Origin of the sequence: Sediminicola arcticus, assembly GCF_040566695.1 — a bacterium.
GTDB lineage: Bacteria > Bacteroidota > Bacteroidia > Flavobacteriales > Flavobacteriaceae > Sediminicola > Sediminicola arcticus.
Window position 1 is genome coordinate 115,343 of the sequence record NZ_JBEXAE010000001.1, and the last position, 115,343, is coordinate 230,685.

Genomic DNA, 115,343 nt, shown 5'->3' on the forward strand with positions numbered 1-115,343 from the left:
ACAAGAAACTCCATATAAAAAATGAAACCCGCCATTACCAAGATGAAATAGCCAAATCCTTTTTTAAGCTTGTTGCCATCGATAAAATTACTCAAGTAACTCCCGATAAAAATGCCTATCAGTGAAAGTCCGGTAAATAGTCCTAGGAAGCTCCAATCTATTTCCATGGTCAAAGCATCTCCTAAAAAGAAACCCGATAAAGATTTGAAAGCAATTATTATTAGCGAAGTGCCCACAGCTACTTTCATCTCTACATTGGCAAGGATTACCAAGGCAGGGATAATCAAAAATCCACCACCAGCTCCAATCATTCCTGTTATAGCTCCAACAATCAATCCCTCGGCCAATATTAATGGATAGTTGTATTTTACCTCCCCATCTCCTTTTACGGTTATTTTTTTTCCGTTCTTGAGCATGGAATATGCCGCAGGTATCATCAAAACGGCAAAAAGACCGAACATTGCCATTCTTCTGGTGAACTCAAAACCTCCCATGTTGAAGAGAACATCAGGCAGTGCGGGCACCACATAATACCGAACAACCGTTACCCCAATTATTGCAGGGATACCAAATACAACTGAAGTTCGCCAATCGACATATCCTTTTAAATGCTGTTGCCAACCACCAACAAGTGCACTGGCACCCACGATGAACAAAGAGTAGGCAGTAGCAACTTTTTCATTGACAGTAAAAAGGTAGGCTAGCACAGGTACTGCCAAAATAGATCCTCCTCCACCAATCAAACCAAGGGAAATTCCAATTATCAATGCACTTGCATAACCAAACACTTGCAACAACTCCATATGGATTTATATTTAACAGTGCGAAACTAGTCCACCAAAAAAGGTTGTGCAGTAACATTGGTTACAGAACCCTTATAAATCCAAAATTTTTATATAATCTCTATGAAGTTCTATTTTGCCCATTTGTTCCAATTTTTTAAGAAGTCTGGAAATGACCCCCCTAGAGCTATGCCGTTCGTATGCTATTTCTTGATGGGTATTATGGATTGTTTAACCTCTATTGATTCTTGATTTTTCCTTAAAATATACAATTAGCCTTTGGTCCATATTATTGAAGGCAATACTATCCAGTGTACCAAGCAATTCGCTTAGTCGGGTATGGCAGCTTTCAGACACGAAATTCCGCCATGATTTATATCCCTCCGTTCCAACCAGTACTATTGCATCAATAAGGGCATCTCACCTTTATGTTGTTAAGGTTTCACCTATTAAAAATCACACATATGACAACGCTGCTATTTTAAGAATAGAATACTTTATAATTCTGAGTCTTTTCCAAATATCCATTAGCTTTTTGACCAAAAATAAAGAATGTGGTTTTCTGATTCGGTAACATTAGCTGCATGAAATCTTATCCAGATAAATTAAACTGAAAGGGTTATTTCAATCTATGAACAACTAGTAACTATTTCTTAACCAACGATCCTTTCAAGTAAGTCAAAATGGACATAGGTTGCACCAGCTTATTTTTGTGACCGAACACTTCAAAAAGGGAGAAAACAAAAAAAGCCTTCCATTTTCGGAAAGCTTTTTTATTGTTGCAGTTGTGATTGCCCTAAATTTAGAAATATGGCCTCCAATCTTGGAGAGGATCATAGTGTTAATTTTCCACTTATTAATTCCCAAAACTATGAACCAATTTAGTGGTGAACCACTTGGATTTTTTAAATAGTTGTTGAATTGACTTTAAAATACCGGTTAAGGCATAGGGTTCAAAATCGAATCGAAGGATCACCTCACGAGCTTCGTCTCCTTGAACTTCAAGTCCGTCTTCAATCTCAAAATCGAGATGATCAAAACGATAAACTGGTTCTGAAGTGCGATCAGTATAGACAAAGCTGTTATCTGTTTTATCTAAATAAAACCTAAAAGAAGTGTATTCCCCAGGGTTCAACTGTATTGCACTTTTAGACCTTACGAAATGTCCCGTATGTAGGCCTTTTATAGTTAGCTTCGCTCGTATTGGGAAGTCTTCAATAAAATGCTCCTTACCATCTTTACCAATGGCAGACAATTTGATAATATTGAGGGTCATTTCAGAAACCCCTTGCTTTGAGGCAATATTACTTTTAAGGACTAAATCCTTGGTTCGCTTTCCTTCGGCATCCCATTGATCTATAACATCAAATGAATAGGGGATGGTTTGCCATATACTTGGATAAAATTTTGTTTTCGTCATAATGTATATATTAAAAATTATACACTGCAAAATTCTGAAAGAATGATCTACCAAAACTAGATTGGATTTTCCTATTTCTATGCTATATTGCCTTTTTAAGATATAATTAAGAATAATTAATGTTAATGAGTCACATTTATAGTCAATTAGGTCTCATATGACCCTATTTCGTAAAATCATTAGCGCGGTTCATTTTTTCGAAAAATTTAAAGATTATACTCTAAAAGCCTTTGCAATTTCTTGTTTGTATGTACTTCGTCTTAATATACCCCAAAACGCTTTTCCAAGAGTGTTCTCTATAACGATGCTTGTTATTTAGGACAAATACTTGTTTTCTACCCACTATGGTTAATTACAAACCATAGCTTTTAAAGTATTAGCTCTATTGTACCTACCCTGCTTTTTACAAAAAATATAGACCATACCTAATTATCAGATAAAAGGCACAGTTAAGTTGTGACTTTAAAAAATAAATATTTAGATTTGTCTAAATATTTAATTAGACATACAAATAATATATGAAGGTGAAAATGAAACAACTTGTATATGCTTTATTAATGGTTACTACTTTTGCTACTGGGCAAGATCAAGAAAGTACGATTTCAGGCATAGTTACGTCGGAAGGAAAACCCATTCCCTTTGCCAGTATCTATGTTAAAGGAGGAAGTCAGGGCACCAGTGCAAATGAAGAAGGCAGGTATCAAATTAAAATACCCGTAGGCAAAATAACCCTTGTTGCACAATCACAAGGGTATAGGTCCGAAAACAAAACGGTTAATCTGGGGTCTGGAGCCAATATGGTTATTGATTTTAACTTATCTGAAACAGACGAAGCGTTGGATGAAGTAGTGGTTACTGGTACACGAACAGAAAAGCGAAGAACAGATTCGCCCGTTATCGTTAACCTGATCAATAGCGAGACACTGCAACAAGTAACCGCGACAGACCTTTCTGAAGGCTTGCGTTTTCAACCTGGTTTACGGGTAGAGATCGATTGTCAAACCTGTAACTACAGCCAAATACGTATGAACGGCTTACAGGGGGGGTATTCACAAATTCTTATTAACGGCCGTCCTATATTTAGTCCGCTTACTGGTTTATACGGTCTTGAACAAATCCCAGTGAACATGATAGATCGTATAGAGGTAGTCCGTGGTGGGGTTTCTGCACTTTACGGTTCCAGTGCCATAGGTGGTACGGTAAACGTAATCACTAAAATTCCAAAGCGAAATGGATACAGTATTGGTTATTCGTATCAAAATATAAACGGAGGTGCGGACCAGACCCTACTCAACGGAAATGCTACCATCATCAATGAAGCCGCCAATGCAGGCGCCACTTTTTTTCTGAGCAATCGAACGAGGTCCGCTTACGACGCCAATGGTGATAACTTCTCCGAATTACCAGAACTAAAGGACAATTCCTTTGGGATGACCGCCTTCTACTTGCCTACGAAAAATTCAAAATTGGAAGCTAGCATCAGCAGCCTTTACGAATATCGCTATGGGGGCGAGCTAGTGGAAAAACCTGCCTATTTAGCACAACAAAGTGAAGAGCGAGACCACCATGTACTTATGGGAAGTTTGGATTATCAAATAAATTTTGACAAAAGCTCGCTTATTCTGTATTATGGTGGCCAGCGTACCGATCGTGACCATTATACAGGTATTGTCCCTGATGAGGAAACAGAACAACAAGCATTTTACGCCAACCCCCCATACGGTATCTCCAAGGTAAAAACACACCAAGGTGGCACCCAATACAACCATAGATTTGAAGAATTTCTTGGAGGTACTACGGTCCTCACGGGAGGTATGGAATACATGTATGACGATGTTTTGGATGAAATTGAAGCCTATAATTACCTCATCGACCAGACCACAAAAAATCTAGGAGTTTTTGTTCAAAACGACTGGGAAATTACCGAGAGCCTTAATTTTCTATCAGGCTTCCGAATAGATAACCACAATCTGGTAGACCAAGCTATTTTTAGCCCACGCCTATCCCTTCTTTACAAATTACAGGAGACCACCCAATTTAGGCTTGGTTGGGGAACTGGCTTTAGGGCACCTCAAGCTTTTGACACAGATCTCCATATCGCCTTTGCGGGAGGCGGGGTTTCTAGGATTTCCTTGGCAGACGACCTTTTGGAGGAACGCTCCAATAGCTTTACCGCTTCGATGAATTACGACAAGGCATCAGAGCATTTTATAGGGGGGTTTACTGTAGAAGGATTCTATACCCAATTAAACGATGCCTTTTTTCAATTTCCACTAGGTGAGGATGAATTTGGGCAGCGATTCGAAAAAAGAAATGGTAGTGGCGCTACGGTAAAAGGCCTAACATTAGAGGCACGGGCCAACTTTGATTATGTAGTAGAATTAGAGGCTGGCTTTACCCTACAGTCTAGTTTGTTTAACGATCCAGTAGAAAATATTGACGGACTTCCTTCCCTAAGAGAGTTTCTACGGACCCCCAATGATTACGGTTATGCCACACTCACCTATACCCCAACCAAAAGACTAAATGCTAGTGCTAATTTAATTTATACTGGGAAAATGGATATTACACACTTTGCCGGTGAAGATACTGGGCAGGCCGTAGATGAATACGATATAACACCTCGCTTTGCAGAACTGAGTTTACGTGCGGGCTACACTATAGATTTACCAACATTAAGCACCGCTCTTGAACTCTACGGAGGTGTGAAAAATGTGACCAATAGCTATCAGGACGATTTTGATATCGGCAAAAACCGCGATAGCAACTATATTTACGGTCCTGCGGCACCACGAACCGTTTTTGTTGGACTCAAAATTAATTCCTTATAAGAGATGAAAACAGTAGGAACTTTCATAGTATATGTTTCTGTATTGATAATGGCCAACCCTGCTTTTTCCCAAACAGAAAAAGAGGTGCGGTGGTTAGATTTTAACCAATTGGGAGATTCCTTAAAAATAAACCCCAAAAAAGTGTTTATAGATTTTTACGCAGATTGGTGTGTTCCCTGCCTTAAGATGCAAAAGGAGGTGTTTACCCATCATAAAATCATAGGCTTACTCAACAAAAACTATTATTCGGTAAAAATGAACGTAGAAACTAAGGATACCATCACGTTCGGAAATCAAGTATATACGAACGAAAGAATGAACAAAAGAAATCCTGTACATCAGATTCCCATATTAATGGCTAGTCAAAAAAACAAACCGTTCTCATTACCTGCAATAGTTTTAATGGATGAAAATTTTAAGGCCAAGGCACGCTATTTTCAATATTTAAATGTAGAACAGCTTTCCGAAATTTTATCACAATAAGACCAAGATGCACTAGCTCTTTTAGGCGTTTCAAAAAGACAAATTCTAACAACACACGGCAGAAGATCCTAAGTTAAGGAGCTAAAAAAGGTAATTGTTAAAATACTCCTTATCCGTGTTTTGTGATTCCTGTTTTATGACTCATTTACTTCTTGCCTAAGGCCGTTAACAAAATACATTTTCATAGCTCCCCTATTTTTGACATCTATCTGGCCCCTATATGAGCATTTAAAAGTGTCTCTTATCAAATTATATGTGTTTTCGCTAATATTAATTTTTCCCGAATGGGATAAACTTTCCATACGGGAAGCCACGTTCACCGTATCGCCCCAAATATCATAGGAGAACTTTTTGTTGCCCACTACTCCCGCCACTACAGGCCCTGTATTAATGCCGATACGCACGTTAAATGAAAAATCGGTTCCCTTATCAAACTTAGCTTTCTCTACAAACTGCACAATCTCAAATGCCGCCTTAACCATTTTAATGGCATGGTCTTCTGTAGGAAACGGTAACCCTCCAGCACACATATACGCATCTCCAATAGTTTTAATCTTTTCTAACCCATGTTTTTCGATAATATCGTCAAAAGCAGTAAAATAATACCCTAACCTATTTACCAAAATCTCTGGATCTAAGTGTTCTGAATGTGCAGTAAAAGCCTCAAAATCTGTGAATAATACTGAAACCGATTCAAATTTTTTGGCCTGTACTTTGCCGTGTTCTTTTAATTCCCTTGCCGTTTCTTCCGGTAAAATATTGGTCAATAATTCTTCCGACCGGGCCATTTCCTTTTCAATAATGGTCTTGGTACGTTTAACGAACATATTACGTCTGTACAAACCTATGGCTAACAGAATAATAAAGAATAACGCAATAGCAGTGGCAATGGCCACTACTTTTTGGGTTCGTTTTTGCTGGTTGGTTAAATCTAGCTCTGATTTGAACTGTGCCTTTTCAGAATTTCTACGAATATCTGCCATTTGTTGAACGGCGGTGATGTTAATTACACTATCCCTAAAAGCGATATACTTACGATAATAATTCAAAGAAGCGGAAGCATACCCGGTACGTTCATATAGTTCGGACAGTTTTAAGTAGGCATTACTTATTTGCACTTTTAACCCATACTGTTTGGCGAGATCTAAGGAACGTAAGGCATAGTCAAACGCACCGTCCCAATCTTCCTTATCGGCATAGATATCGGACATATAGGTAAGGTAGGTCGTAATAGGCCTGTAATCTCCTAACTCTTCCAATATGGAAACGGCTTCTTTAATATTCTCCTCTGCTTTGGTGGGTCTTCCCTGTTGTGCAAAGGCCAGGCCCTTATTCCCTAAATTATAGGCCAAAGGAAGTTTTTTTCCTAATTTTTTGAATAACGGGCCAGACTGGTTGAAGTACAGCAACGCGGAATCTGGCTTAGACCATTCCAAATAGGTATCCCCTAAATTTTCCATGGCTACGGCATAGTTAAACGTATCCTTTTCCGTTTTAAAAATGCTAATAGCATCAGTATAGTATTGTCTCGTATTTTTTCTGTTATCCATACCGGCATAAACAGCTGCAATGGCAGTATACATGAGGGCCACCTGATTTTTTTTGAAATTTGTGTTGGCAATTTTCACACCCTTAAAATAGCTGTCCAACGCACCACTTAAGTTTCCTTTTTGTTGCAAAGCATTCCCTTTCTGCAAGTGGGCGTTAAATATATATATAGTGGAATCTTGGCGTATGGCCTCCGTCATCAAAGAATCGCTATACGCCAAAATACGGTCGGGATCGGGAAGGTTAACCGTAATACGCGATAAAAGTTTGAGTTTTAGCGCCGGATCATAATTTCCAGATTCATACACCTGGATCAAGCTATCGGCAACCGATTCATCTTGACCAAAACTAGGCATGCCATTGGCCATAAGGCAAAGCAAAAAGACTACTTTTGCCCATCCATTACATTTCAAAAATAACTTCATATACTAAGCATTGATCGCTATTTTTTTGTCTTGATTAAGGCGGTGACAGCATACACTTTTGAATCCGAACCAAGGGTGTATTGAAGTTTATAGACATAATCTTCCTTACCTCCACGAATAATGGTAGCCTTAACGATAGTATCTCCGGTTAAGGTATTGGAACTAAAAATGCGCGGCCCACTTATGTAATTAACACCCACAACATTCACAGGTACTTTTGACTCGCCTTGGGCTTTGGCCTTCCATAAGACGGAATCTCCTACTTCTGCAGAAATGGCAAATCGCTTCCCGGCGCCATTTTCGATCACGGTAGTAGTAGTTTCAGCACTTAAAGAACCGTTTGCTACACTGTTCGGTTTTGTCGTGTCTACCGTTAGGACTAGTTCGTGCTGGGTCTGTGCCTGCCCATGAACCCCATATAGACCAAGAAGCACTACTAAAACTAACTTTAAATAGGTTTTATTTTTCATGAATTACACTATTACTCGAAAATAGATTTGCTTATTGAAATATCGTTTATTGAATCCCAACCCTGATTTTGGGGTCTAGATCATAGTTAGAAAATCCATCGGGCTTAAATCGTATACTATATTCATAATCTTGACCAGGAGGCGTTTTTTTATTGGGTTTGGCCTTTACCTTTTCTTTTCCATTTTCATTACGCCCATAGATATTGTTAGAACCAAAAATCTCTGTTCCTCCAATAAAACTTATTTTTTTAATTTTCACATCATCCCCTGTAGTGGTAATACCTTGCCATTCAATGACATCAGTTTCTTCTACCAAAATAGTAAAGGATTTTGGATCGTTAGGGTCGTTAACAATAACTTTATTCGCCGGGGTAACGGTAAACGTGCAGCCTCCTGGGGCATCGCGCTCATCACCCAGCGCCGCCGTATCTACGGTTAAGGTAATGATTACTGTTGGTTCTTGTGCTTGTACATAGCCAAAAAAGGAAAATAAAAAAAGCAAGACGATATTTTTTGTAGTTTTCATTTTGTTTGGTTTAAGACGTTATTTAAAGTACTATTATGTGGTCAATATATAATATTGCATAAGATAGAAAATAATATCCAATAAAACCATAAGATATTGCCCTCTACGTACTTAAGCAGCCCAACATATTTATATTGTATTTTAGGTCATTAAATAAGACCATCTTGTTTGGTTATGGTTTTTCTATAGTATGTTGAATGAATAAATCATCTGTATTGGCTCAAAAAATAATGTTAATTAACAAACGTATTTTTTAAAAGGGATTCTAAGAAACCGCTAAATAACAGCCCTTGATTTCTACCATTTTAATCTTGTTTCTGTTCTCTTGCACAAAAGCAGAGCATACGCCACTATACAGCAGTAGCAGAAGCCTTATCGATAATTTTGAAGGTAGAATTGACGGGATGTAACCTATGTTACTGTACTTCCGTTAAAGAATTAGTATTTTTAGTATACTAAAAACAAGTTGATTATGATTGTTGAACAATTTGAATACAAACCCTTATCCCACTATTCCTATGTCTTAGTTAGTGATGGTGAAATGGCCATTATAGACCCAGAGCGTAACCCCATGCAGTATTATGCCTTTGCAAAGGCAAACAATGCCAAAATTACAGCGGTCATAGAAACACATCCGCATGCAGACTTTGTGAGTTCGCACTTACAAATCCACAAAGAAACCGGGGCAACCATCTACAATAGTGAAAAATTGGGCGCAGATTATCCGTACCAACCCTTTGATGACGGCAATAGCATAACCTTTGGGAAAGCAACATTACATGCCATAAACACCCCAGGGCATTCCCCAGATAGCATTACCATAGTAGCCAAAGAAGGAGGTAAAACAATCCTATTTACGGGAGACACTTTATTTATAGGCGATGTGGGCCGTCCTGATCTACGTGAAAAAGCAGGCAATATGCAGGCCAAACGTGAAGAGCTTGCCAAGACCATGTACCATACCATACAGCAAAAATTCACCCATTTGCCCAATGATGCCATCGTATATCCTGCCCATGGTGCCGGTTCGCTCTGTGGAAAGAGCATGAGCGATGCCAACAGCAGTACCTTGGGTAATGAGCGTATGGGCAATTGGGCGTTTAAAAAACAGACCCAAGAAGAATTTGTAGCTACCCTACTCGATAGCCAACCCTTTATCCCTTCCTACTTTGGGTATAATGTAGATATGAACAAGAAGGGTGCAGAAACACTTCGTGAAGCTATTGCAGGAGTACCTTTTAAATTGAGTGCTTCCACAAAAGGATTGCTAGTAGATGTACGTGAAGAAACCCAATTTAAAAAAGGCCACCTCAAAGGTAGCATCAACATTCAGGCAACTTCCGAAGAGGCAAAGTTCGAAACCTGGTTGGGTGCCATCGTGGAACCTGAGGAAAAATTTAGTTTGGTCATCGACAAGCCCGAGGATTTGGAACTGCTATTGCAGCGAGTGGCAAAAATTGGGTACGAAAAGCAATTGCAGGAAGTACTGACCACTTCCAATGAACACCTACTACAAATGAAGCCCTTGGATCTTCAGGATTTTAAAAAGAATCCCGACAATTATACCATAATAGACATCCGCAACCAGAGTGAGATCAAAGAGGGCAAGTTTTTTGAGAAGGCCTTGGAACACCCCCTGAATGAGCTACGGGAATCCGCAAAAAATATTCCTATTAACAAGCCTATTGTAGTGCATTGTGCGGGCGGGTACCGCAGTGCAGCCGGTAGTAGTATTCTTGAAAACCAATTGGAGGGTGCCACAGTTTATGATCTGAGCGATGATGTAAATCAATTTAAGGATTAAGCAGGGCAAACTGTCATTGCGAGCGGAACGCAGGGGAGCGCGGCAATCTCATCAATAAAACCCGCAAAAGAACAGATTGCTTCACTGCGTTCGCAATGACAGTAGCGATTCGCAATGACGGCAAGGAATACTAAGTTTTCCAAATATAAAATAACTCCAAGGGCAATGCTCTTGGAGTTATAATTTATTTTAAACCTTTTTCAAAGTGGTTACAGTTATATTTTTAGCTATACCGCTTTGGCTGTAGCCTCTTTTAGTGATTTTAGATTGATATCCAGTAGGTTTACATCCTCATCGGATACAAAATTGTAATATCCAAAATATTCGAAGCCGTGTTTCTTGAGCACTTTCATAAGGTCATTGACCAACAGTTCACGTTCGGAATGAGTAATAGGTTTATCGTTATTCTTGTAGTAGAAACCGTTTACTTTTAAATTTTTCTCCATGTTTAGATTCGGGGGTTTGCATATTTAGTATCAAGCCCCTTTTCAGGAGCTTTATAGGTTAAGTTTACCGGCATAAAACTTTTTGGGAAGCTTCATAAACCGTTACCAATTGAAAACGACGAATTGGTGCTCATATTGTCTTTAGACACTCTAATTCTATGTAAATTTTTGCAAAAACAAAAACTGGTCTTATCTCTGAAATTTCTAAAAACCTGACTATCAATTTACAAAGTCCTCAACCGGTAGGAAACAGATTGCTTCACTACGCTCGCAATGACGGCAGCTAAGGGTCATTGCGAGCAGAACGCAGGGAAGCGCGGCAATCTCATCAATGGAACCCAAAAAAAACAGATTGCTTCACTCCGTTCGCAATGACGGTGGCGATTCGCAATGATACAGGAATCCTTTAGTACCAAGTGACATATATCATGCTATTTCTGATGGAGGCCGTCGACCTTTATAAATGTATCTAAAACGTTGATAAAGTAAAAGAGTCATCACTATACCAAAAAGGCATTTTTACTTTATATGCAAAGAATAATACGAACAACAAAATCTAATTATTAATTCTAAAATAAAGAAAATGAAAACAATTGTAAAAATAGCATTGATCATTGGGGTAATAGGCTCAATAATGAGCTGTAAATCTACCTTTAATGCTTCGGAAACCATGGAAGTACAAGAAAATAGAAATGCGCTCTATCAGGAGATTATTACAAATCCGAGTCAATTCAATGAATTTATCGACTTGGCACAACAAGACGAGGCTGCAAGAAAGATAATGATGCAAAACCACATGCAAATGATGGAATCGGGGAAGATGAAAGCCATAATGGAAAACAATCCAGAAATGAAAGAAAAGATGAAATCCCATATGCAGAAAATGATGGAGGAAAATTCTGAAATGAATGAAAAAATGCAAACAAAGATAGTCGACAAGATGTTGAATGATCCAGAAGGTAGAAAGATGTTGATGCAAAAAATGCATGAGCACAAGGAAATGCAAGAGGACATGAAGGCTAAAATGATGCAAAAAATGATGAATGACCCTGAAATGAAAGAGAAAATGATGGAAAAAATGAAGAATATGAAAGAAGGTTCCAAAGAACATAAACACAATAGGTAAAAAAAGTCACAAGGATACTTTGGACGTACAATTCTACAAAGGCAAAAGGTCATTGCGAGCGAAACGAAATGGAGTGCGGCAATCTCATCAATAGAACCCGAATGCAACAGATTGCTTCACTGCGTTCGCAATGACTGTGGCGATTGGCAATGACAAAAAAAATCAACTCTTTAGCAAAGGTCAGGAGTAAGATCTAAAAATATAGTTTTATATTCCAACTACTTTTTAATTGCACTGGGTCATATACCTCAATTTTTCTTGATGCCAATTTAAAGGAGATCTCTTGGGATAATCCTTTCCAATTAATATTTTAGTCTAAATTTTGTTGATACGTGCGTTTTTAAATACCTTAAAAGGGATGTCATTAAATTATTATTAAATTGTAGTTTTTTAAACTAAAAAATTATGGACTACTTTCTTATCGCCTCCATTTTGGTGCTACTTTCCGCGGTGTTTGGATATTTAAATGTTCGGTTCCTAAAGCTGCCTAATAGCATCGGTTTAATGCTGATTACTATTGTATTTACCTTGGCTATTTTTGCAATCAGCTACTTTGACGATACCCTCTTAAATGCTGAAAAGTATATCATTACCCAAATCGATTTTAAGACATTATTGTTGGATGTCATGTTGGGTTTTCTACTTTTTGCAGGGGCACTACATACCAATTTTGAACAGCTCAAGGTACAACGGTGGCCAATTTTTGTCTTTTCCACTTTAGGGGTGGTGGTTTCCACTTTTTTGGTAGCGACTTTTATGTATTTAGTGCTCGGATTTATTCAAATAGAGGTTGCCTATATCTATTGCCTTGTATTCGGGGCCTTGATTTCACCTACCGATCCTATCGCCGTTTTGGGAATCCTAAAAAAAGCGGGCGTGCCCAAAATACTGGAGACAAAAATTGTTGGAGAATCGTTGTTCAACGATGGCGTAGGGGTTATTTTATTCCTTACCCTGTTTCAGATGGCCGCTTTAAGCGGAGAATCGATCGAATTTACGCAGGTAGTTACGTTGCTGGCAAAAGAAATTTTCGGAGGGATTCTTTTAGGACTTTTTCTGGGATGGTTGGCGTACCGCTTCATGAAAAAAATAGACGACTACCAGATTGAAGTGATCATTACCTTGGCTGTGGTCATGATTGGTACTGTCATAGCACAAAAATTCCATTTTTCAGCCCCTTTGGCCATGGTAACCTCGGGACTCTTGATTGGTACCGACCGTGTACGGGAGGATGCCATGTCCGATGAGACCGAACAATATGTGGATAAATTTTGGGAGTTACTGGATATTCTTTTGAATACCATCCTTTTCGTATTGATTGGTATGGAAATGTTGGTGTTGGCCTACGATGGCAGTTACTTGTTGGCCGGTGTCTTGGCCGTTCCCATTATTTTAATGAGCAGATTTCTGTCCCTATTGCTGCCTATAACATTTTTTAAGAAGAAACTAGATTTTGTGCCCAATACCAATTTGGTAATGACTTGGGGCGGACTGCGGGGCGGTATCTCTATCGCACTGGCCTTGAGCCTAACCGATACCATGCACAGGGAACTATTCCTATTTGTTACCTATGTAGTAGTGGTCTTTTCAATATTGGGCCAAGGACTCACGGTAGAAATGCTTGTGAAGAAACTGTATAAAACCAAGCCCGCTCCTTAAGGAAACGCGCAAAAAAGTACTTGGTTAAAAACCTCCGATAATTTAGGCCTTTGGCCTATTGCATATATTGTTCTTGATAAAAGCTTGCAAAATGCACCTATTATTTGGTGTCAAGGGCCACCAAAAATGAGGATATCACATAAAAAAAGCCTCTCTTTTCAGAGAAGCTTTTCCTTTAAGTACAGGCGGAGAGACTCGAACTCTCACACCTTGCGGCACTAGATCCTAAGCCTATAATATAACCATATCAAACACCATCAAAATTAACTAAATTACTGATTTTTAGATACTTGTAATATTATTTAATATCATATATACCTATATGATATCAATAAATGTGTTACCCATGTGTTACCCCGATTGTTTATCTTTACATAAAACATGATGAGATATGGCAACTTTAAAAACCGTCTTACATGCCAAGTTGGACAAAAAGGGAAACAAGCTTCATCGCCTGGCTCTTCGCCTTACCGTAAATCGAAAACGTAGTTATTATCATTTGGGCCAGAAGCTAAAACCCGAATATTGGGATGAACCAAGCGAAAAGGTAAAAAGTTCCCATCCCAAGCATAAACAGCTCAACAGGCTCATTAGAAAAAAATACGATGAAATTGAGGATATAATTTTTGAACTGGAAGCATCCAAACAAAATTATTCCGCTAAGCAGGTTGTTGATTCTATTCGCAAAAACACAAGAAGACTTTCCTTTTTCGAATTGGCCGATGAACATATCGAAGATTTATTTAAGGCGAATAAACATAACAGGGCCATTTCAGATAGAAGCAAAGTGAACAGGATAAAGGAATTCGTCAAAAATCGAAATCTAAGCTTTGAAGAAATCGATGAGCACCTTTTAAAAAAAATGAAAATTCATCTTTTAAATACTGTAGGCTTATCCGAAAGGTCCGTAATGAATTTCTTCGTTATGATACGGATGCTATATAATATTGCCATTAGCAAAAAGATAGTGGATCAAAAATTCTATCCTTTTGGTCGGAATAAAATAAAAATAAAATATCCCCAAACGATAAAAATTGGTCTAAATGAAATGGAGATTGTAAAAATTGAGAAACTTGATTTAGAACAAAATACAGCCATTTGGCATACAAGAAACACCTTTTTGTTTTCATTCTATCTGGCCGGAATAAGAATTTCAGACGTATTGAGAATGCAATGGAAAGATATTGTAGGAGACAGACTGTACTATAAAATGAATAAGAACAATAAGGCAGACTCCTTAAAACTACCAAAGCCTGTCTACGAAATACTCCACCATTATAAAAACATGAAAGTGAGTAATGCCGATTACATTTTTCCTGATTTAAAAGATGTACCAATTAATGATACACTGGCCATCTATACAGGGATTAAAACTGCCATTAAACGGCACAACACACATTTGGCCGAAATTGCAAAACTGGCAGAGATTGACAAAAAGATCACCAATCACATAGCGCGACATAGTTTTGGAAATATTGCCGGGGATAAGGTCTCTCCTCAAATGCTTCAAAAATTATACAGACATACACATTTGAGCACAACCATAGGTTACCAGGGTAACTTTATTCATAAAAGCGCAGATGAAGCTTTGGCAGAAATCATCAACTTTTCAAAATAGGATAGTATTTTTTTGTAGAGATATCATTACCAGTTCTTTTATTTCCATAAAGATCTATTAGACATATTCCCCTTCTACCAAGTATTACAGATATCCTTTAAAGATATAAGGGATATCTTAAATAATTAATGGCGGCATTCAATTACGGGTCTTGGGTAATCAAAACATATTGCTTGTTATACTAAATTGTGGATTTCTAAAAAAAACTCAAACTAAATATATTATTGGAATATTTGTTTTTTTAATAAATATAGATTATTTTCATATTAATTAGATTATATACTAAATTATTGTTTTGATTTAAATAAGTTTACTTTTCTTACCCCCCAAATTATCCACGGCGACCCTACTGTTTGCATTCATTTTCTGTAAAAACGGAAAGCTTATGGATTTAAAACTACAGTCTGAAACCTTGATAAAAGATCTTAGTAACATAGATCTATCTTCCAATGACATTATCCGTCAGACGAACATGGCCGTCTCTCTATGCAGGGACGTATTATCTATTTTTAAAAAGGAGATTTCAAACAAGGAATTTTCTACTGTAGACTTAGAAATTGAATTCTTCAAACATACCAAACAGATTCCGCTTCAATATCTTATTTATTATTCCCAAATACGATCATTTGAGCTGCAATTTCCGAGGGCCATTCTAAGCAACCAACAAGATTATATTACATCTAAAATGAGTAAACTAAACAGGTTCTTTAGGTACAACATAGATTTTGCCCATTATATTGAATCTGGACAAGAGCATTTGGACCAGCAATATTTCACCAGAAGCCATTTCAATATCCTGCCCATCACCCATTCTAAATTTTATTATTTGGAACCCGAGTTTAATACTTCTCATGATATGCTTTTAGGAAAGTTATTAGCCTACAAATCCCTCATTAGATACTTGCAACAAAGACTGGTTGCATTGGAACAAGGCGATTCCCATAATTCTATCAGAAATGGAAATGCCCATAATTCTCTAAAGTGGACATCCTCAAAAACTGGAATGACTGAACTTGTTTACGCCCTTTATCATGCGGGTGTTGTAAATAATGGAAAGGCCGATATAAAAGAAATTGCCCAAGCGCTGCAACGTACCTTTAATTTTGATCTGGGGGATTATTACAGAACCTACACCGAAATTAGGGCCAGAAAAAAGAGTCGAGTGAAATTTTTAGACGAACTCTCTACTAGGCTCATATCCCGTCTGGACCAAGAGGATGAATAAAACATACCCTTTAGTAACAATTGGTCCCCACAGATTTACCCAAGTTAGGTGAATCTTGGGGTTTTTCTTTCCCTTCCTAAATAATGGTGTTATTGCTGCTGCTAGTCCACATTTACTTAATAATAGAATATCAATTTACTTTAAAATCCATCAAACTTCAAGATGTTAAAATTTCACCCAAGTTGGGTGCAACTTGTGAATAAAGTCCAACAAAACCTTACAGATTTGTAGAACGAAAGTCAAACCTTGAAAGGGACAACCTTTAAAAAACTATAACCGGAAGTCCCTTTCTTTTAAACAAACACAATATGCCAAGCAACATCATTACCACAGACGATCTAAGGGAATTCAAAATGGAATTACTGGATGATCTTAAAAAAATACTACATACAGGCAGTGGCCCTAGATTTAAAAAGTTCTTGAGGTCTTCAGATGTCATGGTGCTCTTGGGTATCAGCCCAGGTACGCTCCAGAACTTGAGGGTGAACGGCACTATCCCCTACTCCAAGCTCGGTGGTATCATCTATTATGATGAGGAAGAGATTCATAAAATTCTATTGAAAAATAGCATACAACTCGATAACTACGATCGACCATGAATTATATACTCCATCTAAATGCTGTTTTCGAGCAATTCTCAAAAGACTCCAGGCTGAACCCTACCCATATAAGTCTTTACATGGCCCTATTCCAGTTTTGGAACATCAACAGATTTCCAAATAAATTCCATATCAGCCGAGATGAAGTGATGCAACTGGCCAAAATTGGATCCAAGGCCACCTATCACAAGTGTCTCAGCAATTTAAATGACTGGAAATACATTTTATATTTTCCCTCCTATAATCCATTTAAAGGCAGTGAGATTACCCTCCTTGTTTTTGGGACAACTACTAAACAAGTAGTGGACAACCCTGAAACAAGTAATGAACAAGCAGTGGTATCTAATACAAACAATAATAAACAAAAAACAAACTTAAATAAACGAGGCACTCCCAAAAATGAATTGGAAGTTCTTTCTTTTTTTAAAGCAAAAAATAAGTCTACTAAAGAAGGATTGAGATTTTATCACCATTACCAAAGTTTGGGGTGGAAAATTAATGGAAAGGCTGTTATTACAGATTGGAAGGCCCTGGCCGAAAAATGGCTTATTAACGGAATAGAGGTCAAACACTTTGAAACAGTTTCCCATCCCGATAGCTATCGGGGAAGGGACAACCTGAAAATAACCAAAGACAAAAACTATGGAGAACCCCTCTAAAATAGTGGAAGGTGGCGTTGAACATGTTCTTGGAAGTTTTGATGGAAAGAAAGTCATCTATGATTTTCCGAAGATACTAGCTTACCTAAATGCTAAAGGCAAACAACTCTTTGGAAACGAGTTCAGGATATTTGAAGAAGATCATGCTATTATTTATAAGCTTTCCAATTACTATATCCGGGACGCAGAGAGCTGTGAAAAGGCAGGAATAGATATTCATAAAGGAATTCTACTCTCGGGACCCGTGGGATGTGGTAAAACGTGTCTTATGAAGCTTTTGAGATACATCGTACCCCATCAAAGGATTTATGAGGTGATTCCTTCACGCAACATCACCTTTGCTTTTAATCATATTGGGTACAAGGTAATTGAAGATTATGGCAACCAAGGGTTTTTCTGTTTTGATGATCTCGGAGTGGAGCCCTTTGGAAGACATTACGGAAAAGATTGCAATGTCTTGGGAGAAATCCTGATATCCAGGCATGAACTTTTGTTGAATCATAAAGTCCTTACCCATGCTACTACCAATCTCAATGCAGAAGAAATGGAAGAACGCTATGGCAATAGGGTACGTAGCCGAATGCGGCAATTATTTAATCTCGTTGCATTTGATAGTAAGATGGTTGACAAAAGGAAGTGAAATTTGTTCACAATACTTTTTGCTCTAATTGCGATTATTTCCAAAACACCTTTATCCTAAACCTTAATACGATACAATTTTACATTGCCTTTTAATTTGATAAATCGAATTCATCCTAAAAAATAATCCTTACCGTAATTATGGTTTTCCGTAATTATAGTAGAATTGTAATCACGTTTATATAGATACAATGATTTCTCAAATTGTAATCCTCTTAGAAACGTTGATTTCGAAATGATATTTTTCTCCATACATGGTAATAGATATTATATAAATTAACTGCTAAACATATTGCTTTATAAGATCAATTATTTTTTTCCCTCTTTCGATGATATCATTTTTAGACCATTGTTCCTTTTCTTTTAAGGTCTCATTTAAGAACATGCCATTTTTATATCCAACAAAGGATCCTTCTTTATTAGTTCTATCTCGCTTTTTAGCAAACGACAAATTACTTAGTTGAGAATTGTACCCGGTTAATGTTAAATTTCCTAATGTATGTACCCATTCTTCCTGAATTTTTTTTGCTTCCTTTTTATCTCCATTTGCAATCATTTGAATCCAATCAGGCGGAATATTAGATCCTTGTGGCAAAATATGCTCAATAGTCCAAATAAATTTATTCTTGTCATCTCTTGCCCATAAATCGGTGTAAGTCTCTTTTGTTTTATTATTTAACTCCTCAATTTTGCATAAAATAAAACGAGTAGCGCCAGTATTTTCTTCATATAAATCACCTTCAAGTTTTTCAAAGAATAGTTCATCACTTGCATACGTAGAAAGAGATTCAATTTGTTTGATTATTTTACTTAATTCATACTTTTTAGATTCATGGAGATCCTTGACTATTTCAATAAATATTTTATCTAAATCTCTTGTTGGAGGCAAATCTGTAATACTTCTTCGAAGAAAAAACTTGACTAAATATTCTATTAATTCTATTTTTAATTCGTTCTCCAAATCAAAATTTTCGAATACATACATTAATAATTGGTAAGAAGTCGCTCCTCCAATATTTTGTAAATCTCTTAAGGCTCCCGTCAGTCCTTTGGAGTTTTCTTCATGATTAGAAACAATTAATCTGTTGTAAGTCTCTGAACTTGTATTAAGTTTTGTGAAAAACGAATTTGGATCTTTTTTTATTAGTGTATCATAAATATGGATTAAATTAGAACGTGTTGCTCTTGTTTTACCTTTTACTTCAATACTTTTTTCATTTTTATAAGCATTATAAAAATGCCTTAAAAAACGATCTTGGATGATATAGTCGTCCAATAGATTATTATTCAGTAAGGTCCATTTTTCAAAATTTATATCAATTGAACCTTTTACTCTTTTTTCGGATTCGTTTAAAAAAGCATTCTTAATAATATCAATAGGTGATAATGGGACACCTCTTGTATTTAAAGTTTCAAATAAAGTGAAAGCATCAGAGTGATTTGACACTTCTATTTTTACAAGGACTGCAGAATTAATTTTCTTCAATAACTGTTTACTTTGATCTATATCAAAAACATACTCTTCTACATAATCGCCATCTACATCTTTTGGATTTGGTTTATATTCACCTAATCTATTCCCAAAATATCTGTATGCCTTTAAAATTCGTCTATTACCCGCATTGTCCGACCGCCTAAAACGACCCTTTAAAAAATCTGTTTCATGTGAGAGTAAGTGTTCAAAATCCTCTTTATTTCGTGCGGCATAAGATGGCTCTAAGCGTATTGAATATTTGTCACTTTTTAATAAAAGCTTATATTTTAAATTGAGTAGTTCTGAATTAAATTCTAACAAATCTTCCTCGTCTTCAATTTGGTCTTTAAGTTTAGACATATGCTTATAAATGGCTAAAAAGAAAATAAAGAGTGTGGTCATACGCTGTTGACCATCTATTAATTCTAGACGGTCATTATCTATAGAATCTAGCTTTTGGTTAATGCAAATAATTGAACCTAAGAAGTGATTTTCATCATTTTCCCAAATATCATCGAATAAGGATTCCCAATTGTTCTTGTTCCATACATACTCACGTTGGTATTTTGGAATAAAATAGACTATGTTCTTTTCTGTGTTATATAAATCTGAGATAGATCTGGCGTTTGCTGAGTTTATCATAATTCTTTTTTAATTTTATATTCTAATTCTTCATAACAGTTAAAGAAAGTATTAGCATGTGAGACAAATTTTTTTAGTTCATCTATTTTATATAAAGGTTGATTGTTTGTTTGGGATTTATGAGTAAGATCTTTATTATGCGCTACCCAATTTCTTATGATCTTTATTTCATCTAAACTTTTTCTGAATTCTTTTGAAACATATTTTCTGGAAGCAGAAAAATATAATAGATCGTTTAAGAAAAAGGTTTGAAATGGGTTACACTCTCTTCTTTTCAAAATAAGTTCATTTCGTTTTTCTTGATCTTCTGGGGTGCATTCTATGTATCGTGTATTCCAATGTTCACTTTTTGCTCCTTTCTGTTTCATCCACGCAATTAATGTTTCGTCAGTTTCTTTGTGCAATAACATAAGTTGTCTGAGCATTTTTTCAAATTGAAAAGTGAGTTTAAAAAATTCATAATTGATAAAATCGGCATTATAATCTACTATGTGTACAACCCCCTTAATTTTGCCTTCATCCATAACGAACATAACTTCATCATGGCTTCCTTTTTCAAATTTTGAAATGGTATACTTGTCAAATAATCTATCAAATGGTTGGCAGATTATGTTATCTGTTAATTCAGATAAAATAAAGTTTCCATCAATTAATCTATAGCACGAAGCTCGGTCTTTACCGGGGAGATAGGATATACCATAATTTTCACACATTTGAACAAGCTGTTGCGTGTTGTCTGGTTCATAAAAGATTAAATCTTTTGTGTAAATATTACTTATGGTTGCATATTTAATAGTTTCTAGCATACTCTTCTATTCATTCAAAAATTTATTTAACAAATCTCTAAACTCGCGTGCTTTTTCTTTGGTGAATTGAATATTTTGCTTTGAACCACGTTCACGTTCCAAATCTCCCATGGCGTAGGTTCTTAATTGTAAATAGTCACCTTCTATGGTAACATCTCCTACTACGTCTCCTGAACGCAAATTAATGTGTTCGTTATTAACTTTAATGATTCTTCCTAATACTGCCATATTATTTAATGCTAGTTATTCTACGTCCAAAATTTTATACTGTGCCCCTCCAAAAGTAAAGATACCACCAACTTTTCTACCGAACATAACTTCTGCTAAAGACGAGCTTGTAGCTATTTGTTTGTACTCACCTGTAAATTTGCCTTTTATGGCATTTTTAATTATGTGATATTTAAAGAGCGCCCCATCCTCTTTTTGAATGGTTACTTTGCAACCTTCTTTTACCTCAATGGTAGTTTCTGCAAATAAGCCATATTGCGCTTGTGGCTCTTTAACGATATTGGGTTTTACTTTTTTAGGTGCTGCTTTTTTAGTTTTTACATCACTATATTTTGTACCTTCTGGTATGGGTTTACCTTTTTGTTTATAGAAGGCCACTACATCTGCTTTTTTATGTAAGTCTTGTTTTATTTCCTCCTCATAACGCTCATGGTTTAGGAGTAACAAGCGTTTTAAAACCTCTTTACGTGCTTCTGGGTGAATGGTATAACGTACCTTATCATTTTCTGGCAAATAGTCTACTTCGTAAAAATCATGGCGCAATTTTATGTCTTGCCAACCATAAGCTTCTAAAACCGCTTCGTCCATTTCTTTATGCAATTCTCTTAATTTAAAAATAAGTCGCACTGCCTCTTCATAACTAATATTACCCTCTTTTTTAACTTCTAAATGATTGTATAAATTCCAGGTTTCTTTGCCAAATTTTTTCGAGAATGCTTTCTGTTCTATTTCATCTATTTGACTAACTAATTGCTCATTGTGAAATTGATTATAAATATGGGTTAAACCTAAATTGATATTAAGCATAATTTCTTCTCTAAACTCAGAATATATTTTGCCTGATTCTGTTAATAACTTACTATTTAAAAAAGGGAAATTTTCAAAACATTGAGTTGAAGAATAGCTTAAATCGGTTTTCAAAGAAGGACCCCATCTCCTTGCCCATTCTGTATGGAAAGTTGAAGACAAAATTGCAAATAACCAATGTTTATCTGACCCAATAACAAATATAGATTGGCTAAATACTGTATTTGTTTTCAGGATACTAAAGCATAAATGCTTTGTCACAACTGTAGTAACAATACATTTGCTCAAACTTTCAATGGAATTAAATAAACCCGGTCGACTTTCAGCATATATCCACCAATTCTCTTTTGTACGGATGCGTTTGGTTGTATCTCTTATTGGTTTAACCAGTAATCGAACTCTATTTATTGCCGCTTTATATTCACTAGCCTTTTTAAAGCTTAGCTCCCTAAAATTAATAATGCTTCTTTCGGAAGACTGATTAGGAGTATTGTTAAGCTCTTTACCATTTACGAATGGAAATATTACTTCTTTGGATTTTGAATCAGAATTAATTAATTTCTTTTCCTCTTCTGAGGAGAGAATAAATCCATCTCCTAAGGTAAAAACACCTTTAAATATTTTTTTCTTGTTGTTTTTTAATATTACAGGCACTCGATCATCTGCGTCATCAAGGTTTGCATTAATCCGATTTACTTTACTATCATCTAAAAATGATATTACATCAGAGATTTTAGTAAATCCAACTAGAGTAACGAACAGATTAGCAACGCCAGGCCATTTTAATGACTTCTTTGCGAAATTTATTGTTCCATTATTACTTGTAATGTAGCTTAAACCAGCTTCTTTGGTATCCCCTTGAGAAACAGTGTTGGTTGAAATCAAAGATGCATATCCGCTTTCATTAATTACTTTAAATATTCTAAGAAAAAAGTATGCTACCAAATCAGTTTGCCCTTTTGCACTTTCATTCATTGAAAATAAATAGTTCAAAATATCTAGTCCAAAAGAACCTGAAATCTTTCTTCCCCCCAAGTAAGGAGGATTCCCTAAGACACAATCAAAGCCTCCATTTTGAAATACTGCTGGAAACTCTAAAAACCAATGAAAAAAACGTTTGTCATGGCTTACTGCCATAGCGGCTCCTCGGTCTAAAATTTGAGTTTCCGTTTTTAGGTAATTCATGTATTGGCTATGGGTGGTTAGTTTTTCTTTATTAGCCTCTGTTTTTGGTATAAAAAATTGTGCCACATGCAAGTCTGCTAGTTGTTTTAAACGCCACCACTTTTTGCCTTGAGTCAACTCTTGGTATAATTTGTCCTTTTTGGCTATTTGGTCTGGTGTGTTTTCTGGTAATTGGGAGAAATTGGCGAAGTCTTTTTGTAAGCCCTTTAAATCGTCATCTATTTTGGCAATTTCGTAAGTACTTAATTGTCCTTTGGTTTTAACTTCTAAATCGTTACGTTTTTTAAATGATGAGGCTATGTCTTTATGATCTCCCGGTAAGGTTTTAAAGGCTTCACTGCCAATGCCTTTTTCCAATTCTTCAAAATGTGCTAACCCAACAATGGCATTTCCACATTTAATATGATGGTCTAAAAAATTCATAGGTTGCCCTGGGTCGTGTGCTTCTAGCCATAAGGCGACTTTACACAATTCTACCGCCAACGGATTTAAATCGACACCGTAAATACAATTCCGTATGACGTCTCGTGTTGCTTTACGCATTTCGGTGGGTGCCGGTTGGTCTTCTTTACTACGGTATTTAGCCAACTCAAAACCAATGCGTCGCGCTGCAGAAAGTAAAATATGTCCACTACCACAAGCTACATCGCATACGGTTAAGGATAATAATCCTACTTCCGGATCTTGTTCTTTTAACTTATCGGCGATTAAATAATCTAATGAATGTGTGATTAAAGGTTTCACTAATTCTTCTGGTGTATAATGCGACCCACTGGAAGAACGATCATCTCCTTTTACAAAACTAAAAATAGGCTGCCCTACATTATCTGTGAATAAAGGGTCGTATTCCAATAAACCCTCATAGACAGAACCAAATTCTTCTACATCTAAATCGGCATAATTAACACGGGTGCGCTGACCTTTTTCATTTTCAAAAGTCACTAAATAGCGTAATACCTTCAGCAAACATTCATTATCTAGCAATTGATCGTTAATAATACTTAAAGAACTTGGTGAAAATAGTCCAGAACCCAATGGATCGATTCCCAATTTTTTACCATATTGTCCATCTTCAAATAAGGCAAAAGTTGTTAATAAAGATTGCCATAAATCTGTTTTTCTAGGATCTACATATACTAGCTTTTCGGCTAATTTAGTTAAGCGTTGTAAACTGTAAAAATCATAATAAATGCCTTTTTTTTTGTTTAAATCTTCGTCACGTTTTTCGGGATAAATCAATTTACGTTCCTCTATTACCAATAGAAAGAGCATACGATACACCAAACGCAAGGTATAGAGGTAATAATTTTTAGCTGTAATTTTGTTTTCTAAAACCTGCTGTCGTAAGTCTTCATTCTGGGGATGGTATAACAAGCCATTTGCCAATTCTTTTATTGAACTTTCTACAGCAAGACTTAAGCGCTCTCTAATACGAGAACCTGATGAGATGGCTTCTTGATGGTAAAACTCAAAGATACTATCCGAACCAATATCTATTTTTTCAGGCATTCTGGTAGCATGCAGTGCGCGATAGAGCAATGCAAACTCCACATACAAGCCTTCTTCCATCATTTGCTGCAAATCGAACTCCAAATAGCTCAATCGACTTAAGCGTGTGGCATCGCGCAGTACTCTTAAAAACCGACCGTTGGAAACTAAACCATATAAATGCTCATTATTATTTAAATATTCCTGCACCAAGGCATGCGGAGACAATCGCGTTGTTCCAGTTTCGGGACGTTTATCTAATGATTGGTTGACGCCAACAATATGAATAGGAAATCCATCACGATTGGTAGAACGATGGCTAATGGCATAAGATTTTCCGTTTATGAATTCTGCATTTGCAACGGTCATTTCATACCCCAACACAGATAACAATGGGATGATCCAAAAACGTCTGGTTTCAGTAGTACCCGTATCTGTTTCGGATAAGTTTTCTCTTTTTTGTTTGAAGGCATTCCAGTTGGACGTTGCCAAAGACCAAGCCAAATTAATTTCATCACGAATAGAAGCACTTGGATTTAAATTAAAATCAATCGCCTTTTGAAAGCGAATATCTTCCGTTCTTATTTTTTCAAGAATTTCACTTGATACAATATTACCCTGTATAGAAATAGCACTGTAGTTCATAGTTACAAGGATTTTGGTTTTGGCATTAATATATAAACTCCCATAACATCTGGTGGCAGTACAGGTGTTGCTTTTTCAAAGCGGCGTCCACCTACTAATTCTTTAAATCTGCCATGAGCTTCCACCAATTTTTCAGCTCGCGCATTTGCGAGATCTATAAATTGAGGCTTCATGGTTTCAAAATGTTTTAATTCTGTTTCTAGATCTTCCTGTTGACGTTCTTTAGATAAATTGGATAAACTTTTAGCGTTAGTCATTAAATCTTTTGCTTGTTTATAATCTAACACTTCTAAATTTCCGTTCACCGATTTATAACCCCATAAATACATTTCTTCTGCAATCGCTTCTTTTTTAGAGGCTACCTCTTTGATTACATTTCGTACGCGGAACATGACCAAAGTTGTTTTGGTATCTACCGCATCGGTTTGTATTTCACTTACACGTGCTAATCTTCCATATTCTGGATGTGGTTCAAAAGCGATAGCTAATAAAAACTGACATAAATGTTCCACAAATTGATGATTACGCCCAATATATCTATATCCTTTGGGCGTTGGAGACACAAAACTGATTTTAGATAATTTATCACTATTAAAAAATCGTTTAATATGTGGGGGTAAGTTCTGTGCTTGTAAATTGTATCCTGATTTACCATCCCATTCACAACTTCCACCTAATTGTTGTACCGCGCTTCTAACAAATTGTGCTACGGTATCATCATCTCCAATGGCTTCATCCACCTCTTCTAAATCTTTTTTGATCACTTCTGGATCAATACTTTCATGAGCGAAGATGCTTCTTAAATTCTCTCCCTTTTTACGTGCTAAATCCAATTCGTTGGTCACCGTCTCTTCAGCAAATAATTTTTGTTGTTTCCCTTCAGATTTACTCTCGTCAAACAAAAGATGTTTGGCAGCTTCCGCCATCACGGATTTACTATTTTCACCAATAGCAATAGCAACCCCGGTTGACTTTTGAATTTCCAAAACCTTTTTTATTAACACTTCCAAGACAAATGTATCCATGTCGTTATCTTCACCATATAAAATATAGTTTTTGATAGTTGGCGCAGATTGACCAAAACGATCTACACGTCCAATACGCTGTTCTAATCGGTTGGGATTCCAAGGTAAATCGTAATGTAAAACCGCTGTGAAATGTTCTTGCAAATTGATCCCTTCACTTAAACAATCTGTAGCAACCATTACGCGCTTTTCCGCCTTACCCATTATCTCAATACGCTCTTTACGCTGCTCATCAGCAAGTTCAGAAGTAATTGCTTCGATGTGAATATTTTTAGGTAATTCATTTTTTAAACGGTCGGCTACATAATTAGCAGTAGCTATATAATGACAGAATACAATAGGATCAAAACCATCCTTTATTAATTGTTTAACATATTTAATAGTGGTTTCAATTTTTTTATCTAATTGATTATTTTGTAGTAAAACAGCTTCCTTTTGTAAACTTTCTAAATCATTTAATTCTTCATTTTCAAAATCAACACTTTCCAGTAGATCTTGTCTTGGAATATCAGACACATATTCTAAATCTTCGAATAAAGTATCTTCCAATGAAGGTGCTTCAATATTTTCTTCTTCGACTAATAACTTAACTTTTCTGCGTTCCAACATATCAACAGCCATCACAGGGCTTGACATTGCCCCTTTTATTAATGCTATTGCTGCCCAAGAACGTAATAATTGTGTTTGCTTATTATCAGTTTCCTTTGAAGAAATACCTCTAGCAAAACGAATTAAATTATGATAGAATAGTTGATACTCAGGTGAAAGGGAGTATCCAATCTCCAACGAATCACGATCTGGAAATTCTGTATTTTCTTTTAACCACCTTTTTATGTTTTCGCGTTTACGTTGTACAAAATGTCTTGATAATTTTCTTCTTTCATTTTGGTTAATAGTATCAAATTTTAATTGACCAAATTTAGGTTTTAACAATCCTAAAAGGGATGTAAACTCCCCATCTTTACCACTATGAGGTGTTGCCGTTAAGAGTAATATATTTTTGTTTTCGTCTTGAGCAAGATCATGAAGCAACGCATAGCGCTTTTGTTGTGATTTTGACTTGGCACCTTCTGGTAATGCACATGTATGCGCTTCATCAACAATAACGAACTCGGGGCAATCATTTAATAATTTGCCTCTCTGTCTATCTGACTTTATATAATCTATAGAAATTACTTGATAAGGAATGTGGTAAAAAACACTTTGATCATCGGGTATTTTACGATCTAATTTCGCTGCAGTACTAGAACGAATAATTTCTGCATCAATATCCAATTTATCTTTTAACTCTGTCTGCCATTGCTCGCATAAATGCGGTGGACAAATCACAGCAAACTTTTTTACTTCGCCACGCTCCATAAGTTCTTTTAAAATAATTAGCGCCTCTACAGTTTTACCAACCCCAACATCATCGGCGATCATTAATCTTACAGTGTCCTGTTTCAAAGCCATTACTAAAGGGACTAATTGATAAGCACGTGGGCGGAAGGATAATTTTCCCATACATCTAAAAGGGCCAGCTGCATTTCTGAATGATAATCTAGACGCATCAAATAAGATTCTAGCTGTTTCAAAAGCACCTATTTCATTTGCCTTTGGTTCTTCAAAATGAGCTGAAGTAATTTTCTCATTAAGAAGCGTAATAGGCAAATAAACAGCCGTTTCTTCTTCTTCTGAGCCACCTAAAGGTTTAATACGTAATATATCTGTATCATCTGAAGGTAGTACCATCCAATCTCTTTTACGATAATGGATAAGTGTACCTGGTTGATGTAGTGTATTGCTCATATTTAATTCACTTTTCTAAAAATGTCTTTTCTTCTCAAAACTAATTCTTCTACTTTTTCTTTATAATTCCATTCTATCACGTCATAACCTGCATCCCGTAATAATTTTCTTTTATGTAAATCGTCTTTAATGACGTTTTCTTTATCATGAATAGAGCCATCACAAAATAGTAGGACTGGTCCATTGGAGGTGTTATATACAAAATCCGGGCTTATGTAAAATTCCTCCATGTACACTTGTGCTTTGTCTGGTAATGCCAGTTTATTTTGGTATAAGTATTTAATTAGGGGTAATTCTGTGCCACTGTTTTTATCATATGTATCTAACAAATAATGATATTGATCTTCACGGTCATTCCCTTGTTGTACCAAAGATAAATCACAGTCCATCAATCGCTCTAGAACTTCCTTAATGCTATATCTGTCTAAAATCTCATGATGGCGCTGGTTGTAATAGGATAATAGATCTTCATAGGAAGCCCGAGGTAGTTTTTCGCCAGCAGCCGTTTCTAATCTTGTTTTAGGATCAAAATGGATATTACGGTAACTTTCCTCGAACAACTGTCTCAACTTTTTAGGTTCTTGGATAAGTTGTGACAAAATACCTAAACTGCCTTCTGCCGCTTCATAAATTAAAATATTTGGATTATCCTTATGCCCCATAACATTAACGCCAATCTCACTTTCTTCTACTTGGAATAAACTTTCAATTCCTCGTTTGAGTGCATAACTTAATGAGATAACCTGTTCTGGTGTCAATTCCATATTTGCCAGTGGCTGAATGTACAGTGTGTCAGCTGTATCTCGAACAAAGATCATCACATCTTTCTTGTTATCTAAAACTTCTTGACTACTATCTATATCTTTTTGGGTTAGCCATTTCCCATTTCTTTTATCAATCGCAAATCCGTCTGTTTCAGAGGTAGATCTGCGTGAGCGTCTATTCAATTTGATTAATTCTGTTGACTGATCAAAAATTAGGTTTAATAATTTTTCTCCACCTCTTTGAACAACCAAATTTTTAGTATGCTCAATGCCTTTTGTATATCTGAAATATTCTTCTACAATATATCCAACAGAGGAACGATCTTCTTCTATACATGAAATTCGTTCTTGTGGAATTCCTTCACATTCTGATAACTCTATCAAGGTGCTACGATATTCTTGATTATCACCTTTTAATTCTGATAACGTAATTGGATCATTATTTGCCAATTGAGCTTCGTCATCTAAAAACGCATACCCAGTAGCCTTGGATATTTTTATTTTACGCTGATGTGTATCAGAATCAAGTAACATCATACGGTTCATACGATATTTGCTACCATTATGATACATGGTATTATGAGGGCCAAATTCTTTTAACGCAATTCCTCTTGGTCTTGAAATATATTCTCCCTGATCTGTATGTTTATACCCAATAAAAGTTCTAACAGGTAAGCGTGTAAAATTATAGCCTGGTAAGAACCCTTCTGATGCTAAATACCTGAAAACATAAAATTCAGATTGGTCTTTATAACTATTTTTAGTATCATTTTTAAGCAATTCAATTTGCTTTAAACCAATAGCATGTTGCCTTTTGGCTTCAATTTTTTGATCGCTATCAGACTTAATAACAGGATCGTCTAATACTATTCGCGATTTTAATATCATCGTTTTCGCAGAAACATACAAATTTCGCCAACGATCAAAAGCCTTATCAAAACGCTGAGAAAATGAATTGATTTTAGCATCCAGCCAATTATCAGAATACCACCACATTTCTTTAAGTTCAGGTTCTATGGATGCTATTACTTTTTTATATGAATCAATCCAAGATTGTTTATAATTTAAAATTCCATTATCAATGGCATCTAAAATATTTTGTTTGACTGCAATATTTTTATCATTAGACAAATCTAATAGTTCAGAAACAGACTTGTTTAAATCGGCCAAAGCCATTTCCATTAAAATATAGGCATTGAAATGTGATGTCAATAATTCTTCATTTATCAAATCAATTCTTGGAGGTACCACAGTACCTGCAACCATTGTTTCTGAAGCTTTGAAATAATTTTGGTCATGTGCTGACCAAGCTGAACAATAGGTAAACACCACTGCCGTTTGACCACTTCTACCTGCACGACCACTTCGTTGTGCATAATTAGCCGGGTTTGGTGGCACGTTACGCATATGGACAATGTTCAGGTTAGAAATGTCAATACCTAATTCCATTGTTGGAGAACAATACATTGAAGAAATCTCTCCTTTTCTAAAGGCTTCTTCTCGTTCTATTCTTGTTTGACTATTCACTTGTCCTGTATGTTCCCGGGCTTCAATTTCTTTTTGGTATTTTGTAAAATCTGTTTGATATAAGCGTTGAAAATAAAAGTTAGGTTTTATCTGTAAATCACGATATGTATTAATTCTTGTTGCATCAACAGGTACCGTTTTCTCATCTCCACTTAACCAAATTAAATTATCTGTTCTAAGTAGATAACCATGAACGTTTCCACCGGAACCTCTTAAGTTTTCTCTCTTTGATAAAAAATTTGTAGCTGTTAGTAAATCGCATAAATTCTCAATAAATTCTCTGTACTCATCTTGCCTTAATGGCTCAAAGTCATTCTCGAGCATTTTTCTTTTAATATATTTACCTAAACCAGAGCGTAATCCTATGGTGCCAAAATAAATACCTCTTTGAGTACTTCTGCCAGGTCTTACAGAAACCATATAAGTAGGGGTTTCTATGGATTCTTTATGATCTAAAGACCATAACTTTTTATCATCCAATTTATTTTTTAAGAAACTTTCAGTTTCAGATCTGTCATCAAATAAGAAGCGATGATCCAGTGCATAATTGGTTCTAAAATAATTGAATAGTTGAATGAGAATTTCCTCTCTTATTTCAGCTGAGATGTTATTAAAAAATGGAATGTGTGCAAATTTTTGATCCATTGCACATAATCTACTTAATTCGTGGTATTGAACTTTTAATAAGGCTGTTTGCTCAAGATTGGGTAATGTATAACGCCATCCTCTTTTTAAATCTTGAAATATTCTAATTAGTAGGTATGTTTTAATGGCCCTTTCATTATCACGATCAGGAAAATCTGGATCTGCAGAAGGTGTTTTTGCAAAGGCATCTTCCCTTAACTTTAATTCTTTAAATACATATTCGGCAATTTCGTGAACTCTTAACCCGGAAGGATTGTTTTTTAGAGCGTGATGTAACCCTGAACGTAGTCTTATTGAGGAAAGAAAATCATTGAAATGACCTGCTTGTAAAGAAGCATCTTGTCTGTTATCGGTAAAACTTAATAATTTTTGATCTTTTAATTCTTCATTTTGTTGAAAAAGAGAATCCACAACAGCATATGATAATATAGTAGTTGCAGTACTTCTTCCTTCATTTCCCAACTTCATTAATTTAGTACCCTCATTAGTTTTAGAATCTTCATAAATAATTCCGGCTGAAGGGTCGATTCTAAGTTTTACTGGAATATAATAGCCTTTAAGAGGATAAATAGGTTCTTCAGAATATGCTCCGCTAGAATTAAAATATACTAGTTTTGGCATTTGCCAATCATAATATGGTTTAAATTGTGTTTCACTTGGATTTAACCAAGAAGTTGGAGCAATTTCAATGGGGTCTTCATTCCAAAATGATTCACCTTCATCCAGAATTAAATATCCAGAACTGAAATTGCTTTCTTTTAGATTTTCTTTAACTCCTTCTTTTTTAGTTAGTGTTTGAACGGGTTCATCAGGATTTCTAGGTAATAATAGTTGTTTGTCAACATCCTTTTCTACACATATGAAATCAACACCGGAATATCTGCTAAATAATATGGGATACAAGAATTTTTCATCTGCACCTTCTTTTAAATATCTTCCAGATTTAATCGTAATACTTCTAGTGTCTCTTGATTCTAACGTTACAGAAACTGTACTTGTTTGAGAGATAAACTGATGAAAACGAAATGGCAAAAAGCTTTTTCCCGATTTTTTTATTCGATTCTGTTCATTTAAATATTCAGTCCACTTTAATAAATCAACAAGTTTGTCTTCTATTAATTGAATATCTAATTCTGTTGTTTTCTTTAATATCGAAGCAATTGCTTTTATTGTTTTAGGTTTGCCTCTTTCAAGTATTCCATCGTTATCTTTTAAAGCAATATTTAACTCTAACCAATTAGTTATGGGATGATTAATGAATCTTTCTTCATCATCCTGAATATTAATACCATTGAGAAAAGCATTTCTTATTTCAATCGGATTAAATATTTCACCATTGGTACAAGTTTGAAGATATTCTCCAATAATTTGACTGGTATCGTAGTTAACACCAAATATTTTAGTAGCTACGTAAGCTACAGCTTCTTTTTTTTCTGTTGGGCTTCCACCAGAAGACATTGTGGCAGAAGTACCTATACATATTAAATTTGAAGAACAAAAGCTCTTAATACGTCTTATCAGCATACTAACGTCCGAACCTTGTCTGCCTCTGTACGTATGTAATTCATCAAAAACCAAATATTGTAAATTATCTCTTAAGGAATCACGTAACCATGATTCTGATTGTCGAGTCATAATTAACTCTAACATCATATAATTAGTTAAGATGATATCTGGCGGATTGTTTTTAATTGAATCTCTTATTTCTGCATTTTCTTGTCCCGTATATTTAGCAAAAGTTATGGGAAAGTCTGTTCCGAAATTTTCAGCATATTTTTCAATCTCTACTTGTTGAGAATTAATTAAAGCATTCATTGGATACACAAGTATAGCCTTCACACCCTTTTTTTTATCTTGGCCTAAATTGAATATGGAGTTAAAAATTGTGGCTAGATACGTTAGAGATTTACCAGAGCCAGTTCCTGATGTTACAACAAATCCTTTATTCTGAATTCCAATTTGAATCGCCTCCGTTTGGTGACTATACAAATTGTAATTTCCAAAAGATTTTCCTAATTTTTTATTTATTAAACCTTCGGTGTAAAGATCTTGTAAAGATTTTCCTTTTTTAAAAGAAGGGTTAAATTGTATTAATGGATCGGGAATAAAACCATCGCTTTCAAATGCCTTTCTAACTTCTTCTTTTATTCTTTCATCTGTTATATTTATAAAAGAATTTAAATATTCTCTGTAGTTTGTAATTACTTGGGAGTGTGTTTTAAATGCGTCCATTAATAAATAAATTCTAGTTTATAATTGAGCGAGTGGTGATCTTAGGATTAAGGCTTATCTGATAATTATGTTCTTAATATTCAGGTTATAAAATACCAATTAATTTCAATTCATAATTAAATCTATTTCGTCCTGCATGTTCTCGTCATACCATTTTATAATTGAATCAGGTCCTGTATTTTCATCGATTATATAAAGACTCATAATTACCTTTTATTTGATTTTTTTTAGTTTAATTATTTTTGGGTTGTATAATATATTGAGAGCTTAAATATAGGGGATTTCACCAACAATTGAGAATTATTTCTAACGCTTAGAATAAAAATTTGAAAAGAACTTTTAGATTCAGTCTGGTAAATTATTTGATTTCTTTTTAAACCTTAATAACCTATTCCTTTAAAAAAGGACTCTACCTCTTCCTCAAATATATCCAAAGGAATGCGATGGGCTAAATCTTGACGTATGCTAATTTGATAGTCAGTATTATTTTTTATTCTCTCAGCAATAAATAGCAAGGTGTTGTTTGGGTAAACTATATCGTCTTGGGCCCCTAACACTATTTTTTTGAAAGAACGATTACGATTTTTATAATCTGGGACATTTTGAAATACGGAACGGTAAACTAGAGCTGGATTAAATAATAAAGCTGGCGTTTGAAATGCTATTGATAGATAATACCCTACAAAACCACCCATACTACTGCCCATGACCACATTGATATCTTTATCTTTAAACTCAATGTTTAAATGTTCAATGCTGTAGTCATTTTCTTGGTAATCGATGGGTGGAGAATAAACAGCGCCGTGATTTTCAAGAATTGCCCTTTTCTCAGGGCTAAGGCTCCCGTTAAGGCCATGTATATATAATATGTTCATTTTGTAGTACTATTAGTTATTGTCTATGAAAGTGTATTAGAAACCATATATGAAGGTGTCCAAATCTCTACAACCACATTAAATTTTTCAAGGAACATTAATAAATTTAATTAGAAATTATTTCCCATTTTGTTGGAATTTGAGAAGGGGTGAATTAACGATTGTCTTTATTTATTTCAATTTGGCAATTCGGGCATATAATAAACTGTTTACCCTTTTTATGTTTGTCATGTCTTAATTTCTCTATGAAAGCTGAACTTATGATACCTGTAGGAAGGGCAATAAAACCAATACCTACAATAGCAATTATTGCGCTTAAAATTTTGCCCAAGGCAGTTAGGGGGTAAACATCCCCATAACCAACTGTCGTCAGCGTCGCAACGGCCCACCAAAATGCATGACCGATGCTTGCAAAATTCTCGGGTTGGACATCATTTTCTATATAATACATAAGGGTAGAAGAAAGTACCAGCAGTATAAAAGCTACAAATACCGTCATGATCAACTCATCCTTTGTTTCTTTTAAAACACCCGAGATTGTTTTTAATGATTTGGAATATCTATTAAGTTTAAATATTCTCAAGAGTCTTAACGTACGCAGAATTCTAATTATTCTGAGGTCAAACGGAAATATAAAGGGCAAATAAAATGGCAAGATCGCAATTAAATCTATTAGACCCAGGGTGGAGGAAGCAAATTTCATTCTTTTGACAATAAAATTTCCTTTGAATTTATTATTAAGATCGGATGTCCAAAGTCGTAATAAGTATTCAATAGTAAAAATTGAAACTGAAAACATTTCGAATAGTTGAAAAAACTCCGAATAATTATCGTGAATCCCTTTATAGTATTCTATAATAAGGGAAATAACATTTAGAACAATAAGGCTGTATATAAATTTTATAATTAAAGGATTGTTATTTATCACATGATATGTTAAAACCTTTATGGAGTTATAAGAATATTCATTGTTAGTGCCTTTGGTAAACCTCAAAACAGTTTTTTTCAAATCAATTAATTTTTATAATGTCTATATTATTCTGATGTTCGAAAACTAATATATAACAGCTTTCTAAAGTGAATAACTAGGATAGCCATACCTAGTCCATATTGATGGTTTTAAAAACAGATGAATTGGACAATTCCATTTTGTGTTCAAAACTTTTAAAGGCAATAACAGAATCAATTTGTTTGAAATTAATTTTTGAAAAATTGTCAATATCAAATTCAATGGAATAGATATAGTCATTCTTGGTCTGACCATCTTTCTTGTCAATTCTTTGGGTGTAGGCTGAAACCTTTACCTTTTCAATGCCGGCAGAACATAGAAAGGCAATACCACCAATTAAAAAACCTAAACCAGTTGCACATTGTGCGTAATCTTCCCTCAATTGTTTTTCGCTTTTATTTTTTACTGATAATTTTCCTGACTTTAAAATTGTAGCTGTTTCTTTAGGCAAGTGCTCAATTTCCGGGAGATCTAAATCAATTAAAAAAGTTTTGTCGTCTTCGTTATATTCAAAATCAACAAAGAATTCTGGTTTAATATCTATTTCATTTAAAATTGCTTCAAAGTTTTGCAATACAAAATTTTCGGTCCCATTTAGGTTTTTGATTAAGATGTCCTTCTTAGTTTGGTAGGTTTTTAGAGAATCTTCATTACTCTCTTTTTCTCTAATAATTTCGCTCTTTTCAAAATCTTCCTTCTGCTCTTCCCACTGGGCAATTAAATCATTTAGTCTTTTATCCAAATTGCTCTCAATATATTCAAGGCGATTTTTCTTATTCTTCCAAAAAAGCACAGAATTAAATTTTCTTACTGCTTCATTAGAAAGTATATTTTTTACAGAATCAACACTTGGTTTAGACTTGTCAAAAGGTTTCTTTCTATATTTATGAAGTTTTAAATTATCTATTTCTTCTTGAATTTCTTTTTTTGAAATTGGTGGAACGATGTGCTTATATATATCAGTAAACTGTGTAGTTTCTTCAATTATATCATTGTAGTATAATTCGTAGATTTTCAAAAGATTAGCTTTGTATTCTGGGGATCTTTTGATTTTTGCTATGGACGCTTGCGTAGTAATATCAATTCCCCTGTCGTCATATATCTCAATAACTGGTTCATAGTTATCATTCAAGTCTAACTTAACACCTACTTGAGTTTGGTTTTTTGAGATCTTATTTGAAGAACCATTAGAGGCACTGGAGATTTTAGATCTATTGTATAATCCTGTTCCAGGGATCCCTGTGTTTAAATGGGCTCCACTTTTTCCAAGATTAACACTCGCACCTTTCACTCCCAATGTTGTGCTTACGCCAGACCCAGACAAATTAATATGTAAACCAGGGGCAAGTTTAATTCTATTTCTGTACCTCATTTGAATTTTAGTTAGATATTTTTCTGATGTTTAAATATTCAAGATTAATATTACACCTTCTATTAATATTTAAAAGATGCTATTGAGATTTCATTAGATTGAAAAGAACCTATTGCATTTATTGATCACAAGTGTTACCTAAAATCCCAAGGGGCAATAGGTTGTTTTTCTTGCCATAACCCTATTTTGGAACCACGGGCTTCTCTTTCCAGGACATCATAACTCATATCATCCGAATATTTCTTGAAATGCCATGCCATTCCTAGACGGACCATTTCTTTGTTAACATTAATACCGTCTATATTGTATATTTCACCAATCAACCTACCATTTCTGTCGAAATCTCCATCGGATGAAATGGTTGCCATTTGGCCATAACATAAATCAGAAAGCGCTAATTTGGCTGCATTGCCATATGGTTGTTTTCCTCTTTTTTCGGGAGCATCTATATGTTCCAGTCTTAATTTTATAGGAAGTTTGTCATATAAGATTTCAACTGTATCACCATCCAATATTCTAATAATTTTTGCTTGAAAAGTTATTTTTTCTATATCCGAAGAAGTTGTCTTATTCTCAGATTTAGTGTTTTCTTCAGAGGATGAAACAAAGACACTCTCTACTTTGCTAACAGGGCGATGCCTATTGCATGATGTACACCAAGAAAGAATTATTATGATAAGTATTAGTTTATTCAAAGCTGATGTATTTAGAATTATAATCGATAGTTACCTTTCCAAATTGAGCTAAAGCCGATTGGCCTAAAAGTAGGGGAGCGTTTAAATTATGAACTATAGAAGCTTTCACATTTTTGATCTCACGGTTTCCAATTTTTACAGATTTTAATATAACCTCAGTTCCTTCAGAAATACTTCCAGTAGCATCCTGGAAATACAAGGAGCCCACGATATCTTCATCAGTAATCTTACCTTGTTTGTATAAGAACATAGCTTCTGTGGCCGAAATAGATATACTACTGGCACCAGTATCGAAAATAAAGTTCATTGGCGTACCATTGATCTCAATAGGAACTTCATAAACGCCATGTGCATAATTCATTTTCACAATATTTTGGCCAGCTGATCTTTGGCCGTATACTTTTTTACTTTTCGAAGAGACTTCTTGTCTTGAATCGGTATTTCTTGTAGCACCTCTGTTAGGCCTATTGCATCCAAATATAATTACAACTACAAATAATAAGATTTTGATATTCTTCATAAATTGTTACTAACTTTAGGGATTATTTGAATCGAAAATCTCTTGTTGTTTGTCTCATTGTCTTCCCTACAAAGGCCATTGAATCCACTTCCTGAAATCAATACTTCTACATTGCTTTTTCTAAAATTCACATTATTTGAAATCCATAAATTATAAACAGCAAGAGCCCTTTCATAACTTCTTTTGTATCCAAAACTGTCATCTTCGCTAAATTTCATATCATATGAATTTCCCATATTTCCTTCAATGACCAATAAGTAAGAGAAATCAGGGTTCTTTAATTCCAGATCATTAAGAAATTTTTCCAACTTACGCCCTACGCCCAAGGTAGGCTCCACGTATTCATCCAAAATCTGAGTCTTATTGCGTTCAAAAATCTCTTTTCCCAATAAGTCTTTGGCAACAAATTTTTTACACTCCTCCAAGTAATAGAAACTGCCATCCAATTGAAGTGGTTTAAACTGTTCTTCTAACCGTACGATTTTTTCTAATTCATCTTTTTCTGCAATAATTTTATTTTGTTCTATTTTTAGATAGACTACAGTTAAGACAAATAACACTAGCATTATGAAGAATAAGGTGGTCATTAAATCTGAAAAGCTTACCCAAAAAATATCTGTTTTCTTTTTATTACTGCCCATTAACTTGTGAATATTTTATAGATGATACTCAAACAAGTAATTGTTCCAAAAGCAATTAGAATAACATTACCAACGGTAACTACCTTAGACGTTTTAATTTCCACAGGCTTGTCTCTTATGATTTCCAATAGATCCCTTATGGTTTGATCTTGTTGGGTGACGCTTGCCTTTAGTGAAGAAAGCTCAGTAGAGACTCCCTTTAAGGAATCTACATCATTTTTAATAGCCTTTATATTACTGCTTTCATCATCAAATACTTCTCTCGTTTTAATTCTTAAGTCCTGAAATAATTTTTCGAACCCTGAACTGATTTCTATATCCTTTTCATTAAAATCTTGTAATCGTTTGTTAAAGGAGAGTTCAAGATTGTCAACCATCTTGCCTGTGTTCTTGTCAAAGTCAACAATCCTATTTTTAATAGCTTGTTCACGGGAATCAATATTTTTAAACTGTTCTGATAGGTACCTTGAATTATCCGAAATGATACCTGCATTAGAATCAAATCTTTTTACGATTTCCGATATTTCCCCTACCTTTTTTAGTTGTTGAGAGACAGCAAGATTAAGTTCCCTAGTGTTCCCCAAAAACCCATTCATATTATTTAAATATTCCGATAGTTGCGTTAAATTTTTAAAGGAAGATTTCAACTGATGCATCACATCAATATTATATTTCGCAATGGTCGTAATATCTATTCTTTTTAACTCTTGTACTACTTGAAGTTGGCTATCAAATGCTTCCCGAACCGTAGAGATAATCCCACTAAAATCCTTCATGTTGGAAGAAAATTCTTTGTTGAATTTCAATAAATTTGTTTGGAGAGAGTAGATACTAGAAGAAGTGTTCTGGGAGAGTATTGGTAATAACTGGGTTTGGATAAAAGTGAAAAAATCATGCTTTTGATGCTCTACCTGCTTTCTAGCCTTAAAAAAGAAATAATTACTGATGATTGTCAGTAAGAGTCCTACTACACTGGCTATCATGGCTATTTTAACACCTCCCAATAACGCATCAATACCGCTAGTAGCTTGTTCAGCGGAATCAGACATTTTTGGCATGAAAATTAAACCACCTACTATCCCTATCATAGTGCCCATAAGACCCAAATATAGTGGGGTCGGGAGGCTGTTACTAATTTCGTCATCAACCTTGTCTACGTTTCTGTCCACAATGTCTTTCACTAGCATAAAGTCGCTTACAGCTCCTTTATTTCTTAAAAGATACCCATTGATGGAATTAAGAATATCACTTTGGGTTTCATTTTTTACACCCTTACATTCTATAAGGGATATATTTATTTTTTCACTCATTATAATCAGAGTTTAATGAAAGTTATTTCAGGTTCGCTTACTTAGTTCTTCTCGATTTCGTATTCTTCATCTTCAGGAAATTCTAATTCATCGTTGTAAGTATCTACATCTAGATCCTCATCATTATACTCATCTTCTATTTCGTCTTCTTCGACTATAGTATTTGGAATTTCTTCGACATGTGAATTATCATATTTTTCTTCAATTCTATTTTTCAAAACTTCTTCTATACTAATATCCTTTACCTGATTTTCATGAATATTGACGTTGACAATCGCAAAGTTTTTCACATTACCAATGGTCTTCTTATAGTTGTTGATTTTGCCTATATTTTTGACGAAAACAATTACTTGTATTGCTATAATTACGGCTATTATTATGATAAGTGTAGCATCGTGGTTCATTATTGAAATTTTATGGTTGCTTTATTTTCTTCTTTTACGGTCCAGTTACCATCTATAAGTTCAGCTTTTCCCTTTTTAGTCGTGATAATCTCTCTCTTAAATTCTTTATTGAAGTTTTCATTATTACAAACCCTGTATAGATAATCATCTGGTTGATTGGTAATGTTTCTGGTCATAAAATTGTCAACCAGAATTACTTCAAACTCCGCTAAGTGTTCATTGTTAGGGCTAATGACTAATTTAAAAATGGTGGTATTGTTTAAAGGTTCATTTGAAATATTCGTTAAAAAATGATCTACGGATGGTTTACCTGCATAAAGGATTGTAGGTGAATTTTTTGGCTCTTCAACCGGAAAGCTTACCTCGGTTGGACGTTCTTCAACGATTGGATCTGGTCTAAGGTTTTGATTTGATGTTACTTGGTGAGTATTGCTTTGGTACTTGATAGAATTAACTAATTCGTCAATTTCATTTTGCTTTTGTTTTAGTTTATTATCATTTTGGTCATAGTCATTTTCTAATATTGAATATTTCTTTTTCTGCTCTTTTAAATCTTTTCTTACGGTATTATATTTGAAACCGAAAAACAGTGTTGAAAGCATGAATAGTAGGATGGGGATCATCAAATAGTAAGACCAAGAATTAGATGATTTTTGATCTGGAGTTTCTATAGATCTGCTACTTACAACTTGATTTGTGCTTCTAGCTTCAATTTCATTTTGTACTTCTTTCGAAACTTCAGCTTTGGAGTTTTCGCCAAGTATTTCCTTTTTTAATTTAATGAAAGCCTTATCAGAACTTATTTCAGATTTTCTAACGTTTAATAGGCTATCTACTTTGAAAAAAAGAACTATTAGGTCTTTTTTATCTAAATTTTTAAAAGAATCAATTGGATTGGCTATTTTTTTAATGGTAGTTGGCCAAGCTTTAGATAATATTGGCGATAGTGTTTTGAAATCAATGGGTTTTTCTAGATTGTTTTTTATATTAATTTTTTTAAGTTCATCGTAGCTTGATTTCTCCTGATCATCTAGATCTCTTTGGGCTTTTATCTCCTCCATATATAATAAGAGGATTTTAGAATTAATATAGTCTACAGTCATTTCCCACTCATTTTGAGTGTAAGCTTTACTATTGCCTTGGCTCCAAACACTATTGGTGACCAAAAGCAAACAGATTAAAATTAGGTGTACATATTTCATCTACTATTGTCTTTTAGTTGTCAGTTCATATGCCAATTCGCCCAAGCATCCTACCAAAGGATAAAAGAAGAGGGTTTCGCTTATTGGTTCATCCTCGTGATGTTCAATTTCAGCTAACTTACTCTTGATGCCCATTTTTAATGAGTTTACCTTTTTGGATTCTAAGAAAGTTTGGGAAAAATCTATAATATCTTTTTCAATGCCGAAATAATCTCTGAAGGACAGTTGCTTATTTAAGTTAAAAAAGAATGATAAGAACTCATCGTAGGTACTTAACGCCTCCTTTTCCAGGTTGCTTACATTACTGTAATTATATTCCGGAGATGTACTAATTAAAATCTCTTTACTCAACAATACCTCACGTATTTCCTTAAGATCAACCTTTTTGGCCTTTTCAAAATATAACGCACCTTTACTTGCCAATTCTTTTGGGTTGTTGGGTAAGTTGATTTCTATACTAGGTGTTGATTCCAATTCGAAAATATGCTTAAAAACTAGATTCACGAGCTTTTGTAGCATGGTGTGAGTGGGGGATGCATCTATGATTGTTAATAATTTAGAGGCCGTACCCGAAAAAGTGAATGAAGATGGAATTTCAATGTCTTTTGACTTTAATAATTGTGCCACATGATAAACTTGTGCAACATAAAAGAGTAAAAAGATGATCTTAAATTCATTGTCTTCTTTGAGATGTGAAAGAAAACTTATGTTAATTTTTTTATCCTTTAATTGTTTGTTGTTTTCTAAACTGAATAAAGCATTTATAGCGTCATTGGAATTGTTTCTTTCCTTTATGCTTTCCATGATACCTTTTAAGTTTCCTTGTTTATTTTCTTGAAGAATTAAGGAAAGCTTATGGTGATATTTTTGGACAAATCCATTGATATTAATGTTCCTATTATAATTATCTCCAAATATCGCATCACCTGCAAACTTGTATGAACTAAACAAAATAGGATTATCTACTTTATAAACCGCTACATCTGATGTTCCTCCCCCAATATCTAAAGAGACCATAGGTTTTTCCAAAGCAGCTTTTCCCTCTACATTGGTATAATAATAGAAAGGAGTAAGGCTTTCGCAAACTTTTTGGATATTGATATCTTTACCTAAATATTTATGAATGGTGTTGGTCCACTTCTCCTCTAAACGAATTAACTGATATTCCAGCATGCTGGCAGGATAGGACCAGACGATTTTGGTTTTTTCCAAATCTCCATTGTTCAATAGAACCTTGTTTCGAATCATTTTTATCAGTTGTTCGAAAAACTGCTGCATCAATGTACTGCTATTGGCATCATTGTTCCACTTTAAATTTGTTTTTATCTCTGTATTTAGTGCAAAAGATAAGCGTTCATATTTAAACGGAATATTTATGTTGCCCATTGAAAAAACGGGCTGTGAAAAGTTAGTTTTCTTGTGATAGCTAACAGCAGTTCGCTGTGGCATTTGGTACGTGCTGCCGAGTCCAATTTCATTGGGAAGAATATCATCCTTATTTAGCTTTAAGTAGGGCTCATCAAATTTGGTGTCATCTATTAACCTGCCACAATGCCGATTTTCATGATTGGTTATTTCGAAAGGTTGAGGGATGTTTCCGTCTACAGAATATTCTATATGTGAATTGGTAGTTCCAAAATCAATGGCAAAAGAAAATTGGCTTGTTCCTTTGTTCACTCTTTTCTCAAATTCCGGTAAAATAAGTCCAGATCCAAAACTATGTTTTATTTGGATGTAGTCAAAGTTATGGTTGACCACATAGCCAAACATATTAATATTTTCCTCTTCTTTAAATCTACGTTGTACTTTTTGTACATTCGGGATTTCATGGTTTTTATTATCAAAGTATTTGAACTCGTAGGCATTATCCTCCAATAACGGGATAAAGTCAGCATCATAGAAAGCAATATTGTATTCTGGCTCTACACCTATAGGAAATTTATAAAAGGGTGTTATTGCCAAATTAATTCTGTTTTCTATTACGGCTCCTTTGTTTTCAGCAACCTTAGTATCAGGTTTATGTGCCTGATTTACTGGACTATAATAAGTCCTTCTAAAAGTAATATGATTGTTCTGTTGTATTGGTATTCTTAGTATAGCTTCTACGCTTCCGTTTTGTAGCGGCTTTAATTCAAATGCTTTTTCACCATTTATTACTTTTCTAAGAAAATCAACTGGAAAATATTCAAAGAATAATGGTTTAATAGGCAATAGAAAACTTTTACCTCCTTCATAATTTCCTTTGTTGAAATAGTAATCGTCAATAGGATATTCTGTACGAATGATTACTGGCTCTAAAAAGTCACTAATGGTTAAATAAGGATACTTGTTACCATCAAAGGGAAGTACTCTTTGATCAACTGGGTTGTTATCAAAATGAGGTGCCCTATTAGACTGTATCCAATTATCGGTCACATACCGTAATTGGCCAGAAAAGATATCATTGGGTAAAACTAAAGGAGGTAAGTTACCATCAATTCCTTTTTCTGCGGCAAGGACAAATTTACTGTCTTTTATTTTATCACTTTTATCCCTTGATTTTTTTAAGGGAATATTAAATATTTCAATAATTTCACCTCCTCCGTTTATACTAAGCGATGGAAGATCATTATTAGAAGTGGATGTAAGTTGATTTAATACAGCTCTAAATTCTGTATCCAATTGTTTTTGCGTTTCATCAAAATAATCATTGACCTGACTGAATTTAGAAACGAAATTTGGAATAGATTTACCAAGAGAGAACAAATATTTTATATATTCTGGATCTCTTTTGTGCAATGGACAATACACATCATCCAAAAAGGTGTCAGAACCATCTTGAAAATCGTGCAGGTCAAATTTATTGGCAGAGGTGAAAAACAATGAAGCAGGCGAAGTACCCCCGATAATGTTTATTGCGTTGGGACCGTCCTTATAATTGATTAGATACAATTTGTTTAAGTCCTTAAAATTATAGGTTCCAGCATCCTCTATAAAATACAATCGAAGACTCTCACCCAGTAATCTATGATTGGGATTATTTGAGTTAACTAGATTATCAAGATCATGTTTTGGATCCCAACTTATAATTTCGATCTTATCCTTAAATTTTTCATAGTTGAAGAAAATCTGTCCAATATCCAAGGCGTCAGAAACCATTTTATGGTGGATTGTCCTGCCAATTAAATTAGTATTCGCAACTTCTTTAAAAGCTGTTCTCATTAAATCTATACGTGCAAAAGGGCTTGGGATTGAAGTTATTTCCCTACTGGCGTGTTCACCATTTGGATCTTCAATTGCAGCAATGGCCTTATCATTTAATGGATTGGAATCTTGCCAATCATATAAATTATTCCCTTCGTGAAATCTAAATACTTTTGCCATAAATCTTATTTTTCTTGCACTAATTTGTTGGTGGTTATATAGAAATTTTCGAAAAACTTATTTTCAATATTGGAAGCTTTCTTAATTGATTTCGAAGATTTACTGAGGTATTCAGTATATCGTTCATAATTTTTTGGACCTAAAAAGCTGCCATTTTTCAATTTTATACCTTTTACACTATCAAAAATATCTTCTGTGTTTTCCTCCATTGTAAAAGGATCAAAACCTCTTTCATTTAGTTTCATTTGCTCCAACCATTCCCAATATTGGTCATTAAAGAGTCTAAACTTCCCATAAAAGTCGCTGGAAAGAAAGGCAGAAGACAGTTCTAACATTGCAGCGAACTTCATGTCCAAATTATTTCGCAATTTCTTCTTGGTGTAAAGATGAAATAGGTAATATTGAGTAAGGGGTTTTAATAGGTTGTCTTTGGTTATATCATTCAAATCGGTAAACAGGATGGAGGCGGAGTCTTTTTCAATCCCAAACTCCTTAACTACTGGCTCACTGCGTAAAGGAGAATTAGTAAAGTTCAATATGGCCAGGGCCGAGGCAAGTTCAATGAAATGAGCATCATTTTTTTGGGCAACACTACCTTCATTGTTATCGTAATCCTTGTTGTGATGATCGCCAATATAATACATGGCATCAACACTTTCGTTTACGCCATGTTGATAATATTTTAAGGCTGCTTTCGTCTTGGATATAAATGTAGATTTTTCAATATCACTATCCTCATCCTTTTTTACCCCAAAATATGGCAATACGGAAATAGCACCAATTTGTGCTTGCTGCAATAAGGCAAAATTGTTTAATTGTGGACCAGCAGATCTAATAGTTTTAAGCAACAAAGGAAATCCTGATGCCCCTGTCCCTCCAAATATAGAGGAGATTATAAATATTTTATCACCTTGGGAAAAGCTGCTTGCGAATTTTTCAAAGTCTTCGGACTGGTTAAATTGATTTAAAACGACACTTCCCATATTAGGATTACCCTTAAACCCAACTTCCATGTCAGAATTTAGGTTTCTCTCACTAAAGAGCAGGGAGGTTAAGGCCTTGTTATTTTTATCAAGGCTACTGTAATCTATAAAGTCTTTGAACTTTTTATTTGAATTTTGGATTTTGATCCTAAAGTTGTCAGTCAACGATTCAACTTGTGTTTTGAAAAATTCGTTTTTGGTTTCGTTGTCGAAGGTTAATTTGCTTCTTATATTCTGGTATAAACGTAAAATATCAGTCGTTTTGCTTACGTCGCCGTTAGCTGCATCAGGGTCAATTATTATGGGAACAATTGTATCTACATTACACTTGACACCTGATGCCAAAAGAAAAGTAAGAGATTTTAAAACTCTGGCACCGGTTCCACCAATACCGAAAATATATAGTTTTGACATAGTTTAATTATTAAAATGGTACATGTGAGGAATTGGGGCTTTTCCATTTAATCAAAATTGAGAATAGAAAAATGATGACAAAGGCATAAGCCATATTAGTTACTGAGAAAATGATAGTATCAGTGGCATAGTCTTCCGGTTGAAGTTGAATACTGTACAAACTATTTTCCACAGTAACGTATGCAATAACAAAGGCTAATACACCTCCAAAAAGGAGAGTCAACAACCAAACCCATAGTTTACTTGTCTTTGGCCTATCTATAACATAGTAATAAATAACCGTTAACACTAAAATTGTTGGGAGAGTATATATGAAGATTAGACTATAGAAATCATTTTCATACATAATTTGAGAAAATGGTCCAAGGTAATTAGAACCCCATAACTCGTAGAAATTGGCAATTAAATCTTGCATTATTTACGTTTTTTATTTTTGATTATAACTAAGATTACTAGAGCGATAATTCCGGCAATAAAAAATAGTCCGATAGTCGTGCCGAGAAAGGAGCTGGAATTTTCATGTTTTATGGGAACGGTAAGACTAAAATAATTTTTGTTTCCAGTTGCCTTGAGATAGGCTTCAGATAAGCCTTCTACTAAAAATGTAAGACCAAAAGTACTTTGAAGAGTATTGCTATTGGTATTAATATCAGAATCATCAGTTGTTGATGATTGCTCTACCCATTTTGGAGTAGTGCGTATAAAATTAAATTTCAAGTCCTCTATTTGTTTGTTATCGGTATTAAATACAATAACATGGCTAAATTCACCCTTTAAGTGTAATAAATCAGAAGGTTCAATTTGGATCGTTTCTCCATTTTTGAATTTAATTCTAGTGTCTTCTATAACCCCAATTTTAGATATAATGAAATCAGAACCATCGATTGTGTAATTTGAAGGAGAAGTAGAGTAATCTTTTGAAACGGGAAAATTATTTAGATTAACTGCTACTGCCATTTGAAAGAGATTTCCATCTCTATTATCTCCTGTAATTTCTATACCCTTTACTTGCCCTTTTACAACCTGTTTTTTTGCAGGTTTGAATTTTCCTTGATTTAGGGTTGCTATCAAAACCGAAAAATTATTGATCTCGTAGTCTTTCTCAGTTAAGATGAATTGGTTTTTATATCCATTGTATTTTTGGAAATATGGTCCAATTTTATCTGTAAAGTTACCTACGCTATTTTGGCTTCCAATTACGGCCATGTAATAGGGACGGCTTGTTTTCAGTTGAATAGGCTTGTCGTTATAATCATAATATGGACCGTCAAATTCACTTACAAATTGGTATAAGTTTGTAGTTAAGTTTTTACCATCCTTGCTCGCAGTCTGAAATACATCGCGGGTTAGAGCTTTTTGTTCTCCTAACAATGCAGTCGTTTGCTTACCCTTTATAGAATAAATGAAATCAGACAGTAAGATGGAAACTGTGCTATCATCTGAATTTTTCGTGATTTGACGAAATATCTCATTTAAGTTACTGGAACCTGTATTTCCTATCTTTATAGAGCTTGGGCTCAATTTATCAGCAAATTCGACTATATCCCCCTTTATTGGGCTTTTGTGAATCTGGTCATTAATAAAAAAAAGCTCAATGTTTTCTTCTCCATAAGGAAACTTAATATCGACCAACAAATTTTGTAGAGCGTCTTTAAAATCGGTCCTTCCATTTACATAGCCATTCATACTTCCAGAGTTCTCGATATAAAGATTTATCTTAAGTTTCTCTGAATTTTTAGGTTCGGTATAATTAGGCGCGATTGCTAAAGTGGTATCTCTATCTGTTATAAAATTTTCTTTGTTTCCTTGACGGGGACTACGCTCACAAGAAATAATACAAATGATGCAAATAATCAGTACTAAAGCTTTAAGTAAAGTGTTTTTCATGAATACAGGTTAGTCTTAAAAGTTTGGTTTTTGGTAAAAAACAAGCGTTACAAAAAGAGGCCTGCTAATATTAATAATGACTTCCTTGGAAAATTGAATCAAGACTTAAATCTTGAAACTATTCCAGCATAATTTCTTCAAGGTAAACAGAATAATATTATATATATTATATTTTCTCAGAGATTTTTTTCAACATAATTGTTCATTGAAATCTACTAAAATTTGAATATGCTCATAGAGACCTGTTAGTCAGTTAGTTGTTTCCTTTTTTTTAAAATTTCAATATTTCTACTAGTTGCTGGTAAGTAAATTTTAAAGCACTAATTGAGAATACTTTCATTAATTGTTTAAGTTTTGTTGGGTCTGGTAAAAGTCTGATCACAAACATATTACCATTTTGGTGAGATCCTTTACGGTTTTCCGTAATGGGTGAACTTTAGTTATATTAAAGTCAAAAGGGAAGGGGAATAGGAAACATATTCCTATAAATTAAATTGGATTAATTGGGATGGAGAATGATCTTATTAAGCCATCTTATCGATGTCGTCGAACTGTTTTTGAAAATCTATTAGATCAATCGTAAGTCTTTTAGGATGGTGACCAAATGTATGGTAGTATTGGCTTGAAATTCCTCCTTTAATTCCTTAATTCTTTTTTCAATGGAACTCCTGCTACTAGGAATAATACGGGCTGATTTTAATCGTTGCTCAATTTCATCCTGGGTAAGGCCATTGGCCAAATCAGTAAGTACTCTAATTTCAAAGTCACCCAAAGTTAAGACATTCTTTTTGGTAAATATTGGCTCTAATTGTGGGGATAGGTAAGAGTTGTTGTTAAAGACTTCATTAATAGCATCTTCTAATTCTAAAAGTCCTTTTCGGTCTTTACAGACATATCCGTTGATCAATACACTTTCCCATAAAGACTGAACGGTCTGGGGGTGGTCCTCAATAGAATAAACAATTACTTTTAGATCTGGCTGTTCCTTTTTTAGGGCAGCGATAAGATCTTGCCCAGAAGTAATTTTTTCATCCCTATGGTCTACCTTAAAAGAGAGGTCACAGATCAAAAGCTCATAAGGCTCATTATCTTGCAAGGCCCTTTTAGCTTTTAAAAAAGCTTCATCACAATAAGCAGCATGATTGATTTCTTTAATCTTTAGCTGTTGCAATAGAGATATCACGCCTATATTGATACTATCTATATCCTCTGCTACCATTACTTTGTTGTACATAACCTGCTTCTTGTTTTGGGATTTTTACTTGGGTATTCATAATTTTCCTAGGTACCAAATGTAGAAATTCCTATGATGCCTCAATTACGGTTTTCCATAATTCCTAATTCATTTCTTATTTAAAGTCCAATTAGATCGTCATTTATTTTACTCCATGGTGTGGGTCTTTTAGGTGTTAATTACCTTAGAAATCTAATATTTATAATTATAGCAATGGTAAATGATTAGGCTTACATTTTGAATAAGATGTAGAATGTAAAAAAGGGATGGGCTTTGTAAAACCTCATCCCTTCTATAAAAATTTTGATTTTAAGGATAGTAAAACCCTTCATTAATTTAATTTCCCGGCGGGGTTACTACTTCACCATCTTCACCTTCTGTAGATTGTTCCAAATAGGTTGCATCTGTTTCTGCCAATGAATCGGCTGTGCAGGATAAAAGGGTGATGTTGGTAAGTAATAATATGGATACTAAAACTATTTTTTTCATGGTTTTTTGAATTTAAAATTGAACAATGGGATTGCTGTCCGGAGTTATCCGAATACCGTTTTGGCTACAGCAACCCGTGAGAGTTGGGAGTACTCCTATTTTTTGGGAAGTAGAAATCCCATGCGGCAGCTCCTAGCTACTTCCCGGCGGCTATTTGCCTACCGCATAATGGATTTCAGAAGTGATATATGGTGTACAAAGCCTCAATTGCATGTTGAAGCGTTCATCAATCACAGGACAAAGAAACAAGGATGGGATTGCAGGTTGTGGAGAACCCATGGAAAAGACTTTCCGGAAATTTTATTCCATGGAAATTCCATTATAATCCTTAGTTTTATAACAAATAAAACCGAAAATACATGTCAAAAGAGGTTCTTTTAAGAGCGTTTAAAAAAGCCGAAAAGGAAATCGGATCTTCAAAAAAAACGCATCTCTCCACCCATATTTCGGAAATACTTTTGGAAGATTTTAAGTATACGGTGAGTGAACGAAGTCTTAGGGATTATTATACCAATTACCTTAACGGGACTACTGCGGTCCAAGAAGATCTTAAGCCTAAATTGATAGAATGTTTGTGTAGGTATTTGGGGTACAAAAATTATGCAGAGTTTGTAAGGGAAAATTCAAATGGAGGGGATGTAAAGGAAAGAGTTTCAGTCACCTCAGGAATCAAAAAAGACTTTAAAAAGAAATTTGGGAAGGTCGGGGCTATTGCCGCTATACCATTATTAGTATTAACAGGTGCTGTGGGTTATAATGGATTTGTGGTAGAGGAAGAAAATTGTATGATATGGGTACAGGACCATTTTGAAAGTACTATTTGTAAGGGTAGTGAATTTGAACAGCCTCATGAAAAAATGACCATGGAGAAAATGAAGAAAGTGGTTGTTTTTGATACTATTGACAAAGGGGATAATTTATGGTATGATAAGTCGGACAATGAATTGGAATTTTTCACTTCTCCAGGTATTCATCCCACCAATGGAAAAACCCTTAAACCAGTGACAACATATATTTATCAGAAATATATTGTAAAGGAAAAAGGGTTTGAATAGAGGGTAAATATAATATGAACCTAAACTCACGATTTTAAGCTTCTTACAAAGCTGGAATCATACCGATGGAAAAGCTCTTCGAAAACCGCCACTAAACATAATTAAGTAATTAGCTAAATTAGAGCTCCAACTTTTATCAACAGAAAGGTAAAATGCCCATTAAATGAGCATTTTACCTTTCTTCTAACATCCTCTCTATCATATTTATCAACAGCTCTCCCATAAAAATTCCATTTATTTCGCTCTCATTTGTAATCAAACAAACACAATTCAATTCAAACATAATTTTATTCACAAAGTATTGATTATCAATATTTTAAATAAATTAATCTGTATTTTTTCAGTAACAAAATTGGTCAACTATTTAAACCATTTTATTATGAAAAAATCCATTTATCTCAGCTTACTTTTTTCTCTGATCACTAGCTCAATATTTGCGCAGATTGGTGGTATTGAAGATTCGGTCAACGATGTATCAGATACCATCAGGACCATTTTTCCCATTATTTTAGGTGTGATTTTCCTCATTGGGTTTTTGTTCAATGCGGGGCATTTCTTCGGAGAAAATGCAGATCTCAAAAAGGGCATTACAAGGGTACTGGTCTTTGTCCTTATTGCCGGGGCCGTCGTCGGCATTTTCACCTATCTTATAGGAATCGTGGTCTAATGAAACGATTCGAGACATATAAGAACATTAGAAAAAGGGCATTGATCTGGGGCTTGCCCCTATCCCTTTTTACCCTGCAGATGCTAGCCATCTTAGCTTCACTATTGGTTATAATTTTCTCCTTTAGTTTGCTTTCACTATTGGGTTCCTTGATCTTCAACACGGCCATATATATCGTCTTCACCAAAATAACCTTTCAACCCCACCTGCTCTATTTCCAGAAGGTCTTTCCAAAGTGCATTAGCAATAAACGCATTAGCCCCTTGCAATATGACTAAAACAAATTTGGCAACAAGACATCCCATTATGGAAGTCCAGGGAAATACCATTTTTGCAAGTAACGGCAATGTGGTCCTTGCCTATTCCATTACAATGCCTGAGATTCATTCCCTATCCTCCATTGATTTTGAAGAGTTACATGGGGTTTGGTTCCAAGCTTTTAAATCACTACCAGTAGGAACGGTAATCCACAAACAGGACATCTATATAAAAAAGTTATTCGCTTCTGAAAATCTGCCAAAATCCTCCTTCCTTTCCAAGGCCACACACCACTATTTTAAGGAAAGGGAATTTATGGAACATAAAAGCTATTTGTTCTTTACCCTTACCCAGAACAAAGCTTTGAACAATGCCAAATATGTCAACCCTTTTCTTCAGGTTGCTAACGGGGTAACAGAACAACTGGATGATTCCATCTTTCGTTTTACAACCCATGTAAATGATGCGGTATCCTTTATCAATAACAGTCGCAAGGTTTTCTTTGATGCCTTGACGGAATATGAAATACTCGCCTTAACCCACAACCACTTTAATGGTTTCAATGAGGGTATGGATACCGATATACTTTTGGATAAATCCAATATTATCATTGGGGAAAACTTTTTTGATGTCCTAGCGGTGAACCATGAAGGCTGTTTTGGGGAAGGGGTACAAACCAGCAAAACCAATGAGCGTTTCACTTCCAATGATTTTGTGTTCCATCAGGGCTTTATAGATGGTCTTGGACTCACCCTTAATGAGAACCATATGGTCAACCAGATCATCTACCTGGACGACATACAGAAATGGCGAAAGCTGTTGGACAAGAAAATTGAGGAACTGCAGAAGAGCTCCAATTTTGGAACACAAAACAAAGTAGTGCTTAAAAAAATACAGGCCATACAGGAACAGATCAATGCGGACGATACCTCAAGGATCATCCGTGGCCATTTGAACATCATTTATTGGAGTGACAAAAAGGAAACGCTCAAGCATATCACCTCCAACATAAAGGCAGAGTTCAAAGCCTTGGACATTACCCCTTACTATCCAGGAGGAGAGGAACGTAAAAACTACTTTTTGAACAGCCACTGCTGTTTTTCCTCCAATTTTTCCAATGAGGACCTTTATGTAACCGATTTGAAGCACAGTTTATGTCTATGGCTCAACACCACAAATTACAGGTCGGATGCCACGGGTATAATCTTCAACGACAGGGAGCACAACATTCCCGTGTTAAAGGATGTATGGGATGAACACAAGAGACGGATCAAAGCCCGCAACTTTGCCATCTTTGCCCCCACTGGGGAGGGCAAGTCCTTTCTGGCCAATAACATCTTGAGGCAGTATTTTGAAGACGGGGTGCGCATGGTCATCATTGATCTTGGAGGGTCCTATACCAAACTCGCCAAACTGTACCCTGACCAATATGCCGTGCTACGTTATGAAAGCGGTAAAAACCTTGGCATCAATCCCTTTTATAGCGCTATCAAGGAGGAGATTACCCCCGAGCGCCTGGAAGACCTGTCCATTTTCCTATTTGAGTTATTGGCGAGCGATCTTAAAGTGACCAAGTCCCAATCCGTTTCCATAAAGAAAATTCTACAAGATTATTATCAAAAAACACCCAGAAACCATTCACTGAACAGTTTTTATGCCTTTGTGGAAACTCATAGGGATCACCTTTTGGAGGATCTCAAAATACATCCGGACTATTTCAATATCACCAATTTCCTGCACATCCTCTCTGAATATGTGGGCAATGGGCTTTACAGCTTTCTTTTTGAGCTCAGTGAGGACCAAACCTATAAAATGGAGGACAAGCGGTTGATCATTTTTGAACTGGATGAAGTGAAGGACAATAAAGAGATCTTGTCCGTTATGCTAAAACTCATCAAATCTGCCATCCAAAGGACCATTTGGAAGAACAGGGCAGAAAAGGGCATCATCCTTTTTGATGAATTTGCCAAACAGTTAAAGTTTGACAATGTATTGGAAAGTGTGGAATTCTATTATCAGGCAATCCGAAAACAAAATGGGGCCATAGGTATCATCCTGCAATCCATCAACCAATTGCCCAACAATTCCACCTCTGCCAGCATTTTGGAGAACACCCAGGTCATTTATAGCCTAAACAATGAAAAGGGTTATGATGCTCTGAAAGAACGGCTGAACCTCTCCAGCCACGATCTGAACCAATTAAAATCCATCAAGAACAATCTGAGCGGAGAACAAAAGTACACCGAAGTGTTCATCAAGATAGGTAAGGAAAGTAACATCTTCCGTTTGGAAGTCCCGCCGGAAGTCTATGCCGCCTATCTCACTGATGGGCCAGAAAACGCGGCCATAATGGCCTTATATCATAAATATGGGTGTATGGAAAAGGCAATTACCGCATATGTACAGCAATTGAAAAATCTAAATTCAACTACATCATGAACCTAAAAATCGCAGTAATATCAATATTATTCGCCCTGTTCACAAATGGCCATATTACGGCCCAAGGGATGCCCGTTTATGACAACACTAACTTCATCTCCTTGGCCAAGTCCTTATTGGAGTCGGCCAAGCAGACCTCCGAGCTTTTAAAGACCGTGGAGTTTCTGAAAGAACAAAAGGATAATATCATAAAGGTCAACGATGTCCTGAAACAATTGAAGGCCGTCCGGGAAATGGGCAGGAACAACCAACGGCTGTTCGATATTATCCAAAACGATCTCAGGGAAATCCTGAATTCACCCTACATAAAGCCCAATGAGATCAATAGGGTTTCCGATTCCTTTAATGCCATTATCGAAAACTCCCTGGAGGATCTAGAGTTTATAGATCAGATCCTTTCCAGTGACTTCCTTAAGATGAGCGATGCCGAAAGGGCCTCGATCCTAAAAGAAAAGGAATTGAAATCCAAGGAAATGGTCTTGGAGATCGAGCAAAAAACCAAGCGCTATCGGGAGATCATATCCTTTCGGGAAATGCAGGACAGAATTAATAACCGTGAAATAAATTATTAACGATGGAGGGGGCCATAATTTTAGGGATGGGATTGGAATATGTGGACACTGTTTTCCAGACCATCAAGAGCAGTGCCTTTTCCCAATATACCATTGGGGGAATGAAAGCTTTGGCCGTGCTCTTCTTTCTGATCAATATCCTAAAAAAATACAATGAGGGTGTGGTCAATAAATACGGATACACTTGGGGCTTAAGTCCTGAAGAACTGGCCAAGAATTTTGCCGTTGTCATTCTGGTCATCTTTTCCACCCAAGTGTTGGGCGTTTTCGATGGGATTTTGGTGGCCATTGAATCCCAATATCGGGACACAGCCCCTGCCCTACTTCCCTTACAGCTCCAGGATATCGATCTGGAACAGGAGGTGGGTGCATTGGAAGCAGCAAAAAAAGCAATGGCCCTGTTATACGAGGCGTTGGTCACTCCCCTATTCGGCCTGAAAATATTCTCCTTTATCATAGGGCTGTTCCTTTGGCTATTGGATCTGTTCATCTACCCCCTTTTCTTGGCTGAGCGCTATTTCCTATTGGGGATCATGCAGGCCTTTTTCCCCTTGATTATCAGTCTGGCGGTTTTCGAAAAGTTTAGGAGCATGGCCTATACCTTTTTCAAGCTATATGCTGCTGTGTATATGGTTGTCCCTGCCTTTTTTCTGGTCAATGTCTTTGTCAATAACCTCTATACCGAGATCAATACTAATTTTTGGTCCGATCTTTTGGGCACTGATTTTGGAAGCACTGCCTTTGCCCCTTTGGTACAGTTAGGTAGCATTGGTTTTATTGTCTTTCTAAAATTCAAACTCTACAGGAAGGCTACCTCTTTCACCTTTAAACTCTTCACCTAAATGAAAACAGCGTACAGAAATATTTATCAGGTATTGCATTTGAACAGGCTCATTGTCTTTTCGGTAGTGGTCATTGCCTTGGGTTCCAGTTTCTTTTCGGGACTAATGGTTTATAATATCTACCAAGAAAGTCTGGATAATGCCTTTGCCATCAGTACAGACGGTAATGTGATCCCCCTCAAATTGGTCTCCCAAACGGAAAACCTGGAAGTGGAGGCTTTGGCGCATTTAGACCTGTTCCACCATTATTTCTATGGTCTCGATGCCAGTAATTATGAAAAGAACCTGGAGAAGGCCCTATGGCTGGGGGATAGTTCCGTGGACAACCTCTACCGTCAGAAAAAAGCGGATGGGATCTATAACAGACTATTGCAATATTCCTTGGTACAAAAGGTCATACAAATAGATACAGAACTGGATCTAACGGCAGAACCCTATAAGTTCAGGACAACGACCTATTTTGAGATCAACCGGGGCACGGTCATGGATCATTATACCCTGGTCAGCACCGGCCAGTTGATATCCGTGGACCGCAATTTTCCTAGGAACACCCATGGCCTATTGATCACCGACTATTTCGAGAACAGCCTTAAGAAAACTAATAATGATAGCCCTTAAGGGCATTAAATCTAACGCATCATGAATATAGAAAAGAACAAAATCGTATTTGGATCCGTGATACTGGTCGTTGTTCTGTTTATCCTTTCGTACACCTATTTGGTCCTGGGGGAAGGGGATGAACAAAATGATGTATTGCAAGAGACCCAAGTTCCAAAATTGGAACAACAGCAAAAGGACTATTCCTCCAAATTGGATGCCCTTAACGAACTGAAGGAAGTGAGGCAGACCAATGCCCCCAGTATTTACGATGAAAAGCTGTTCGACTCCACAGGCACCTTTGATTCTGGTCTTTTCGATAAGAAAAGAGAAAGGATACTTGATAGTCTGTACGGTAAGTATACTAACCGGGAAAACGAGCTGGCCGCAGTGAACAAAGACGAGTCCCCTGAAAAAACTCAACAGGATATCCCGAAGCAAGAATGGAACCCTTCTGTTTCCGTAAAAGAAATAGGACTGGAGCACCAGCTTTTTTTTAGTGCCGATCCACAACCCATCGAAGTTGGTTCTTCAGAATCAACATCCAATGTCCTTTTTGCAAAGGTGGATGGCGAACAGATCCTAAAGGCGAATGGCAGGATACAGTTAAGACTGACGCAGGAGGCAGTGATCGGCAATGCCCTGTTTCCTGCGAATACGAAACTTTATGGCTTGGTGACCTTTCAGCCCAATCGGGTAATGATCAAAATTGAAAATATAGATCATGTGCCCCTGACCCTAAAAGCTTACGATCTGCAGGACGGATTGGAGGGGATCTATATAGAGAACAGTTTCAGATCCAATGCCTCCCGTGAGGTGGTGGATGATATTGTTCAGGACATCAACCTCCCAGGCGTTCCCCAGGTGGGAGGCATCAAAAGAATATTTCAACGAAACAACCGCACCGTAAAGGTTTTAGTCGCAGATAATTATCAATTGCTGCTAAAAGGTCAATAATCACCATCATCAATAAAACAACGAACCATGAAAAAAATGCTCTACCCTTTTATATTTTTATGCTCTATATGTAGTGTATCGGCACAAGCGATTAAACCCTTGGACACCATTTACGCCAATGAACATAAAGCCGTGGCCCTTTTCTTCCCTAGTACCATAAAACATGGGATTACGGGCTCCACGAATTTCGTCTTCAGTTTCAACAGGGTAAAACAGCAACGCTTCGGACTTTTACAAGCCTACCCAGGTGCGGAAAGCAACCTCTTGGTCCTAGGAAGTGATGGCCAGGTCTTTTCTTATATCCTTCGATACGGAAAAAAATTGTCGCAACTCAATTATTTTATCCCCAAGGAGGAAAGTATTGGAAATGAAACGGGGCAGACTAGCTTAAGGTTTCAAGAAAATAAAACTTTTACGGCTTTGGATTCGAAAGCAGAGAATTCCGAGGCTATAGCGTTAGAAAAATTATGTAGGCAGTTACTAAAAACGCCTAGGCCGTTCAATCAAATAAAGCAGAACAAGGGGGTTGTCCTTAAAATGACCAATAGTATGTATCACGGGGATCAGGTATTTGTGGTCTTTGAAATCCAAAATAAATCTCAGATCGATTATGAAATCAACGCCTTGGACCTTTACAGAGTAAACGGCACCAAAAAACGGAAGTCCTCCTATCAGGAAGTGCCCTTAAAATCTGTGTATCAATTCAAAAGACCTTCTCAAGTTAGTTCGGGATCCAAAGTCCAATTTGTCCAAGTGTATCCCAAGTTTACCTTGGGTAAAAATGAAAGGCTAAAAATAACCTTGGGTGAGTTAAATGGGGGGAGGAATTTGAATTTGAAATTAAGATAATAGATGTTTATTCTTAAGAAGAAAATCATTTCAATTATACATAACGAAAATTATAGCACAATACATTTAAATAAATATAATTCAATTTTAAGAACTCCTTTTATCGCCTAATATCGATTCAGGATAAACCATCCAATTTCCTTTGTCTGTGGACTTCAATTCTATTCCCTTCTGTAGACCTAATTCTGTAGGTTGGTTAGCGTCACCATCAATTAGACCTAGGCTTTGTAAGTCAGCTACAACCTCTTTATAATTCTTCCCTAAAGCTTTACCCAAAACTGTCGCTGATACCAATTTATCCTTTTTTTGAAATGCGGTCTTTTTAACAAGAGGCTTGGAATAATTTTTTTTAACCTCAAACATTTTTGATAATTCATCTTTCAAAATTCGTTTGTCAATAATTTCTTTCATTTCAAATCCGACCGAACCAATAAGCTTAGCTCCCATTCCCTTTTTATCTCCCAAAATTGGCTCAGTTTCGTACAACAATTCTGCATTACTGAATATTTTATCAAATTTTTTGATTGGATCAGTTTGATTGCTTGTTCCAAATACATTATCAGAGACATTCTGGACTACATTTGAAATAGCGTCATCTGTGGCATCAATTGCCTTTGTCAACAGACCTTTTGAGGAATGCTTTTCTAAAATTCCAAATTCAATGTTTCTGGATCCAGAGTAATCGTATAGATTCATACTGGAAAAAATCATATGATAATCATTTATGTAAAACTTGGCATGTAACAATTCTTCAAATCGAATTTCAACATTTGGAAATTGCATCAAAAATTCCAATGACGATTTAAGCTTTGGTTTTTTGCCCTTTTGGAGTTCTTCCTTGCCATTTTTACCAAATAGGATTCTTAATTTGAAATTTTGATTTTTTCTATCCAATTGTTCCTTAAGTGCCGATCTAACTCTAGGTGATAAATCAATATAGGGTGAAATCAATAATAGTTTATTTTTAGCTTCCCTTATTAAATCTTCAATTGCTCCTGTAAGATTGCTGTCAAATAAATAATTATCTCCTGTCATAATGAAATTAAAAGTTAAAAATGAATAAATATAACCATCCGAATTGGATATTATTGTGACATTTCACGATCATTTTGATTATATTCTCTATAAAATAGAGCTATCTGTCTGTATGACAAAAGCTTATCAAGTCACAACAAAATTAGAATTTTTTATTCTCCAACCTAGCCAAAATTATTCTCTGTCTCCTAAAAAAAGTGCCTTCACCTCCAGATGGATCCTTTCAAAATATATCTTCAGATCCGCCTGGGTGAAAACTTTTTGATCACTAGGCAAACCCCTGTCGATCTTTGGGGTTTTAAACCGTACTTTTTTATCATTCCCATCCGCATAAGTGATAAATTCCCCTTCCTTTAACCTAAAGAACGTATCTGCCCTCACCTTTGCCACTTCCTTCTCCCCTGTGGTGATCCTAGTATCGAAACTGAGATTGTGGCCTTGATTGACACTCTTGGTTTCCCGTTTTACGATCTCAAAAAAACGTTCGTAATACTTCGCCGTGTCCGGGTCGTTCACCTTCCCAAAAAATTGATACGAAAGATTGCCCAAAATGGCCCTGCTCGCCTTGTCTCCGTACATCAGATCGTTTTGCACCTTGTCCTGCATCACGTAGACCGTTGCAATATCATAGCTTCGTAATGTGGCTGGTATTCGGTGCATGTTCAATAATCGGATAGTCGGCGCCTCTTCCATCAACAAAAAGGATGAAAGCCTGTTTCGGACCGCCATTTGTTTGGTAATGGTATGGATCAAAGTAGCGATGATGGGAGAAAAAGAGGTCTCAAATTTCGGGTTGTTCACGATGGAGACCACGGCTGGATGTTGAGGGTTATTGATATCCAAGGGCACCTCGTCCGCGGACAGGGCCATAAAGATCCTTTGGGTACTGATCTTTTTCAGGGCATTGGCAAGGCTACTCTTTACCCCTGCCGTTTGGCGTTCAGATTCCTTTCCGCTGATAAAGGCAGAGGCCATGGCCTTGGAGGTGGTGTTGGAGGACAAAAAAGCGATCAGGCTGTCCGTATCCAAGAGCTGATAAATGGCAATTAGGTGGGGCAAGGTACAATGGTCAGGGTAACTCGTTTTCAATTTCCAGATGAGTCCCGCCAATAGCCCCTCTGCCGCATCATTGAAGAATTTGTTAGTTCCCGTACTTCCCATTTCCTTTTGTTCCATCAGGTTCTCGATAAGCACCCGGGCCACCTCGTTGACGCTTTCTTCATCCACCATGTACCTAGGTGCTATGGGGTTAACCCTATGATGAATGTGTTCCAGGGAAATGATATAGAATTTCGGGGTTCCCGTTTGGAACAAGGGATAGGCCATTTCGGTGATCTCAAAATCCTTATAGTCGTGGATCACCCCACAGAAGCCGTTTTCGGCAAAATGTTTTAACAGGTCGTAGACCACGGATTCCGTCTTGCCGCTCCCGGCCGCCCCAATGATGGATATGCCCCTTCGTAGGTTATTGATGGCCAGTTTCCCTTTCACAAGGGGAAATTCCACCCTGTATTTTTTAGAGAGGCCAGTGGGCCTTCTTTCCGGATCCAGAAAAACAAGGAAGATAATGTTCACCAATCCTAGGGGCAAAATCAATTTCAGCAACAGGCCCGACCAAAACAGAATACTTGCCGAATACATAAAGGCAGCCAACGCTCCAAAAAACAGGAAAAAGGTATTGACCCAAAAAGCCATTTTCGTAAGGCGGTACATCCCGAAAAAGAGCAGGGTCCCCCCTAGCCCGATCATGATCAAATTCCAAGTCGATAGTCCTTCCATGTTCCTGTTTTAAATTCCGATGGAACTGGATCGTACGGCCATTTCCAATCCTTTTCGTATTTTCTGAAGAGCCTTAAAGGCCAATTGTACCTGGGAAATGGGGATGCTGGGAATCTTCAGCCCTGTTTCCCTTAACATTTTTAGGGCGATGGTCTTTTCATTGACGGGCAGCTGCAGCAAGGCCCTGAAATAGTCCTTTGGATTCTTTATAAAATCCTTCCGGGAGGCATACTGTTCCACAAAATTTCGCTGATAGTTAAAAGTGCGGTCAAAGGTCTTTTCCGCTTTGTCAAAAAATTGGTCCCTATCAAAACCTCGTTTTACCATCTTGCCATGAAGTTCTACTTCGGAGGCCTTATACTTGCTCCCTGGGGAAAGGCTGACCGAGTTGGAGGCATCCTTTCGGCTAACGATGATGTGGATATGGGTCTGCAGCCCTTCCTTTTTCATGCCCTGGTCTATGAGTTTTCCATTGATTTTGTGGGGCACCTGTTCCATCAGTTTCCCTATCCGTGCTTCTATCTGGGAAATGATGCCGGACAGTTCCCCCCTATTAATTTTTAGAAGGTCATTCTGTAGTTTAACGATTTCCTTCCGAAACGGGGCATTCTCCCTGACCTGGACATCGGCACCCTTATAGGTGCGTTGGTGTTCTATCTTGGCATAGTACACGATATCATTTACCATTACCTGATTCCCTGAGATTTCCCGGTTAAAGGAGGCCGCATAGTCCTTCATAAATTCACGGGTATAGCGTTTCAGATCCTGACCATGATCCTGTAAATGTTTTAATTCATAGGTGGATGGGCTTACAGTAATGGCATAAAATTTAGGCTCCACTTTTTTCAGTTTGGTGGTATTGGCATCAATATGATCGATTACGCTCTTAGGTGAAACATGGTCATTGTATTGGTCAAAAAAATGTTCCTGCTCCTTTAGGGGCAGCCCTTCATTTTCCTTTTCCAGATAGTCCACAAAATCGGACACGCTCTGTCCATAGGACTCGGACAATTTGTGAGGGGTGATGGAGATGTACATCAGTTTGGGGTGCTATGGTTCTTTATCTTTTCAAGGGCCTCTTCAGACAGGTTCAAACGATAATGGCTCCTGCCAAAACTGTTACGTATCACGGTCACATTTTTCAACAGGACCTCAAGGTTCGCATTGCTAACCTGAAGTTTCCTTTTCAATTCCAAATTTTCTTTCTGAAGGGCTAGGACCTGTAATTTGGGATCTACATTTGATGCTTCTGTTTTTATAGTGGCCTGACGTTCCAGGAGCAGTTCTTTTTTTGGGGAGAGGGTTTCCTCGAACAGCAATTGGAGCATGGCGAGCATGGGCTGGGTCTGGGTCTTTTCAATGCTCTTTATAATGGCCACCAACCCATTGACCCGTTTTTTGATCAGGTTTTCCAGGGTAACTATTTTTGGTCCCAGGGATTCCTTTGGGGATACCCCATTGTCCTCAAAAAAGTCCAGCATGGCTTCCAGAGCCTCGGTATGGGTACGGGCTATGGAGCGTGAATACCGCTGGAATCGTGCGGCAGTTTTAGCTTTGAACCGTATGTTGGAAAATGTACCCATAAATATCTTTATGCTTCATTTGCCGCAATAAGAACCCATTTTTACTGGGGTTTCAGGGATTTTGCCGCAAATGGGATCTGTTTTTAAAAAATTAGTAACTTAAATATTATTTTAAAATACTGATAATCAATATTTTAAATAAAACCAAAATCGTTAACACCGCGACAGCGTGTTACCCTCTTGCTTTTCCTTTTTGTACGCAGGGCGTACCAAAAATTCCAAACAACGGGACCAAGGTCCGTTGCCATTCATTGGAATCAATAATTCCTTACCTATTCTATTTTTTGAGGGGTATCATTACCGGCGAAAGTCAAATAATGGGATAACGATACAAAATAAATGAACTGATTGTCAGCTGTTTGAAGATACAATTTTTGATCAATACTTTACGACAAAAGGGTTTAAAAAAATTAGGAAAAACAAAAAGAGATACCCAAATGAAATTAGGTATCTCTAGGATAAAATGATGTGTTTAAGATCAGTACTCTCCGGGAAGCATCAAGGTATCATCTACAAAAAACAGTCGAAGCTCTTCCAAGAGGAAATCTGTATACTCATATTTCTGTTCCAAGATCAGAACGTCATTTCCGTCACTATAAGTTACAATGGCATCACACTTTTTTTTTCCCCTTTCCTGCTCTGAAAACCTTTTTATATCTATTGTGATAAAATAGGATTTGGACTGTAGGCTCTTTGCTATTACTGATGCATCGGTCACCAACCAGAAACACTGTGCCACCTCGGCCAGGTATTTAATGCCGTCGGTATATTTGGTCTTCAATAATGGGATCTGAAATATGGTTTCAGAACCGTTAAACTGTTTCAACCCATCTAGGATCTCGTTTGCTCTCTCGCTCATAACTTTTGGTTTTAAGGATTTATTAGACTTCATTTAAAATCGATTTACTTATTGCATCCAGAGCGTTTTCTTTTTTTGATTTTTTGTAACGCTTCTGTTGAAATGGTCTGTTAAAAGACCATGGTTGTCAATAATCGATTTACTTCCCGCAGTACCGTCGCTGTTCCTCTTTTTTGATGCTTTGAATGGTCCAATATTCAGTATTGGCAAGACTTATAAAAGGTGGGAGGCACGACCCCGGTTATGCAGTCGTCCAAGGCTGAATATTGTTGTTTTGCCATCTAAAAAAGGGAACGGGGACGATTAGTAAAGTGTATGAAAAACCATAAGAATCAACCCCCATTGGAAGCGCTGCAAAAGGAAGGAATGGAATTCCGATCAAGCGGACTCCATCCTATAGGGTGGCCGTATAAATGAAGTGTTCCCGCTCCAGAAAGCATTCTGGAAATGCGGGAGAGGCGCAATGGTGCGGACAGCCTACTGGGATAGTGTCCAAGACGTTTTTATGAAGCGCTTTGTCCGACATAGAGCAAAGCGGAATGGAGAGGCAATGTGCTGGAATGAGTTTTATAATGAACTTATAAAGGACGGCACTAATAGGTGAGTAACTCCAAATTGAAACTGCCAAACAGCACAATTTAAAGTATCTATATATTATTTATTAAGCTATTCTGATCCTACAAAAACCCAGTACCAATTGATTTACAGGATTTTTTATTTTTGGGTGACGGATTAGGTGACAAAACACATAATCGCTAAATACTCTTCAGTTAAAATTATCAATTTTCATTTTAGTATCTGAACAAAAAACTGTAATTGACTTCTACTTTAATGCTGCCATTTCAATGTTCCATGAAATTTCACTTAGATTATTTACTATTTTTATTCAATGTGGAATATAATTTAGCGTAAAAATAAATTAGACAAACTTACTTATATTTTGCGCCTACGATTCTATTAAGGATAACATTTCGATTATAAAATGATTGAAGAAAACCAAAATAGATTAAAACATTAGAAAACGGGCTTACGGATCAAAATAGACAACTTCTGCCTAACCCATATATCTAAGCACCCGACGAACTTTATCCTCCAACAAAAAAAATGATATATGAGGAATTTCAAATACCGTATTTTCTAGAAAATTTAGGCTTTAGTTTTAAAATAACTCGCTTTTTATTATTCCTCGTATTTTATGTTTAGTAATTCTGCAGTTTGGCACATTTCAAATTACGGAAGTAATTATCACTTTAATAAGTTCAACATTACTATGGCAAAGTCTACTTTATCTTCTTTCCATTCGAAATTGAAAAAACGAGTACAATTATCAAAAATTAGAGAAAATTATTTATCAAAAAGTTCAAAAGTTAAAGACTTTAATATAAAATTTAATGACTGCGAGAATAAGTATCCAATTTATATCATTAATAAAAAAGACCCTTTAAAGAATTCAACCAACCCCTCCCCTTATGCTTATTGTCTTTTATGAGGCAACACGCATTTAAGCTTCGTAGTCATCAATCAATTCAATGGCATATACCATTCTTACATTTCTTTCTTGCCTTTTAAAATGCAACCTATTTGCTATCTAAAGACAATTAAATTCCAGTTTATCCGATCTATTTCTTCTTTAAACTAATATTTTATCCTCTACTTGGAATCCTTAGAATATAGTTCAATATTGTAGTAATAATCACTTCTAGAATTTCAGCGATGGACACAGAACTTATTAAGCTTAAAACAAAACAAGAGACTTCATCTAGAGCTAATTCACAATTCATAAAAGAAACCTTTTTGAAAGCTTGTAGAACTTTGGATGCCTCCCTCTTTGAACCCTTAATTGATGAAGAACAGTATTTTCAGGATTTAGACAAATACAGGTTTTTACATTCTATGAAAAAACAGTTCGATTATTTAAGGGGAAGAGGTGTAAAAAAAGTGGAACTAGTTATGGGAACTTGTAAAATGTGTTTCAAAGGGGATACAGTACACGAGTTTTATGTTGTACCTAACGAAGGCAAGCCAGCTTTCGCCTATAATATACAAGAGCTGCAAATGGAAATAAAGGATATTTTTAGATGTAATTATAGCGATGGTTATGAAAGGGATATTAAAAAAAATAGAGACCCTAATCTAACCTGGATTGATTATGATTAAAATTTCTTTCAAGCTTTAAAACCCAACGCTATTTTTTCCGCATGAAAGAATCTCCAATTATTGAGAAGTTCATTGCTTCCTGTGAAAAACTGGATGCAAGTATTTTAGAGCCCTATCTCGATGAAAATGTCATTTTAAACGGTTTAGACAAATACAATTTCCTAGAATTTCTTCATAGACTTTTTGCTAAAGCAAGAAAAGATGAACTGATGAAATTAGTGATGGTGAAGAAATACTGTTTGTCATGCCATCCAAACAAGGAAATACTTGAATTCTATTCCAAAGAAACGAAGGTAGAGTATTACAGGTACTTACCCTCAAGAAAAATTATAAAACCAGTCTTTGCCTTTGCAATAATCAATGATTCTATAAATCAATTTGATGTGGAACCATGTACTCAAAGCTGGGGAAATTCAGCCAAAAAAAGATATGTTGATTTAATGAACTTAAGAAAAAGAATCACGGGTAACCTCCGAAACTAGTCCACTGAATTTTTCTTTTATGTAATTCCTAAGTGCTAGTGGCTCCACTAATATAATTTCCCCCAATTGAGAAACTATAGTCTTAATTAAATCATAGTTAGGCACTAACACATAGGTGACCATAGTGTAAGTAATCTTTTTCTTTGTGTTAAAATTAATCAACTCTTTGGTTTCACCGGTAATAGTCTGTGAATAATGGAGCTTCTTTGCCTTTAAATAATTGAGATAAAAAGAGGAAACCCAAAATTTAATAAGTTGAGGCTTTACTTTCCCATCCTTAAAATATTCTTCTAGGGGTTTGGCAGCACCAATTCTTCTTTTAAAGAGTTCAATTACCTCCCCAGCTCCTTGAACTTGATCAGGATTGAATTTTTCAAGATGAATCAAATTATTCATTCGATCGATACCAAAGGTCCTAAATTCATTAATATTTGGGGCATAACTATGTAGATGCCATTTACCTTGATATTCCTTTAAAACCAATGGGAATACTTCCCATGTCTTTGGCTTAGAATGTTCTTTGGTTTCAGATGTGTATCCTTTATGATGAAATTGAATTTTATAAAAATCATTAACTGCTTCAAAAAGTGATGGAAGTAATTCTATACCCTTTAGTAGTGGTGTAGTAATAAGCCCATCTACATTCTTTGATTTGGGTAATTTTGACAAAACCATAAAATCATGGTACCGCTCTAAAAGATCTTCCTTATAATCGGAGTTTAACAAAAGGTAGCCTCTATTTTTTGTGGGGTTTTCAATCTCAAAACCTAGATCTCTAAGAATATTGATATCCCTGGCAATGGTTCTTTGACTTTCAACTACCAGTTCTTTTTGTTCTAGAAATTCTAAAATTTCAGAAGAGGAACTAGGCTTATTAGACAATAGGTTCTTGATTAAAACAAGTCTTTGAATATTTGGATATTTTGCCATTTGATTTTAAGTGGACATGATTTGTCTAAGGTACTACTTAAGTTTGCAAAGTAAAAAGGTAATTAACTAAATAAAAAAAAGATGCAAAAAAAAGTTTATATCGATCTAGACGGAGTTATCGCGGATTTTGATAGAGGAAGAAGAGAACACCCAATGGCAAATATTACTCCCTATAAGGGAAGGCCCGATAAATTGCCAGGTTTATTTAAAGATTTAGAACCTATTGAGGGGGCTATTGAAGGGGTTAATAAATTGCTTGATGCTATTCATTTTGACGTGTATTTTTTATCAACAGCTCCTTGGGATAATCCAGAGGCATGGACTCACAAAAGGTTATGGATTGATAAATATTTTGAGACTAAAAAAATTAAGAAACGGTTGATTTTGTGTCACCACAAACAACTATTAATCGGGGATTTTTTGATTGATGATAGAGAGTTTAATGGCGCTTCAGAATTTACTGGAGAATGGCTTGAATTTGGAAGTGAACGATTTCCTGATTGGAGTGCTGTATTGAATTATTTAAATGCTTAGTAATCCAAATTCGGTATATGGAATATTTAATAATGTACATAGCTATGGGACTATTTATAAGTATAGTCTTATCAGAATTCGATAAATGTAATGGTGAGGAACAAAAGGATGAAAATATTACAAATCAGGACAGAGTTCTATATATAATAATATGGCCTTTCATGCTCGGCGCAATTATTTATTATTTAAGAAAATGACAAACTTAAAACTATAAACCAGGAAAAATGGAAAAGCAATCGTATAAAAAGATCACACCACTTCGTTATGTATATCATGTTTCTTATGCCTTTTGTAGGGAAGGTATAGAGAAAAACGGACTGTTGGCAGCATATAGTAATATAAATAAGTCGTATTGTGTTTTTTCTCATAATGCGGGGTATCCAAGCATGAGGTGGTATCCGTTCTGTTTTGATGATTCCTTTTACTGGAAGGCGGCGGCAAAATTTGATTCTAGGGAATATGAATTCATGTATTTTATGATGAAGTATGGCTATGATTTTTGGCAGATTGATACAAGGAAAATAGATAATGAATGGTTTATTGATAAATATGGAATGCAAGATTTTTATGACGGAATTTCTTATCCCTTTTTGATAGTTACGTTCGATAGTATTCCGAGAAAGGCCATAAGAAGATTTAATTTTCATGAAACCCCTAAAGTTTTAAAAAGAGAAGGGGTAGCTCATGTGGAAGGATATTTTAGGGCTGCTTAATGCCAGTTTGAGATTATAGAATATAAATTAATAGAAAAAAAGATATGGATAAAAATAAAATAAATCAGTCTACAGTTCGTTTTTTAAAAGGTAGGTATAAAAAGCTCTCTACTAAAGAAATAATGAAACTAGCATATAAGATTACCAAAAAGTATCTTATGGAAAATCAAGAAAGATTAGAAAAAGATGCAAAATTAGATAAAGTGCTTTTTGAAGAGGCAATTTACAAAGAGTTTCTTTCGGTAAAAATATTAGGAGCAATATAAATCAATCCACAGTTTGTTGGGTAACAAGTAAGTTCTAAAAAAATCTTTAAGCTTAAAGTGGTTAAAAACATATTATGATTAAACAAACCATAATTGATGGCGAAAAATGGCAGGTGTATTTATCTGAAGATAAACAGTTATCTTTTGCGTATCTGGTACCACATGAAAAATCACAATGGAAAACAAATCCATTATGGCATGACTGGGATTACGAAAATAATGAAGAGGAATGGTCCTATTCAATGAGAGATGTTTCAAAAATACATCCAATGCGATTAAAATCGTTATTATTTAAATTGATAGTAAATATAATAAAGGAATCAAAAACCACATTTTTTTATTTTAAACCAACCAGTAAACAAAGGGGAACTATTTATTCTAACCTGGTAAATAAAATATTACAAGAATTGGGATCAAAATGGGTCGGACAAATTATTGATAACAATTGGTTTTACTTTAATAAAATTGAAAAACAATACCTTAACTAAAATTAAAAGAGGATAATAGTTGTCAAAGCCATTTTATATTAAACAAAAGGATAACAGGTCTCTTTACTTAGGAGTATCATAGATCAAAAAGAATCGCATATATAAAATCAATCAAATGCAATCAACAAAAAAACCAAGGTATCTCACAAAATCTCGTTTTAAACAGGCGTTGGATTGTCCAACAAAATTATTTTACACCAAAAAAAAGGAGTACGTAAATAACCAGCAAAGTGATACATTTTTAGAGTCACTGGCACAAGGGGGATTTCAAGTTGAGGAATTGGCAAGAATGAACTATCCAAAAGGAATTGCAATTTTAGGCGATGACTGGGATTATGAATTGTTGGCCTCTAAAACCGAGGAATTATTGGCACAGGAAAATGTCACGATTTTTGAAGCAGCATTTTTAATTGACGGTTTGTTTATTCGAGTAGATATTTTAGAAAAAAAAGGAAACAACATTCAATTAATTGAAGTAAAAGCAAAATCAATTAAGGCTGATGAACATGATAGTTTTTTGAATAAAAAAGGACAATTAAATAATGGCTGGACCCCTTATTTATATGATGTTGCTTTTCAAAAATATGTAATTCAAAAATGTCATCCTAACTGGCATATAAAAGCTTATTTAATGTTGGCGAATAAATCTGCTATTTCCACCGTTGATGGGTTAAATCAGTTTTTTCGGATTTCAAAAAAAGCAGATTTGAGAACTGGTATCATCAAACGTGATGGTTTAAAACTTGAAGATTTAGGAGATCCTCTGGTTACAAAAATTTCGGTTGAGGAAGAAATAAATTTAATTCAGAGCACCAATCCAATTGATGAAAATAAATCCTTTGAGGAACTCTTAAATTATTTCAAAAATCACTACCAAGATGACATCAAAATTTTCACTGAAATAGGAAAGCAATGCAAAACCTGTGAATTCCACACAGAACCTACTGATGCAGAAAAAAGTGGATTTCACGAATGTTGGGGAGAACAACTAAAAGCTAACATTAGCAGCATTAATAAACCTAAAGTGTACGAAGTATCAGGCATGAGAAAATCTGACAAATTAATAGCTGAAGGGAAATACTTTATGGAAGAAATTCTTGAAAACGATATTGACATTACGCCCGTAGCTGGTAAAATTTCTCCGACCGAAAGACAATGGATCCAGATTGAAAAAGTACAATTAAACGATACAACGCCGTTTTTTGAATTGGATGGTTTACGAGATGAACTGGATAGCTGGAAATTTCCTCTTAATTTTATTGATTTTGAAACCTCTGCGGTTGCTATTCCATTTACAAAAGGGAGAAAACCTTATGAACAACTGGCATTTCAATATTCACATCATATTGTTTATGAAGATGGACGCATAGAACACGCCTCAGAGTATTTAAATACACAAATAGGTGTATTCCCTAACTTCGACTTTATAAGAGCTTTAAAGGCCTCTTTAGAGGTAAATGCTGGTAGTATTTTTAGATACCACGCCCATGAAAATACCATTGTGAATGCTATTTACAAACAACTATTGGCATCAGAAGAACCAGATAAGGACGAATTAATCACTTTTATAAAATCTATAAGTCACAATACAGGAAATAGTGCTGAAAATTGGTGTGGAGATAGAGATATGATAGATTTATGGAAAGTTGTAAAAGATTATTATTATGACCCTTACACTAATGGCTCCAACTCTATAAAAGCTGTGTTGCCAGCCGTATTGTTTTCGAGCAATTTTCTCCAAAACAAATACCAAAAACCCTTATCGGAAATAAACGCAACAAGTAAAAACTTTGAAGATGTCCACGTATTTTTAAAATTGGAAAATGGCAAACCTATAAGCCCTTATAAATTATTACCGCCTTTATTTGATGGCTGGGATGCCGAAGCTTTAGATAATGCTATAACTGAAATCGAAGGCATTAGCGATGGTGGTGCCGCATTAACAGCATATGGGAAATTACAATTTGAGGAAGTAAACTTACAAGAGAGAAAAGCTATAGAAGCAGGATTGCTAAAATACTGTGAACTGGACACCTTGGCAATGGTTATGATATATGAGTATTTTAAAGAGGTTACTTCTTAAGATTCTTGTATGAAAAATCTTCAATTTTTGAATTTCGTAGATGAATTAAATAAGCCTAGATTATTAAGAAAAGGCTTTACAAAAAAAAGGAAAAGTAAATTTTCTATTTCTGATGAACGCATCAATGATATATATGACACTTATTTTTCCCCCATTATTATAAAAGAAAACAAATTCACAACCAGGGTTAGTGAAAATGATTTTGATGAAATACTCTATTTATTACGCGTTTATTTTAAAGTTTGGGTTGAGATTGATAATCGAGAAATTACAATTTATCAAGACTTTCCTGAAAGATTTAAAATAATTAAGGAGGTTAATAAAGAGAACCATTGGTTTACTCCTAAAACAATATCTATAGGTACCATTATGCATTTTTCAAAAGATCATTATGGAATCGTAAATTTCATGAATGGGTTACCTATGTCAGAGACTGCCAGTCCAAAATCAAGTTTAGTACTGACACCAATTCTACAAATTAATTATTCTTTTATTAAACCAATGTATAATTGAATTGGTGACATAAAATTAAAAATTCAATAGCTTAAAAAAGTGAAAATATCACCAAACCTTAAAAATAATTTTAAAATGAATGAATCAAAATCTGCCCAAATATTATTAGATGTTAATTTCAATAAAACAGGTTCTTGGACGTTATCCGCAGATGGAACCCAGTGTTCAATCAGTAAACTAAATGAACCAAATTTTGAGATAAATAATGTTTTATATGCTTTTACAGTTCAATCAAATTCGGACATTGAAGAAATAAAATATATTGGAAAAACAACCCAAACTCTAAATCAACGATTTATAGGTTACGCAAAACCAGGGAAAAGTCAACAAACCAATTTAAGAGTAAACAATGCAATTATTAATGAATTAAAGTTTGGAAAAAAAGTTTCAATTTATATTTTCAAAGACGTTGAGCAATTAAATTGGGGTGGTTATAACTTAAATATAGCTTCAGGATTGGAGGACTCTTTAGTTTATGAAATAAGTCCAGAATGGAATAAAGCAGGAAGGAAGTTAATCACCTCTACTGAAGAACTTGAAAATCAAGTTTTAGACAGCAATTTGGGCAACATTAAAAAATTAGCCTTCAATATAAAACTTGGTCATGCATATTATACCTTAGGATTTATGAATCCTGGGAAAAAAATTAGCGATTTTATGGGTGGTGAAGGTGAGTTAGTTTCATTAAAATTACCAAATGGTTCTGTTTTGAAAACAAAAATTGATCGGAATTCAAACCCAAATGGATCTGTAAGGCTGTCTTTTGGAAAGGAATTAGCTAATTTCTATCAATCTAAATACCAATTTGGAGACACGATTGAAGCTCTTATAAATATTGGGGAGGGAGTTTATACCATTGAATTAAGTTAGTAATTCTGGAAAATAAAACTTCATTAAAACAGCAGTAGAGCAATTAAAAAAAACCTCTGCTGTTGTTTTAGATAAGATCTAATAATAAGGATAATTCGAAAATCTGTTTATTTATAGCATTTTTTATATCCATTAAGGCTATCTGGCTTATACCTAGCTTTTGATGTTATGCAATTTTTTGTGTTGAATTGGCTTGAGGGAATTATAAATTCGTAAGGCATTACTTGTTGGTAATTCAGTCTAAGATAATTTCAATATTTTCATCATTCGCTATTTGGTCAATTACTTCAAGTCAGCATAGCATTGTCGTTTTTTCTATTCATTTTTATTATTTAATTCATCGAATTTTGCCTTCATGGTTGGGTTTCCATGTGTTAATTTTTTGATTGTTAATTCATCAGCTTTATTGTTGGCCAATCGCAAGTTGTTTTCAGATGATAACAAAGCCTCTTTGGTTTTATTCAAATGACTAATGGTCTTATCTATTTCCTCGATAGCGGTTGTAAATTTTCGACTTGCTAAATCATAATTATAAGCAAATCCTTTTCTAAATGCATCAATCTTTTCCTCGAAATTGGTAATATCAACGTTTTGATTCCTCATCAAATTCAGTTCTGCTTTATATTTCAAGGAATTCATGGCTGCATTTCGAAGAAGGGTAATAATTGGTATGAAAAATTGAGGTCGTACTACATACATTTTCTTAAATTTATGGGAAACATCCACTATTCCAGTATTATAAAATTCGTTATCTGATTCCAACAATGAAACTAAAACCGCATATTCACAGTTCTTTTCTTGGCGGTCCTTATCAAGTTTTGCAAAGAAATCCTCGTTTCTTTTTTTTGTCGCAGTTTCATCATTTTCATTCTTCATCTCAAACATAATTGAAATGATTTCATTTTCTGAATCATCAGTTTCTTTGTAAATGAAATCTCCTTTGTTTCCACCTCTTGAATCGTTGTCCTTTTCGAAATAAGCATTTTGAAAAGCCGTTGCTCGGAGCTTATTGAATTCATTTTCACAATGTTGCTCTAAAGATTCACCAACCATTTTTGTTGATAGCTTCTGTTTAAAATCTTTCAAACGAGAAATTTCATCGTCTTTCATTTTGATGGTTTCATCTTTTATAACCAGCTTATTTGCAAACTGTTCCTTAATCGACTTTTCAAGCAATTGTGTTTCAGTTTCTTTGATTTTCAAATCATTGGCTAGATTGTCACGTTCCTTTTCTATGACTTTAATAGCTTCGGAAACATCTAACTTTTTCTGAATTTCTGCACTTTGAATTTGGGACTTCATTTCAGAGATTTCCGCTTCTTTTTTTGCTAGTTTTTCAGCAAGTTCAGCATTGCTTTTGGCTTTTAATTCGGCTAGTTCTTTGTCTTTTTTTGCCAGTTCTTCTTGCAATGAGCTTTTTATGTTGGCTTTAGCAAGTTCAACCGCACTTTCCTTTTCCCTATCTGCTAGAGCAAGTCGCTTAGATAATTCTTCCTCAAATTGATGGTCACGAACTTGCTTAAGAATATCAGCATACCCAGCTTCATCGACTTTAAAAACTTTCTCGCAATTCGGACAAATTATTTCGTACATATTGATTTTTTATTAATACGCCATAACGGCTAGGCTCGTATGTTTAATTGTGAGGGTAAGCATTTACCTTTACAAGTATGTGCCAAGCTAAAAATCCTCTTGGATTATCAAAAGTAGGCGAGAATAAACCACTACTTATAGTCTTAGTTGGAAATAGTTATATTTTTATTCTAATGCTTTCAAGAACTGTTTTAATTCTTTTTCATTTAGCGTTAGACTTAATTTTAATTCTCTTTTCTCCGTAAAATCATTATAAACTTTTAGAACCTTGCTGTTAATATTGATGTTCTCCTTAATTAGTCTGATGTATTTAAAAGTATTCTTTTTTGTTGAAATATTATAATCATAAGTTGCCAATGCAAAACAACATTCAAGACAACCAAACGTTTTATTTTTTTCAAACCAAGTCAAAATTTCTTCAGGTGTAATATGAACTGCGTAAGTTATAATTTCGCCTTCAATTTTAATTTCATCAATGTCTACTCCATTATTACATCTATCTCCTCCTCCGATTATTTTATTTAACTTAACTGTATTATTTTTTACTGTTAAATCGAAAATATAATAATTTATTGCTGTTCCTTCAGGGTCTTGATAAACATACACTACATAATTATCATTTTTCTTGTATAAAATTTTAAATGCAAATATTTCAATATAATCTAACTCTGTTGTAAATATGTATCCGTTTTTTCTTTCCCATTTAACCTGCGTATCATCATCTTTCAATGTAACCTCTTCAATAAACCCTTTATTGTCAGCAAATGTTGTTATTTTACATAATGCATTTGCGTATTTTTCAAAATCTTCTTCTTGACCATAAATTGATGAAGCTGTACAAATAAATAGAAGTGTTATTAATTTAAATATTTTCATTCCTCTTTTTTTATTATTGTCAACGGTTAGTATATGAAAAGTAGGCGATTTCGAAGCACTAAACTTTCAGTTAAGCACAAAGTTTGATACGCGCCAAAAGCCTTCATTTTATTAATGTTTCGCCTATTTTTCATAGTACACATTGTTGTAAGCCGTTATTCCTTTTCCGAAAGTTCATTTTTCAAGATACTCTTAAACCAAATAATAGCAGCTTCTCCGTCTTTAATCATTATGTCATTCAGTTCGTTATTATGTGCAATTTGATTTCTTAGAGTGAATAGTTGGCTAAATCGGTGTTCTACATTCGGTTTAGCTTTAAACATATCTTCAAATGCACTCCAAGTGTCTTTTTTGATAATCAACTCTTTGAATTCTCCGAGTGTGAAAAAGTTCAGTTTTTTTCTAAATGATCGATAAGTCTCAAAATTTTCTCCTGGGAATTTTTTTAAGTGTGAAGCAATTTTAAATTCAGTCGATTGCCTTGTCATATCTGATACAAACTGTTCAAATGGGTTTGTACTTAATCCACTTAATTTGACGTTTATTAAATCTCGTAACTGAATTTCAATACTTTCAATTTCAGATTTCAAGTCTTTAATTGCTTGTGGTAGTTCAATTGAATTTTGTAAAATTGATTCGATAGTTATTTGTTTACCTCCTGTTAAAAGGTCAATTGCTTTGAGAACATAATCAGCTCTGGTTTCGATAAAAGAATCAAAATCTGACTGAATTTTATCAATTCTTTTCTCTTTTTCCATTCCTTCATAACCTCCATTTGAAAGTTCCTTTATTGGGATTATGTGGCTGTTTAAACGACTGTTTACAATTTCTTCATCTGCCCATTTATAACGCTCTTTCAAGTAAATCAAAGGGTCTTTTCTTCCAATATTTCGGTTAGTTTTACCTGTGATTAATGCACAATTTAATGCTAAAGAGCTATCAACATTTGCTTCTTGTAGAAGTGCATTAGGAAAAATATGGTGATATTCTCTTTTTTTAATGTTTTCTCTTGAAACCTGTTTGCCATCTGCGAAGTCATATGCACCTAAATATGTAGATATTGCAAGAATACCTCTTGCTCTAATATTTACTTTCTTAGGCCATCCTACAGTTAGTAGTTCTTCTTTGTCGGCCAAAGGATATAATTTTCTGTTGAGTACAGGAATATCTATTTCTTCGTAGAAATCGCCTTTATCGTTTTGTTCGTTATTTATTACTCTTTTAAGGTTGATATAATCTTGATATGCTCTTGAAGCTGCCGAGTTTTCATATCGGTATGTAAAGAATGAAGACCATAAATATTTTTTTAGTAGTATTTCTCCTTTACCTGCTAAATCTCCATTTTCTGGAATTTTTGAAAAAGCTGAGGCTACAACTGATAAAACGGCATTGGTTGGAAGTCTGTTTTTATCATAAATTCCTTGTGATTCCATAAATACCGCCATTCTCCCAAGACAATTTTCAAGTATATCCCAATTATTGACAAGAATAGATTTATCCATTTCTGCCATTCCTCTGTGATTTGGTAATTTGTCTTGTAATAGAGCAGAAGTAGCTAATATTAAAAAGTCGAGTTCAAAATACTGTTGGATTTTAGGATGTTTTTTACTTAAATCACTTTGTAAATCGTGTAATGAGCTTTTCATTTCACTTTCTACTTCTGCAACAATAATGTCATAAATAGAAAGTGGTTTGCTATTAGTATTCATATTTATAAATACTTGTAAAGCAATTTCTTTTGGTGTGGTAGATGGAAGTGAAAGAAATGGAAGGTTAAAATGTGAGATTGTCTCTCTTAATTTTGTGATTTTTAAAGTCAAGTCTTTTTGAAACTTGTTGTATTCTTTTAGTTTTTTAAATCCATCTGGGTCTGAATCTGTTGGTTCTAAATGTTTAGTTGCGAGTTCAATCCAATTGTCAATTTCGGATTGAATGTTTTCGGGTCTAAATAGTTGAATTGGAACGCAACCTCTTTTTAAACTGTCTTTTGGTGAGTCAGCCCAAAGTGGATATTTAAGTTTGTTTTTTAAATACCTTGTTCTACAATAAATCGAGATTTCTTCATCTCTCCTATTGTTATCTGTTTCGTCAAAATCTGGAAAATAAACAAAATATGTTTCAAAATCGTAGTTGTTGTGTAATGCTCTCCAAAAAGAAGTCAACCTTTGCTGTCCGTCTAAAAGATGTTCGGTTATTTTGTCTTTAACTTCAGGTTCGGCAGTACTTATATATCTCGATTCGAATTTTTCTTCATTTCCAACATCTAAAATTAAGGTAACTCCTACTGGTAAATTATGAATAACCGTTTCTAAAAAACTTTGAACTCTCCATCTATCCCAAGCTTCCATTCTTTGGAAACGAGGAAGTTTAATATTTCCATTTTTTATTTTAGTGTACCAATCGACTAACTGTCTATTATGTGCACTGCTCGAAGTTATTTCTGACATATTTTAATTTTCGTAGTTTGGGTTTTTTTAATGGCTTACGTGTTTGTAAATCACTTGTGGCGGTTTACGAAGTACTTGATTGTCGTCTTGCACCAAATTTAATTAAAAGCACAAAGCTTGAATTCACCACTTTACCCGCCATAAGTCATATACGCTGTTATAGGTTGTGTTTCTATTTTCTTGTAAATACTCCATTAATAAATTCAAGTGATATTGTTTTTCCTGTCGCCTTGTATCGTCCTTTTTCTTCGTCAAACTTGAACTCATTAAAATGTAAAATATTTTTCACAGGGTCAAAAGTTAGATTTGCTTTTTCACTTCTCGGATATTCTATTACTAAATCTTTGTTGTCTGCAAAACACGAATTGCACTTTAGAAGAGTATCTCCATTGATTCTGAATATTTGCACAATTTGATGTTGTTGTCCGCTGCCGTGGGTTCCCCAAGCAATTGTCAGGTAAAGTTTTTCAATCTCTGTATTGAGTTCAAAAACTTCATAAATTTCGCTGTCTGTATATCTGCCTAATTCTGCTTCTTTTCCAGAATTTATTTGCTGAACAATTATCTTTCCATTGTCTGTTTCAAACTGAGCAACACAATTTATGTTATGCCAGGTTCCACCTGTTAGGTCGTCCCAACTATAAAATTTTATTTTATTATCAGGTGATGTTTTAATAGTTAGGTATTTAGATAGACTGTCAAATTCATTCCTGAATGTAACAGGATTAGCTAAAAAATTTAAAATTTGTTTTGTAAAACCAGGGCTCAATCTGTCAAACCTTAATTCGGATTCAGCTGAAAGCATTTTCTTAAAATTATTTGTCAGCTGACTATCAATTTCTTGGAACTCTGATTTTTGTCCATTTGAAGACAAGCAAAATATAAGTCCGAAAATTATTATAAAAAATGTCTTTTGTGTCATATTGTTTGTTTTCAAGATAGCCTTAACGGTCTTGTATATGAAAAGTAGTGGGTTTTAAGCACTAACTTTTCGGTTTATAACTGACCTTTGTTTTATTATTTAATTTTCGTTTTAGCACTAAAACCGCTATGTTTTATATACGTTGTTGGCAAACGTTAATCTTTTTTTCTAAAAATTAATCCTAAAATTCCGATAATCAACGTTCCAAAAAAAATAGGTAGAATAATGTATTTAAACCTAGCCTTCTCAAATTCTATATATCCTTCACAGCTAGTCAAGGATATCAATAACATGTAAATCAACAAAACTCTTTTTTTCATAATAATTAAAATTCAAATTGCTTTAGCATAAGTTAAATGCCATATTCCATGATTTATTCTTCCACCCATTATTGCCTCCGATATCGAAAATTTTATTTTCCTGTCTTTAATTATAAAGTTCTTTAATTTATTTTCACATAGACTTTCCATCTTATTATCTATTATTTTTTGTGTATTGTCTATGTATATTTTCATATGGTCTCCGATATTTACGCCTACTTCTTCCAGAAATCCATCACTTACTGAAGATATTATTATTGTTATGTTACTATAATCTTTTTCATAATTTAAAATGACACCTTGTAAATTATCATAATAGTTATATGAAGCATAATCTAAATATTCTTTGCTCACCAAATGTTCTGTTTTATATTCACACAAAAAACTTATATCATCTTCGCAAACTAGAACAATTGCCTCATCGGCCATAACTGAACCTAATTCTTTTGCTTTTTTATAATCTTCACAGGCACCATTATAATCTTCCAAAATTATTTTTGAGTAACCTCTTCCTTCAAACGATTCAAATTGTGTGTTGTCTAGATCTATTGCTTTATTAAAATCTTTTATAGCTTCATTATATTTTTCAATTTGAATATAACAAAGACCTCTATTTTTATAAACTTCCCAATCATTAGGCTTTAATTTTTGGTATGAACTATAATCTAAAATAGCCTTTCTGAAATCATTTTTTTCCTGGTAGATTGATGCCCGATACCAAAATGCCCTTGGAATTTCTGAATTAATACTTATTGAAAGGTCAATATCTGCTAATGCCTCATCTAATTTATTTATTTGCTGCTTTATTATTCCTCGATGAATTAGAATATCTGCATTTTTTGGTTTTATTCTTAAGGCATTCGTATAGTTTTTAACAGCATCTTCAAATTCATCATCAATAGCTAAAATATTTGCTAAGTTATTATAAGCATCAAACGATTCATTATCAAGTAGAATAGCCTTTTTGAAATCATTTTTTGCATCAATATAATTCCCTTCACTTGCATAAATATTTCCGCGAGTAACATAAATACTTGCTTCATTTGGGTCTAATTTTAATGCCCGTTCAATATACCCAGTTGCGTGTATATTATTTTCTTGTTTATTCAACAACATGGCCTTACAAACTATAGCTTTGACACTAGTAGAGTCTAGATTTAATGCTAAAGTGTAGTTTACATCTGCATTTACAAAATCATCCATATTATAATATGAATTACCTTTTTTGCGATATAATTCTGAGTTTAGAGAATCGTTCTTTATTGCTGTATTAATAATTGTTAAAGCCCCTTTAAAATCCCTTGAATCCATTTTGGTTTGCCATTCTTCCTCATAATTTTTTGAAGATGTATTACATGATATTAATAAGAGAATAATAGTTAGTAAAAAAAAATGTTTCATAATTCTTATAATGTGGGTTAATGGTTGCCAACGGTTTGGCTAAACTGCGTTTTAATGCAGTTTAGGTTTTGTTGGCAGTAGTTTTATTCATTTTTCAGTGCGCTTATGGTACGTCTACATCTATTTCCTTCAAAATATTTTTCTAAGACAGAATCAAATAAAGCAGTTTCAGTTTGAATATCGTCAAATAAAGTCATTGAGGATTTAATCTTTAGGTCGTCAGGTCCGCCTAAGACATCATAAGCTGTTTTATTTTCAATTAATAGAAATGCTTTCGTGATTTCTATAAGACGTGAACCTAGTATTGGGTGTTTCAAATAACTAATTGCTTCTTCTTCACTATTAATAGCATATTTTACAGAGGTGCTACTTCTACCAAGACCATGATACTGTGGGAAAATATACCACATCCAATGACTTGCCTTTCTGCCGTTTTTAATTTCATCTAAAGCCTTTTCATAAGTGTTTGATTGAGCATCAATGAATCTTTTTAAATTGAATTTGTCCTCCATTTTTAATTTCTATTACTGCCAACAATTGTATAATGAACATTTGTTTATTATACCTCTAATTCGGGATATATGAAACATATCTTTTACAGCTATTAAATATAGAAAATAATACTAGGATATCGCTTTTTTGAAAACATTTCAAAGAAATTACAATAAATCTTTTCTAAGGAAAAGGACTATTACTGAAACGATTGTCACAAAATACGGGGAGTATCACATCTGTTAAAAAGATATGAATAGTTATTCCTGAAAATTTTAGATTCAGTCTCACTCAGCTTATAATATACCCTATTTTCTAACCCATTATTAGCATAAAATCCGATGGTTCGTCCATTATTTTAGCATTAGAAAGGAAATTTAAAATAATTATCCAACTACTATCTAGTCAACAAATCCAAAGGTTCTTTTGGTGGGAAATTTTACTTTATATTTTTCTCCTCCAGCTCAAGTATAGTTGACTTCTCTGAAATAAGGAAAAATTATTGCGGGTCATTTATGAACCAAGCTTTTTGCAACCGCAGGAACCAGAATTGCAAAAGCTTTCACGCCAACGCTGAAAATGAAATAAAAAACGGCAAATAACAATGTCTTTAATACATAGCGCCTTACGGGATGCTACGACACTACACACAGACTGATATTCAACACAAATTATTAAACAAGAAAGATATTAAAATCACCGACTTATAATTACATTTTAACCATTGAAAGGCCATTATTAAGTGCAGGAATATTCTGATTATAAAATGTAAGTCCTTGGTGAAATTAAGAAGGATCCTACCCAAAAGCTAAGTGGAAATTGGCCAATTACAATTACCCCCTCAACCCAAGTCTTTGCTTCATTTGGAATTCGTATAAATCATATTGCTCGCCTAAACCGATTTCACCAGTTTCAAGGGCCTTATGCTTTCTGTAGTGCCAATAGGCATTATAAAACCCTCCTTTAAGGTTTATTTCAATGAATTGAGTTTCCCCTTCAAATGTCTGTCGGACATCTGTTACATAAAAGAAATCAATCCCCATTTTAGCCTTAAGGAACGGCAACCTCATATTCTCACCAATTCTGGGGAGATATATAAGTCTTGAACATTTAAAATGCCCGTAGGTTTTATGGTACTCTACATTAAAGCTAATGACCACATTATTAAATTCTAATGAACCATTTAGCAATTCCCTATAAATGATCTCCAATTGCCTTCTGATACGATAGGTCCTTAAACCAGTTGCTGCCTCAATCTGCTTCAATGTTGGAAGTGGCAGGTCCTCTTCGTTGTAATAATCCTTGGCCATTAAAAAATCCAAAAGGTCTTTATATTCAACATTGCCCACATACTTTTTAAATACTTGATCCTTAATGGAAAGTAGGTCTATGAGTATCTGTTTTACTGAAATTGTTTGCTCCATACCAATGATTTTAAAAAAGTAGAATAACTTTCAGTAATTTATAAAAAAGCTGGGAAATGGATTTAAATTATGCAGTCCTCTTTCTCTTTTGGAGCTAAACTAAGCTCCTCCAAAAGGTGGTAAATAAAATAGCTAAAGACTTTTTTTGATTTTCTGTAGTCTCAAATAAAAAGTGAGTGATTTTTTTTCAAAAGGAAGGATTGCATAAACGTTTTTCGAAATATCATGAAATGTGTTACCCATGTGTTACCCCGCAATAAAAAAGCCGACTCCTAAAAGTCGGCTTTCTCAATAAGTACAGGCGGAGAGACTCGAACTCTCACACCTCACGGCACTAGATCCTAAGTCTAGCGTGTCTACCAATTCCACCACGCCTGCATTTCAATAAGGTCCTTTATTGGAGCTAGATTTACATCTATTTGGTGAATTTTCAATTGATATCCAGCCCACCTCGCCTTCAAAAGGACTGCAAATATAAAGCAAATTTTGTATTATGAAATACTTAGCTCATAAAAAGTTCTTTTTTGTATTTTTATGTCTCATTAAACCATTTTATGCAAGATATATCAGCTTACGTTGCCAAGAACAAAGAACGCTTTATCAATGAGCTTATCCAACTTCTTAAAATCCCATCCGTTAGTGCGGACCCCGCTTATTCTCCAGATGTTATAGATGCCGCGGCTTACGTAAAAACCTCCCTCTTAGAGGCAGGTTGTGATACCGTGGAAATTTGTGAGACCAAAGGATATCCCATCGTTTACGGAGAAAAAATAATAGATCCCAACTTGCCCACCGTACTTGTGTACGGGCATTATGACGTACAACCGCCAGATCCTATCAATCTTTGGGACTCCCCCCCGTTTGAGCCGGTGATAAAAACTACCGACTTACATCCGGAAGGTGCCATCTTCGCCAGAGGTGCCTGCGATGATAAGGGACAAATGTACATGCACGTAAAGGCCCTGGAGTATATGGTGCAAAACAACGACCTACCCTGCAATGTAAAATTCATGATAGAAGGGGAAGAGGAAGTAGGAAGTGAAAACTTATCAGAATTTGTGGCCAACAATAAGGAGAAACTAACCAATGATATCATCCTTATTTCCGATACGGGAATGATCGCCAAAGATGTGCCTTCCATAACCACCGGTCTAAGGGGCCTAAGTTATGTAGAAGTAGAGGTTACCGGACCCAACAGGGACCTACATTCTGGACTTTATGGGGGTGCCGTGGCCAATCCTATCAATATACTGACCAAGATGATCGCCTCCCTTCATGATGAGAACAACCATATTACCATACCTGGGTTTTATGACAAGGTGGAAGAGCTTTCCAAAGAAGACCGTGCCGAAATGGCCAAGGCTCCCTTTAACTTGGAACACTATCAAAATGCTTTGAAAATAGCATCGGTCTACGGTGAAAAAGGATATACCACCAACGAACGCAACTCTATTCGCCCAACCTTGGATGTCAATGGTATTTGGGGTGGGTATACCGGTGCCGGTGCCAAAACAGTAATTGCCAGTAAGGCCTATGCCAAGATATCCATGCGTTTGGTTCCCAACCAAGATTGGAAAGAAATTACCCAGCTGTTCAAGACGCATTTTGAAAGTCTTGCCCCTGCCGGCGTAACAGTTAAGGTAACACCTCATCATGGCGGTCAGGGCTATGTAACCCCTATAGACCATATTGGGTACCAAGCCGCATCCAAAGCCTATGAGGCCACGTTTGGGAAAACACCCATTCCACAGCGCAGTGGCGGTAGTATCCCCATTGTGGCCTTGTTCGAAAAAGAACTGAACAGCAAAACCATACTTATGGGATTTGGGCTGGACAGTGATGCCATACATTCCCCCAACGAGCATTTCGGGGTATGGAATTACCTAAAAGGGATTGAGACCATTCCTCATTTTTACCATCACTTTACAGAACTAACCAAATAAAACACCAAGGTCTTTATGAGCAGGGTAGCGTGTTACATAACGCTCTATCCTGCTCTAAGGGACTATGGTTTCATCATTTATAGACTTCCAATTTTAGGGCGTTTCCCTACGGGTCGCTCTTTTCGCTATATCTTTTACTAAGCGTACTACCCCATTTACAAACATCTACGCATACCCCTTAGTAAGAGGATGCCGCTACAATAGCTAACACCTTCAAAAAAAAACATACTCTACACTTGTAGAATTGAAATATATGTTCTATGTTTGTAGAGCGCACTCTAATATTGTTGACCATGAAGCTCTCAAAGACCGAAGAAGAATTAATGAACCATCTCTGGAATCAGGAAAAGGCCATTATGAAGGACCTGTTAGGCGTATATCCAGCACCCAAACCCGCCACCACAACTATTGCTACCCTTTTAAAGCGGATGGCCGATAAAGGATTTGTAGCCTACACTTTAGTTGGCAACTCTCGAGAATATTACCCCTTAGTGCAAAAGAAAGATTATTTTTCCAAGCATGTCAATGGCCTCATCAAAAGCTTTTTTAATGACAGTGCCTCACAATTTGCCTCCTTTTTTACCAAGGAAACAGATCTCTCCAAGGAAGAGTTGGAAGAGCTTAAGGCCATTATTGATGTAGAACTTAAAAAGAAATAACCATGTGGATCTATCTCTTAAAATTTAGCGCCCTCCTTGCCATTTTCCTCGTCTTCTATAAGATCTTTTTGGAGCAGGCCACCATGCACCACTTCAAACGGTTCTATTTGCTGGGGGCTTTACTGATTGCCCTTGGTATTCCTGCCATCACGTTTACGGAGTACGTTATGGCACAACCTCAGCCAGTGAGTGCAGAATTAGTGCAAGCGGCATCCTTACAGAGCGATCCCGCCAACCTAAAAGAATCAATAAATTATCTTCCCTGGATACTTTGGGGCCTCTACGGGCTCGGCGTAGCATTATTCTCTATCAAGTTTCTAATCAACCTATGGGGGGTCATTAAAAGGATCAGAAATAATCCCAAAGAAAAAGCTGGCCCTTGCCAACATGTTTTACTACAAGACCCTATAGCCCCACATACCTTTTTTAGCTATGTCTTTTTCAATAAGAAAAAATACGAGTCGCATCAGATTCCACAAGAAGTATTCTGGCACGAAGAAACCCATGCCCAACAAAAACACAGCATGGATGTCCTACTCATAGAACTCTTCCAAATTATCTTTTGGTTCCATCCCTTGGTTTATATTTCCAAACATTACATCAAATTAAACCACGAATTCCTGGCAGACGAGGCGGTGTTGCACAAAGGGGTAAACACCTCTACCTATCAAAAAATATTACTGGCATTTGCTTCTCACAATAGCTATCGGGATGTCCCGGAACCCAGTTTATCAAATTCAATCAATTATTCATCAATCAAAAAACGAATCATCATCATGAAAACACACACTTCCAAAAAAGCCCTATGGGGTAAAGGTGTATTGCTGCTACCCTTATTAGCACTCTTGCTCTATAGTTTTAGCAATAAAGAAATTGTGGCACTGGAGCAAAAGACTAAAAGCACAGAGACAACTACCCAATTACAGGTAGCAATGGAAAACCCCACCATTAATGCAGAGAACATTGAGATCCTCATCAATAAATATGGGCAACTTTTAGTCAATTCAATCCTTGTAGAAATGGAAGATCTACATTCTTTTCTATTGAAATACAACCAAGACCTTTCCAAGGAACAACGTTCTCAAACGCTACGTTCTATCATTACCATAGACAAAGAAGCCCCAAAAGAGATCATCGAACAAGTGGAGGTTATTTTAACGGACTATGGGGTAGCCACCGTCGACATCAGGGAGAAGACCTACGTTCAACAGGAAAAAGAAGCCACTAAAGCGGAAATGAAAGAGTACAATGCCTTGGCCAGCAAATATAATGCACAAGCCAAAGGAAAATATGTGATCAAAATAGCTGATATGTCACGCTTAAAGCAGCTAAATGACCGCATTACTACAGCACAAAAGGCGTCGGCAGAACCGTTTCCGAAGTTTCCACCGCCACCGCCACCAGCCGTAGGAACCCCTACCCCTCCAAGGGTGATCAAAAATTCCAATCCACCACCACCACCACCCTTACCTGCAAATGCCCCAGAAGTAGATAGGATTGCGTATGAAAAAGCAGTGAAAAATTATAAAAAAGGCAATCCAGGTCTTGTGTATGATCATATGATGGAGGATGGGGAATTGGTAGAGATCATTGTAATTGAGGATGAAAACAATGTGGCACCCCCTCCACCACCAAAAAATCCAATTACACATATGCAGGAATTGGCTGTCAGAGGTGCTACATTTTACCTGAACGGAGACCCAGTTTCCTCCGAAAAAGCCATCCAATTGGTCAAAAAAAATAAGAACATCAATATTGATATCCGCGGAGTGGATTCCGTAGCCCCAGTTGTAAAACTCACTACCAAGACTAAGGGAAACTAACAGGGAACTGCTCCATTCCCGTCCAAGGGACACATAAGAACACACCAAACGTTAAAGCCTTCATTTTGAGGGCTTTTTTTGTAACAATCTCCTATCTTCATAGTCAAATATCCAGTACATCATCAATCAAAACAACACATCATCATGTTACTACGTTTTTTTATTCGCTGCTCTGGAGCAGACTCCTCCATTCTAAGTACCTGCTCCCCAGGGGAACAAAACAAATATGCCGGCATTGGCGCCACCGTTTTCTTTACCGCCCTCATGGCCTTCATTGCCAGTGGCTATGCCCTTTATACCGTTTTTGACAACATGTATATGGCTATTGCGTTTGGACTCATATGGGGTCTGCTCATCTTTAATCTGGACCGTTTTATCGTCTCCACCATCAAAAAGACAGGTAACCTAAAAAACGAGTTTTTGCAGGCTACCCCTAGAATACTTCTAGCAATCATAATAGCGGTGGTCATCTCCAAGCCCTTGGAAATGAAAATCTTTGAAAAAGAGATCAACCAGGTGCTTTTGCAACAAAAAAACGAACTGACCCTGGCCAACAAGGACCAAATTGCCCTTCAGTACAATCCCAAAATTGCCGAGCTACAGCAGAACATCATCGGCCTAAAAAATGAAATCGCGATTAAGGAAACAGAAACCAACGCCCTATACGATACCTATATTTCCGAAGCGGAAGGCACCGCAGGCACCAAGCTTTTGGGAAAAGGGCCCGTGTACAAGGAGAAAAGGGAAAAACACGATGCTGCTCTGGCAGAATTGCAGCAGCTAAAAACAACGAATACCGAAAAAATAAGGGATCTAGAAATCCAAATAAGTAGCTTGGAAGTGGCCTACACGGATCAGGTGAATGGTTCACAGCCGCTAATAGACGGCTTTGACGGTCTCATGGCTCGTATCAGCGCTCTGGACGAACTCCCTTGGTTTCCATCGTTCTTTATATTTCTCCTGTTTCTGGCCATTGAAACCTCACCCATTATCGTAAAACTACTTTCTCCCAGAGGTCCTTACGATTATAAATTGGAGGACGAGGAAAGTGCCGTTAAAACATGGGCCAGCCAAAAGGTTGAACAACGAAAACTCTTATTTAATACCGATACGGCACTCAATAAACAAGTCTATGACGACCTTTCCAAGGAAGAGGAAATGTATAGGTACAAGAAGAAAAAAGCGGAGGAACTCCTCAAGCTCCAAGCGGATGCCTTTCATAAATTGCAGATAAAAAACTTATAGGCAACCTGCACTCCTTAATGATAGAGCTATGCTTTTGTGCTTCCTATGGAATAAAACACTTTTCAGCATAAAGTTTTGGTGTCATTATTGGTAATCCTAACTATGACCAAAAAGAGATGCTAAATTTAAAAGGCTTTTTCACATACATGAAAAAGCCTTTTAAAATACAATTAGTTGTATAATTAACAACCCATTAACCCAAAGGAAAGCACCAAGACTTGATCAACTTTTTCGCCTTTAGCATTTTCGGCTGGTAGCCATTTTCTAAGTGTTCGGCTGATTAGCTCAATCATCTTTTTATCAACTGCAGGGAAATTTGATGATCTATCCAGTGAAACATTTTCTATTGTCCCATTCTTGGTTACCGTAAAAAACAGCTTAGCCGGCTGAAGTTTGTCCTCTACTACATTAACTCTACTTTCCTTGCTATTTTCTTTGAGAAATTCCATTAGTGAATCCTTGCCATTGATATAATAAGCTTGCTTTTCCGGAACAATCGTTAGATGAGGCGTCCAATAACTCTCTTCCAATTCTCCGGTATACCTATTCTTCTGCATTACATCAGCTCTTATCTTAAGGTTGGTGGAATAATCGGAAGATTGTAGGAGTTTTAACTGAGCGGAAGTTAATTTAGCACTGTTTCCAGATTCACGAATATCTGATTCCCTATCATTTTCGATAATAATGACCTCCACAAATTTGTAAGACAAAATCCGTTTAGCATCATCTTCTTCCATAAAATCAGCAAAAGATGTAAAATTATTTAGATCTCCCTTTTTAATGGGACCGAACCTTGGACCTACATCATAAATAAAATTTGAAAAGATCCTATTTTCCAAATTCTGCGAGGGTCCTAGATTGCTAACTAGATTTAGGTTATCCGGGATTTTTATTTTATTTGATTCTGAACTATCTCTGTGAACAAATCCAAAAGCCATAAAACTCAGGATAATTATTGAGGCACATAAAACTAGAATGTTCTTTTTCACAACCATTAATTCAAGGATTAATATGTATCAAATCTATTATGCATTGAGCCTTCTACAACCGTATCAAATGTAAAATAATGTAAATTTTATGTAAAACATTGAACTTTGTCACGTAATGGAATAGTTTTGTGAAATGCACCCAAGACTTTTTAAAATCTTAGGCTTCACTTTTGTCTGTTTCTTGCTTTTCATCGCAAGAACAAATGCCCAAGATACCACTGATGATAAACAAATTGTAATATCTCTGAGGATGATAGGACATCAAATTCTACTCAGTTCACAGGACAGTACCTCTCGTGTATTGCCGATCATAAAAGAAAATGGTTTCTATAGAATTCAATTCGAAAATGAATTTGAATTCAACCCAGAAGATCTGGTTTCAACTATTGATAGCCTTGTTAAGCAAACTGGATTGGCAAATAGCTATATCGTAGAGGTAGAGGACTGCGCAACGAAGGAAGTGATCTATAGTTTTAAGGTGGACGAGGTCATGAAATCGGACATAATTCCTTGTAAATCAAGAATTCAACCCAAATCCTGTTATAGCCTTTTATTTACTTTGATAGAAACAAACCGGACAGATGTAGTGACAAGTCAGTTGAATTATATATTTGTTGTTTTTATACTTCTCGCACTAATCACTTTGGGGTTATTTTTTCTTTGGAAAAGAAGGAAAACACCGGCGATCGACCCTAATTTGATCCCTTTGGGCGCGTACCATTTTGACAAACGAAATACAAAGCTTTTGATTGAACATCAAAAAATAGAATTAACAAGTAAAGAAGCCGATCTTCTTCTTTTACTTTATAACGCAGCTAACACAACCGTTGAAAGAGAGGTTATTCTAAAAATGGTTTGGGGAGACGAAGGCTATTATGTGGGCAGAACCCTTGATGTTTTTATTTCGAAATTAAGGAAGAAACTTGAATATGATTCAAAAGTGAAAATCGTAAATATTCGTGGGGTAGGCTACAAACTTGTAATGGATATTTAGACTTATGTGCTGGAATTGGGGTTAATGTCGAGGTGCCTTTGCACCAATGTATTCGGTATAGCGCTTACCGATATCTTGCTTTTCATGGGTTTTTAATTTTAGTTATACACAAAAATACTACGCTTGGTAAATTAAAAAAATTCATCAACTATTAATTTCCCTTTTTCCTTAAACCAATGGTGACCTAGATGGGTTAATATTTAAGCTGACCCTTATTTTTGACAAATCTTGGAATCATTAAATACAGCTTTTGTCCACGACAGTAAAGCATAGAACAGCCTTCTGATGGGAACTACAGATACAACCCATACTACCATTGCTAATGGTACGTATTGGCTACTTAATTTTTTGTGTATTTTTCAAGAAAGCAATAACTGGCGCTAGGCTTTCCATAGGACTTTCCTCCATGGGAGTATGACCTGTACCCTCCAATACAACTAATTTATTATGTGGCAAATACGCATGAAACTTATAGGCACTCTCCACTGGGATTAATAAATCATTCGCTCCCCATAGTATAAGCGTTGGCTGCTGAATGTTTTTGATATTCGTATACGCACTCTCATCCTTTGACATGCTAAATCTATCTACGAAGGCTTGACGATTACCCTCTTTTAGGGTGAGTTCAAAGTACCTTTCCACTAATGAATCAGTAACTTTTGAGGTGTCAAAATACACATTTTCAACACTGGCTCTCACTAAAAAACGTGGCGTTATAAAGGTAAATACCTTGTTAAGCAGGGGTATTTTAGCCAATTCAAAGGCTATTGGGGTACTCTTTGAAGTTTTGGGATATCCTGCTGCATCTATTAAAATCAATTTTTCAACCATGTCTGGTCGTTCTAGGGTATAGTTCCACGCTATCTCTCCCCCTAAGGAATTGCCAGCCAGCACACATTGTTTAATCCCCAAAGCTGTCAAAAAATCCTTAATGAATTCTGTATAATGCGTCATGGAATAGTTCCGATCCATAAACGGACCTGTTAAGCCATACGCAGGAAGATCCATTCTAACCACTCGATTGGTACTCTTCAAGCTATTGGACCATGCGTCATAGGTGTGTAAACTTGATGCTGTGCCGTGTAGGAGTACGATTGGAATAGAGTCGGCTTGGTTTCCCTCGTCTCTGTAATGAACATCCAATCCTTTCACAGAAATAAAGGATGAATTTGAATTGGCGTACTTCTTCTTTAATTCCTCCAACGGAATATCTCCATGACCAAAGAGGATAATCATACCCAAAATGAACAGTACTATAAAAATTAAAATACGATTTAAGACAGGCACAAAACGCTTCATTGGCCTGCAACGTTTGAAACGTATGTGCTGCTTCCGGCGGAAAAAGAAGTCCTATATACCTTCATTGGCTCAGAATGACCTAAGTCATTTTTATGGGGTATTTGATCCATAGCTCGTTCTGCAATAGCTGTTATTGTTAAGGATGGATTAACCCCTGGATTTGCAGAAATCATAGAACCATCAATGACATACAGATTGGTATACCCAAAAACCTTATTATCCTTATCAATCACACCTGTGCTTTGATCCTTACCCATAACGGCACCACCTAAAATATGGGCTGTAGAAGGTATTCCTGCCAATGTTTCTAACGCAAAGGAGGTGCTTACCCCTTTAATGGCTTCGCTGTAGGCCTTCACCAATTTTATAGATTCAGGGATAAAGGGTGTGGGAGCCTTACCTTTAGTTACCGTTGAAGTCATTTGCCCCAAGGAATTTCTTTTAAACTTTAAGGTGCTATCAAGGGTTTGCATAAAAAGTAAAACAACGGTATTTTTTGCCCACCCATTAACAAAATATATTTTGAAATAATCAACGGGATGTTTTAGGAATTTAAGCAGTATTTTAAAAAGACGGGATATCACATTGGATCCTGTTACATAGGGCAAATGAGCCAGCTTCCATGCATCGGATCCCTCACCATATCTGCAAATTTCGAGATGGCTGTTTTCGTCTGTATCAAGTATGCTTCCTATAGCAACACCTTTCGAATAGTTTTTCTCTTTTTCCAACCCAGTAACACTAACCAATGTTTCATTATTACTCCGGATATCTTCCCCGAGCTTATCTGATAAATTGGGGAGTGACTTCATTTTAAGCTTCAGTAGTAATTTTACCGTACCCAAAACTCCGCCTGAGAAAATCACAGCCTTCGTTTTTATATTTTTACGTTTGCTGAAAAATTTTGTGCTGCTTTTTAACCAAACTTCGTAACCCTCAGAACCGTCAGCATTGCCTATAGGTTCTACATCATACACCTCATTTTCTGCGAGTATTTCTGCACCATTTCTTTGAGCGAGGTAGAGGTAGTTTTTGTCGAGCGTATTTTTCGAATTATGCCTACAACCCGTCATACACGCCCCGCAAAAAGTACATCCAGAACGTTCTGGCCCTTCCCCATCAAAATAGGGGTCTTTTTGGTTTTCATTTGGTTTTCCGAAAAAAATAGCGACTCGGGTTGCGGAAAATTTTTTCTGGATATCTAACTTCTCTGCCATTTTTTTTAGTCCCAAATCCCCATCAAATAATATTGGATTTTTTGCTGCTCCCAACATTCTTAAAGCTTCTGCATAGTAAGGCTTCAATTCAGTTTCCCAATCGTTTAATTCCTTCCAACTTCCAGAATTAAAAAAAGCGGTTTTAGGTGTAGGTAAGGTGTTGGCATAAACCAAAGAACCGCCACCAACCCCAGTACCAGAAAGTATCGCGACATGTTTAAAAATGGAAAGTTTCATAATGCCAAAAAAACGCAAATACGGCATCCATAACCATTTTTTGAAATTCCAATTGGTTTTAGGGAAGTCTTCAGCCTTGTACCATTTCCCCTTTTCAATTACTAAAACCTTATATCCTTTTTTAGATAATCGTAAAGCACTGACCGAGCCTCCAAAACCACTCCCTATGATAATATAATCGTACTCCATTTTCATTTAGCATTACAGATAACTATCCGCAACTATTTATTTCGCAAAGTAGATATAAATACTAACCACAATGGTACAAATGGCTATGCCTACAATCTTTATGTGTTTATAAGGAACAATGTCCACTTGTTTTGTATACTCAAGCTCAAAGGGAGTTTCCCGTGGTTTGAAATACCCTATGACCAACATAATGATTACATTGGTTAAAAACAAGATGGCCATTATATGTAGGTAATGTGGGTAGGCATCCGCTTCCACTAATTTTAGGGCTGCAGGATCTATAACCCCAGATGCTTTTGCAGCAGCAAGAGCGCTTTCCTTCATATTGGGTCCAAGCCAAAACTGACTAAATATATATAAAATAGACCCTGAAAAAATACCGATTTTTGCGGCAATGGCAGGTACTCGTTTGGTTAAATAGCCCACTACGATTATGGTAAAAATTGGAATACTGTAGATCCCGTTTATTTCCTGTAAGTAATTGAAAAGACTTCCTGCATTGGCGATCAACGGAGCAATAAACATGGCTGCCAGTGCCAAGATAATACCAAATATTTTACCGTATTTAACAACGGTTTTTTCAGGAGCATCTTGGTTTATGTGTTGTTTATAAATATCAATCCCAAATAAGGTGACAGAGCTATTGAGCACACTATTAAAGGAACTCAATATGGCTCCAAAGAGAACTGCGGCAAAAAATCCGACCATAGGTTTTGGCAACACGGCACGCACCAATTCTGGATACGCAAGATCACTAGTAGCAAGTCCTCCTTCAAAATAATGATAGGCGATCATGCCTGGTAATACTAAAATTAAGGGTCCCAAAATCTTTAAAAATGCGGCCAACAACAACCCTTTTTGTCCTTCTGCCAAATTTTTGGCACCCAAAGCACGCTGAATAATCTGTTGGTTGGTACCCCAATAAAATAACTGTACCAACATCATCCCTGTGAAAATGGTAGAGAAGGGTACTTCTTGCCCTGCATTACCGGTAGAATCAAATCGTTCAGGCTCTGTAGTCATCAATACATTCAAACCATCTAACACACTACCGTCCCCTATGGCCATCAATCCAAAAACTGGGATCAATAAACCCCCAGTAAGTAATCCTATGGCATTGATAGAATCCGAAACTGCAACCGCTTTTAGACCACCAAATACGGCATAAATAGACCCTATAATCCCTATTCCCCAGATACAGATTACCAAGGCGGTAGAATCCGTAACACCCAAGAGTGTAGGCACATCAAACATGCCGCTTATAGCTACTGAACCAGAGTAAAGAATTACAGGTAACAATACGACTACATATCCCGTTAAAAATAAGCCCGAAGTAATTGTTTTGGTGCTTACATCAAACCTTTTTGCTAGAAACTGGGGTACAGTGGTTAGGCCTCCCTTAAGGTATCGTGGCAACAAAAATACGGCCGTTACCACCATGGCGATTGCCGCCAAGGTTTCCCAAGCCATTACAGATAGTCCATCTGTATACGCACTTCCGTTTAATCCTACAATTTGCTCTGTAGATAAGTTCGTAAGTAATAACGAACCTGCTATAACGCCAGCAGTAAGACTCCTACCTCCTAAAAAATAACCATCAGATGAACTCTCATCTGTTTTCCTTGTGGCGAAATAAGCTATAATACCTACTAATGCAGTAAAGCCTACAAAAGATAATATTCCAATCATAAGTATTTGTTTAATTTAAGTGGTTTGATTATTACGCATAAATATATTGGATTTTTTGCACAAATGATGGTTTACTTGGAAAGTATCTAGAATAATAGCAATTTTAGGAGAGACCCGTATAAAACCGTCCCTTGCCCTCAATTATAATCATAAATGGCCATTTTATATATAAAGGAAAACCCCTGAATAATTAAAAAAATCTTATTATTTGATAAAAAGAAGTTAAATACAGCCCCTTTATACCCTAATCTCTTTAAGCCTCCTAAAAATAGTCCTAGCTTTGAGAGTAAAAGCACTCATGATAAGATTTGTCCCTCTTTTTCTCCTCGTTATATGTACTAGTTGTTCCAACTATGGGCAATTGACCTTTGTCACCAAACTACCCCATAAGATCAGTGAAAGTTCAGGGTTAGTTCAAATGAACGACACTACCATTTGGACTATTGAGGATAATGGCAACAAGGATGAAATTTATCAGGTAGATTTTGAGGGGAAGTTGCTAAATGAACTTAAGGTAAAGAATGCCAAAAACGAAGATTGGGAAGACCTTGCCAAAGATGATCAAGGCAATGTTTACATTGCTGATACCGGCAATAATAATAGTGATCGTGAAGATCTGATAATTTACAAAGTACCTAATCCCAACATTGAGCCCGGAGATAAAATAGAAGCTGAGAAAATCGAATTTTCTTACTCGGACCAAAAAGATTTTTCATCCAAAAAAGAGGAATTGCTGTTTGACTGTGAAGCCATCTTCTATCGTAACCAGTTCCTATACCTCATCACCAAGAACAGAAGCAGACCTTTTAATGGGGAAGCAAGGGTTTATAAAGTGCCTGCACAAAAAGGAAGTTATAAAGCTGAATTTATAGGCTCCTTCAAAACCTGTGATGAGCCCAATACCTGTATTGTTACTTCGGCCGACATATCTCCAGACGGCAAAAAAATAGTACTGTTGGGCTACGGAAAATTATGGGTCTTTACTGATTTCACTTTGGATAACTTCACCAAGGGTAAAATGCAGACCATAGAATTAGGAGCCACCACACAATTGGAATCGGTTTCATTTAAACCAAATTCCAATACCTCCTTGCTCCTATCGGACGAAGAAAGGGCAGATACCGGACAAAATTTATATTCCTTTGAGCTGAAGCAATAAGGAACATTGCACTATTAAGGCTGCATTTGATTTTAAGAAATTAGAAACCAAATCCGAGTCCAAATGAAAATCGGGGTCCCTCATCCCCTTGAAAGAGTGCCAAATTAATAGACATCAAATCTGCTCCATTAAAGAAAAAGCCACCGCCATAAGAGGTATGCCACGTATTGGATTCTTCCCCAGGCAACCAAACTCTACCGTAATCAAATCCACCGTAAATACCCATGGCCACGGGCAATAAACCTGTCTTTATTTTTCTTAGACTATAGCGCACATCGGTATTCTGATAGTAGGCTGTTTTGCCGGCAAAACGTTGATTTCTGTATCCCCTTGGTCCATCATTAGCACCAATGGAAGCCGCTTGATAAAACTCATAATCATTCCCAATATTAAAATGGGCTTTCCATTTAGTAGCCAAAACCATTCGCCCACTTGGCACCAGTTTATAATCGAAAGAAAGACTGGGCACAACAAATCCAAATCCTTCATCCCCTCCATCTATTCTAGATGTATACCCTATCTCTAAGGAAGTGGCCATACCCAAGGTAGGAAAGGCGCTATTATCAGTATTAGAATAACTATACCCTGCCTGTAACCCCAAAAACTGCTTGGTGCTTTCTTCCCCATTGGCTTGGTAAAATGTATTGATAAAACGGTCTGCAGTTTCTTCCACCTCTATTTTTTCATAACGCACACTAGATTCAATTTTCGCCCCCAACTGTCCTCTCCAAATCAAAGAAGGGGCAAAACTCAAATTCTTAAGTCGAACTCGATTATAATCTAGTTCCAGATCATCATCCAAATTTTCCGTATCATTACCGAATCCAAAGAAATTAGCACTAAAATTAGGACTTGTAAATCTGGCGTTAAGGCCCAGATTCCAATTTTCTAGGACGTAGGCAAATTCTCCTTTGTATCCCAATTCAAACCCACTGGTCGCAAAATAAAAGGCTGTATTTAGGGTATGTTGACTCGTAAACGGATTTTGAAGAAAACCATTATGAGTATACGTATCACTAAATCCAATTTTTGCCCCATCATCAGGGTTGTATCCAATGGTGGGAACTAATTGATTAGTGGTCTTTTTTAAATTTAAGGGTTGATAGGTATTAATATCATAGTCATTAGTCAACCTGATTTTGGCATTGCCCTTATTCTTTATGGTGTTCTCCCTGGCTTTGTAATCATAGATAAAGACCTTTCTATTATCTTGAATATCATAGATATCGTTGTTCTGACCCCCTATCAATCTGACCTTTATACCCATAGGACCATTTCCTTTCACCTCAAAATAATCATCGTCGTCCAATCCATATATCCACAGTTCTTTGGTAATGGTAGGGTCAACTATTTTATGAAAGAACTGTTTTTCCTTTTTGCCACCAATAATACGATAGGCATTTACCTCAGCATCCCCATTCTCTAATACATTTATTTCAAACCAATCATCCTTATCCGTTCCCGTTACCACAGCAAAGGCATTCAATTCCTTATAATACTCATTGGCGATTTGGGGTAGGTTTTGAAGACGGGCCAGCAAAACCCGTTTTAGTTCTGTAACGGTTGCATCCCTGACCTCTTTAGGAAATAGTTTAAAAGCAGTATCTATAACTTCTGGCGTTAGGTTTTTTTGAATAAAGGCCACTTCCTTTTCCCATTGGCCTTTTGTAGTTTCCGTTAGTAATACCATATCCAACGGATAGGGATTGGTATTAAATCCACGTACATTTCGGACATCTTCATGAAATCCTTCCATTAATTTCAAAGGTGGAATTACCCTTGTTGCTAAGCCCATTAAAGGGCCATCTCCCATAATAGAAAAAACTTGGTCTCTGTCCCTGGGAATGGCCTTAAAAATAGTTTTCCCGGTTTCTTTATCCTCTATTTCTGCCCAGCGCCATTGATCGCTGTGCCTATCCCAATCCCCAATGACCATATCGAACAATCTAGCTCTTAGGTAGCTCTCCTTGTCCAACGTATATTCTTCATCGCTGCGAAGCTTCTCAAAAAGGTCGTCCGTGCTCTCTATTTTATTGGCATAGCCAAAGCTTTTAAGCGCTCCATGCCCGTCTCCCACATGCTCTTCTATCATATAGAGCTCATCACCAAAACTTTCATTAAAATCTTCTAGTGCCTTTTGTTTTGGCACATAATACAGCACGGGATTTGTATGAAAGACCCCTATGGCATCAGATAGTTTCCCGATGGTAAAGGGGGCATAGGGATGTGCTCCCGTATAAAAATCGAGTAAAAGACTTTCCGTATAGGTATCCTCAAATTCACCTACAATATATTGGTCCTTAAAGGCCATGGATTGCAAGTATAGTTCCGCACTTTTACGCAGGGCACGCATTACATATTCCTTACCATTTTTATCGGCTAAGCGCAATGATTTTGATTGGTGTCCCCCTCCTTTTCTTACAGGTATTAACCCTCCGAAAAGAGTGTCCAACGCTACTGTTGGTGCCATAACTTTGGTCCCGTAATACTTGCGGTAGCGATCGCCCCATATTGATTTGAAAAAACCACTTTTAGCAATCTCTTCTTTCGAGTATACAGACGCTTCCATCTCTTTAGGAAAGGTGTCAGCATATTTTTTTACCATTAGTTTACGGTCTTCAGGCAAGACCTGGGTAGTAAAAAGAAATTCCTCCTGCTCACTATCACCAACCCCATAATACCGGACCCTCGAGGATCCATCGGTATACACTTCCAAAATAGCATACCCCATTTTTCCGGTTGAAAATTTAGATCCGTTCAGTAATCTAGTAGCACCTTCTTTTGCGCCTGATCCACTTACAATCTGAGGGGTATTCCCTTCTACTATATATTGCAGGGTGTGCTCATGTCCCGAAGTGAAAATTACCTTTTCCGAGTATTGTGCCAAGGTTACAATACGCTTTTGCAGCTCCCTGTATCTCTTATTTTGCATATCCTCCGTAGAAGCTCCTGTTGTTTTTCGAAGCAGATTGATAAAACTGCCCAACATGGGAAACGGTCCTTTCCCTTTACTGGGATAAAGCTGTTGATACAGTGTTGTCTGCCCTCCATGGGAACCATAACTAAACATGGGATGGTGCATCGCCAAAATAGTGGTCTTATCCCTATTTTTCTTAATTATGCCCTCCAATTCCTCTAAGAATTTATCCCTACTCTTTATATCGCACTCATCATTAATGCCAGGGTGTTTGTCCCAATTAGTAAGGTACCATTCTGTATCAATGGCGACCACAAGTACATCGTTCCCTATTTCTATTTCTTCCAATGGACATCCATTATCAGGTTGAAAAGCGCCTTTATCATCCATCCATTCCTCAACGTACCTTTCCTCACGTTTAAGGCCAATAAGACCTTCCGTGTACCAATCGTGATTTCCTGGAATAAATAAGGTTTTTCCCTTGAAATTATCCAATGTCCTCAATTGGGCATTCAAGTGATTCTTTGCTGCCACATAAGCCATTGTGGAGTCTCTTTTATCTGGAAGCCCTGCTGGATAGATATTATCCCCTAAAAAAATAGCCATACTATTTTTATCGGCTTGGTCCAATTTCTCTTTAAAAAGCTTTAGGGCAGGGTTCATGCCTCCCATAGGAGAAAGTCCGGCATCCCCAATCAAATAAAAAGTCTGGGAAATTTCTTTAGATGAGGGTACGTTCTTAGCATCATGGCCTTCAGCATATTTAGTGCCTATAGTGGCACATCCCGTAAAAATTAGGGTAAACAAAATTAGCAGGTAATGTTTGTGCATTTCAAATCTTCTTTGCATCAAAATTTTGTAATTTGGTATCTCTCAAGATACTTATATGTCGAATATAATAGAAAAAACTAAAGATTACGTTAGCAATTTGTTGACTAAGGAATTAAAATCCAATCACTTATATCACAACTTGCGACATACGCAGCGAGTAGTTAAAAGTACTAAAGAATTATTGAACCATTATGAGCTGGAGGAAAAAGTGTCGGAAACCTTGACACTTGCGGCTTGGTTCCACGATACTGGCTATTGTAAAGGCATAGAGGAACATGAAGAAAAGAGTTGTAAAATAGCACGCAAATTCTTGGAAGAACACGAATATGGGGAGATAGGAATCAAAAAGGTAGAAAAATTCATAAGGGCTACAAAAAGGGCCTATCAACCAGAAGATTTAGAGGAGGAAATAATGAGGGACGCAGATTCCTCACACTTTGCCAAAAAGAGTTTTATGGCAACCTCGGAAATTTTAAGGGAGGAACTTTCCCTTTTGGGAATTGCCTCCTATACCCTTCAGGAATGGCGCAAGGAAAATATTAAAATGTTCCAGACAGAACATCGATTCTATACCGAATATGCCAAAATAAATTGGCAAAAACGCAAGGACAAGAATCTAAAAAAAATGATCAAGGCAAGCAAAGCAGAAAAGCAGATTGCCAAAAAAGAGTCCATCAAAGCCAAGTACAAAAGCGACAGTCCTGACCGAGGAGTGCAGACCCTTTTTAGGGTTACCCTAAGAAATCATATGACCCTGAGTGATATTGCAGATACAAAGGCCAATATCCTATTGTCGGTGAATGCGATTATAATATCATTGGCACTGTCCAACCTCATCCCAAAATTAGACAATCCTTCCAATGATTATTTAATTTACCCTACGGTAATCTTTGTGTTGTTCAGTGTGGTATCCATGGTTCTTGCAGTTCTCGCCACCAGGCCCAATGTAACCAGAGGGGAGTTTACCAAGGATGATGTGAATCAAAGGAAGGTAAACCTCCTCTTTTTTGGAAATTTTCATAAAATGGGTTTAAAAGAATATGAATGGGCCATTAATGAACTGATAAAGGATAAGGAATATATCTATTCCTCTTTGACCAAGGACCTTTATTTTCTAGGATTGGTACTGAACAGAAAGTACAAATTGTTGCGCTGGACCTATACCATTTTCATGATCGGAATGGTGGTTTCCGTTATTGCATTTGCAATTTCCTTTAAGTTTTTTGGGCCAGAAAGGGCCTTATCTATGGTACAATAGTCCTTTTAATTGTAGGGAGCAATTCTCACAGAATCATTCAACCAAAAAATTAACGGATTACTTTTTAATTTCGTGCACGAGATCATTGAAGGTATAGGTACGCTCCGATTCTTTGCCCATGGCATAAAGGAACTCTACCCTAATAGCCTTTAATCCAGATACCCCTTGCAGGCTTTCCAGTTCTACGATTTCTATATTATTTGTGAAAAATCCTTTGGCCTTCAGAAATTTAATATACCTAAGGTATTCCAATTCATCCTTTTTCTGGGAATAGACAATACTCAGTTTCCCTTTTTGCGTCAAGCGCTCATCGGTCCCCTTGATAAATGATTTGTCTATCCTCTTTTTTATTACTTCATATCTGGCATTATAGGTGCCGTCTACATCAAAACGCTTTTCATCCATTCTAAAACGGATGGACAAAGAGGTATTGTACACCAAGATCATGGAGGCAACATCCAATTGTATCGGCAATTTTGGCTTTAGATTGTAATAACTGTTTTCCATTTCGCACATCACCTGTAATTGCCATAATCGCAGGTTATTGAGATAGATAGGATCAAAATCCCGATCCCCTACAATAGTATCTCCAATGTACATATTGTGCTCTACCCCATCGGTCTTGTAACGTTCAAAAAAATGGGGAAACATTTTTTGTGCTTCTACCTGCTTCTTATCTATGACAGATGCTAGCTTTTTATTGATCAACATCACACTCTCATCATAATTCCTTCGGTGGTCATAGTAGGAATGCGTTGCTCCATCTATGTGAGCCTCATATGCCATAATCAATTTATAAAGCTCCTTATCCTTCTTTTTAAGATGGGCAAAAACGGGATTGATCTCATGAACAACAAAGTCAAAGATCACCTGTTCGCTAGCGGTATCCAGAACTTCTTTTATTTCATTGATATGGTTCTCCACCCGGAACATAAGTTCCTCATAGATGGGCAACTTTTTACGTTCCCAAGCCGCTGTCAAAATATCGTTTATCTCGGATAATTGGATAAGCAGATCGCACTGTATAGCAGAATTTCTTGCTTGTGAAGAATCCTTAATATCTATTTGACCATACAAAGGATAAACTTCCTTAAAAGCTATCTCCCTGAATACGGGCTGAAGTCCTTGAACATCATCAGCAATAAAACGCTTGGCCTCCTCCTTAAAACGCCAGTAAACAGAAGAATGAACAGAGGTGCACTCGTGTTGAATAACCACATCCACCATGTTGGCCTCTTCAATTTTAGAGCGTAAAACAGCTGAAACGATATAAGGCATCACATCCGTTAACTTAGTCGCATTTACACTATTTAGCGCATTTCTATTTTCCGAAACGAGCTCTAAAACACCTAATAAATTTCCATTATCTGCTATAGGGGCCAAAATAGCACTTTTTACACCCTGATCCTTTAAGGATGTATATAACTTGTTTCCCTTAGAAATCTCATAGTACTTGTCCACATCTGCAATAGAGAAAAAAGTGTTTTGGTGTATTAATTTTTCAAAAGATGCCTGGCATAAAGCCTCGTTACATCTTTCCATATCCTCTCCATTGAGGATGTAGCTTTCTATATGGAGGCCGAAAACCTTTTCAAATTGATTTTCCTTTGGATTATAGTTTACGAACCCAACCTTAATGTCAGGAATATTAAAAAGGGATTTAAAGGTATCCTGTAAGTTTTGAACAAAATTCTCAGAACCTCTTTTATCTGAAGCTATTAAGTTCGATTTAATCTCAGATATGGATTGTTCAGCTGTTACGTCGAACATATTAGATATTACAAACCCTTTGGATAGGAAACTATTAGGCGGAATTTTTTTCTTCCATAATTCCAAATCATCAAAGTGCTCTAACAGCTCGTCTACATCCTCTTGCGTCAGCTTCTTTGCCAATTCCGTTGGAATAATTTCAACAAAATCTGCATTATATAGTATACGGTAATTCCTAAGCACCCCATTAGCATCTGGGATATCATAAAAAAGCGGCCTTTTAAAATCTAAATGAAATCCGTAGTGAAAGTTTAATATGACGGTACAAGTCATGATATAATTTAACTTCTCTGGATTATCTCTGATTTCCAAGTTGAAGTCTTCCCCAGCATCCGCTAGTATTTTCTTAAATCGAGGAGAGGAATTAAATATGACGTTTTCAAAAGGCAAGGATGCAGTTTTGATCTCATTTGACCCTAACATTATTGGAAAGGTGTCCTGAAGGATATATTTAATGACCTCCTCGTGTTTATCCAAAACAGATAAATCCGTGAAACCCTCCCTCAATTCTGGAAAAGGCGCAGCAGCCTTTAGGATAAGTTTAGCCCTTGTAGCGAGAATTTTATCTGCACTCTTGGCCACAACTTCATAGTGCTCCAATAATGCATTGAAACTTATGAGCTGTACCAACGGCGTATCTTCTCCTTTTCCCTTTACCATGTTATCTTTGTCTCATATTAACATTTAAAATTACAAAATAAAGTCCACATTTTTCTGGGCCGAAACTCTTTCTGATCCGGCACTTTTTTGGATATTTATATAAATTTACTAAATGTCATCCAAAAGTCGTTTATCCAGAGCCTATGCTAACGCCAAGGTAATTTCCTTCGATGACTCCTCTAAATTCATCCTTTTTAGTGATTGTCATAGAGGCGATAATAGTTTTGCAGACGATTTTTCCAATAACCGAAACATTTATTATCATGCCTTAAAAACATATTTTAATAGGGGTTTTCAATACTGTGAACTGGGTGATGGTGACGAACTTTGGGAGAATATGTCCTTTGAATCCATTTTCGAGGCACATAAAAATATATATCAATTGTTGCGTGAATATCATTTGGAAAAACGCCTACATATGATTTGGGGCAACCATGATATGGTATATAAAGACCCTACATATGTGCAAAAACATCTTTCTAGTTATTTTGAACCCATAGACAATTGCGATAAGGAATTATTTGGAGGAATATCCTACCAGGAGGCCCTAGTTTTAAAACATAAAGATACGGGCCAGGAACTCTTTTTGACTCATGGTCATCAGGCCGACTGGTGGAACTATACCTTTTGGCGCTGGGGCAGGTTTTTGGTGCGCGTACTTTGGAAGCCACTTCAAGTTTGGGGAATTGCGGACCCAACCAGTCCAGCAAAAAACTACAAGGAGTTGATAAAGATTGAAAGACGTATAAAAAAATGGATTCTTTGTAATGGCGAGCAGATGACCATTGTTGGGCATACCCACCGTCCTCGTTTTCCATCACCAGGGGAAATTCCATTTTTTAATGATGGGAGCTGTGTCCACCCAAGAAGTATTACGGGTATCGAAATAGAAGATGGCGCCATCTCCCTTATTAAATGGCACATAGCCACAAAAACAGACGGAACATTGCAAATTGTTAGAGTATTGCTGGAAGGACCCCAAAAGTTAGTAGCCTACAAAAAGGCCACAAATTTATAAATCAATTTGTACTTACATGTACATTAAAGAAACGCCTTAGTAGGTACGTGCTATTTTTCCATAAGTTTACACATCCTTTAAATACAGTTTAAAAAGTGAGTAGTTTTACCAATAAAGAAAAGGCCATTAGGACCACCTATCTCAGTATTTTCGGAAATATGGGTTTGGCTATTGTAAAAGGTATTACTGGAATCTTTGGAAATTCATATGCCCTTATTGCAGATGCTATTGAGTCCACTACAGATGTGTTTTCTTCTATCCTTGTACTTTTTGGGTTAAAATATGCCACCAAACCTGCAGACGAGAACCATCCCTATGGACATGGAAAGGCCGAGCCCCTACTTACCTTTGTAGTTGTTGGATTTTTAGTGGTTTCTGCCACGGTGATTGCCTATGAAAGTATACAGCACATACAAACCCCTCATAAAGTTCCAGAAAAATTCACACTAGTGGTTTTGGGTATTATTGTAATCATCAAGGAAATATTCTATCGGTTCGTCTCAAAAAAAGGAAAGGAGACAAAAAGCGGGGCCCTTCAGGCGGATGCTTGGCATCACCGAAGCGATGCCGTTACCTCTTTAATGGCCTTCATCGGAATTTCTATAGCCATCTTCATGGGCAAGGGTTACGAAACTGCAGATGACTGGGCAGCGCTTTTGGCATCTGGATTTATCATGTATAACGCCTTTAAGATTTTTAGGCCTGCCTTAGGTGAAATCATGGATGAACATATGTATGATGACTTTATTGCCGAGATTAGGACCACCTCTAAAACAGTAGTAGGGGTGATTGCCACCGAAAAATGTTTTGTACGCAAAGCTGGTCTCACTTTTCACGTGGATCTGCACCTGATTGTAAAAGGGAATATTAGCGTGAAGGAAGGACATGATATTGCCCACAATTTAAAAAATGTGCTTCAAAGTCAATTTCCAGAAATATCCGATGTCCTGATACATGTGGAGCCAGCATAGCAGTACTACGTTAGTTTTTTTAATACGCTAAATAGTCTGGTATCTACTTATGCGTGGGGTGCATTATAGTACTGTCTTTTCCCATCATTCCTTCCATATGCAGATTATTTCCCATTTTACGGTGCATCATTCTATATATTGAAGAATCCTTTTGCATCATCCGCATCATATGTTCCATCATTAAACCAGCCTTGAGGGAATCATTGGTTATTTCCTGCATCATTTGGTTCATCTGTATCATATCGCGCTTTTCGGCCAATAAGAGTTTTCTCTCTTCATTATTAATCATTTTATCCATGAATTGGCTTATCATTTTATCATCATTAATAATAGTTTCCATTATCTCAGAACGGGTCGCTTCATTATTGAGGATTTTAGAGGTATCCTTCTGCTCTTTGGTACACCCCACAAAAATGGTTACCAAAAGCAAAATTGTTATTTTTCGAAAATTTTTCATATTATTCTTATGATTTTTAGACTTTTATATGTTAAAAATACAGTCCCTTAAAGGATTCCAACATGATTAAAATCATGTGAAAAAGGATCGTAGTTAAAGAATTCTTTACGTATTCTATGGACTAGCCGACCATTATGGTATAAAAGCACTTTATGCAATAGTAAAATGGTCCTTAATTATCCATCTTCCAATTTAAAAGTAATAGGCATGTTATAGGGAACCTTTACCGCTCTTCCCCTTTGTTTTCCGGGAGTCATAAGAGGGAGTTTAGAAATGATACGGTATGCTTCCTTTTCTAAATAGGGGTGGGGACCCCTAGTTGCAATATTGGTAATGTTCCCCTGGGCATCAATTACAAATTGCACATACACCCTACCTTGAATCCCTAAATCAATAGCCACTTCTGGATAAGTGAAATTTTTTCGGATGTGGTCCATTACTTTTTCCTGAAAACATTCCTTCTGTGCCTCATTGGTAATATTTTTATCGCATCCCGGATAAACTGGCACATTTTCAATTAAGGCAAAGAGGACTTCTAGGTCTTCTTCTTCCTCAATAACTTCTATTTCTTCAACCCTTATAATTGGTTTTTCTATGATAGCTTCTTGACTAGATTCTGTGCTTTGAATGAGGGTTTCTTCTATTTCTTTAACGTCCTCTACTATTTGAATAATAGCAGGTGCAGCTGGGGGAGTTGGAGGTGGCGGAATTTTAAAGGCTTCAATAATTGGGATTTCCTCTTTAGGTGCTTCTGAAATTTCAACAATCCTTCGTTCCACTGCTGCTTTTTTAAAGGTCTTATATTCTAAAGCTCTCCACGTTAAAAAGAGCACCAAAGCAAGCCCTATCACAAAATAAAGCCCACTGTTGCGATTTAAGTCTGCCTTTGGATATTTTTTGAGTCTCATGATATTCCGTTTAGAATTTTTCTTAGAATAATCAAATACATTACACATTAAACATAATACGTAAGTTAGGCGCTTTGAAGAAGAGCTATTTTTCACTTTAAAGGATAGCCCTTGTAGGTTCAAATTCCTTTTCAAAAAATGGTTATTGGCTATTTGTTTAATTTTTCTTCTTTGGTTTAGCTTTCTTTCGTTTTCTTGGCAAAACCTCTTCTGGGAAAGGAAAAAGAATGGTAGAATTCTTTTCTGCTGCAATATTTGATAGGGTCTGGTACAAGCGCAATTTTATCGCCGAAGGGGATTGATCTATAAGTTTCCCCGCTTCTAATAACTTTCCAGCTGCCTGTTCCTCTGCTAGGGCCAAAATAATTCTTGCCCTTCTAGACCGTTCTGCCTCAGCTTGGTTGGCCATCATCCTTTTCATATTCTCAGGTAACTGAATATCCTTGATTTTAACATCGATAATTTCTATACCCCATTCTTTTGTTTCCAAATCTACGATAGACTTAATATTCTTGCCCATTTCTTCTCGCTTTGATAAAATGGTATCTAACTCTACCTTACCGCAAACATCCCTCAAGGCTGCTTGTGACAATTGTGTAATTGCGAACGTATATTCTTCTACTTCTAAAACTGCCTTTTCTGGATCAACGATCTTAAAAAACACTACGCCATCTATACTACAAGGCACGTTGTCCTCAGTCATCACTTCCTGAGACACCACATTAAAAGTAATGACTCTAATATCTACCATTTGTATGGTTTCAACAAAGGGTAAGATCCATCTAAAACCAGGCTGTAGTGTCTTTATATATTTACCAAACCGGAATTTTAAAGCTCTCTTATATTCAAAGACAACACGGATACCAGCAAGGAAAAACAATACAAGAATCAACGCAAACAGAATAGGTGGATTCATATCTATTCATTTAATCATTACATACCTGTAAACCCTTTACAAGTATCATGAAAAGCGTTGTTGAAAAACTGACCCAACTTCAGATTCCTAAAGATTAGTAAAAAATTATTTAAATTTTTCAACCGCTTCCTATTAAATTTACGAAAATTCTCGCTTATAACATAGCTAAACACACTTTATTAACGTTGTATTTAACACACTTTATCAAGCCAACTCACTCTCTTAATAACTGATTTACAATTATTTAAAATAATGTATCCAATTTCATCTGTTAACCAACCCACAATACATTTTTAAACCTTCTATTATTATAAATAGTTTGATTTTAGTCGATATGTAACTATTTTGCTGATAATTGGTGTTAACCATAAGACTTTATGCTGTTTTAAGGTTATTCCGAGCTTTCTAAGTTAGAATTTAACAGCAAATTAAATACCCATGGCAGGGTATTTGCTATTTTTACCACAATATTGGTTTTTTATAATTGCTATGAAGTTCAGTTTAGTGCTTACTTTTTTCTTTCTTTTTACCCTCCAAAGTTTTGGACAGATAGATGGCACCATAAAATCTATAAAGATTGAAAATGGCAATAAGAACTTTGATATTAAACCAAGTAATCAAGGTGCCGTTTTAAAATTCCCTTCCATTCTAGACAAAAAACCAGATTACAATCTAAAGGACTCCTTAATGGCTAGAAATGTAAAGATGCTGCCGGATACGGAACTGAAACAAGCTGGGTATGACCTGAAGATCGATCCAAAGGTCAGAGAAAGAGAAAGCCCAAATTCCGGCGCACACTATGGCGATATGTATTTAGGAGATGTAAAAACCTCCTCTAAATTTGTTGGTATTGTGTGTAGGGACCATGAATTTGTGGATGGAGATAGGGTTAAAATCATGGCCAATGATGAGATTGTAGAACCTAATTTATTTTTAACAGCCTCTTTTAAAGGTATTAATGTTGATTTGAACAAAGGCTTTAATCGTTTAGATTTTGAAGCTTTAAACCAAGGATCTTCTGGTCCAAATACAGCGCAGGTAGACGTTTATGACGATAAGGGAAACCTTATTTATTCTAACAGATGGAATTTGTCCACCGGTTCAAAGGCTAGCCTAATCATAGTAAAGGACTAGGTTACCTACCGCCCTATTTATTTTGCAACTTCAACTCCATAGCTACTGTAACCTTTGCCCTCTTTGATTGCCATTTTTTTGAGAAATGTTATTTAGGTTAAATTGATATCTTTGAAATTCTAAAAATATATTCCAATTACCATGGCAAAAAAAACCTATAAGATTGCGGTAGTTCAGCTTAATTTGAATAATACCGCAGAAGAAAACAGAAAAAAATGTCTTCATTGGATAAGAAAAGCGGCTAAACAAGGTGCAGAAGTTATCTCACTTCCAGAACTTTATAGCAGTCATTATTTTTGTCAAAGTGAAGATGTGGACAATTTCTCGTTGGCGGAACCTTTAGGAGCTATTTCTTTTACATCTTTTAGTGCACTAGCCAAGGAACTAAATGTTGCACTAATCATTCCTTTCTTTGAAAAAAGAATGCCAGGCATTTATCACAACAGCGCCTATATCATTGATACAGATGGCTCACAGGCCGGCCTTTATCGCAAAATGCACATTCCAGACGATCCGCATTTTTATGAAAAATTCTATTTTACCCCTGGGGATCTAGGATTTAAGGCCATAGAAACTACCAAAGGAAAAATAGGTACTTTAATATGCTGGGACCAATGGTATCCGGAGGCAGCGCGACTTACCGCTCTAAAAGGAGCCGAAGTTATTTTTTACCCCACAGCAATAGGGTGGCACCCTGCCGAAAAAGAAGAATTCGGGGAGAATCAATACGGAGCCTGGATGAATGTAATGAAAGGACATGCCGTTGCCAATGGTGTGTATGTGGCTGCTGCAAATAGAATAGGATTAGAACAATACCTGCCTGGCACAGATGGTATTGAATTTTGGGGTAACTCCTTTATTTGCGGTCCACAAGGTGAAATTTTAGCCATGGCGTCATCTGATAAAGAAGAAATTTTATTGGCAGACATAGATTTGGCACACCAAGAAAACGTTCGTCAGAACTGGCCCTTCTTTAGGGACCGAAGAATAGATGCATTTCATGACATAACTAAAAGAGCAATAGAAAATTAATATGTCTACTAGAAGATTTCCGGCAGAATGGGAGCCACAAGATGGTATCTTATTGTGTTTTCCACATAATGGCAATGATTGGCCTGGAAAATATCAAGCTATACAATGGGCCTTTGTTGAGTTTATTAAAAAAATAGCACGCTATGAAAAAGTATTTCTCGTTGTGGCCAATGATTCACTGAAGGAAAAAGTACAACAAATGCTAGATATGGCTACTGTTAATCTTGAAATGGTCTCTTTTATCATACAAAAAACAAATAGGAGTTGGATGAGGGACTCCGGTCCAATCATAATAAAAAATGGCCCTAATAGGGAAGCCCTAAATTTTAATTTTAATGGTTGGGCCAAATACCAAAACTATACATTGGATAGGAAAGTGCCTCAAAAAGTAGCTTCTCACCTAGATATACGGCTTGTCCAAGTGACTTACCAAGGAAAAAATGTAGTATTGGAAGGAGGAGCCCTAGAGGTAAATGGTAAAGGCACCTTAATCACCTCCGAAGAATGCTTAATGGACCCAAAAATACAGGTTAGGAATACTGGCTTTTCCAAAAGTGACTATGAAGCGGTCTTTAAGAAATATTTAGGGATTACCAATACCATTTGGCTTTGCGAAGGTATTGTAGGTGATGACACCCACGGACACATAGATGATCTATGCCGTTTTGTGAATGAAGACACTGTGGTTACTGTAGTTGAGGATAATACCACGGATAAAAATTATGCTCCATTACAAGAAAATTTAAAAAGGTTGAAGCAGGCTGTTTTGGAAAATGGGCAACCCTTGAACATCATTTCCCTACCAATGCCAAAAAAAATAATTTTTGATGGCCTTCAACTTCCTGCGAGCTATGCCAATTTCTTAATCTTGAATACGTGTGTTTTGGTTCCCACATTTAATGATGTTTCGGATGTCACTGCATTACAAATCTTAAAGGACTGTTTCCCAAATAGAGAAATCATTGGAATAAGCGCCATTGATTTTATTTGGGGCTTTGGAACGCTCCATTGCTTGAGCCAACAAATTCCGATTTAAAAAATGATGCCAAATTTTCAGAATCACCCTACTACGGACTATCTAATTGGCCATCTCGTTTACCAAAAAAAATGAGGTTTCGTTTGTAAATTGTACAACTATCACCAAAAAAGTTTTTCAGGATCCTTCTCTGGTGGTTAACGTCGTCTTTAAACCGTCCAACAAGGCTTACATGCAATTTGCACAAAGGATTTATCCTTAGGTATTTCCGCTGTTCAATTCATAAAAACTTGTTTTTAGTCTTATTTCTCCCCAGGATGGTAGGTTTTTTTTGCCTGTTTTAAAACGTCCTCTTTATAAAATAGCACTTCCTTAAATTCCATGTCGGCATAGCGCTGAGCCTGATCATTAAAATGTGGAGACTCGGGATCTCCGCTCTGCCCTCCAGCGAGCATGCTTTTTGCTTTCACTTTGTCTCCAAATTCTACCACAGCAACAAAGCTGTTCCCCCTAGTGCCATAAATCCTTTTAGTATTGTTGGCATAACGGGCGCCATAGGCGGCCAAGGCCCCCCATCGTCCAGAAGCAAATCCTATTGGAATACTCGGGAGAGTATCGTTAAACGGCTGCAGTACTTCCCCATTTAAGCGCTGGTACCTATTAATTTCACCCCATGGGGTATTCCATGATCCAAAATCGGTCTCCAATTGCGCAACCACCTCTTGGAATACTTCCAAGCGTTCGGTATATGGCGATTTTGTACCTAGGTAGTCCATCAGTTCCATATCACTCAACCCTTCAGGACTGTCCCCTATCCTTCCATAAAGGGTGCCGTAGTAATGGGCCAAGGACATACCCACCGCTTCTTTTGAGGTCCTAAAATCCCACTTGCGCAAAACTTCTATTGGCTTCTTTAATTTTGAATTTTTAGGATTGGTTTTGTCATAGGCATCAACCAAACCAGGAATCAATTTTTCAAAAGCTGGTAAGTATGGATCATGTGCCAATTTTATGAGACTATCCAAGGTGTATCCTTTCCTATTACTGAGCAATTTAATAGCATGTACCCCTCTAAAGTTTTCTTGATCCTTAGACATGTAATTGGGATAATCTTTCTTCTTTGGGCTATACTCTAATGCCGAGGTAAAAGGAGTTGAATTACAGTTTTGAATCCATCCATTAGCCGGATTTAGCACTAATATATTTTCATCAACAGTATGCAATCCTTGCCAATCCGTTTTAGGATTGCTCCCATCCACGGGCTTGGAATAATCAAATATAGTATCTCTTTTGGGAATAAAATTGCCATGAAAATAGGCAATATTCCCCTCTGCATCGGCGTAAACGGTATTGTTAGAGGAATTGGTACGTATTTCCATCATTTCCCTAAAGCCCTTATAACCATTCTTTTTGGTGCGAACATAAGACTGCTCCAAGGCTTTGACCGGGTCCCACATCATGGCAGAAGCCACCCATTGGTTTTCTGCTTTATGGGTAATTGGGCCGTGGTGGGTGTGATAGGCCGGAAAAGATTTTTCTTTTAAAATACCCCCATCCTTATATTTCAAAACTATCGTAGAGCTCTCTACAGGACGCATCTCCTCCCCATACTGATACAATAATTTACCGTCCAATTCTGCAATGCTTTCCTTAAACTCGTCCATGATATCGGTATAGGTGGACGTATGCATCCATCCCGTTTTTTCATTGAATCCCTGATAAACAAAAAACTGGCCCCAAGTCACCGCTCCATAAGCATTGAGTCCTTCTTCACTAACCACATGTACTTCTCCCCTGAAAAAAAAGGAGGTATGTGGATTGATTAGCAACATAGCATTACCAGACTGAGTTAATTTGCCTGAGATAGCAATCCCATTAGAACCTTGGGGCTCTAATTCGGCCTTCTTTTTCTCAGCCTCAAGTTCGCTGAACTCCGGTACGGACATATCCCCTTCATAAAAGGCCTGGATCTTTTCTGTAGAAATCTGTTCAATATCCCCACCAATAGACCCCTCACTAAAATACATGGGCATCCAAGGTTCAAAGTGAGTCAACAACCTCGGTTTTACCTCTGGATGGGTATACAGATAGTAATTCACACCATCAGCAAAGGCATCGCAAAGCTTTTTCAACCAATCCGGGCTCATTTCATAGTTGGCTTTTGCCTCAGCCTCGGTCATAAAAAGTTTTGCACGTAGATCGCTGTAAATAGCTCCTTCTCCTTCAACTTCAGCTAAACGACCTGTGGCCCATATATAATTCTGTTCCACCCTATTAAAATCGTCCTCACATTGGGCGTACAAAAGGCCAAAAACAGCATCGGCATCGGTTTTGCCATAAATATGAGGCACTCCGAAATCATCACGAATAATGGTGGTATTGTCCGCAAAGGCCTGCCAGCGTTCCTCTTCTGTTTGTGGCGAATTAGATTTACAGGCTACTAGGGCCATTAAAAAACAGACATATATTAGTTTCATAGGTAGTTTAATTTAATTATTGCAATTTCTTCAAAAAAGGAATCCTCCCAAATTTAGATGGATATGAATTTTTAGTTCATGGCATGAAAATAATCGACTTGCCATTGAAATACTAATTTAAACTTAAAAATTTCCTATCTAGAGTCTCTTCCCTCTATGTTCCCTTAATTTTAGGTAAATTGCAGGCTCAAATTACGACTATCCCTAACAAATTTTCATTCCATAAAATGTCCGATAAAAAAGTTAATATCCTTACCGCCTTTAAAACAATAATCTGGCCTAGACGCAATATCGTATTTGTTGGCCTTTTGCTCATTGTGATCAGTAACGCTGCAAGTTTTGTGGCACCCATGTCCCTGACATATCTAATGGACGATATTATTCCCAACAAAAACATGGAGCTTTTAAAGATCCTGGTTCTTGCCGTTGGGTTTTCCTTTTTAGTGCAGGCCGTGACCTCTTTTTTACTCACCAAAATATTAAGTGTACAAGCACAGTATCTCATTTCCGAATTAAGGGCACAAGTACAGCGAAAAGTATTGTCACTCCCTATTCGATTTTTCGACAATGCCAAATCAGGAGCCTTGGTTTCCCGTATCATGAGTGATGTGGAAGGGGTACGTAACCTTATAGGTACAGGTTTAGTACAATTAGTAGGCGGTAGTATAACCGCAGTAGTATCCTTGGTGCTTTTGATCCGAATCAGTCCGTCCATGACCATTTTCACCTTGGTACCATTGGCCATCTTTGCGCTTATAGCCTTAAAAGCATTTAAGATAATACGTCCTATTTTTAGAAACCGCGGAAAAATTAATGCCGAAGTAACTGGAAGGCTAACGGAAACATTAGGTGGTATAAGGGTCATTAAAGGCTTTAATGCTGAGGCCCAAGAACACAAAGTCTTTGAGGAAGGAGTGGAGCGCCTTTTCCAGAATGTAAAAAAGAGCCTCACGGCTACTGCTTTTATGACCAGTTCGTCTACTTTTTTATTGGGATTGGCTACAACGGGTATCATAGGAATTGGTGGTTATAAAATCATGATGGATGAACTCACCATTGGGGAATTCTTGGCCTTTACGTTCCTATTGGGATTGATGGTGGCCCCCATTGTTCAGATGAGCAATATTGGGAGCCAATTAACTGAAGCACTTGCTGGACTTGACCGTACCGAGGAATTAATGAACATGACTGAAGAAATGAGCGAGGAGGATAGGACCACTATTTTAGAGAATGTAAAGGGCGATATTGTTTTTAATGATGTCTCGTTTGCCTATGAAGAAGACAAAGAGGTTCTACACAATATAAATTTCGAGGTCAAATCAGGAACAGTACTTGCCCTTGTAGGAAGTTCGGGCAGCGGGAAATCTACCATTGCTGGTTTGGCAGCCTCTTTTTTAAATCCACAATCGGGTACTATTACAGTTGATGGGATAGATTTGGCTACCGCCCACTTGGGAAGCTATAGAAAACACTTAGGGGTGGTTCTACAAGATGAATTTTTATTTGAGGGGACCATAAGAGAGAACATCCTATTCCCAAGACCCAATGCTTCTATAGAGGAATTGCTAGCCGCTGTTAACTCGGCCTATGTTAATGAATTTACCGACCGCTTTGACAATGGATTGGATACCTTGATAGGGGAACGTGGTGTAAAACTTTCGGGAGGCCAACGCCAACGCATCGCTATTGCTAGGGCTATCTTAGCCAACCCAAGGATATTGATCTTAGATGAAGCTACCTCTAGTTTGGATACAGAAAGTGAAGCATTGATACAAAAAAGTCTAGCGGCCTTGACCGAAGGACGTACTACCTTCGTTATTGCACATAGACTAAGTACCATAAGGAAGGCAAATCAGATTTTAGTGATTGAAAATGGTCGCATTGCAGAACAAGGGACTCACGATGAATTAATAGCCTCTGAAGGGCGTTACTTCAATCTCTTTACCTATCAGGCAAGGATATAAACAAGAAAAGACCTGCTTTAAAGGAAGCAGGTCTTTTCTTGTTTAATATTTTGAGTGCCTAAATTAACTCTCAGGAGCTAGTTCCACTTCCAAGCCATTTAAGGCTTCGGTCATATGGATCTGACAACCCAAACGACTGTTGTCTTTTACATAAAAAGCCTCGGCCAACATAGCATCTTCATCATCCGACATTTCAGGAAGGACATGACCAGAATTCACATAACACTGGCATGAGGCACACATGGCCATTCCACCACATATCCCTATAGTGCCTTCAGGGGCTAATTCATAGGACCTCACAATTTCCATAAGGTTCATGTTCATATCCGTCGGGGCATTCACTTCATGAAGTACACCTTCCCTGTCCGTAATTTTTATTTTAATATCGCTCATGGGGTATTAAATCAACAATTGGATTTCTTCACAAATTTAATTGGTTTCTTTCCCGATCTGATAGTGTTATCTATTCTTTTCACAACTTTGAAAATTTTGTGATATTAATCGATAGATTTAACGACAGATTTTTCAGCTTCTTTTTTAGAACCGTCAAAGCCTGTAACACCACCGACAGTGGTGTATTTCATGACATATCGTTTCTCTGGAAATATGCGTTGATAAGCACTTTGACACATTAAAGTAGCCTCATGGAATCCGCAAAGGATGAGCTTTAGTTTGCCTGGATAGGTATTTACAT

Annotated in this window: 95 protein-coding genes and 1 tRNA gene (2 of these 96 running past the window's edge); 40 read left to right on the plus strand and 56 right to left on the minus strand. The window is 36.2% G+C overall.

Annotated elements, in window-relative coordinates:
* The 3 genes from ABXZ36_RS00485 to ABXZ36_RS00495 form a co-directional block, all read right to left on the minus strand.
* Window positions 1-803 carry the 5' portion of a sulfite exporter TauE/SafE family protein gene (locus ABXZ36_RS00485; RefSeq protein WP_354613487.1) on the minus strand. The gene continues 10 nt to the left of window position 1, outside the view, so only the first 803 of its 813 coding nucleotides appear in the window; it begins with the start codon at window positions 801-803; the stop codon falls past the left edge of the window.
* A gap of 72 nt (window positions 804-875) precedes the next feature.
* Window positions 876-1,010 carry a helix-turn-helix domain-containing protein gene (locus ABXZ36_RS15795; protein WP_435602037.1) on the minus strand — a complete coding sequence of 45 codons (135 nt, stop codon included), beginning with the start codon at window positions 1,008-1,010 and terminating at the stop codon, window positions 876-878.
* Between the two features lie 628 nt (window positions 1,011-1,638).
* Window positions 1,639-2,202 carry a hypothetical protein gene (locus tag ABXZ36_RS00495; RefSeq protein WP_354613488.1) on the minus strand — a complete coding sequence of 188 codons (564 nt, stop codon included), beginning with the start codon at window positions 2,200-2,202 and terminating at the stop codon, window positions 1,639-1,641.
* Window positions 2,203-2,732: 530 nt separating this feature from the next.
* Between ABXZ36_RS00495 and ABXZ36_RS00500 the strand changes: the two genes are divergently transcribed.
* On the plus strand, window positions 2,733-5,033 hold the full coding sequence (locus ABXZ36_RS00500) for a TonB-dependent receptor (protein WP_354613489.1): 2,301 nt from the start codon (window positions 2,733-2,735) through the stop codon (window positions 5,031-5,033).
* Between the two features lie 3 nt (window positions 5,034-5,036).
* Entirely contained in the window at window positions 5,037-5,516 is a 480-nt protein-coding gene (locus ABXZ36_RS00505; protein ID WP_354613490.1) for a thioredoxin family protein, read from the plus strand.
* A gap of 134 nt (window positions 5,517-5,650) precedes the next feature.
* Here ABXZ36_RS00505 and ABXZ36_RS00510 read toward each other — a convergent pair whose 3' ends face one another.
* The 3 genes from ABXZ36_RS00510 to ABXZ36_RS00520 are packed head-to-tail and all read right to left on the minus strand — an operon-like array spanning window position 5,651 to window position 8,485.
* Window positions 5,651-7,489, minus strand: a complete 1,839-nt coding sequence (locus ABXZ36_RS00510) for an adenylate/guanylate cyclase domain-containing protein (RefSeq protein ID WP_354613491.1) — start codon at window positions 7,487-7,489, stop codon at window positions 5,651-5,653.
* 17 nt (window positions 7,490-7,506) lie between these two features.
* The gene (locus ABXZ36_RS00515; protein ID WP_354613492.1) at window positions 7,507-7,959 is read right to left on the minus strand and encodes a hypothetical protein; all 453 of its coding nucleotides are present in this window, start codon (window positions 7,957-7,959) and stop codon (window positions 7,507-7,509) included.
* A gap of 46 nt (window positions 7,960-8,005) precedes the next feature.
* Window positions 8,006-8,485: a hypothetical protein gene (locus ABXZ36_RS00520; RefSeq protein ID WP_354613493.1), complete on the minus strand. Its 480-nt coding sequence runs from the start codon at window positions 8,483-8,485 to the stop codon at window positions 8,006-8,008.
* 472 nt (window positions 8,486-8,957) lie between these two features.
* On the opposite strand from ABXZ36_RS00520, the gene ABXZ36_RS00525 reads away from it, so the two are divergent.
* Window positions 8,958-10,289, plus strand: coding sequence for an MBL fold metallo-hydrolase (locus ABXZ36_RS00525; protein ID WP_354613494.1), 1,332 nt, complete (start codon window positions 8,958-8,960; stop codon window positions 10,287-10,289).
* A 227-nt stretch (window positions 10,290-10,516) separates the two neighbouring features.
* Here the strand turns inward: ABXZ36_RS00525 and ABXZ36_RS00530 are convergent, their stop codons facing one another.
* Entirely contained in the window at window positions 10,517-10,735 is a 219-nt protein-coding gene (locus ABXZ36_RS00530) for a hypothetical protein (protein WP_354613495.1), read from the minus strand.
* A 583-nt stretch (window positions 10,736-11,318) separates the two neighbouring features.
* On the opposite strand from ABXZ36_RS00530, the gene ABXZ36_RS00535 reads away from it, so the two are divergent.
* The 7 genes from ABXZ36_RS00535 (at window position 11,319) to ABXZ36_RS00565 (ending at window position 18,261) form a co-directional block, all read left to right on the plus strand.
* On the plus strand, window positions 11,319-11,861 hold the full coding sequence (locus ABXZ36_RS00535; protein ID WP_354613496.1) for a hypothetical protein: 543 nt from the start codon (window positions 11,319-11,321) through the stop codon (window positions 11,859-11,861).
* A 405-nt stretch (window positions 11,862-12,266) separates the two neighbouring features.
* Entirely contained in the window at window positions 12,267-13,520 is a 1,254-nt protein-coding gene (locus tag ABXZ36_RS00540) for a cation:proton antiporter (RefSeq protein ID WP_354613497.1), read from the plus strand.
* Window positions 13,521-13,911: 391 nt separating this feature from the next.
* Window positions 13,912-15,138: a phage integrase SAM-like domain-containing protein gene (locus ABXZ36_RS00545; protein ID WP_354613498.1), complete on the plus strand. Its 1,227-nt coding sequence runs from the start codon at window positions 13,912-13,914 to the stop codon at window positions 15,136-15,138.
* A 385-nt stretch (window positions 15,139-15,523) separates the two neighbouring features.
* Window positions 15,524-16,363 (plus strand): RteC domain-containing protein, encoded by an 840-nt coding sequence (locus ABXZ36_RS00550; protein ID WP_354613499.1) that lies wholly within the window; start codon window positions 15,524-15,526, stop codon window positions 16,361-16,363.
* Window positions 16,364-16,671: 308 nt separating this feature from the next.
* On the plus strand, window positions 16,672-16,962 hold the full coding sequence (locus ABXZ36_RS00555; RefSeq protein WP_354613500.1) for a helix-turn-helix domain-containing protein: 291 nt from the start codon (window positions 16,672-16,674) through the stop codon (window positions 16,960-16,962).
* Window positions 16,959-17,621: a hypothetical protein gene (locus ABXZ36_RS00560; protein WP_354613501.1), complete on the plus strand. Its 663-nt coding sequence runs from the start codon at window positions 16,959-16,961 to the stop codon at window positions 17,619-17,621. Before ABXZ36_RS00555 ends, ABXZ36_RS00560 begins: the two co-directional genes overlap by 4 nt.
* Window positions 17,605-18,261, plus strand: coding sequence for an ATPase (locus ABXZ36_RS00565; RefSeq protein WP_354613502.1), 657 nt, complete (start codon window positions 17,605-17,607; stop codon window positions 18,259-18,261). The genes ABXZ36_RS00560 and ABXZ36_RS00565 overlap by 17 nt, the downstream gene beginning before the upstream one ends.
* A 282-nt stretch (window positions 18,262-18,543) precedes the next feature.
* Here the strand turns inward: ABXZ36_RS00565 and ABXZ36_RS00570 are convergent, their stop codons facing one another.
* The 21 genes from ABXZ36_RS00570 to ABXZ36_RS00670 all read right to left on the minus strand — a co-directional run bounded on the left by ABXZ36_RS00570 (window position 18,544) and on the right by ABXZ36_RS00670 (window position 49,914).
* Window positions 18,544-20,376 carry a DUF262 domain-containing protein gene (locus ABXZ36_RS00570; RefSeq protein WP_354613503.1) on the minus strand — a complete coding sequence of 611 codons (1,833 nt, stop codon included), beginning with the start codon at window positions 20,374-20,376 and terminating at the stop codon, window positions 18,544-18,546.
* Entirely contained in the window at window positions 20,373-21,182 is an 810-nt protein-coding gene (locus ABXZ36_RS00575) for a hypothetical protein (RefSeq protein ID WP_354613504.1), read from the minus strand. Before ABXZ36_RS00575 ends, ABXZ36_RS00570 begins: the two co-directional genes overlap by 4 nt.
* 6 nt (window positions 21,183-21,188) lie before the next feature.
* The gene (locus ABXZ36_RS00580; protein WP_354613505.1) at window positions 21,189-21,410 is read right to left on the minus strand and encodes a hypothetical protein; all 222 of its coding nucleotides are present in this window, start codon (window positions 21,408-21,410) and stop codon (window positions 21,189-21,191) included.
* Between the two features lie 15 nt (window positions 21,411-21,425).
* Entirely contained in the window at window positions 21,426-25,535 is a 4,110-nt protein-coding gene (locus tag ABXZ36_RS00585; RefSeq protein WP_354613506.1) for an Eco57I restriction-modification methylase domain-containing protein, read from the minus strand.
* 2 nt (window positions 25,536-25,537) lie between these two features.
* The gene (locus ABXZ36_RS00590) at window positions 25,538-28,348 is read right to left on the minus strand and encodes a DUF8741 domain-containing protein (RefSeq protein WP_354613507.1); all 2,811 of its coding nucleotides are present in this window, start codon (window positions 28,346-28,348) and stop codon (window positions 25,538-25,540) included.
* 2 nt (window positions 28,349-28,350) lie between these two features.
* Window positions 28,351-33,516 (minus strand): DEAD/DEAH box helicase, encoded by a 5,166-nt coding sequence (locus ABXZ36_RS00595; RefSeq protein ID WP_354613508.1) that lies wholly within the window; start codon window positions 33,514-33,516, stop codon window positions 28,351-28,353.
* A gap of 380 nt (window positions 33,517-33,896) precedes the next feature.
* Window positions 33,897-34,391, minus strand: a complete 495-nt coding sequence (locus ABXZ36_RS00600; protein WP_354613509.1) for a YqiA/YcfP family alpha/beta fold hydrolase — start codon at window positions 34,389-34,391, stop codon at window positions 33,897-33,899.
* 154 nt (window positions 34,392-34,545) lie between these two features.
* Window positions 34,546-35,400 (minus strand): ion transporter, encoded by an 855-nt coding sequence (locus tag ABXZ36_RS00605; RefSeq protein WP_354613510.1) that lies wholly within the window; start codon window positions 35,398-35,400, stop codon window positions 34,546-34,548.
* Between the two features lie 91 nt (window positions 35,401-35,491).
* Window positions 35,492-36,772 (minus strand): DUF4236 domain-containing protein, encoded by a 1,281-nt coding sequence (locus ABXZ36_RS00610; protein WP_354613511.1) that lies wholly within the window; start codon window positions 36,770-36,772, stop codon window positions 35,492-35,494.
* A gap of 134 nt (window positions 36,773-36,906) precedes the next feature.
* Window positions 36,907-37,467 (minus strand): thermonuclease family protein, encoded by a 561-nt coding sequence (locus ABXZ36_RS00615; protein ID WP_354613512.1) that lies wholly within the window; start codon window positions 37,465-37,467, stop codon window positions 36,907-36,909.
* Window positions 37,460-37,987, minus strand: a complete 528-nt coding sequence (locus ABXZ36_RS00620) for a retropepsin-like aspartic protease family protein (RefSeq protein WP_354613513.1) — start codon at window positions 37,985-37,987, stop codon at window positions 37,460-37,462. The genes ABXZ36_RS00615 and ABXZ36_RS00620 overlap by 8 nt, the downstream gene beginning before the upstream one ends.
* Window positions 37,984-38,628, minus strand: coding sequence for a hypothetical protein (locus tag ABXZ36_RS00625; RefSeq protein ID WP_354613514.1), 645 nt, complete (start codon window positions 38,626-38,628; stop codon window positions 37,984-37,986). The genes ABXZ36_RS00620 and ABXZ36_RS00625 overlap by 4 nt, the downstream gene beginning before the upstream one ends.
* Window positions 38,628-39,938 carry a MotA/TolQ/ExbB proton channel family protein gene (locus ABXZ36_RS00630; RefSeq protein WP_354613515.1) on the minus strand — a complete coding sequence of 437 codons (1,311 nt, stop codon included), beginning with the start codon at window positions 39,936-39,938 and terminating at the stop codon, window positions 38,628-38,630. The genes ABXZ36_RS00625 and ABXZ36_RS00630 overlap by 1 nt, the downstream gene beginning before the upstream one ends.
* A 41-nt stretch (window positions 39,939-39,979) precedes the next feature.
* Window positions 39,980-40,342 carry a hypothetical protein gene (locus ABXZ36_RS00635; RefSeq protein ID WP_354613516.1) on the minus strand — a complete coding sequence of 121 codons (363 nt, stop codon included), beginning with the start codon at window positions 40,340-40,342 and terminating at the stop codon, window positions 39,980-39,982.
* Window positions 40,342-41,445, minus strand: a complete 1,104-nt coding sequence (locus ABXZ36_RS00640; RefSeq protein ID WP_354613517.1) for a hypothetical protein — start codon at window positions 41,443-41,445, stop codon at window positions 40,342-40,344. Before ABXZ36_RS00640 ends, ABXZ36_RS00635 begins: the two co-directional genes overlap by 1 nt.
* 102 nt (window positions 41,446-41,547) lie before the next feature.
* Window positions 41,548-44,907, minus strand: a complete 3,360-nt coding sequence (locus ABXZ36_RS00645) for a hypothetical protein (RefSeq protein WP_354613518.1) — start codon at window positions 44,905-44,907, stop codon at window positions 41,548-41,550.
* A 5-nt stretch (window positions 44,908-44,912) separates the two neighbouring features.
* Entirely contained in the window at window positions 44,913-46,304 is a 1,392-nt protein-coding gene (locus tag ABXZ36_RS00650) for a hypothetical protein (RefSeq protein WP_354613519.1), read from the minus strand.
* 10 nt (window positions 46,305-46,314) lie between these two features.
* The gene (locus ABXZ36_RS00655; protein ID WP_354613520.1) at window positions 46,315-46,719 is read right to left on the minus strand and encodes a hypothetical protein; all 405 of its coding nucleotides are present in this window, start codon (window positions 46,717-46,719) and stop codon (window positions 46,315-46,317) included.
* On the minus strand, window positions 46,719-48,191 hold the full coding sequence (locus tag ABXZ36_RS00660) for a hypothetical protein (RefSeq protein ID WP_354613521.1): 1,473 nt from the start codon (window positions 48,189-48,191) through the stop codon (window positions 46,719-46,721). Before ABXZ36_RS00660 ends, ABXZ36_RS00655 begins: the two co-directional genes overlap by 1 nt.
* 568 nt (window positions 48,192-48,759) lie before the next feature.
* Window positions 48,760-49,425 carry a DNA-binding response regulator gene (locus ABXZ36_RS00665; protein ID WP_354613522.1) on the minus strand — a complete coding sequence of 222 codons (666 nt, stop codon included), beginning with the start codon at window positions 49,423-49,425 and terminating at the stop codon, window positions 48,760-48,762.
* Between the two features lie 336 nt (window positions 49,426-49,761).
* Window positions 49,762-49,914, minus strand: a complete 153-nt coding sequence (locus ABXZ36_RS00670) for a hypothetical protein (protein WP_354613523.1) — start codon at window positions 49,912-49,914, stop codon at window positions 49,762-49,764.
* Between the two features lie 359 nt (window positions 49,915-50,273).
* Here ABXZ36_RS00670 and ABXZ36_RS00675 point away from each other — a divergent pair, with 359 nt between their 5' ends.
* Together ABXZ36_RS00675 and ABXZ36_RS00680 are read left to right on the plus strand one after the other, a co-directional pair.
* Window positions 50,274-50,969 (plus strand): hypothetical protein, encoded by a 696-nt coding sequence (locus ABXZ36_RS00675; RefSeq protein ID WP_354613524.1) that lies wholly within the window; start codon window positions 50,274-50,276, stop codon window positions 50,967-50,969.
* A 379-nt stretch (window positions 50,970-51,348) separates the two neighbouring features.
* Entirely contained in the window at window positions 51,349-51,636 is a 288-nt protein-coding gene (locus ABXZ36_RS00680; protein ID WP_354613525.1) for a hypothetical protein, read from the plus strand.
* A gap of 137 nt (window positions 51,637-51,773) precedes the next feature.
* Here ABXZ36_RS00680 and ABXZ36_RS00685 read toward each other — a convergent pair whose 3' ends face one another.
* The gene (locus ABXZ36_RS00685) at window positions 51,774-51,965 is read right to left on the minus strand and encodes a hypothetical protein (protein ID WP_354614142.1); all 192 of its coding nucleotides are present in this window, start codon (window positions 51,963-51,965) and stop codon (window positions 51,774-51,776) included.
* Between ABXZ36_RS00685 and ABXZ36_RS00690 the strand changes: the two genes are divergently transcribed.
* From ABXZ36_RS00690 to ABXZ36_RS00715, 6 genes are read left to right on the plus strand one after another with little or no spacing between them, the layout of a single operon-like run.
* The gene (locus tag ABXZ36_RS00690) at window positions 51,907-54,333 is read left to right on the plus strand and encodes a TraG family conjugative transposon ATPase (RefSeq protein ID WP_354613526.1); all 2,427 of its coding nucleotides are present in this window, start codon (window positions 51,907-51,909) and stop codon (window positions 54,331-54,333) included. The genes ABXZ36_RS00685 and ABXZ36_RS00690 overlap by 59 nt on opposite strands.
* Window positions 54,330-54,905 carry a conjugal transfer protein gene (locus tag ABXZ36_RS00695; RefSeq protein WP_354613527.1) on the plus strand — a complete coding sequence of 192 codons (576 nt, stop codon included), beginning with the start codon at window positions 54,330-54,332 and terminating at the stop codon, window positions 54,903-54,905. Before ABXZ36_RS00690 ends, ABXZ36_RS00695 begins: the two co-directional genes overlap by 4 nt.
* 2 nt (window positions 54,906-54,907) lie before the next feature.
* Window positions 54,908-55,747 (plus strand): hypothetical protein, encoded by an 840-nt coding sequence (locus ABXZ36_RS00700; protein ID WP_354613528.1) that lies wholly within the window; start codon window positions 54,908-54,910, stop codon window positions 55,745-55,747.
* Window positions 55,748-56,365, plus strand: a complete 618-nt coding sequence (locus tag ABXZ36_RS00705; protein WP_354613529.1) for a conjugal transfer protein TraK — start codon at window positions 55,748-55,750, stop codon at window positions 56,363-56,365.
* A gap of 21 nt (window positions 56,366-56,386) precedes the next feature.
* A complete protein-coding gene (traM, locus tag ABXZ36_RS00710; protein WP_354613530.1) occupies window positions 56,387-57,301 on the plus strand; it encodes a conjugative transposon protein TraM in 915 nt (304 codons plus the stop codon).
* A gap of 27 nt (window positions 57,302-57,328) precedes the next feature.
* A complete protein-coding gene (locus tag ABXZ36_RS00715; protein WP_354613531.1) occupies window positions 57,329-58,150 on the plus strand; it encodes a DUF4138 domain-containing protein in 822 nt (273 codons plus the stop codon).
* Between the two features lie 87 nt (window positions 58,151-58,237).
* Here the strand turns inward: ABXZ36_RS00715 and ABXZ36_RS00720 are convergent, their stop codons facing one another.
* From ABXZ36_RS00720 to ABXZ36_RS00745, 6 genes are all read right to left on the minus strand, one after another.
* Window positions 58,238-59,185, minus strand: coding sequence for a phospholipase D family protein (locus ABXZ36_RS00720; protein ID WP_354613532.1), 948 nt, complete (start codon window positions 59,183-59,185; stop codon window positions 58,238-58,240).
* A 174-nt stretch (window positions 59,186-59,359) separates the two neighbouring features.
* The gene (locus tag ABXZ36_RS00725; protein ID WP_354613533.1) at window positions 59,360-60,964 is read right to left on the minus strand and encodes a type IV secretory system conjugative DNA transfer family protein; all 1,605 of its coding nucleotides are present in this window, start codon (window positions 60,962-60,964) and stop codon (window positions 59,360-59,362) included.
* Window positions 60,965-60,973: 9 nt separating this feature from the next.
* Window positions 60,974-62,002: a MobB family relaxase gene (mobB, locus tag ABXZ36_RS00730; RefSeq protein ID WP_354613534.1), complete on the minus strand. Its 1,029-nt coding sequence runs from the start codon at window positions 62,000-62,002 to the stop codon at window positions 60,974-60,976.
* A complete protein-coding gene (locus ABXZ36_RS00735; protein ID WP_354613535.1) occupies window positions 62,002-62,547 on the minus strand; it encodes a BfmA/BtgA family mobilization protein in 546 nt (181 codons plus the stop codon). The genes mobB and ABXZ36_RS00735 overlap by 1 nt, the downstream gene beginning before the upstream one ends.
* A 478-nt stretch (window positions 62,548-63,025) precedes the next feature.
* On the minus strand, window positions 63,026-63,406 hold the full coding sequence (locus tag ABXZ36_RS00740) for a DUF6876 family protein (protein ID WP_354613536.1): 381 nt from the start codon (window positions 63,404-63,406) through the stop codon (window positions 63,026-63,028).
* Window positions 63,407-63,800: 394 nt separating this feature from the next.
* Window positions 63,801-64,034 carry a hypothetical protein gene (locus tag ABXZ36_RS00745; protein ID WP_354613537.1) on the minus strand — a complete coding sequence of 78 codons (234 nt, stop codon included), beginning with the start codon at window positions 64,032-64,034 and terminating at the stop codon, window positions 63,801-63,803.
* A 1,085-nt stretch (window positions 64,035-65,119) separates the two neighbouring features.
* Between ABXZ36_RS00745 and ABXZ36_RS00750 the strand changes: the two genes are divergently transcribed.
* A complete protein-coding gene (locus ABXZ36_RS00750; RefSeq protein WP_354613538.1) occupies window positions 65,120-65,563 on the plus strand; it encodes a hypothetical protein in 444 nt (147 codons plus the stop codon).
* Between the two features lie 41 nt (window positions 65,564-65,604).
* Window positions 65,605-66,045: a hypothetical protein gene (locus ABXZ36_RS00755; RefSeq protein ID WP_354613539.1), complete on the plus strand. Its 441-nt coding sequence runs from the start codon at window positions 65,605-65,607 to the stop codon at window positions 66,043-66,045.
* Here the strand turns inward: ABXZ36_RS00755 and ABXZ36_RS00760 are convergent.
* Window positions 66,010-66,975, minus strand: coding sequence for a helix-turn-helix transcriptional regulator (locus ABXZ36_RS00760; protein WP_354613540.1), 966 nt, complete (start codon window positions 66,973-66,975; stop codon window positions 66,010-66,012). The two genes, ABXZ36_RS00755 and ABXZ36_RS00760, sit on opposite strands and share 36 nt — an antisense overlap.
* An 81-nt stretch (window positions 66,976-67,056) precedes the next feature.
* On the opposite strand from ABXZ36_RS00760, the gene ABXZ36_RS00765 reads away from it, so the two are divergent.
* The 7 genes from ABXZ36_RS00765 to ABXZ36_RS00795 all read left to right on the plus strand — a co-directional run bounded on the left by ABXZ36_RS00765 (window position 67,057) and on the right by ABXZ36_RS00795 (window position 72,442).
* Complete coding sequence (locus ABXZ36_RS00765) at window positions 67,057-67,509, plus strand: 5' nucleotidase, NT5C type (RefSeq protein WP_354613541.1); 453 nt, start codon at window positions 67,057-67,059, stop codon at window positions 67,507-67,509.
* 224 nt (window positions 67,510-67,733) lie between these two features.
* Complete coding sequence (locus tag ABXZ36_RS00770) at window positions 67,734-68,222, plus strand: hypothetical protein (protein WP_354613542.1); 489 nt, start codon at window positions 67,734-67,736, stop codon at window positions 68,220-68,222.
* A 44-nt stretch (window positions 68,223-68,266) separates the two neighbouring features.
* A complete protein-coding gene (locus tag ABXZ36_RS00775; RefSeq protein WP_354613543.1) occupies window positions 68,267-68,488 on the plus strand; it encodes a hypothetical protein in 222 nt (73 codons plus the stop codon).
* Between the two features lie 74 nt (window positions 68,489-68,562).
* Window positions 68,563-68,976, plus strand: a complete 414-nt coding sequence (locus tag ABXZ36_RS00780; RefSeq protein ID WP_354613544.1) for a hypothetical protein — start codon at window positions 68,563-68,565, stop codon at window positions 68,974-68,976.
* 367 nt (window positions 68,977-69,343) lie between these two features.
* Complete coding sequence (locus tag ABXZ36_RS00785; RefSeq protein WP_354613545.1) at window positions 69,344-71,059, plus strand: DUF2779 domain-containing protein; 1,716 nt, start codon at window positions 69,344-69,346, stop codon at window positions 71,057-71,059.
* Between the two features lie 9 nt (window positions 71,060-71,068).
* Entirely contained in the window at window positions 71,069-71,572 is a 504-nt protein-coding gene (locus tag ABXZ36_RS00790; protein ID WP_354613546.1) for a hypothetical protein, read from the plus strand.
* A gap of 75 nt (window positions 71,573-71,647) precedes the next feature.
* On the plus strand, window positions 71,648-72,442 hold the full coding sequence (locus tag ABXZ36_RS00795) for a GIY-YIG nuclease family protein (RefSeq protein WP_354613548.1): 795 nt from the start codon (window positions 71,648-71,650) through the stop codon (window positions 72,440-72,442).
* Between the two features lie 315 nt (window positions 72,443-72,757).
* Here ABXZ36_RS00795 and ABXZ36_RS00800 read toward each other — a convergent pair whose 3' ends face one another.
* The 8 genes from ABXZ36_RS00800 to ABXZ36_RS00835 form a co-directional block, all read right to left on the minus strand.
* Complete coding sequence (locus ABXZ36_RS00800; RefSeq protein WP_354613549.1) at window positions 72,758-74,035, minus strand: DUF2130 domain-containing protein; 1,278 nt, start codon at window positions 74,033-74,035, stop codon at window positions 72,758-72,760.
* A gap of 165 nt (window positions 74,036-74,200) precedes the next feature.
* On the minus strand, window positions 74,201-74,911 hold the full coding sequence (locus ABXZ36_RS00805; protein ID WP_354613550.1) for a hypothetical protein: 711 nt from the start codon (window positions 74,909-74,911) through the stop codon (window positions 74,201-74,203).
* A 155-nt stretch (window positions 74,912-75,066) separates the two neighbouring features.
* A complete protein-coding gene (locus tag ABXZ36_RS00810) occupies window positions 75,067-77,358 on the minus strand; it encodes a GmrSD restriction endonuclease domain-containing protein (RefSeq protein WP_354613551.1) in 2,292 nt (763 codons plus the stop codon).
* A 172-nt stretch (window positions 77,359-77,530) separates the two neighbouring features.
* Window positions 77,531-78,280 (minus strand): hypothetical protein, encoded by a 750-nt coding sequence (locus ABXZ36_RS00815; RefSeq protein WP_354613552.1) that lies wholly within the window; start codon window positions 78,278-78,280, stop codon window positions 77,531-77,533.
* A gap of 332 nt (window positions 78,281-78,612) precedes the next feature.
* Window positions 78,613-79,911, minus strand: a complete 1,299-nt coding sequence (locus ABXZ36_RS00820) for a tetratricopeptide repeat protein (RefSeq protein WP_354613553.1) — start codon at window positions 79,909-79,911, stop codon at window positions 78,613-78,615.
* 173 nt (window positions 79,912-80,084) lie between these two features.
* Entirely contained in the window at window positions 80,085-80,513 is a 429-nt protein-coding gene (locus ABXZ36_RS00825; RefSeq protein WP_354613554.1) for a DUF1810 domain-containing protein, read from the minus strand.
* Window positions 80,514-81,326: 813 nt separating this feature from the next.
* Window positions 81,327-81,917: a hypothetical protein gene (locus tag ABXZ36_RS00830; RefSeq protein WP_354613555.1), complete on the minus strand. Its 591-nt coding sequence runs from the start codon at window positions 81,915-81,917 to the stop codon at window positions 81,327-81,329.
* Between the two features lie 296 nt (window positions 81,918-82,213).
* A tRNA-Leu gene (locus ABXZ36_RS00835) sits at window positions 82,214-82,295 on the minus strand.
* Between the two features lie 176 nt (window positions 82,296-82,471).
* Between ABXZ36_RS00835 and ABXZ36_RS00840 the strand changes: the two genes are divergently transcribed.
* From ABXZ36_RS00840 to ABXZ36_RS00855, 4 genes are all read left to right on the plus strand, one after another.
* A complete protein-coding gene (locus tag ABXZ36_RS00840) occupies window positions 82,472-83,860 on the plus strand; it encodes a dipeptidase (RefSeq protein WP_354613556.1) in 1,389 nt (462 codons plus the stop codon).
* A 293-nt stretch (window positions 83,861-84,153) separates the two neighbouring features.
* Window positions 84,154-84,519 (plus strand): BlaI/MecI/CopY family transcriptional regulator, encoded by a 366-nt coding sequence (locus ABXZ36_RS00845; protein ID WP_354613557.1) that lies wholly within the window; start codon window positions 84,154-84,156, stop codon window positions 84,517-84,519.
* 2 nt (window positions 84,520-84,521) lie between these two features.
* Entirely contained in the window at window positions 84,522-86,342 is a 1,821-nt protein-coding gene (locus ABXZ36_RS00850; protein ID WP_354613558.1) for a M56 family metallopeptidase, read from the plus strand.
* 144 nt (window positions 86,343-86,486) lie between these two features.
* The gene (locus ABXZ36_RS00855; RefSeq protein ID WP_354613559.1) at window positions 86,487-87,587 is read left to right on the plus strand and encodes a DUF4407 domain-containing protein; all 1,101 of its coding nucleotides are present in this window, start codon (window positions 86,487-86,489) and stop codon (window positions 87,585-87,587) included.
* A 182-nt stretch (window positions 87,588-87,769) separates the two neighbouring features.
* On the opposite strand, the gene ABXZ36_RS00860 is transcribed toward ABXZ36_RS00855, so the two are convergent.
* Window positions 87,770-88,576 (minus strand): energy transducer TonB, encoded by an 807-nt coding sequence (locus tag ABXZ36_RS00860; RefSeq protein WP_354613560.1) that lies wholly within the window; start codon window positions 88,574-88,576, stop codon window positions 87,770-87,772.
* Window positions 88,577-88,826: 250 nt separating this feature from the next.
* Here ABXZ36_RS00860 and ABXZ36_RS00865 point away from each other — a divergent pair, with 250 nt between their 5' ends.
* Window positions 88,827-89,570, plus strand: coding sequence for a winged helix-turn-helix domain-containing protein (locus tag ABXZ36_RS00865; RefSeq protein ID WP_354613561.1), 744 nt, complete (start codon window positions 88,827-88,829; stop codon window positions 89,568-89,570).
* A 336-nt stretch (window positions 89,571-89,906) separates the two neighbouring features.
* Here ABXZ36_RS00865 and ABXZ36_RS00870 read toward each other — a convergent pair whose 3' ends face one another.
* The 3 genes from ABXZ36_RS00870 to ABXZ36_RS00880 are packed head-to-tail and all read right to left on the minus strand — an operon-like array spanning window position 89,907 to window position 94,201.
* Window positions 89,907-90,869: an alpha/beta fold hydrolase gene (locus ABXZ36_RS00870; protein WP_354613562.1), complete on the minus strand. Its 963-nt coding sequence runs from the start codon at window positions 90,867-90,869 to the stop codon at window positions 89,907-89,909.
* On the minus strand, window positions 90,866-92,512 hold the full coding sequence (locus tag ABXZ36_RS00875) for a GMC oxidoreductase (RefSeq protein ID WP_354613563.1): 1,647 nt from the start codon (window positions 92,510-92,512) through the stop codon (window positions 90,866-90,868). The genes ABXZ36_RS00870 and ABXZ36_RS00875 overlap by 4 nt, the downstream gene beginning before the upstream one ends.
* A gap of 36 nt (window positions 92,513-92,548) precedes the next feature.
* Complete coding sequence (locus ABXZ36_RS00880) at window positions 92,549-94,201, minus strand: solute:sodium symporter family transporter (protein WP_354613564.1); 1,653 nt, start codon at window positions 94,199-94,201, stop codon at window positions 92,549-92,551.
* Window positions 94,202-94,499: 298 nt separating this feature from the next.
* Between ABXZ36_RS00880 and ABXZ36_RS00885 the strand changes: the two genes are divergently transcribed.
* The gene (locus tag ABXZ36_RS00885; RefSeq protein WP_354613565.1) at window positions 94,500-95,360 is read left to right on the plus strand and encodes a hypothetical protein; all 861 of its coding nucleotides are present in this window, start codon (window positions 94,500-94,502) and stop codon (window positions 95,358-95,360) included.
* Between the two features lie 40 nt (window positions 95,361-95,400).
* Here the strand turns inward: ABXZ36_RS00885 and ABXZ36_RS00890 are convergent, their stop codons facing one another.
* Complete coding sequence (locus ABXZ36_RS00890) at window positions 95,401-99,126, minus strand: metallophosphoesterase (RefSeq protein ID WP_354613566.1); 3,726 nt, start codon at window positions 99,124-99,126, stop codon at window positions 95,401-95,403.
* A gap of 37 nt (window positions 99,127-99,163) precedes the next feature.
* Between ABXZ36_RS00890 and ABXZ36_RS00895 the strand changes: the two genes are divergently transcribed.
* Window positions 99,164-100,366 carry a Pycsar system effector family protein gene (locus ABXZ36_RS00895; protein ID WP_354613567.1) on the plus strand — a complete coding sequence of 401 codons (1,203 nt, stop codon included), beginning with the start codon at window positions 99,164-99,166 and terminating at the stop codon, window positions 100,364-100,366.
* A gap of 57 nt (window positions 100,367-100,423) precedes the next feature.
* Here ABXZ36_RS00895 and ABXZ36_RS00900 read toward each other — a convergent pair whose 3' ends face one another.
* On the minus strand, window positions 100,424-102,796 hold the full coding sequence (locus ABXZ36_RS00900; RefSeq protein ID WP_354613568.1) for a GAF domain-containing protein: 2,373 nt from the start codon (window positions 102,794-102,796) through the stop codon (window positions 100,424-100,426).
* A gap of 112 nt (window positions 102,797-102,908) precedes the next feature.
* Between ABXZ36_RS00900 and ABXZ36_RS00905 the strand changes: the two genes are divergently transcribed.
* Both ABXZ36_RS00905 and ABXZ36_RS00910 read left to right on the plus strand, forming a co-directional pair.
* Window positions 102,909-103,814, plus strand: coding sequence for a metallophosphoesterase family protein (locus ABXZ36_RS00905; RefSeq protein WP_354613569.1), 906 nt, complete (start codon window positions 102,909-102,911; stop codon window positions 103,812-103,814).
* Window positions 103,815-103,909: 95 nt separating this feature from the next.
* Window positions 103,910-104,785 (plus strand): cation diffusion facilitator family transporter, encoded by an 876-nt coding sequence (locus tag ABXZ36_RS00910; RefSeq protein ID WP_354613570.1) that lies wholly within the window; start codon window positions 103,910-103,912, stop codon window positions 104,783-104,785.
* Between the two features lie 43 nt (window positions 104,786-104,828).
* On the opposite strand, the gene ABXZ36_RS00915 is transcribed toward ABXZ36_RS00910, so the two are convergent.
* The 3 genes from ABXZ36_RS00915 to ABXZ36_RS00925 all read right to left on the minus strand — a co-directional run bounded on the left by ABXZ36_RS00915 (window position 104,829) and on the right by ABXZ36_RS00925 (window position 107,066).
* Window positions 104,829-105,242, minus strand: a complete 414-nt coding sequence (locus ABXZ36_RS00915) for a hypothetical protein (RefSeq protein WP_354613571.1) — start codon at window positions 105,240-105,242, stop codon at window positions 104,829-104,831.
* Window positions 105,243-105,418: 176 nt separating this feature from the next.
* The gene (locus ABXZ36_RS00920) at window positions 105,419-106,150 is read right to left on the minus strand and encodes an energy transducer TonB (protein WP_354613572.1); all 732 of its coding nucleotides are present in this window, start codon (window positions 106,148-106,150) and stop codon (window positions 105,419-105,421) included.
* Between the two features lie 157 nt (window positions 106,151-106,307).
* Window positions 106,308-107,066, minus strand: a complete 759-nt coding sequence (locus ABXZ36_RS00925) for a slipin family protein (protein ID WP_354613573.1) — start codon at window positions 107,064-107,066, stop codon at window positions 106,308-106,310.
* Window positions 107,067-107,504: 438 nt separating this feature from the next.
* On the opposite strand from ABXZ36_RS00925, the gene ABXZ36_RS00930 reads away from it, so the two are divergent.
* The 3 genes from ABXZ36_RS00930 to ABXZ36_RS00940 all read left to right on the plus strand — a co-directional run bounded on the left by ABXZ36_RS00930 (window position 107,505) and on the right by ABXZ36_RS00940 (window position 110,268).
* The gene (locus tag ABXZ36_RS00930) at window positions 107,505-108,200 is read left to right on the plus strand and encodes a hypothetical protein (RefSeq protein WP_354613574.1); all 696 of its coding nucleotides are present in this window, start codon (window positions 107,505-107,507) and stop codon (window positions 108,198-108,200) included.
* Window positions 108,201-108,341: 141 nt separating this feature from the next.
* The gene (locus ABXZ36_RS00935) at window positions 108,342-109,232 is read left to right on the plus strand and encodes a carbon-nitrogen hydrolase (RefSeq protein WP_354613575.1); all 891 of its coding nucleotides are present in this window, start codon (window positions 108,342-108,344) and stop codon (window positions 109,230-109,232) included.
* A 1-nt stretch (window position 109,233) separates the two neighbouring features.
* Window positions 109,234-110,268 (plus strand): agmatine deiminase family protein, encoded by a 1,035-nt coding sequence (locus ABXZ36_RS00940; protein ID WP_435601896.1) that lies wholly within the window; start codon window positions 109,234-109,236, stop codon window positions 110,266-110,268.
* Window positions 110,269-110,510: 242 nt separating this feature from the next.
* Here ABXZ36_RS00940 and ABXZ36_RS00945 read toward each other — a convergent pair whose 3' ends face one another.
* Window positions 110,511-112,685: an acylase gene (locus ABXZ36_RS00945; protein ID WP_354613576.1), complete on the minus strand. Its 2,175-nt coding sequence runs from the start codon at window positions 112,683-112,685 to the stop codon at window positions 110,511-110,513.
* 227 nt (window positions 112,686-112,912) lie between these two features.
* Here ABXZ36_RS00945 and ABXZ36_RS00950 point away from each other — a divergent pair, with 227 nt between their 5' ends.
* Window positions 112,913-114,649, plus strand: coding sequence for an ABC transporter ATP-binding protein (locus tag ABXZ36_RS00950; protein ID WP_354613577.1), 1,737 nt, complete (start codon window positions 112,913-112,915; stop codon window positions 114,647-114,649).
* Between the two features lie 63 nt (window positions 114,650-114,712).
* Here ABXZ36_RS00950 and ABXZ36_RS00955 read toward each other — a convergent pair whose 3' ends face one another.
* Together ABXZ36_RS00955 and ABXZ36_RS00960 are read right to left on the minus strand one after the other, a co-directional pair.
* Window positions 114,713-115,042, minus strand: a complete 330-nt coding sequence (locus tag ABXZ36_RS00955; RefSeq protein ID WP_354613578.1) for a 2Fe-2S iron-sulfur cluster-binding protein — start codon at window positions 115,040-115,042, stop codon at window positions 114,713-114,715.
* Between the two features lie 104 nt (window positions 115,043-115,146).
* On the minus strand, window positions 115,147-115,343 hold the final stretch of the coding sequence (locus ABXZ36_RS00960) for an NAD(P)/FAD-dependent oxidoreductase (protein ID WP_354613579.1). 859 nt of this gene lie beyond the right edge of the window; only the last 197 of its 1,056 coding nucleotides appear in the window; its start codon lies beyond the right edge, outside the window; its stop codon occupies window positions 115,147-115,149.

Coding starts and splice junctions, on each gene's coding strand:
- ABXZ36_RS00825 (WP_354613554.1), bottom strand. CDS start 80,513: ATGGAGGACAAATTCAATTTAAAAAGATTCATTGATGCTCAATCAAAC.
- ABXZ36_RS00575 (WP_354613504.1), bottom strand. CDS start 21,182: ATGCTAGAAACTATTAAATATGCAACCATAAGTAATATTTACACAAAA.
- ABXZ36_RS00510 (WP_354613491.1), bottom strand. CDS start 7,489: ATGAAGTTATTTTTGAAATGTAATGGATGGGCAAAAGTAGTCTTTTTG.
- ABXZ36_RS00870 (WP_354613562.1), bottom strand. CDS start 90,869: ATGAAGCGTTTTGTGCCTGTCTTAAATCGTATTTTAATTTTTATAGTA.
- ABXZ36_RS00515 (WP_354613492.1), bottom strand. CDS start 7,959: ATGAAAAATAAAACCTATTTAAAGTTAGTTTTAGTAGTGCTTCTTGGT.
- ABXZ36_RS00930 (WP_354613574.1), top strand. CDS start 107,505: ATGGCAGGGTATTTGCTATTTTTACCACAATATTGGTTTTTTATAATT.
- ABXZ36_RS00770 (WP_354613542.1), top strand. CDS start 67,734: ATGGAAAAGCAATCGTATAAAAAGATCACACCACTTCGTTATGTATAT.
- ABXZ36_RS00810 (WP_354613551.1), bottom strand. CDS start 77,358: ATGTCAGAAATAACTTCGAGCAGTGCACATAATAGACAGTTAGTCGAT.
- ABXZ36_RS00570 (WP_354613503.1), bottom strand. CDS start 20,376: ATGATAAACTCAGCAAACGCCAGATCTATCTCAGATTTATATAACACA.
- ABXZ36_RS00665 (WP_354613522.1), bottom strand. CDS start 49,425: ATGTACAACAAAGTAATGGTAGCAGAGGATATAGATAGTATCAATATA.
- ABXZ36_RS00505 (WP_354613490.1), top strand. CDS start 5,037: ATGAAAACAGTAGGAACTTTCATAGTATATGTTTCTGTATTGATAATG.
- ABXZ36_RS00895 (WP_354613567.1), top strand. CDS start 99,164: ATGTCGAATATAATAGAAAAAACTAAAGATTACGTTAGCAATTTGTTG.
- ABXZ36_RS00625 (WP_354613514.1), bottom strand. CDS start 38,628: ATGGGCAGTAATAAAAAGAAAACAGATATTTTTTGGGTAAGCTTTTCA.
- ABXZ36_RS00560 (WP_354613501.1), top strand. CDS start 16,959: ATGAATTATATACTCCATCTAAATGCTGTTTTCGAGCAATTCTCAAAA.
- ABXZ36_RS00535 (WP_354613496.1), top strand. CDS start 11,319: ATGAAAACAATTGTAAAAATAGCATTGATCATTGGGGTAATAGGCTCA.
- ABXZ36_RS00855 (WP_354613559.1), top strand. CDS start 86,487: ATGTTACTACGTTTTTTTATTCGCTGCTCTGGAGCAGACTCCTCCATT.
- ABXZ36_RS00545 (WP_354613498.1), top strand. CDS start 13,912: ATGGCAACTTTAAAAACCGTCTTACATGCCAAGTTGGACAAAAAGGGA.
- ABXZ36_RS00900 (WP_354613568.1), bottom strand. CDS start 102,796: ATGGTAAAGGGAAAAGGAGAAGATACGCCGTTGGTACAGCTCATAAGT.
- ABXZ36_RS00715 (WP_354613531.1), top strand. CDS start 57,329: ATGAAAAAAATGCTCTACCCTTTTATATTTTTATGCTCTATATGTAGT.
- ABXZ36_RS00680 (WP_354613525.1), top strand. CDS start 51,349: ATGAAAAAATCCATTTATCTCAGCTTACTTTTTTCTCTGATCACTAGC.
- ABXZ36_RS00950 (WP_354613577.1), top strand. CDS start 112,913: ATGTCCGATAAAAAAGTTAATATCCTTACCGCCTTTAAAACAATAATC.
- ABXZ36_RS00735 (WP_354613535.1), bottom strand. CDS start 62,547: ATGGGTACATTTTCCAACATACGGTTCAAAGCTAAAACTGCCGCACGA.
- ABXZ36_RS00530 (WP_354613495.1), bottom strand. CDS start 10,735: ATGGAGAAAAATTTAAAAGTAAACGGTTTCTACTACAAGAATAACGAT.
- mobB (WP_354613534.1), bottom strand. CDS start 62,002: ATGTACATCTCCATCACCCCTCACAAATTGTCCGAGTCCTATGGACAG.
- ABXZ36_RS00610 (WP_354613511.1), bottom strand. CDS start 36,772: ATGAGGTACAGAAATAGAATTAAACTTGCCCCTGGTTTACATATTAAT.
- ABXZ36_RS00865 (WP_354613561.1), top strand. CDS start 88,827: ATGATAGGACATCAAATTCTACTCAGTTCACAGGACAGTACCTCTCGT.
- ABXZ36_RS00705 (WP_354613529.1), top strand. CDS start 55,748: ATGAAAACAGCGTACAGAAATATTTATCAGGTATTGCATTTGAACAGG.
- ABXZ36_RS00580 (WP_354613505.1), bottom strand. CDS start 21,410: ATGGCAGTATTAGGAAGAATCATTAAAGTTAATAACGAACACATTAAT.
- ABXZ36_RS00645 (WP_354613518.1), bottom strand. CDS start 44,907: ATGGCAAAAGTATTTAGATTTCACGAAGGGAATAATTTATATGATTGG.
- ABXZ36_RS00690 (WP_354613526.1), top strand. CDS start 51,907: ATGACTAAAACAAATTTGGCAACAAGACATCCCATTATGGAAGTCCAG.
- ABXZ36_RS00500 (WP_354613489.1), top strand. CDS start 2,733: ATGAAACAACTTGTATATGCTTTATTAATGGTTACTACTTTTGCTACT.
- ABXZ36_RS00915 (WP_354613571.1), bottom strand. CDS start 105,242: ATGAAAAATTTTCGAAAAATAACAATTTTGCTTTTGGTAACCATTTTT.
- ABXZ36_RS00740 (WP_354613536.1), bottom strand. CDS start 63,406: ATGAGCGAGAGAGCAAACGAGATCCTAGATGGGTTGAAACAGTTTAAC.
- ABXZ36_RS00565 (WP_354613502.1), top strand. CDS start 17,605: ATGGAGAACCCCTCTAAAATAGTGGAAGGTGGCGTTGAACATGTTCTT.
- ABXZ36_RS00795 (WP_354613548.1), top strand. CDS start 71,648: ATGAATGAATCAAAATCTGCCCAAATATTATTAGATGTTAATTTCAAT.
- ABXZ36_RS00620 (WP_354613513.1), bottom strand. CDS start 37,987: ATGAAGAATATCAAAATCTTATTATTTGTAGTTGTAATTATATTTGGA.
- ABXZ36_RS00945 (WP_354613576.1), bottom strand. CDS start 112,685: ATGAAACTAATATATGTCTGTTTTTTAATGGCCCTAGTAGCCTGTAAA.
- ABXZ36_RS00650 (WP_354613519.1), bottom strand. CDS start 46,304: ATGTCAAAACTATATATTTTCGGTATTGGTGGAACCGGTGCCAGAGTT.
- ABXZ36_RS00525 (WP_354613494.1), top strand. CDS start 8,958: ATGATTGTTGAACAATTTGAATACAAACCCTTATCCCACTATTCCTAT.
- ABXZ36_RS00700 (WP_354613528.1), top strand. CDS start 54,908: ATGGAGGGGGCCATAATTTTAGGGATGGGATTGGAATATGTGGACACT.
- ABXZ36_RS00555 (WP_354613500.1), top strand. CDS start 16,672: ATGCCAAGCAACATCATTACCACAGACGATCTAAGGGAATTCAAAATG.
- ABXZ36_RS00815 (WP_354613552.1), bottom strand. CDS start 78,280: ATGACACAAAAGACATTTTTTATAATAATTTTCGGACTTATATTTTGC.
- ABXZ36_RS00790 (WP_354613546.1), top strand. CDS start 71,069: ATGAAAAATCTTCAATTTTTGAATTTCGTAGATGAATTAAATAAGCCT.
- ABXZ36_RS00695 (WP_354613527.1), top strand. CDS start 54,330: ATGAACCTAAAAATCGCAGTAATATCAATATTATTCGCCCTGTTCACA.
- ABXZ36_RS00845 (WP_354613557.1), top strand. CDS start 84,154: ATGAAGCTCTCAAAGACCGAAGAAGAATTAATGAACCATCTCTGGAAT.
- ABXZ36_RS00760 (WP_354613540.1), bottom strand. CDS start 66,975: ATGGCAAAATATCCAAATATTCAAAGACTTGTTTTAATCAAGAACCTA.
- ABXZ36_RS00880 (WP_354613564.1), bottom strand. CDS start 94,201: ATGATTGGAATATTATCTTTTGTAGGCTTTACTGCATTAGTAGGTATT.
- ABXZ36_RS00840 (WP_354613556.1), top strand. CDS start 82,472: ATGCAAGATATATCAGCTTACGTTGCCAAGAACAAAGAACGCTTTATC.
- ABXZ36_RS00765 (WP_354613541.1), top strand. CDS start 67,057: ATGCAAAAAAAAGTTTATATCGATCTAGACGGAGTTATCGCGGATTTT.
- ABXZ36_RS00495 (WP_354613488.1), bottom strand. CDS start 2,202: ATGACGAAAACAAAATTTTATCCAAGTATATGGCAAACCATCCCCTAT.
- ABXZ36_RS00585 (WP_354613506.1), bottom strand. CDS start 25,535: ATGAACTACAGTGCTATTTCTATACAGGGTAATATTGTATCAAGTGAA.
- ABXZ36_RS00920 (WP_354613572.1), bottom strand. CDS start 106,150: ATGAGACTCAAAAAATATCCAAAGGCAGACTTAAATCGCAACAGTGGG.
- ABXZ36_RS00725 (WP_354613533.1), bottom strand. CDS start 60,964: ATGGAAGGACTATCGACTTGGAATTTGATCATGATCGGGCTAGGGGGG.
- ABXZ36_RS00805 (WP_354613550.1), bottom strand. CDS start 74,911: ATGAAAATATTTAAATTAATAACACTTCTATTTATTTGTACAGCTTCA.
- ABXZ36_RS00675 (WP_354613524.1), top strand. CDS start 50,274: ATGTCAAAAGAGGTTCTTTTAAGAGCGTTTAAAAAAGCCGAAAAGGAA.
- ABXZ36_RS00590 (WP_354613507.1), bottom strand. CDS start 28,348: ATGAGCAATACACTACATCAACCAGGTACACTTATCCATTATCGTAAA.
- ABXZ36_RS00550 (WP_354613499.1), top strand. CDS start 15,524: ATGGATTTAAAACTACAGTCTGAAACCTTGATAAAAGATCTTAGTAAC.
- ABXZ36_RS00635 (WP_354613516.1), bottom strand. CDS start 40,342: ATGAACCACGATGCTACACTTATCATAATAATAGCCGTAATTATAGCA.
- ABXZ36_RS00955 (WP_354613578.1), bottom strand. CDS start 115,042: ATGAGCGATATTAAAATAAAAATTACGGACAGGGAAGGTGTACTTCAT.
- ABXZ36_RS00885 (WP_354613565.1), top strand. CDS start 94,500: ATGATAAGATTTGTCCCTCTTTTTCTCCTCGTTATATGTACTAGTTGT.
- ABXZ36_RS00850 (WP_354613558.1), top strand. CDS start 84,522: ATGTGGATCTATCTCTTAAAATTTAGCGCCCTCCTTGCCATTTTCCTC.
- ABXZ36_RS00640 (WP_354613517.1), bottom strand. CDS start 41,445: ATGACTGTAGACTATATTAATTCTAAAATCCTCTTATTATATATGGAG.
- ABXZ36_RS00520 (WP_354613493.1), bottom strand. CDS start 8,485: ATGAAAACTACAAAAAATATCGTCTTGCTTTTTTTATTTTCCTTTTTT.
- ABXZ36_RS00925 (WP_354613573.1), bottom strand. CDS start 107,066: ATGAATCCACCTATTCTGTTTGCGTTGATTCTTGTATTGTTTTTCCTT.
- ABXZ36_RS00875 (WP_354613563.1), bottom strand. CDS start 92,512: ATGGAGTACGATTATATTATCATAGGGAGTGGTTTTGGAGGCTCGGTC.
- ABXZ36_RS00630 (WP_354613515.1), bottom strand. CDS start 39,938: ATGAGTGAAAAAATAAATATATCCCTTATAGAATGTAAGGGTGTAAAA.
- ABXZ36_RS00540 (WP_354613497.1), top strand. CDS start 12,267: ATGGACTACTTTCTTATCGCCTCCATTTTGGTGCTACTTTCCGCGGTG.
- ABXZ36_RS00600 (WP_354613509.1), bottom strand. CDS start 34,391: ATGAACATATTATATATACATGGCCTTAACGGGAGCCTTAGCCCTGAG.
- ABXZ36_RS00755 (WP_354613539.1), top strand. CDS start 65,605: ATGAAAGAATCTCCAATTATTGAGAAGTTCATTGCTTCCTGTGAAAAA.
- ABXZ36_RS00595 (WP_354613508.1), bottom strand. CDS start 33,516: ATGGACGCATTTAAAACACACTCCCAAGTAATTACAAACTACAGAGAA.
- ABXZ36_RS00655 (WP_354613520.1), bottom strand. CDS start 46,719: ATGCAAGATTTAATTGCCAATTTCTACGAGTTATGGGGTTCTAATTAC.
- ABXZ36_RS00905 (WP_354613569.1), top strand. CDS start 102,909: ATGTCATCCAAAAGTCGTTTATCCAGAGCCTATGCTAACGCCAAGGTA.
- ABXZ36_RS00830 (WP_354613555.1), bottom strand. CDS start 81,917: ATGGAGCAAACAATTTCAGTAAAACAGATACTCATAGACCTACTTTCC.
- ABXZ36_RS00670 (WP_354613523.1), bottom strand. CDS start 49,914: ATGAAAAAAATAGTTTTAGTATCCATATTATTACTTACCAACATCACC.
- ABXZ36_RS00660 (WP_354613521.1), bottom strand. CDS start 48,191: ATGAAAAACACTTTACTTAAAGCTTTAGTACTGATTATTTGCATCATT.
- ABXZ36_RS00940 (WP_435601896.1), top strand. CDS start 109,234: ATGTCTACTAGAAGATTTCCGGCAGAATGGGAGCCACAAGATGGTATC.
- ABXZ36_RS00775 (WP_354613543.1), top strand. CDS start 68,267: ATGGATAAAAATAAAATAAATCAGTCTACAGTTCGTTTTTTAAAAGGT.
- ABXZ36_RS00890 (WP_354613566.1), bottom strand. CDS start 99,126: ATGCAAAGAAGATTTGAAATGCACAAACATTACCTGCTAATTTTGTTT.
- ABXZ36_RS00685 (WP_354614142.1), bottom strand. CDS start 51,965: ATGGTATTTCCCTGGACTTCCATAATGGGATGTCTTGTTGCCAAATTT.
- ABXZ36_RS00750 (WP_354613538.1), top strand. CDS start 65,120: ATGGACACAGAACTTATTAAGCTTAAAACAAAACAAGAGACTTCATCT.
- ABXZ36_RS00935 (WP_354613575.1), top strand. CDS start 108,342: ATGGCAAAAAAAACCTATAAGATTGCGGTAGTTCAGCTTAATTTGAAT.
- ABXZ36_RS00820 (WP_354613553.1), bottom strand. CDS start 79,911: ATGGATTCAAGGGATTTTAAAGGGGCTTTAACAATTATTAATACAGCA.
- traM (WP_354613530.1), top strand. CDS start 56,387: ATGAATATAGAAAAGAACAAAATCGTATTTGGATCCGTGATACTGGTC.
- ABXZ36_RS00720 (WP_354613532.1), bottom strand. CDS start 59,185: ATGACAGGAGATAATTATTTATTTGACAGCAATCTTACAGGAGCAATT.
- ABXZ36_RS00780 (WP_354613544.1), top strand. CDS start 68,563: ATGATTAAACAAACCATAATTGATGGCGAAAAATGGCAGGTGTATTTA.
- ABXZ36_RS00800 (WP_354613549.1), bottom strand. CDS start 74,035: ATGTACGAAATAATTTGTCCGAATTGCGAGAAAGTTTTTAAAGTCGAT.